Consider the following 115343-nt stretch of genomic DNA (forward strand, 5'->3'; position numbering starts at 1 on the left):
GTCATATTTTAGAAAACCTTGCAATATTTTCACAGGGTAGAAATCAGTTTTTCCCAATAGTTATGCGGGCTGGGCGGGATTTTAAGGGACGACTATATTAAGCCCGACTTCTAAAAAACGAGGTTGGTTTGATGGAAAAAAATATTCTCACGAATAGATTTTGTGGTGTACTTGTATGCACCATTATGTTGTTTGTAGCACAGGCTTTTGCCGCCGCCTGGGACGGAAAGTCTATGTCCCGTCCACAGCAAGATGAAAACGGTGTGTTTATCATTACGAGCGCAGAAGAACTAGCTTGGTTCTCTGACTCTTCGAATAGTGGCTACAAAATTTGGGGTAAAGCTCAAGTGTATGTGATGAATGCTAGGCTTGATGCGGACCTTGATATGGGTAATGAACTCTTTATCCCTATTTGTGGCGGTAGTGGTGATAAATTGTTCAACGGAACTTTTGATGGAAATGGTCATACCATTTCCAACCTGAGAATAGATGGTGCCGAAATTGCTAAAAAGGTTAACCAACCTAAATATGCTCAGAATGTGGGCCTTATTGCGGCAATGAGTGGTGGTACCGTCAAGAATCTGACTCTTGAAAATGTAGATATTCAAAGTTCTTCCAATATCGGCCTTGTGGGTTCTACGAATCAGATTTCTGTTGGCGCGGTTGTTGGTTGGCAACAGAATGGAACGATCGATGGTTGTGCTGCTTCCGGTTCTATCCAGACTAGTGGAAAGGGACAAGGCGTCGGTGGCATTGTTGGAAACGTTCATGGGGGAACGATTTCAAATTGCCTGAGTGAAGTGAATATCCGTGTTTCTGGTAACGACGCTCAAGTAGGTGGTATTGTTGGGCTTGTCAAGAAGAATAGTACGGTAACGGTTAAATCTTGTGTTTATGCAGGCGAAACACTTGAAAGTATGGCAAATGGTGCTGTTGGTGCCATTGTAGGTAAACAGGTGGATGGTGATACCAAACTCAATGTTGAAGATTGTGTTTACGATTCCGATGTTGCCAAGTCTGGTGTTGGAGCTGTTAAAAAAAGTGCTAATGTGAGCGATGAATCGGTTGGCGCTTCCAATGTGAATATGGAAGAACATATTTGCGCCTTGAATGGTGGCAAAATTGAAGATGGGGAATGCAGTGTAAGTTCTCCGTGGTCCGTGGGTGTGTCTGGTGTATCTTTAAACGGCTCTGATGGCTTTAAGGTTATCTTTAATGCCAAGAGCGGTGCATTTGGTGAAAATGCGAAGACGAAGAAAGTCCTTGCCAAGGGTGCAAAGATTACCGCTGAAGAAATTAGCGTTCCGTCTCATGCCGACAGTGCTTTTGCCGGTTGGTCTTTAGATAAAAACGCTACCAAACCCGATGAAGATTTGGGTGCTTTGAAGGGACAGACGACGGTTTATGCGGTGTGGTATCCGTATTTTGATATCACCTTTGATGCTGCAATGGGTGCTTTCGCTGATAGTTCCAAGACGATGACTATAAAGGTCGCCAAGGGTGATATGGTGTCTGCGGAAGGTTTCACCTCCTTTGACCCTGTTACCGATGAAAATGGCGATAAGTACTATTTTACAGGCTGGTCTACTGAATCTCATGTGTTTGGATCCGAAGATGAAATTTCGGATAAGGATACTCTGCATTTGGATGACTTGACTGCAACAGAAAACATGACTCTTTATGCTTCTTGGACGAAAGCAATCACCTATACTGTTGTCTACGATGCAAATGGTCATGGCAAGACAAAGATTGATTTTGTCAACGTGAATAAGGGTGAAAAGTTGACCGAACCGCCTGCGCCGACACCGGATGACGGTTATAAGTATACGGGCTGGTGCAAGGATCCGTCATGCAAAGAAGCCTTTAAATTTGATACTGAAATTGATGACAACTATGTCCTGTATGCAAATTGGGCTGCGGTTGACTATGAAATCACTTATGAGTTGAACGGTGGTACTAATAACAAGGCTAATCCGGCACTATATAATGTGACTTCTGAAACGATTGTACTTGCTGACCCTGCAATGGAAGGTGCTAAATTCATCGGTTGGTTCTATGACGAAGCCTTTACTGAAAAGGCTACGCAGATCACTCAAGGTTCGACCGGAAACAAGACTTTGTTTGCCAAGTGGGAAACCGAAGTCTATGTCATTACCTATGTGGCTGATAACAATTCTGATGGTACGGCCTCCAGTGACAAGAAGGCTTATAAAGAATCCGTCACCTTGAAGGGCGCAGGCTTCTTTACTCGCGAAGGTTATACTCAAAATGGTTGGTCTTTGACCCCTGATGGTGATAAGGCTTATGATTTTGGCGCAACCTATGCTGATAATGCAGATTTGAACCTGTATCCGCATTGGGTGAAGGATCCTGTGGTAAGACATTTTGGTGCAGTGACGATTACTGAATATTCCGACAAGACTGTTGCTAAAATTGATGGTGAATACACGGATCCTGATACTATTGAAATTAAGAAGGATATCCTTGTGGATCAGGTGGTGTTCAATAGAAAGTTCACTATCGGTAAGATGTCCACGATTATGCTTCCGTTCTCGATTGATACTTCTAAAGTGAAGGGTGGAACGTTCTATAAATTCAATAGAGTTGTTGAAGAAAATGGTGTTCGTAAAGTTAAGATTGGTTATGTGAAAACACAGAACCTTGGTGCAAATACACCGTATTTGGTGATGCCGACCGCAGAAACTCTCACGTTTAGTGGTAAGGTGACTTTTAACACGGATGTCAATCCTATCGAAGTATTGACAAATAATTCTTGGGAGTTCATTGGAACCAGGGCTTACAAATTGTTTGATGATGATCCTGAATTGGGTGACATCTGGGGCTTTGCGGGAACCGCTCAGGAAGGCGTTAAAGTTGGTCAATTTGTAAGGGCTGGAAGTGATGTGAAGATTAAACCGTTGCGAGCCTATTTGGTGGAGCATAAGAATGTTGCTTTGGCTAAGTCTGCGGGAGAATCCTTGAATTCTGCAAGTTGGATTGTTTCAAATGAACTTGCTGTGGAAATTGTTGATGAAAACGATAACGTTATTGCAACCGGAAAAATGGATGCTACAACAGGCGAGATTCGTTTGAACAGCTGGTTTGATATGAGCGGTCGTAAATTGAATGCTAAGCCCACGACCCGTGGAACATATTACTATAATGGTAAACGAGTAATTATTAAGTAAGGGAGTGCAAAATGAATTCTGAAATGGTAGAAAAGAAAGCATACGTTTCTCCTTCTATGGAAGAAATTGATATAGCGTGTCAGAGCATTCTATGTGGCAGCTGTGATGGAAATCCCGACTGTATGAGTACTGAAATTGAGGGGACACCCTAATGACGCAAAATAACATTAAAGAAAAAAAAGACTATTTGCCTCCTTCGATGGAAGTAGTTTCCCTTCGTGAGCAAATTCCGCTGATTGCTTTTAGCGGCGGTGAATTCAACTTAAACGAATCCGAAAAAAAATACTTCGCCTAATTTATCAGGGACCGAATTCGGTCCCTTTTTTCTATCTTTGCGGCCATGGGTTTGGCTTTGAAAAAGACGGATTTGCTCCTGTTTGAACTTTTGCGGTTTGCGCTCGATACGACCGGCGAGTTAAAGGGGCTAGAAAAGGCGCCTTCGGAAGAAGATTGGAAGGCTGTATATAAACTGGCAAAGCGCCAGTCGGTATTGTCGATTGCGTTTTTGGGAATCAAGAAACTTCCTGAAAATTTTCGTCCAGAAAGAAAGATGCTTTTGCGCTGGTCCCTCGATGCCGAGGGTACTGCGGGCATGAATGCTCTTTTGAACCAAGAGGCTGCCCGCCTGACGCAGATTTTTGACGGTGCTGGCCGTAAGAATGCGGTGCTCAAGGGCCCTGCCAATGCAAGGCTTTATCCGGATCCGCTGAGTAGGCAGTGCGGCGATATCGACATCTGGGTCGAAGGTGGTCGCGACAGCGTGTCTAAATTGCTTTATGAACAGAATCTGCTAAATGCCGATACCGACGACCATGCCTATTCCCAACATCATATCCATTTGCCCAAGAATAAAGATGGCGTTACGGTGGAGGTGCATTTCAAGCCTGCATCGGGAATCCCGTTCCGCAATGGATCGTTGCAAAAGTTCCTGAACGAAGAAATCCGTAAGGCTGAAAAGGTACCCGAGGGCTTTTATTCACCGTCGGTCAAGTTTGCGCTCGTGATGCAAATGGCGCACTTGCAACAGCATTTTTTGAGTCGCGGGCTTGGTCTTAGGCAGTATATGGATTACCTGATGCTGCTTAGGCATTCTACCGAAAGCGACCGCAGCGCCGCGTTAGCTGTCATGAAACGTTTGAGCATGATGCGTGCCTGTGGTGCCGTGATGTGGGTGCTGCAGGAGGTTCTCGGACTTGAACGAGACTTGATGCTTTGTGCTCCCGATGCCGTCCGCGGTAGGCGCTTATTGAAGTTGGCGCTTGAGGGTGGAAATTTTGGCCAGTATGCGTTGGAACCTAAACCCCGCAATGTTTTTGTTCGTTGGTTCAAGGATCGCATGAATGCCTTGTCTTGGCTTACCTTTGACCCGGTGAATGCCATCTTTAAGGAACTCAAGTACTGGCGTGCAACGATTTCGCTGATTCCTTTGCGTATTAAGCGCAGGAGAATTGCCCTATGATTTCTTCTGGAACTTACAAGGTTGCGGAACATGTGTTTAAGGTGTCCGCAGCTGCTGACCTTTGCGATAGTTTGTTTAGCGAATGCATGGACAACTACGAACCGTTTGCGGTTCCTGCGGCGCAAAATTCCGAATATCTTTTTAAAGTAAATGTGGAATGCGGCGAAGCTCCGGAGTACACCGAAGAATTGTGCCAAGATGAAGAAGGCCAGCAGATTATTTGTGGGCTTACTGCTGGTAAAAAATCTGTTTTTGATTTTCGCCTGCAACATAAGTTGACGGGTGTCCTGGTTTGCTCCGAGGATTACAGAATGGCCACGTTGTTTGTCCCGAGGGATGAACCGTTGGCTTTGCTCCGGTTTGCGGTGAACAACGCCATGATGGTCTTGTATGCCATTGCGACGGCCCCTTACAATACGGCTCTGTTCCATGCAGCTGTCGTGAGTTATGATGGTAAGGGCTATATGTTCCTGGGCAAGAGCGGCACTGGCAAGAGTACGCATGCAAGGCTTTGGCTAAAGTATAACGAAGGCTCGGAACTTTTGAATGACGACAACCCGGTGGTTCGCATTTTTGATGGCGCACGAGCGGTTGTCTACGGCTCGCCATGGAGCGGCAAGACGCCTTGCTACAAGAATCAGGAATTTGCACTGGGCGGTTTTGTGATGCTTTCGCAGGCTCCGTACAACAAGATCGAACGCTTGCGTGGCGTGCGCGCCTATGCGGCCTTGGTCCCTTGCATTTCGGGCAAACGCTGGGAGGCTGTCATTGCTGATGGCTTGCACAAAACCGAAAACGCTCTTGCGATGAATGTCCCTGTGTGGTATTTGGAATGCTTGCCCGACGAAGAGGCGGCGAAGTTATGCTGTGCTTCTGTCAGTGAAAGCCGATCCCGGATCAAGTCCGGAATGACATGCGGATAAGGAAATGCAGAAGAAAGACGATGAGTTGATTCTTTCGGAAGCCATTCGCCTAGTGGGCGAGGGCGTCGAGGTGATTTTCCCGGTGAACGGGAGAAGCATGCGCCCCTTTATTGAAGGTGGCCGTGACAGTGTTCTTCTGGTCAAGCCCGTTGACGTGAAGCCTATGGACATTGTGCTTGCCCGCGTCATCGGCGGAAATTATGTTGTTCATAGAGTCCTTTCGATAGAGGACGGGTGTGCAACGCTTATGGGTGACGGCAATTTGCAGGGACGAGAAATTTGCGAATGTAAACAAATTTATGCTAAAGTAACGCATGTTGTGCATCCAAATGGTTACAAAAGATCTCTTTACACGCCTTTTATACAATTTGTCCAAAAATTGTGGGTCAAATTTTTACCTTTGCGTCGTTATTTGCTTAAATTATATAGAGTCTACATTCGAATCCGGAATTTCTAGAAGGAGAGTACACCATGCACATCAAAAAAGGATTTGTTCTGCGCGAAGTTTGCGGTGAACAGGTGATTATGGGCGAAGGCGTTGGCGCTCTCGATTTCGGGAAGCTCCTTTGCCTCAACGAAACGGCGTCTTGGCTTTGGAAGCGCGCAAGCGAACTCGGCGAATTCACGATAGTGGCTTTGGCCGAAGCTCTGTGCGACGAATATGATGTTGCTCCGGATGATGCGCTGACCGATGTGATGAGCATTGTCGAGCAGTGGAAAAACGTGAACGTTGTTGAATGAGATACCTTTCGTGGCTGTGGAATAAAACCGGCGGTTTCCGCCTGAATATTGCGCTCCGCATTGTATTTGGCGTGGGGCGAATCTCGCTTGGGCTGTTAATGGTATGGCTCAGCAAGCGTTTTATAGATGAAACAATTCGCACGGGTAGTCAAGACGACATCGTGCAAATGATTGCACTGCTTGTGGCAACGGTCGTGGGCGCGATTGTTTTGCGTATCCTGTTTTATTATATGACGAATGTGGCAATGGTTCGTCAGTCGAATCGCTTGCGCCTGCAGGTCTTTGAAGGCTTGTTCCTGCGTAAGCTTTACGCGGGAGTGGAACTGCATTCGGGTGATGTGGCGTCTAGGCTTTCGAAAGATATCGAGTCGGTGTCGACCACAACCATGGAAACTTTGCCGCAAATGATTGTGACGGCGATACAGCTGGTGGGCGCGTTCCTTTTGATGCGCTGGTTTGATCCGCGGCTCGCTTGGGCGTTGCTGTTGCTTACGCCGGTGGCGATTGTGCTCGGTAAGCTGGTGTCTCGCAAGCTCAGGAACATGACGCTTGCGATTCGTGAGCGCGAATCCAAAATCCAGATGCAGGTGCAAGAGGGTGTAGAACACAACGTGCTCATGCGTTCGCTCGAAAGCGAAAACTGGGTGGCGGACCGCCTGAGTGACATGCAACAACACTTGGAAAGCGATGTGTTGCGCCGTACGCGGTTTACCACGCTTTCCCGTTTTGCGCTCGGGTCTGCCTTTGGGCTGGGCTATTTGCTCGCCTTTATTTGGGGCGGCCTCGGGCTGCGCGATGGGGCGATTACCTTCGGTATGATGACGTCCTTCTTGCAGCTGGTGGGCCAGATTCAGCACCCGATTCTTTCGATTTTGAACATGGTGCCGCAAGTGGTGCATACTACGGCGAGCATTGACCGCTTGGAAGATCTTGAAAAATCCAAGGAACCCGAAGTGGACGGAACGCCTGTGGCGCTTGAAGGCTCGCTCGGGGTTCGACTCGAGAACCTGCATTTTGGCTATGCGGCGGGCCGGCACGAGGTTTTGGAAGAATTCAGTCACGATTTTGAGCCTGGCTCCAAAACGGCGATTATGGGCAAGACTGGTGCCGGAAAGACGACTTTGTTCCGGCTGCTGCTCGGCTTTGTAAGGCCTGATAGCGGGCGAATGCTAATTTATTCAAATTCCGAGGTGTGCGCGATTGGCAAAGAGACCCGCACGAACTTTGTGTACGTACCGCAGGGCAATACTTTGCTGAGCGGGAGTGTTCGCCTGAATTTGCAGTTGGCTAAGCCCGATGCGAGCGAACATGAAATGATGCAGGCGTTGCACGCGGCGTGCGCTGACTTTGTGCTTGATTTGCCCGATGGCTTGGATACAGAAATCGGCGAGCGCGGTCGCGGCTTGAGTGAGGGCCAGGCGCAGCGAATCGGAATTGCCCGCGGTCTATTGCGGCGCGGGAACGTTTGGCTTTTTGACGAGGTGAGTTCTTCGCTTGACGAATCGACGGAGCGCGAATTGTTCGAAAGACTTTTTGCGACTTACCCCGACAAGACCATGATTTTTGTGACGCACCGTTCGGCCATGTCCGAAATTTGCGACGAAGTCGTTAGATTATAAGAGATACATTCGAATTCCCTGACGCTCGTTGTATACTGAGAAATCGGTAAAGGGGCGTTTTTGGGGGAATTTTAAGGGTGTTGAAAAGCTAAAAACGGATTTTTGCCGCATAAAGTGATTTTTTCGCCGTTTTTTGCCCCTGAAATATATTTTTGAATTGGATGCATGGGCCTGTTGTCCATGGTTGTTTAGGGATGAATTTATGAAAAAAGGATTGTTTGGTGCTTTTGGACTTAGCCTGGCCGCTATCATCGGCATGCAGGCGACTGCCGCATACTCTGCCGAAAAGGCGGCCGATTTCAGCTGGAGCAACGTGAGCATGGGCGGGGGCGGATTCGTCTCCGCCGTGATAGCGTCTCCGGTCGACAAGGGACTTTTCTATGCCCGCACGGACGTGGGCGGCGCGTACCGCTGGAACGAATCGACTGCCCGCTGGGAATCGATGATGGACTGGGTCGATGTTTCCGAGCGCGGCCTTTTGGGAATCGAGGCCATTGCCGTTGATCCGGTCGAGTCGGGCGTTGTGTATATGGTGGCGGGTACCAGTTACTGGAACAACGGCCGCACGGCGTTTCTCCGCAGTAGCGACAAGGGCGAATCCTGGGAAGTGATTTACACCTGGGACGAAGACGGTACCAAGGGGGCGAAAGTGGCGCGCTTTGGTGCACACGGCAACGGCATGGGCCGCGGAAACGGCGAAGCCTTGGCGGTCGACCCCAACGATTCCAAGATTATGTTCTACGGCTCCAAGAACAAGGGCCTCTGGAAATCGACGGATAACGGTTCGAGCTGGAGCCATGTGGATGCCTGGACCAAGGCGGCCGGGAGCGATACGACTTGGAATGGTTCGGGCTTCAGCTTTGTGCAGTACGCTCCGGGCAGCTCCAAGGTGCTTTACGCCGGATTCTTGCGCGAAGGGACGACGGCCAAGGGCACATTCGAAAACGTGTTTACCTCGACCGACGGCGGTGCAAGCTGGAAGGCGCTCCCGATTCCGGATTCGCTGCGCAGCACGGCCGGCGGGAGCATTGTGCGCTTGATGCCGCAGCGTGCGGTGATTTCGGGCGACGGAAAAACGATGACGGTGACTTTTGCCGATGGTGCGGGTCCGCATTCCATGATGTGGGACGAAGGCTGGGGCATGATTTATGACGGCTTTGGCCGCGGTGCGGTGCTGCAGCTTGATGTGGCTTCGGCGACTTGGTCCGACGTTTCTCCGGAAAACTTCCTGGACGAAGGCGGCGATGCCAAGTACGACAAGGTGGACGTGAAAGGCATGGTCGACTGCGAGGCTGCTGGCGGTACCGGCAAGACTTGCGAAGAATATTACCCCTACATTGCCCCTTATGGCGGTATTGCTATCAATCCGAAAAATGCCAACGAAATGGTCGTGACGACCGAAGGCTATCGTGGACCGCAGTTCTGGTACACGGCCACGAGCGATACCAGCGGCAAGTGGAGCGACCAGTGGGGTACTAACATTTACCACACGACCGATGGCGGCAAAACCTGGATTGCAAGCTTCAAGTATTACTGGATGGAAGGCGGTGTGTATCCGACGACCAAGCAGATGGATGCCAATGGAATTGGCTGGATGCATAACGGTTCTATTCACTGGTCCGGAAGCGTTGCCATGGATCCGTTCGACAACAACCGCGTCTTTGTGACTTCGGGTAACGGCATTTTCCGCTGCGACAACCTGAGCGATTATGTGTATAAGGAAGCGGAGAATTCTTGGGAAGAACCGCAGCTCACGATGAATCAGGTGTGGCATTTCTCGGCGCATGGCGTCGAAGAAACTGTGCCTTTTGAAGTAGTGAGTATTCCGGGCGGCCCGATGGTTTCGATTATCGGCGACTACGACGGATTCCGTCACGATGACATCGCAAAATATCCCGCCTTTAGGCACCAGACGAATGTGGGTGGCTCTAATGTATCGCTGGGCACGACGCAGGGCCTTGCTTATGCTCCCAAGAGTGGCAAATTGGCCAAGGTGGCTGACAAGCGAGCCTACGAGGGCCAGTACAATGCAATTCCCATTGCCCCGGTGCAGTATTCCCTTGACTCGGGTAAGACTTGGACTGTTGAGACCTATACAGGGCCTGACGAAAAAGCCGCTAAGGGCACGGTAGCTCTTTCGGCAAAAGGTACTTACACCATCTGGGTTCCGATGGAAGGAACGACCGATGTCTATCGCAATTACAACGGCACGACTTGGGAAAAGGTTTCAGGAATCGATAATTCTGCCTACGTGGTGGGTGACCCTGAAAATGATGACGTGTTCTACGCTTACACTAAGGCTGACGGCAAGTTCTACAAGAGTGCCGATGCGGGCGCAAGCTTCAAGGCTGTGAGTACGCCTGGTGAAAGCGCGTTCAAGAAGTTCCGTGCCATTCCGGGCTTTGAGGGCGATTTGTGGTTGCCAGTCGCTATTCAGGATCCGTCGAACGGTACGCCGGCAAGCGGAAAGCTGTTGCATTCAACCGATGGAGGTGCCACTTGGGTTGCGGTTGAAGGTGTCGGTTACTGCGAAGCGGTGGGTTATGGCGCTCCCAAGGAAAAGGGCGGCTATCCGGCGATTTACGTTTTCGCAACAGTCGGTAAAGTGACGGGCGTATTCGGCTCCGACGACAAGGGTAAAACTTGGACTCGCGTGAACGATGACGGTCATGAATATGGCGGCCTTGCCAACGGTGAATTCGTGATGGGCGACATGAATACCTACGGCGTGGTGTACATGAGTACGGCGGGCCGCGGCATTGCTGCCCGCGTGCCGAGCGATTGGAACATGGGAACTTCGAGTTCCGAAGGGACAACGAAGGTTGCTCCGTCTGCAAAGGCGATTGCTTCGGCCTCGGTAACCTATGCGAACGGTAACCTGGAACTGCACTTGAATGCAACCGTTGCCCGAGTTAGCGTGTTCGACATGAAGGGCAAGAAGATTTCTAGCCGCTATTACAGCAGCTCTGCCTCGGTGCCGCTGCGCGAATTGGTGCGCGCCAAGGGCAGCTATTTTGTTCGAGTCGATAACGGCAAGAAGGTGCTGTTTGCAAACCGCGTGATTGTGACGCGATAATGAATTTCAGAATGAAAATGAAAGAAACCCTGCCGTCGGCAGGGTTTCTTGTTTAAAGTTGTAAATCTTCGTATCTTGTAGAATAGCAGATTCTATAACTGTCTACTTCTTACTCTTCTTCTTGGTTTCAAGCCATTCGTCGAAGGTGATGCTGCGGTCGATGACGCCGTTCGGAGTCAGTTCGAGCACGCGGTTTGCAATCGTCTGCACGAATTCGTGGTCCTGAGAGCAGAAGATTATCGGGCCCTGGAATGCGGTAAGGCCGTTGTTGAGGGCCGTGATGGCTTCCAAGTCGAGGTGAGCGGTCGGTTCATCGAGGAGCAGGCAGTTTGCGTTTGCAAGCATCATCTTGGAGAGCATGCAACGCACCTTTTCACCACCGGAGAGCACGTTTGCGCTCTTGAGGGCTTCTTCGCCGGTAAAGAGCATACGGCCGAGGAAGCCACGGATGAACGTCTCATCCTGTTCTTTGCTGTACTGGCGCAGCCAATCCACGAGGGAGAGGTCCGTGCCGAAGTAGGCGTCGTTGTTTTTGGGGAAGTAGCTGTAGCTAATGGTGTTGCCCCACTTGAGCACGCCTTCGTCGGCCTTGGTTTCTTCGGCGATGAACTGGAAGAATGCCGTCTTGAGCGTGTCGTATTCACCGACGAGAGCGACCTTGTCGCCGCTATTGAGGCTGAAGTTCAGGTTCTTGCAGATAATGCCGTCGCCGCCATCGATGGTGGCGTTCTTGACTTCGAGCACGATCTTACCCGGTTCGCGGTCCATCTTGAAGTTGACCCACGGGAACTTACGGCTGGAAGCCGGCATTTCTTCGACGGTCATCTTGTCGAGGAGCTTCTTACGGCTGGTAGCCTGCTTGGCCTTGGCTGCGTTAGAAGCGAAGCGGCGGATGAACGCCTTCAATTCTTCAATCTTTTCTTCGGCGCGGCGGTTCTGGTCCTTGCGCTGCTTCTGGGCGAGCTGGCTAGCTGCATACCAGAATTCGTAGTTACCACCGTAGATGTTGATCTTGCCGTAGTCGATATCGCAAGTGTGGGTGCAGACTGCATTGAGGAAGTGACGGTCGTGGCTCACCACGATCACGATGTTTTCGAAGCGTTCGAGGTAGTCTTCGAGCCAGCCGACGGTTTCCAAATCCAAGTGGTTCGTCGGTTCGTCAAGCAGAAGAATGTCCGGGTTGCCAAACAGAGCCTGGGCGAGGAGCACGCGGATTTTTTGGCCACCATCGAGGTCTGCCATCAGGCTGTAGTGGAATTCTTCGGGAATGCCGAGACCCTTCAAAAGCACGGCAGCATTGGAGTCAGCTTCGTAACCGCCGATTTCACCGAAACGGGTTTCGATTTCCATGGCCTGCATGCCCTGTTCTTCGGTCATTTCGGGGAGCGCATAGAGTTCGTCGCGCTTCTTGCCGAGCTCATAGAGTTCGGGGTAGCCCATCATCACCGTTTCGAGAACAGTGTTCTGTTCGTAGGCGAAGTGGTCCTGCTTAAGGACGGCGATACGTTCGCCCGGGTCCTTGCTGACTTCACCGGTGTTGGGTTCAAGTTCGCCCGAAAGGATTTTCAGGAACGTAGATTTTCCGGCGCCGTTGGCACCGATGACTCCGTAGCAGTTGCCGCGCTTGAAGGAAAGGTTCACTTCCTTGAAAAGAACGCGGCTACCGTATTGAAGACTGACATTGGAAACGTTGAGCATATTGTTTAGTAGGAAGTTAGAAGTAGGAAGTAGACAGGTTTGTTGGAAGTAGGTAGTAGGAAGTTAGAAGTTTCTGTCTACTGTTTACTTCCTACTGTCTACTCTCCGCCGAAGCTATGCTTCGGCGTTCGCTTTTTCTAGTTCACGTGCGTTGATGATGAGCATCTGCAGGCGGTTTTCGATGTTCGCGAAGCTCGTATCCGGGTCGTAGTCGAGGCTGAGAACCTGGATGTGCGGGCAACGTTCCTTCACAGCCTTGGTGAGGCCGCGGCCAGAGATGTGGTTGGCAAGGCAGGCGAACGGCTGCAGAATGATGTAGCTGTTGATTCCGTGCTTCGAGTTGTACAGGATTTCGCCCGGAATCATCCAACCTTCACCCGTGTTGTAGGTGGGGTCGATGATGTCGGACACGTAGTCCTTGAGTTCAACGCAGTCGGCGTGGTGTTCGTACAGCTTGAACTTGTGCATGGACTTGCGGGCGGTTTCTACAGCGTGCGTGTAGACCTTGGAGGTCACGCCGCCTTCGAGTCGGTCCATCACCGGGTTTGCCGAGAATCCGCGCTTCAGCTTTTCTTCGCGTACCACTTCGTCGACGCGGAAGAAGTCCGTCATACCCGGCAGGTAGACTTCCATGCCGTTGTTCATCAGGTAGTTTTCTACAAAGCCGTTTGCACTCGGGTGGTAGTTCATCAAGATTTCGCCAAGTACGGCAACGCGCGGCTTGCGGATGCCCTTCTTGCGTTCTTCGGTGATTTCGATACCGTTGAATGCTTCGATGCACTGTTCAAAGACTTCGATGAGCTTGGAGGGGCGCACCAGCTGAACGGTGGAGAGGTGACCAGCAACAGCAATCACCTTCGGCATCCATTCGTCATAAACTTTCTGGGTGTCGCCGGCGTTCACTTCGTACGGGCGAACGGCGCGGTACATGGTTTCGATGGCGTCCATGGTGACAAGGCCCCACAGCATGTGGAGACGGAAGTCAAGACCCAGCTGGAAGCCGGGGTGCATACCCTTGTAGTCGACACCGGTCGTAATGATGGTGACGTCCTTGAAGCCTGCTTCGTCAAGAGCCTTACGGGCGAGCACGGCATACTGCACGGCGCGGCAGTTTTCGCAGTTCTTGGCAAGGCACATGGAAACCTGGTTTTGCGGAACATCGGGGTGTTCGACGAGCCAGCGGAGGGCTTCACCGATGTTCACCTGGCAGGGGAAGCAGATGTCGTTATGCACATACTTCTTGCCGAGCTCGATTGCCTTCTTGTCTGCCACGGGCAGGTATTCGGCAATGTAGCCTTCGCGCTTCATGTATTCGCTGGCGAGCACGGTGAAGGCGGGGGAGAGGTTCGGCGTCAGAATGCGACGACGCTTCTTGTCCTCGGCCACAAACGGCGTGTGGAACAGCGGTTCGTGGCTTTCGGGCTTGTCGGGCAAGTTTGCTGCGCGACGAGCCTTCACCGTTTCGATAAAGCTCTTGATACGGATGCCAACCGGGCCGCGGGCGTCGCCTTCGTCGAGCTTGAGCATGAGCATTTCCTTGTTAGAATCAAGGTGCAGCATGCGCATCATTTCGTCGGTCAAAATCGAGTCGTGTCCGCAACCGAAGCTCACGATCTGGGCAAGTTCGATGTTGGGATCCTTCGCAGCAATCATGGTAGCGCCAATCATGCGCAAGTGGAAGGTATTCTTGATTTCGATACGGGTGTGGCTCGGCACATCCTGGTCGTAGACGCCCGGGAGCGATTCGGTGGTAAGCACCGGAATGCCCATGGCGGTAAAGTGGCTTGCGATGTTGTGGTTGATGAGCGTGTCCGCGTGGTACGGGCGGCCTGCGATCACCACGGCAAAGCTGTTCTTTGCGCGTACATCGTCCAAAATCTTCTGGCCTTCTTCAAGGAGCGTGGTGCGGTAGTTGTTGAGCGCCTTTTCGCCTTCGGTAACGGCCTTGTCCAAAAGCTTCTTGTCGAGCTTCCAGTGTTCGTGGAACCAATCAATTGTCTGGTTGCGACGGAGCTTAGCGTTGAACCAGTGGAAAATCGGCTGGTCCATGGGAACGCCGTAATTCTTTTCGGGCTCGTCGGTATTCTTGCACACGTTCGGGTAGGCCTGCACCACCGGGCAAACGGACGTTGCCGTGAATTTGGTGTGGTCACTCGGGATGGCAACCATCATCGGGAAGAAGATGCGGTCGACCTTCTTTTCAATGAGGCTGAGCACATGGCCGTGCACAAGCTTTGCCGGGAAGCAAACCGTGTCAGACGGCACGCTGTGGAGGCCCGCTTCGAACATCTTGTAGTCGCTCTGGCGGCTTACCACGACGGTGTAGCCGAGGCTGGTGAAGAATGCCTTCCAGAAGGGGAGGCTTGCCCAGAATTCGAGCACGCGCGGAATACCGATGGTCTTGCCGTTGTTCTCCACAAGCTTTGCGGGGGCATAGTCCTTCACAAGCAGCTGGTTCGTGCGCTTGATCATGTCGGGCACGGACTGCATCTTCTTGTTGATTTCGGCGATGAGAGCCTTGGTTTTCGGATCGTTCGGGTCGGCAGTGACTTCTCCGCGTTCGCAGCGGTTGCCGGTCACGAAGCTCTGGCCATCGCTAAAGGTCACGATGGTACGGGAGCAATGGTTGGTGCAGTACTGGCAGAGCTGACCCGGCTGGTTGTGCCAGCTGAAGGTCTTCATGGCATCAAGGCCGATGAACTTGGTCTTGAGTTCCGGTTCGGTCTTGCGCTTTTCTTCCATGAACTTCTTGGTAAGGAGTGCAATACCGATAGCGCCCATTTCGCCCGGACGTTCTGGGCGAATCGGCTTGAGACCGGTGTACTGTTCGAAGGCGCGGAGAACGGCGTTGTTCTTGAACGTTCCGCCCTGCACCACGACCTTCTTGCCGAGGGTGTTGAGGTTGCGGATACGAATCACCTTCGTAAACACGTTGTTGATGATGGAGCGGCAGATACCTGCGATAATGTCTTCGGGCTGCTTGCCGTCGCGCTGTTCGGTGATGATGGAGCTGTTCATGAACACCGTGCAACGGGAACCCAGCTGAGAGGGGCTCTTCGCGTTGAAGGCAAGTTCTGCAATCTTTTCCATCGGAATGCCGAGGCTGCGGGCATAGGTTTCGATAAAGGATCCGCAACCCGAGGAGCAGGCTTCGTTCAGAATGATACCCGTAACCACGCCGTCCTGCACGGAGATGGCCTTCATGTCCTGACCACCGATGTCCAAGATGAAGCTTACGTCGGGGCAAATCTTCTGGGCGGCGTTGGCGTGAGCTACCGTTTCCACCGTGTGGAAGTCGGCATGCACGGCCTTAGCAAACAGCTGTTCGCCGTAGCCGGTTGTACCTACGCCCAAGATGTTGAGCTTACAGCCGTATTCTTCGTAGCGGTCTGAAAGTTCATTGAGGGCGTTCTTGAGCACGGCGAGCGGTTCGCCGTTGTTGCTTGCGTAGAAACCGTCCACGATGTTTTCTTGTTCGTCCATGAGCACGAACTTCGTAGTGGTCGAGCCCGCGTCGATACCCAGGTACACGTTGAGCGTGGAGCCCGAAACAGGCTGCGGGTAGTGGTTTCCGGCCATCTTGTGTTCTTCGAGGAACATCTGGTATTCAGCGTCGTTCTTGAAGAACAAGTCTGCAGCGGCCTTGGCCTTGTTTTCGGCCTGGCGGGTTTCGTTAAAGTGGATGAGTGCGTCCAGCGAACCGTCTTTGCGGTAGAAGCATTCCTGGTCGGCAAACATGGAGCCCAAGGAGAGGGCTGCACCCATGGCTACGAGCACTTCGGAGTGTTCCGGCACAATGGCCTGTTCGTCAGAAATTCCAAGGCGTTCCTTGAAAGCGCGAACAAGCGTCGGGTTAAAGGTCAGCGGGCCACCTTCGAAAATCACGGGCGGCTTGATTTCCATACCCTGGGCAAGACCACCGATGGTTTGCTTGGCAATAGCATGGAAGCTGGAAAGGGCGATGTCTTCCTTGGCGATACCGTTGTTCAGCATCGGCTGGATGTCGGTCTTGGCGAACACGCCGCAACGGCCCGAAATTTCGTAGACCTTTTGGCCACGCTTGGCAAAGCCTTCGAAGGCTTCGGTCTTGATGCGCAAAAGTTCGGCAACCTGGTCGATAAATGCACCGGTACCGCCGGCGCACACGCCGTTCATACGCATGTCAGAGGCAATGAGCTTGCCAGTGGTCTTGTCTTTTTCGAAGAAGACGACCTTGGCGTCCTGGCCGCCGAGTTCAATAGCGACCCTAGATTCTGGGTAGGTGGCGCGCACCGCGAGTGCGTTTGCGACGACTTCTTGTACAAAGAAGGCGTGGGTAGCTTCGGCGAAGGGCTGACCGCCACTTCCGCAGAAGGCGACTCTAAAATTCTTATCGGGGAAAAGTCCGTGGGCCTCACGCAGCACCTCGAAAACCTTCTGTGCCTGCATGGCATTGTGGCGCTGGTAAGTATAGTGCAAAAGCTTGTTGGTCTCTGGATCGACAACCGCGATCTTCACGGTGGTGGAACCAACGTCCACGCCGACCCATAAATCGTTCTTCATATTGCTCATAGTGGGCGTAAATTTAGAAATTTGGGTTGTTTCTGTAAGTAAATTTTAGGGACTTTTCGACGAAAACTGTAAAAAAGAGGATAAATGTTTTTCCTCACCCAAAAAAGGTGCGAAATGTTATATTTCGGCCATGCGATTGTGGCTTACGACATCTCCAGACGATTTTGCTTCGGAATTTGACGACATAGAACAGATGTTTTCCCGCGGGCTTTCGCGCCTGATTCTTTCGAAGCGGGGAAGAGGCGGTTCGCCATATGCAACGGAAAACGATTACGAGCGCTGGCTCATGGCGCTCCCGATGGATTGCCGCGACCGCATTTGGGTGCGTGGCACTCCCGATTTGGCGGAACGCCTGGATGTTCGTGGTTGCGTCGCCGAGGCAGGCTCGCTGCTGGGTGATGTTCCCGAAAGTTGGAAACGCGTGAATACAATTGCCTTTTGCCGCAGCTTGGATCAGCTGGAACAGCTGCCGGAATGGGTGGCGGGTGCGCTCGTCGGTCCGGTATTCCAGCCACAATCAGTCTTTGAACCGGTCCAGTTCCACGGAATTGAACTTGTTGCGAATAAATTAAATGATTTGTCCGGAACGGACGCTCCTAAGATCCCGCAAGTAATTGCCTTTGGCGGCATTGACCACGAAACGCTGGATGAAATCAAAAAACTCCCAGTGCAGGGAGTCTCTGTTCTCGGGGGCATCTGGAATTATGCCGACCCGGTAAATGCGTTTATTAAATTAAGTCGTGCGGTAAATTCAAATGTGTAATGTGTGATGTGTAGTTGTTAATTACTCATCTCACATCCCACATTTCACATCATCTCTAGTCTACTTCTGGACATAAACGCCATTTCTCGGCTTATTCTTGAGCCTGTTGCCAAGCAAGTCAAAGTAAACTGGGTTGCGGTTCAAACGCATGGGCTTGGTGTAGTCGCGTTGATTCCTAGAAACGATGGTTGTCGTGGTGTCCGGTTCCTTGTAGGGCTTATCGGGGTCGTCTACGACCATCTTGATTTTGGCTTGGCTCTTGCATCCGGTTTCGTTGGTGTAGGTTACGGTGTAGTAGCCGCTAAAGTCGCCGTCCACATTCTTGAGGGTGTTTTCGCGGTCGGTCGATTTAAATCCGTTCGGACCTTCCCAGCTCCAGATTTTGCCGTCCCATGGGTGCGGGCCGAATGTAACTGTAGCGCCTTTCGCTACCTTCAAGTCAAGCGATTCGTTCCAACCGCCATCGCCGACTTTGCTGTACGGGATAATCTTGGTGCCGCTGCACGGGGCGACAACCTTCTTCCCGTCGCAAACGCCGATAGAATCGGGTTCTTCGATGACTCTCGGCTCAAAGTCCGGAGTGGGGAATGCTTTCATGAGGGCTGCGGTTTCTGCTGCTGTAATGGGGATGACCGTTCCGTGGCGGGGCGTGAATGCTCCCTTCATTTCGGTATTTTGGACGAACGTGAAGTTTTCGAGGTCAGTACTGCTGGTGAATTGGTAATGTCCGTTCATGTAGCAGTCGTACATTAAAATCCAAGTTCCCTGGTTAATTAGCTTGAAGATGCCTGCACCTTCCACGGCTTCGGTTGTTTGCTGCAGGCCGTCCTTTTTCCGGTACCAGTTGGCAGGCTTAGTGCCGTTCGACTTGGTCAGTTCAAGGGCTCTTACCTTGCTGATGCCGCCGTCGCCCTCGTTCTTGTAGAAGGCGTGGTAGTATTTATCGGCCGGATTATAGACGATATCCATGTCGATGGTTGACTTGCCTCGGCTATAGTAGTAGATGGGGTCGCTTTCGAGGTCGGTAAAGTCTTTGTTGGCGTATGCAAAGAAGACTTGGTCATATTCAATGGTGCCGTCGTTGGTCAGCAGCGAGAAATACACGAGCGGACGGCCCTTGGTTCCGTCGCCGTTGTCGTAGGTGTCGTCCCAGATGGTTTCCGGGGCCCACACGCGGGTCACATTTGCAAAGTTCTTGCCCTTGTAGCGATCGGGGAAGTGTACCGTACTGTGTTTCCAGTTGATTAAGTCCTTGGACTTCATGAGTACCATGCCGCGGTTGCTGGACCAGCCTTCGGAGCTCTTCATGTCGGTATTCACCATGTAGAACCAACCGTCGGGGCCGCGCATCACGTGCGGGTCGCGGAGTCCCTTCTTGACGCTCACCGTATCGGCGGCCACAACGCGCTTGCCCCCGTTCATCGCCGTATAGTTGAATCCGTCGTTGCTCAGCGCGTAGTAGATGTTCTCGTTGTCGTTTGCCGGGAAATACACGAAAAGATAGTTGGAATACGGTTCGAACCCATGGATCGAGATGGTGAATTCCTTCTTTTCGGTTTGTCCGGAGGCTGATTCAAGGTTCTTCATGGTCGCCGTCAGGGTGACTTCCTTGTTTTCGCCAAGGAGACGGCCCTTGATTTTTCCGTCGTGTCCGAGGAATAGCGTATCGCTGCTTTCCCAGGTGGCAGGGACTCGGGTATACTGCCTGATGGTATCGGGGAGGTTCAAGTCGTTGTAGAGGTCGTTGGCGTTGGAATCGACTTCATAGTAGAAGACTGTTTGCCAAAACGGGGCTATTACGGGTTCTTGTGCAAAAACAGCCCCTGCTAAAGCGATAGCCAGTGGTAAAATGCGCTTCATACTTAAATCTCCGAACCTCTAAATTGATGGACTAATGACCTGTTATAAATATAACTCCACTTTGGCGGGCTTTTTTGTCAACTTTAATAAGAATATTGACATTTTTTCCATGGTTATAATGTACTTTATATCACATGTTGTAAGGGGGAAAACATATAAATATGTTGCAAAAGGGCTTTTTCTCCAAAAAAAAGGCATATTCCAAGTTGGAATAAGTCAAGTTGGTCTATTTTGGCCATTAAGCATTATATTAGGGTTATATGGAACGGAAGCGCGCAAAGATTTTAGTCATTGACGACACCAAGACGAATATTGAAGTGCTCGAGGGAATTTTGTCCAACGAGTACGATGTTTTTGTGGCTTTAGATGGCAAAAAAGGCCTCGCCTTGACAGAAAAGGTCAAACCGGACCTTATTTTGCTTGACGTGATGATGCCAGAAATGGATGGTTACGAAACGCTTCGTCAAATGAACGAGAAAAAACTGGTCGAAAATACGCCGGTGCTGTTCCTGACGGCCAAAGCAGATTCCAAGAGTGAACAGACTGGCCTTGACCTTGGCGCGGTGGATTACATTACTAAACCGTTCCACCCGAATTTGGTGCAGCTGCGCATTAAAAACCAGTTGGAATTCAAGCACCAGCGAGACCATTTGCAGGAACTGGTGGAAGAAAAGACCCTGGATTTGCGTAAGACCTTGAAGGTGATGCTGACTAGTCTCGGTGCGCTTGCGGAATACCGTGACCCAGAAACCGGTGCCCACATTAAGCGTACCCAGGTGCTGGTGCAGATGCTTGCCGAAACCCTCCGCGAACATCCTCGCTTTAAGGATGCGATTCCGAACAACGAATTTATTGATTACTATGCGACTGCCGCTCCCTTGCACGATATCGGCAAGGTGGGCATTCCCGATGAAATTTTGCGTAAGCCGGCCCGCCTGAACGAAGAAGAGTGGGCGGTCATGAGTACCCATGCCCAGATGGGCTACGATGTGTTGGTGAATGCGACCCATGAACTCAAGGACCATCCGCTGGTGCGTATTTCGGCAGAAATCATTTTGAATCACCACGAACGCTTTGATGGCGCGGGTTATCCGAATGGCCTTAAGGGGGATGATATCCCCGTGGGAGCCCGCTTGATGGCTGTGGCCGACGTGTACGACGCTCTAGTTTCGAAGCGCCCGTATAAAGAAGCTTACCCCCATGAAGTGGCGGTGAAGGAAATCCTGGAAGGCAGAGGTACTCAGTTTGACCCCGATGTGGTGGATGCCTTTATGTCCTTTGAATCCAAGTTGCCCGAAATATACGAGCACTATAAGGAAAGTCCGTAAGGAGCCGTTTTGACCCATAATCCACTGAATGCACAACGTCGTCGCTTAAGAAACCGCATCTCAATGGTGTACATGTTGCCGACTTTTGTGGCAGCAGTGGCTTTGGTCTTTCTTTTTTCTTCGGCGGTGCGTTCCATGTTGGTGGAATCTGCGGTCGCCAATACCGAAACGGCCCTGCGTGAACGCGTGCAGACCGAAATCGAAGCCTTCCTGAAAGTCCGCGAAGACAGTTTCTTGGGGGTTGCGAAACGTGTACAGCAGGTGACCAAGGATAACGCCATTAGGCCCTTGCTTTACAAGCAGACTCAGACAGCCGAAGGTATTGTGGATGTTTATTTCGGGACTACCGATGGCGACTATATTTCGGGCAGGGGCTTGAAACTGGAAAGCGGAAAGACGGAATTCCGCACCACGGGCTGGTATCTGGAAGCTTCGCGTAAAAGGGGCCTTGCCTATACGGGACCTACGATCCGTAAAAGCATCAACCGTCAGGTTCTTTCTCTTTCGTACCCGATTTGGGATAAGAATCAAAAGTTCAGGGGAGCCTTGGGCGAAGATATCAATCTGCACAAGGTTAGGCTTACCATGGGTGCCCTCGCCAAGGAAGAGGGTGGCATTACGATGTTGGTGGCAAGCGAAAGCGACAACTTGCTGACCTATTTCCCTTATGAAACCAACCGTGGAAAAGTCTTGCAGGACAGCGTCGAAAACTTGCTGTTGCTGATTTCTGACAAGTTTAGCTCGGACACCTTGATGGACGGGCGCATTTTGCGTTTTGAAAAGACCAATGAACATCACCAGCAGTTGATTTTCATGGTGACGCCCCTAAAGCAGTTGCCGTTCTATATCGTGCATGTCAGTCAGCATAACAAGATTGCGGCCAGCATCGATAACCATACCGATACCATGCTGGGCGTGGTCGCTTTCTTCGTGTTTGTGCTGATGGGACTTGCGGCCTTGTGCTCCCATATTCTTTTCCGTCGCTATATCCAGAGAGACTTGAACGACAGTGTGAATTCCAGTACGCTTTTCGATACGCTGCTGTGGAAGGGCAATAACTTTAACATCATTCTGACTAATGAAAATTTCGATATCTTGCATGCCAGCGCCTATGTGATGGATTTCTTGAACGGTGGCGAGGACATGAAAGAAGAAAGCCTGTTCAAGTTCTTTACTTCGGATGACTTTAATAAGTTTGCCCATCGAGTGGCTATGGGCGGACAGCTGCTTGCCAGTGAACGCAGAACCATTGTGCGTGTGGAAAATGCCGATGGGGAAGTGGCATGGTGGGGCATGACTTTCCAGGCGCTGGTAGAAGACAATGGCGCAACTCGATTCTTGATTATGATCAATGACGAAACGAGCGGAATCCAGAAAGATACGATTTTGGATACGATTATGCTTTCGGGCGATCATTCGATTTTGATCATTTTCGACAGGAACCTGCATATCAAATATATGTCTCGCCAGCTTGCTGAATTCTTGGGCAAGGAATGGCGTGCTTTTGTGGGGCTTTCTATTAACGAGCTTTCGGATATGGGGCTCCCTGAATCCATGATCAAGGCGGTAATCGATTCGTACAAGAAAGATGAAGTCTGGAAAGATTCCTTGATGCTCAAACCCGAAAACGGCACCGAAGAAACCTGGTTCCGTGGCGAAGGTTGTACCTTGAAGGTGCAAGAGGCTGTTGTGGGCTACATGCTTTCGATGATTGATATTTCGGAAGTGGTGGCAGCCCGCGAAATTGCTGAACAGGCGACCCAGGCGAAGAGTGAATTCCTTGCCAACATGAGCCATGAAATTCGCACGCCGATGAACGCCATTATCGGTATGGCGCACTTGATTTCAGAGACGAATCTGGATAATCACCAGCGAGGATTTGTAGACCGAATCAGCCATGCGGCAAAGTCTTTGCTCGGAATTATCAACAATATTCTAGACTTCTCGAAGATTGAGGCGAAAAAGCAGGATTTGGAAATCACGCAGCTTGTGCTGCAAGATGTGATTGGCGAAGTGGCGGCTCTTGCCGAGGTGCGTATCGCTGGCCGTCCGATAGAATTGATTGTGGATGTGGACCCGGATATTCCTGAAATCTTGATGGGTGACCCGCTCAGGCTTTCGCAGATCTTTACGAACCTGATTAACAATGCGACCAAGTTCACCGAAAAGGGTGACATTACCCTGAGTGTCAAGCTGTTGCAACAGGCGAACAATATGGTCAAGCTTTATATCTGTGTCAAGGATACAGGTATTGGCATGACTCAAGAACAGGTTTCGCGCTTGTTTAACGCGTTTACGCAGGCGGATGGTTCGACGACCCGCAAGTATGGCGGTACGGGCCTCGGACTTGTGATTTCCAAGTCCTTGGTGGAACTCATGGGCGGTCAGCTGCAGGTCTCGAGTGAATCGGGTGTAGGCTCGCAGTTCTTCTTTACGATTTCGCTCCCGGTGGCGGCCCAGGCGGGCGAGCCCAAGTGGAAAAATGAAGACCGCTTTACGAACAAGAATGTGCTCTTGGTTGATGACTGTGCCAATTTGCGTACAATTTTGAGGCATTACTTGAACAAGTTGCGTTGTGTCGTCGAAGAGGCGAGCTCCGTAGACGAAGCTCTGGATTTGATTCAGGCGCACGAAGAAGCGGGCGAGGCTCCGTACGATTTGTTCCTGGTTGATTACAGCATGCCGATTTTGAATGGCTTTGACTTTGTGCATGGCTTGACCGAAAACATGAAGTCGATTCCGAAGGTGTTGATGCACCCGATTCATTTTGACGAAAACGAACTGAATACGGCTAAGAGCCTGGGCTTTAACAGCAACGTGTCTAAGCCGCTCCAGATTAGCACGCTCCTGAGCGCCCTGCAAGAAGCCTTCGGTTTCCCGCTGACTTACAAAAAAGTCGAGAAAAAGGAAAAGGGCAAGATTTACTTTAAGGAAGCGAAGATCCTGCTGGTTGAAGATAACCAGATGAACCAGGAATTGGCTGTGTCGCTCTTGAATAGCGTGGGCCTTACCGCGATGATTGCGAATAACGGTAAAGAAGCGTTGGATATGCTCAAGAAGGATGCCTTCGACATGGTGCTCATGGATATCCAGATGCCAATTATGGATGGTCTGACTGCGACCAAGAAAATCCGCGCCCGCGAAGATGAATACTTCAAGAAGGTGCCGATTTTGGCCATGAGTGCCCGCGCCTTCCAGAAAGATACCGAAGAATGCCTTGAAGCGGGCATGAACGCGCACATTGTAAAACCGATTGACCCGACCATTTTGTACGAAGAAATGGCGAAGTTCTTGCCGGTGGCCGCCGAAACGCCCAATGTGGGTAAGTCCGAAGCTCCGGACCTTTCTCAAGACGACAAGGATTTCTTGGGCTACTTCCAGAAGGTCAAGGATTTCGATGCGGAATCGGGACTTTACCACGTGAACAACAACCGCAATATGTTCCTTAAGATATTGCAGGGCTTTGTTCGCGACTATGGTGGAAACTCCTTCAATTTGCGTGCTCTTATTGAACAGTTCCATTACGAAGAGGCTACCCGTATCGTGCATACCATTAAGGGCCTTTGCGGAACCATAGGTTCTAACAATGTGCAGAAATTGGCGGCAGACCTAGAAGCGGAATTGGAACAGAAACAGTGCGATTTCTCAGTTTACAATAAGTTTGAAGAACGTCTGCGTGCTCTCATTGGAGATTTGCAGATTGTGCTTTCGGATATTGTTTCGGAGCAGAATACACCTGCACAAAAGACTCAGGACCCCGAAGCGAATAAGAAGTTGACTGAAGCTGTCAAGGCGCTAAAGGATGCGGTGGATACTTGTTCTTCGACCCAGTGCAAGCGTATTCTTGATGGCATTGAAAATATTGCCTTCGAGCCGAACCAAGAAGTTCTGCTGCATAAGTTGAAGGAACTGTTGGACGATTACGACTTTAGCGAAGCGTCCGAAATCCTTGAATCACTTGAAAAGACTCTGGTCTAGTGTAGGACCATTGCTGCGATAAACGCGAGCGCCACAATCACTGCCGCCGCGATGGCGAGCGGGTTCGCCTTGTTCTTCTTTTCGCCGAATTCATTCTCGACAATTTCGTCGTAATCCGGTGTCTCGAGGTCGGTAAATTCCGCACCCTCGGACCAGCCGGTATTCTTGTCGCTTCCGCAATGCGGGCAGAACGTGGCGTTGTCTTTAATTTCTGAATGGCAATGAGGACAGAGCATAGAAAAAAGATAGTATATTTGGTGGATATGAAACAGATTACTTTGTGCGCTTTGTTATTTTCCTTGATGATTGTTTTTACTGCATGCTTTGACGAAGACAGTGCTTCTCCGGCAAAAAGCGACGAAAACATTGATTTGTACACCGATCCGGACGATAAGAACAATAAAGATAACGACGAAACGGTCCGTAAGAACGATTCTTCCGGTAAAAGCATTCAAGAACTCAAAAGAATGTTCGAAGACAAAAGCGTGTCCTATTCAATTCGTGTGGATTCTTCAGTTAACGAGGCTGCCGGAACGATTGCGTTTTTTGTCCCGACAATACAGAAAATGTGTGTGACTCAAGAAAATGAACGTGTTTTCAAGAATGTAGTCTTGGAAAAGGATTTTGTAAAAAGCGAGACTTCAATTTCTAAAGCTCGCTATGAAGTCTTTAATGATACGCTCATTCTTTACGGCAAAATGTATATGTTTACAGATTACGCAACACAGGGCGATTTGTATGTGAGCGATCATCACGACGGCATTTATGGTACTTGGTATAGCACTGGCTGTTCGGGTGGGCGTCATTCGAAACTTTATTGCAACGATGATGAAGATAAGTCTTATACCTATCTAAAACTTGATATCGGCAAAGACTATATCGAAGTGGATGGGCGACACGTTGTTGGACGTTTGCATAAATACTGCGGTGGATGCAATGTTCCTGTTGCCAATTCAGCTTTTCTCGGGGCCTTTGGCAAATTTATGGAAGATACGATAAGCTATTCCTTTGAACCTTCTTTGGTTGAAGGGCGTCTTTCTGATATACCATATTGGATAACTTATAGCGTTTTGGATTCATTAGTGCTCTTTGAATACCCTGAACGCACGGTGTCAATCAGGCAAGATATTGAAGTAGAAACGAGAATAAAGATTTCTTTAACGGTTTCTAGCGGAGATTTTAACTGCCATGCGACTACTTATATGTATGATTTTGAACGGATTCCTGATGAATTTTGCGAAGAATCTAGACCCGAAGAGGTATCGGGAATACGCAAGAATGTTTATACCACTGACTATTATCGTTTTCGTTCAAATGGTGTTTGGTATAATTATGTCGCAGAGCTGTATTATATTCCGGTAGACGAGAAGAAAGAATTTAACGACTGCTTGGAAGAACTTCGCGCCGCCTACAAAAAAGAAAAAAAGCCTATTGAGTAATTGTTCGTTGTAAAAAAACACCTCGGAAAAATCCGAGGTGTTTTTTTTTAAGCTTTTGGCTTATGCCGCTAAGCGGCAAAGCCGCATTTCATCCGTGAGCAACAAAGCCCTCGGGTGTTAACCGAGGGCGGTTGCGAGAGCGAGGCGATATCACATTTTTAATCTGCGATAGAGCCGAGCGGTCTCATTAGAGCTTGTTGTTAGAACCAAGAACGTCGACGATCTTGTGTTCGTACATCTTCTGCATGTTTTCGCGAGCCGGCTTGAGGTACTGGCGCGGGTCGAAGTGTTCCGGATGTTCGTCGAAATACTTACGGATAGCGGCAGTCATGGCGAGACGGCTGTCAGAGTCGATGTTGATCTTGCAAACAGCGGACTTGGAAGCTTCGCGGAGCTGTTCTTCCGGAATACCGACGGCATCCGGGAGCTTGCCACCGTGGGCGTTGATGGTATCGACTTCGTCCTGCGGAACAGAAGAAGAACCGTGGAGAACGATCGGGAAGCCCGGGAGCTTCTGTTCGATGGCGTGGAGCACGTCGAATGCCAGGGGAGGCGGAACGAGCTTGCCAGTCTTCGGGTCGCGAGTGCACTGTTCCGGCTTGAACTTGTAAGCACCGTGGCTGGTACCGATGGAGATAGCGAGGGAGTCGCAGCCCGTACGGGTAGCGAAGTCGATCACTTCTTCCGGCTTGGTGTAGTGAGATTCTTCAGCCTGGACTTCGTCTTCCACACCGGCGAGCACGCCGAGTTCAGCTTCGACGGTCACGTCGTGCTGGTGAGCGTATTCAACAACCTTCTTGGTGAGGGCGATGTTGTCTTCGTACGGAAGAGCGGAACCGTCGATCATCACGGAAGAGAAACCGTTGTCGATGCAGTCCTTGCAGAGTTCGAAAGAGTCACCGTGGTCGAGGTGGAGCACGATCTGCGGATTGGCGCAGCCGAGTTCCTTGGCGTATTCAACAGCACCCTGAGCCATGTAGCGGAGGATGGTGCCGTTTGCGTAGTTACGAGCACCCTTAGAGACCTGCATGATCACCGGAGACTTCTGCTTCACAGCAGCCTGCACGATGGCCTGCATCTGTTCCATGGTGTTGAAGTTGAAAGCCGGGATAGCGTAGCCACCCTTAACAGCCTTTGCAAACATTTCCCTGGTGTTCACCAGGCCGAGTTCCTTGTAAGAAACTGCCATTTGTTTTACCTCTTGATTTGATTGGCGACTTGCATCGCCGGTTAAAAGTTACGGGGCTAAAAATAGCAAATTTAAACTGCTTTGTCACGCAAAATGCAAAAAAAGAAACCCCGCACCAAGTGCGGGGTGACTTTAGTGGAAAAGTATTCCGTTAGGCTTACTTAGCTTCCTGCTGCTGAAGAGCCTTGTCCTGGATCACGAGGTCCACGCGACGGTTCTTCTGGCGGCCTTCCTTGGTGGAGTTGTCAGCGACCGGCATGGTCATACCGAGACCCTTGGCCGTGAGTCGATCTTCAGCGATACCCTGTTCCACAAGGAATGCCTTCACGTTATCGGCACGCTGCTGGGAAAGCTTCATGTTGTGTTCTTCGGAACCGGTGTTGTCGGTGTTACCTTCGATGGACACGTTGAACTGCTGGTACACGGAAAGAATACCGGCCACCTTGGCGAGGCTCGTCTTCAAGTCGGCCTTGAGGTCGGCCTTGTTCACGGCGAACAAGATGTCGGACATGGAAAGGATAATGCCGCGAGCGGACTTGGTCACCTGAATCATCTGGGACTGCAGTTCGTTCAGCTTGTTCATGGCTTCCTGCTGGCGAACTTCAGCCTTGGCGCGTTCTTCGGCGAGTTCCTTCTGGAGGTCGGCTTCACGCTGGTTGGCAGCCTTCAAAGCGGCTTCCTGGGCGGCTGCTTCGGCCTGGAACTTTTCCTGGTTCTGCTGCATTTCGGCCTGGAGGCGGGCTTCCTGGTCCTTCATCTTGGCCTTTTCAGCTTCGAGGTCGTTCACCTTACCGGTGCGGGCCTTGTTGATCTGTTCCTGAATAGCTTCGATAGAACGAGCGGTGGCGGCGCGCTTTTCCCACTTTTCAGCGGTGCTGTTGCGGTATTTCTGGGTTTCGGCCTGGGCGGCGATCGTCTTGGCGTAAGTGTCGCACTTGGTGGCGAGAGCCTTGGTTTCGTCAGATTCTGCGTCGTCATTGTAGGCGGCGTCGAGGGCGATGAGGTTGTTCTTGGCGGCGGCAAGTGTGTATTTGGCAGAGGTGGCGTTGGCCGGAATATCCTTGGCGGCTTTGTCAATTGCAGTCTGGCAGGCTTCCACGGCGTTCGGGCCAGAAACTTCTTCGGCAGCGAAGGAGAGAGCGGCTGCCATGGCGCTAATCATCAAAAGGTTTCTCGTTTTCATTACTTGGCACCTCCGTTCTTGGTTTCCTGGTCAAGGATGCTCTGGTAAAGGAGCTTGCGTTCGACATCGCCTCTCAGTTCTTTTTCGACTTTTTCGTCTTCTTTCTTGGCGGCGTCAAGTTCGGCGTTTGCGACAGCGAGTCTGTATTCAAGAGAGCTCTGTTCGGCAAGGGCGGCGGCTTCTTCTTCGTCACCGTCGGCCTGCAGGGCCTTGGCGGAGTCGAGCTTTGCATTGGCAGATTCGAGCTGGGCGGCATCGACCTTGGCTTCTTGTGCAATAGTCTTGTTGGAGTCTGCAAATTCGATAGACTTGGCTGCGTTTACGCTACCGGCACAGCCGGAAAGGGAGGCGAGGGCCAGGGCGGCCATACCCGCAACGAGTATTCTGGATTTCATTAAAATCTCCTTTTGGGGTTAAAAGTCGTGAGGTAATATATAAAAATTGTAAGTTCGAGTAGTAATTGCTTGTTCCTTATATATAGTAAGCGTACATAAAGGGCCTAGTTTTGTTAACAACTTTTTTCAATCCCTTTTAAAACATACAACGTTGTGGGAATAGGGCTCATTGGGATGGATTTTCCTATATTTTCACTCGCAAAAATTTTTAACAAGGACATTGTTATGGCAAAGATTGCTATTCTCGGTTACGGTAACCTGGGCCGCGGTGTGGAATGCGCCGTGAAGCAGGCTCCGGATATGGAACTCGTCGCTGTTTTCACTCGTCGTGACCCCTCTACGGTCAAGATTCAGACGGCTGGCGTTCCGGTGTTGAACGTTTCTGAAATGGAAGCCTGGAAGGACAAGGTGGACGTGCTCATCATTTGCGGTGGCTCTGCTACGGACCTGCCGGTGCTCACCCCGAAGTACGCCTCCATGTTCAACGTGATCGACTCCTTCGACACCCACGCCAAGATTCCGCAGCACTTCGCTGCCGTTGACGCTGCTGCCAAGGGCGCAAACAAGATCGCCATGATCTCTGTCGGTTGGGACCCGGGTATGTTCAGCCTGAACCGTGTGTACGCTCAGTCTATCCTTCCGGAAGGCAAGGACTACACGTTCTGGGGCAAGGGCGTTAGCCAGGGCCACAGCGACGCTGTCCGCCGCATCAAGGGTGTGAAGAATGCCAAGCAGTACACCTGCCCGGTCGAAGCTGCTCTCGAAGCCGTGCGTAGCGGCTCCATGCCGGAACTCACCACTCGCCAGAAGCACACTCGTCTCGTTTACGTGGTTGCCGAAGAAGGTGCCGACAAGGCCTACATCGAAAACGCCATCAAGACGATGCCGAACTACTTCGACGAATACGACACTACCGTCAACTTCATCAGCGAAGAAGAATTCAACAAGAACCACAGCGGCCTCGCTCACGGTGGTTTCGTAATCCGTACCGGCAAGACCGGCATGAACAAGGAACACACGCACGTGATTGAATACAGCCTCAAGCTCGATTCCAACCCGGAATTCACGACGAGCGTTCTCGTGGCTTACGCCCGCGCCGCTCTCCGCATGAAGGCTAATGGCCAGACCGGTTGCAAGACCGTTCTCGACGTGCCGCCTGCATACCTCAGCACCTTGAGCGACGAAGAATTAAGGGCTCATTGTCTGTAGTGCAACGCTCGCAATTGAAAAAATAGTCTCGGATGAAAAATTCCGGGGCTTTTTTGCTTGAGTATATTTTTTTATCTTGTATGCAAAATGGATAGGTTGTTTATGAAAATGTATCAAATGCTTTTTGGGATCGCTGCTTTAGGCGTATCCTGTTTTAATGCTGCATGTAGCTTTGATGATAGCTCGTCATCGGCAGTCAAGCCCGATTATACCGTTTATGAAGGAACCTTGGTTGATGAACGGGACGGTCAGGTCTATAAAACAGTAACCATCGTTGATAAGTACGACGATTCTGTCACTTGGATGGCTGAAAACCTGAATTTTGAGCCTAAGATCGGGAAAAGTTTCTGCCATGAATGCGAAAAATATGGTCGACTCTATACGTGGGCGGCGGCCGTGGATTCGGCGGCGGAATTCAGTGATGAAGCCAAGGGGTTTGGTTTTCATAATTTCATGTTGTCAGGGTACATAGAATTAGAGGGACATGTTCGAGGGGTGTGCCCTGAAGGTTGGCGCCTGATTGATTACAATGATTTCGATTGGTTTAGGATGCTTACCAAAAGCGGTGATCCCGTTAATTATGCGGTAAAAATGATGAAGTCCGCAACGGACTGGAACGGAATCGATGAATTCGGTTTGAATATCCTTCCTGCTGGATACCATTATGAAGGTACTTATTACGCAACTCCTTCTGCAGAGCCTGAACATGTGGTTGAATGGCGTGAAGGTGGCGAGGCGGCCTATTTTTGGACATCGAATGACCATGGTAATGCGGATGGTGCTTTTGCGGAGTATTTTGCCCCGGAGAATTATGATCCTGTGTTTCCAGATGTCCAGAAGTCCAAGGTCTTAACCAAATTTTACGGGCTTTCGGTACGTTGTATAAAACGGTAGCTCGATATCTGTGGCGCAGTTATTTGGTGGTTGCTACCGAAAAAATTTCTGGTTGATTTCGATTTCAAGGCCTGCGTAACGCGGGCCTAATTTTTTGCGTAGGGTCGTGGTAAGTCCGTCAGAAGTGCCTTTGTAGGGGTAGTTGAATCGCACCTTCATTTCGGGGTGTAGACGCTTAATTTCGGCCTTGATGACTTGGGCGAGTTCGCATTCCTTAGGGCGACTCGGGTCGTAGAGAATTCCGATGTCAGTGTTGCGGACTTTGCCGTTCAATTCGGGCGTAAAACTGTGGATGCCGAGATGAATGATTTCTTTCTTGGCGTTTGCTTTCACGAATTTTTCAATGGCGGCGCGGTATTCGTTCCAATAGGCGGTGGCTTGCGGTTTCGCCTTTGCGACCGTCGCTTTATCGAGCGCTTCGTAGTATTCGCTAAACGCACTCTTGTTGGTGATGGTGCGGTTCAGGTCCACGAACAGACGCGAATACTTTCCTTCGCAACTAAATTCCGGCTTTGCGAATTTCACCAGCTTGCGGAATACTTGTGCAGCTCCGATGTCGTAGGCACGGTGAGTCTTTAAGACTTCAGCGGGAACGGCCTTCTTGAAGGCGGCGGGCAGGCGATTGCTCGCATGTTCGCAAGTAAGCATGAGTTTCATTATTTCAACCGATCCTTCAAAGCGGAAATTTCCTTTTGGCTCATACCCAATTTTTCCAGGTATTTTTCTGTGGCCGTGACCCAGTCGGCGTTTCGGGTGTCAGAAATGTTGACGCCTTCGGCGTGATACACCGCCTTCAGATTCCTGAGAACGACGGCCTTGAAGAAATCGATTTGTTGTTCATTCAAGGCGACCTGTATGTCGTTGATTACGGTGAAGTAGTTGCTGAATGTTTTTGCGTAATCAGCCTGGATTTCTTCAGCGGTAGCGCCCATTAAGGCTTCCAAGACGGCGATTGTAAAACCGGTACGGTCCATGCCGTAGGTGCAATGTACCAGATACGGACCTTCGTGCTCAATCATGTAGCGGAACCCTGCCACAAGTCCTTCCTTGAAAGACCTAGAAAAGAATTCAGGGGGAATATCCAAAAAGATGACGTTTTGCGTTGAATAATAAGTGGTTTCGTAACCCTTGTTGGAGTATGCTCCGTTCTCCGAATCGGCTAGGTTGATGAAGGTGGCTACGCCAGCTTCTTTTGCCAGGGAATCTGCGTAGTAATTGCGGCCGAGATAAAGGTAGATGGGACTGGAAGAACGGTAAAGTTTGTTTGCGCCCATGCCTGTGGTATGAACTTCTCTGAAGTTTGCGAAATCTTCAATGGAAAGGTCTGGGTAGCTTTCTGCGTAGGCTCCCATGTATTGGGTGTTGCGCATGATGTCAAGACCCAATAGATAGCCGCCTTGTTCTTTCATGGATATAGAAACTTCTAGGGGCGCGTTTACGGCCGTTATTCTGAGGACTTCTGCCATTTTGGCGTAATGGGCGGTCAAGACAAGTTGATCAGAACCTTTGTTTGCTGCGACGAGGAATCCAGCGATAGGCACGTCGCCAGAGTATTCTGCTACAGGCATTTCAAGAGTGTCGTAACCGTTGATGGCAACGGTTACAATATCGCCAATTTCAAACCGCGTCAAGAAAGAATCTGCCGGATAGTCTAGATACAAGTTGCCGGATGTAATTCCTTCTTCATTGAGGATTAAATGAAGTACGCTAGTATCTTCAATGACAGCTTCGTAAGTGGTTGTGTCGACAGGGATTGTGTCTACCGGTGCCGTAGTGTCAGAGCTTGTAGCTGTGTCTGGAACTACGATTTCTTCGGGAATTGTAGTGTCAGGCTTAGCTGGTTCTTCGGCAACTGTAGTGTCCGCAGCTGCGATTTCTTCTCGTGTTGCTTGAGGTTCTTCAGCCTCGTTTGCAACAAAAGTTGAAACGGAATTGCTACAGGCTATAAAAGCCTGCGTGCAGATAAGGAGTCCCGCAAGAATCGACCAGTTCTTTCTCATTAGGGATAAATATATTCTTTTAAATTCCGTATAGTCTATTTTCTGCTAGACATTTCGCCAATTTGCCGTATTCGTATACAAAATCGTCGCGGTCAGGATCTGCGCCGACAGCTTTCACGAGGGCACTTGCGAGTGTGCCGCGTTTGAACATTTCAATAAGCAACGCCTGCGAATGGGCACTGATTTTAGATTTTACGCATTCTGTGATTTTCTGGATGAGTTCGCCGGCGGTGATTTCGCTGGCGTCAAATCCCCAAATCTTCAGATAATCGCGGTCGCTAATCACCGTCTTCTCGGCGGCATGAGTCGTGTCTAGTAGAATCTTGGCGAGTGCGTCTGTATCGAGGGCGCGAATTTCAGCTTCGCTTGCGAAAGCGCCTTCTGCAAGGCCCTTGAGTACAGCGACTTCCCATTCGGCAATCGCAATGTCGGCATCAGGGCATTCCTGAATGTCGACCAGACGAATTTCTACGGCACCGCGGTCAAAGCGGGCGATGGCACCACGGCTGTTCAAGAAGAAATGGTTCAGCAAATGTTCCGGATCGTAAGGCGCAATGTCTGCCTTCACACGGTTGAAAATCTGCTCTTCGTAATCCTTGTAAGTAAAGACCGCTTCCGGAATCACCTTGCCTGTAATACTCGGGATTTTCTCTTGATTGTGGCGGTAAGTTTCGATTCGTCCATCCAAGAATCCGCAGTACTTGCTGTCCAAAAACGGGCTGGAGGCTGCTACGGCAGGAATTAGCGGCAGCAGTGCACGAATGGCGGCGTGCAACTTACCGAATTCCTCGTCGCCGTTAAAGGAAAGGTTGATGTGTGTGGATTGCAGATTCGCCCAACCGTGGCCTTTACAGTTAAAGATACGGTCGTAGGCCTGGTAAATGTCCAAGCAATCGTAGGGCCAAAGCTGCATTACGGCCGGGTCCATAAAGGGGTGTGCCGCCGTCGGCAAGAGCATCGCATTAATGCTCTTGAGCGATTCGTTTGCCTTCAAGATTTCGTGATGGAATGTCTTGCCCAAATGCTTCAGGCTGTCGACAGGCTGTGCGCACTTGAATTCCAGCACATGGCTCACGAGCTCGTTAGAAAGGCCGATGGGTCCGTGTTCTACGTCCGAAAGCTGTTCGCCGTTCTTGTCTTTTCCAAGCGGTACATCAGCGCGGGGGAGTACATCAAGAGTATCACGATCCACGATCATGTACTCCATCTCGATGCCGTAACGTTGCCATAACTTATAATTCATATAAAAACCTCAAAGCACCGTAGGTGCGTACTCATACCTCAAAGGCACGAAGTGCCGACCTCATACCTCTAGAACCATTCCCTTTCGTGCTGTTGCAATTTATGTTGTGCGGCGTTCATGCGGTCTTCGATGCGGTGGCGCAGCGATCTCATGATGGCGAGATAAACCTTGCTCTTGCCCACGCCATCTTCAATTCCCGCGTCAATACTCGGGTTGTCGTTCACTTCGATGACAATCGGGTGACCATGCCATTCTTTCAAATCTACGCCGTAAAGCCCGTTGCCAATCAAGCTGCAAATACGGAGTGCTGTCTTCACGATTCCATGCGGAACCATCTCGATAGGAATACTTTCACACTTGCCCGAAAATTCTTCGCTCTGCTTGTCGTTGCTTTCCCAGTTGTAGATTTGCCAGTGGCCCTTGGCCATGTGGTATTTGCAAGCATAAAGCGGCTTGCCGTCAAGAACGCCCACGCGCCAGTCAAATTCCGTCGGCGTAAATTCCTGCGCAATCAAAAGATCGCTGTGCTGGAACATTTCGTCGAGAATCTGTTCGAGTTCTTCCTTGTTGGTTGCCTTCTTCACGCCCATGGAGAAACTCGAATCCGGCGACTTGATTACCATCGGGAATCCGATTTCCTTGGCGAGCGTGTGGCGGTTTTCGGCGTGCGCGATAATCGTCTTCGGCGAATGAATCTTGGCCGCCTGCATCAGTTCTTGCAGGTACACTTTGTTGGAACAGCGCAGGATGCTGTCCGGATCGTCAATCACTGCAATACCCTGCGACTGCGCACGGCGAGCGAAACTGTAAGTGTAATGGTTTACGTTCGTGGTTTCGCGGATAAAAATGGCGTCGAATTCGCCTACGCGCGGGTAGTCCTTCTTGGTAATCATCTCCACGCGGAAACCCGTTTCTTCGGCGGCCTTGATAAAGTTCTGAATGGCCTGCGCATTGCTCGGCGGCTCCACTTCGTCAGGGTTCGTGAGAATGCCCAAGTCGTACAGGTAATCTTCTTCCTTGCTGGAAGCATAGCGCGTTTTCTCAAAGTATTCTTGCGCAAACTTATCGACGAATTCCATGTGCGATTCGGGAATTTCATCCACGCAAATCGGGCGAATACTCTGGATAAACCACTTCTGCTTGAACACGAATTTCGCGCGCAGGAGCGGGGCCTGGAACAGGCGGTAAAGTTCCTGCGAAAGCTCCAAATATTGCGGGCTCACGTTCTGACCGAAGTAAATCGAAAGCACGAATTCCGTACCGGTGAGTTTGTGCAGACTCTTTTGGATCAGGTTGTCGATTTCATCGGAAATGTGCTTGATGACCGCCGGGGCCTTGAAGTCGCGCATGTTCTTGACGCCCGGAATTACCTTGTGCCCGCGAGCCTCGGCCAGCAGCGACACGTAGTAGCCTTTGCTTTGGTAGTTGTAATCGCGGCAGAGGTTGAATACACGCAGGTTGCGTTCGTTAGTGTATTTGCTCGAAATCAGGTAGTCCTGTGCCGAAATGATGTCGATGCCAGGAACGTGCAATTTCCAGTGCTTGGGATTGTTCACCACAATCAGTTTTTTCATGATTTTATGCCGTTATTTCTTATTCTCAATAACAAGCACGTTGCCGTCGTAAGTCATAACGCCGAGCAAAATGCTGTGGATTAATCTAAACTTGTCTACTTTGTAGTAAGGCATCTTGTGCAGCGGGTTGGTGCCGTCGGGGTCGGCGACCATGAACTGGTTCTTGTCGTCGATTCCATAAACCACGACGAAGTGCCCCATGGGTTCGCCGTGAATGTCGTCGAAGACGGACTTGTCATCGGCACCGGTGAATTCGCGCATGCTGCGGTACAGGTAGGTAGCCGAAAGTCCGCAAAGAACGGGTACTCCCTTCTTGAAGTATTTTTCGAACATGGCCGCGCGGAGGTCGGAGAAAGCCACGGTTCCGCCCAAATCAATAAAGCGGATGTAAGCTTCAATGGCCTTGCGGAGCTTGGGGGCGTGTTTTGCCTTGTGCAAGAGTTCAAGCTTTGCCTTCAATTCCGGCATACTGAGCTCGCTCCAAGTGGGGTCCAAAAGCGTCAGGTTGTACGAATGAATAGTCGCCTTGAATCCACGCTTTAAGGCGTCGATTCCCAGGAACACGCCGAGGGTGCCGCCGTCTTCCAAAAATTCAATTTCAGAAATCAGTTGCTTTAGAGAAATCTTGTAGCCAAGGTGGTTGTACACCGCCTGTAGGCTGGTCGGCCCGCAAGTAACGTCGTCGGGCTGCTGCAAAATCTTAATGTCCATCGTTGTGCCTTTTTAAAAGCTCGCCGGTTGTCCGGTGCTCGTCGTGGCGGCTATCGGAAGGTTTTTCCGGGTCGTCGATGGCGTGCCTCAAAGATACCAAAAATTGTAAAAATGGGCAAGAGGATAGAATCAAGGCCGAAACTTGCGTCAAATAGATGCGTGTAAACTAAAATTACAAGACAAATTGCCTGTATAAATATAGATTTGCCGTTGTATGAAGAGATCTTTTGTGAAATTTGCCTTCGCGGTACTGTTCCTAGTGTCCGCGTCATTTGCCGATGATTTTGAAGATGCTCTTGCTGCGGTGGATTCTGCCGAAGCTGCCAATATGCCGGGCATGTATGATGTCAACCATTTTGAATACCTCGACTGCTGGGTGGAGTCTGCCGCAAATATCGTTGCGAGAGAACGAAACCGTATCGGGGCCATTCGTGACGAAGCCAAGGTGTGCGGCTGCTATACCATTCGTGAAAAGGGTGGTTATGGTTGGCGTGCCACGGACGAAGGCAAAAAGATCGTGAAGGTCTGGGATATTCCGAAGCCTCGTCTCTTGACTTGCCCCAAGGGCATGACCTGTTCCGATGAATTCTTTATCGAACAGTGTGTGGACCATATCAAGCAGTCTGTCCCCATGCTTAGCGATTATGCAAAGGGTGCACCCCTGGAAGGTGCCATTGCCCTTACGTTTGAAGATAAGACGAAGACTCCGTTTGGTGAATATTTGGAATCCCACAAGGCTGCTGCCGATTCCATCAACTGCTTTATCAACGTCCATAACAGACCCGATGCTGCTTTTGATTCCGATAACCGTAACCCGTTCCTGTTCCATCTTTCGGGTATGCCCAGGAAGTTGATTCCCTCCGCAGTGGGGCGTTTTACCGATTACAGTGACGTTCGTTGTTTGGATAGAGGCATTTTGACGGGTTTTGCTAATAACGGCTATGTCGAAAATGTGCGCCATGTGGATGCTAACGGTCTTCTTTATGGCGAAGAAATCGGCTATATGAACGACCCGACATACCCCAAGAAGCAGGGCCCTGAATGGGGTGGCATTCTCTGGAAGTCTAACTACAGAATGGGTATGCGCGAAGGTATTTCTACCTTCTATCGCTCCAGCGTCTTGGACCAGAAGGTTTATGGAACCGTCGATAGCTCTTACTACTTCCAGTTCCTGGAAGTGCCTTATACCCAGGGATACGTGAACGGTACAGCCCGTATGTTCTCGGATAAGGGCTTTGTAATGGCAGAAATCCCGTATAAGCGTAACGCCATGCATGGCCGTATGACGGTGTACAACCCCTTTAAGAAGAAACCGGTTGCTCTGACCTTCAATGCCAACAGCCTCGAAGGCTTTGTGGACTTTGGCGAATTTGGCGGCGTGTTCCACAAGGGTCTTCCGAACGGCGTCATTACCTTCTGGACGGTCAAGGATACTTGCTACCAGTGGATGCCGGGCGAAACGGTTTGCTACTCGGAACGCATTACCAAGAAGCAGTGGGGCACCTACAAGATGGGTGAATTCCAGGGCGTTATGGAATGTGCCGACGGAACCAAGGGTGGCAAGGATTTGATTTGCCCCGATTTGGATTCTGCCGCTGTGAAAAAGATTGCGATTAATGCCGATATCGCTGTCAAGGAAAAGGAACGCGCCAAGGCAGAAGCCTTGATGAAGGATGCCGAAGAAGACCTTGCAAAGCAGAAAGAAGCGGATTCTCTGAAGGCTGCTGAAGCTGCCGCCGCGGATTCTGCTGCACAACAACAGGCTGCTCCGGCTCCGCAGAAATCTTCCGAAGAAGAAATGGCTGACGCCATTCAAAAGGGCAAGAGTGCTCTTGCCGCCAAGAAGTCTGCAAAGGCTGAACCCGCACCGGCCCCTGCCGCTGAAGAGCCGCATGAACCGACCGCTCTCGAAAAGGCGGAAAAGGCCAAGCTTGAAGCCCAGAAGGCTTTGCAGGAAGCTGAAAAGGCTCTTGCCGAAGCTAAGAAGGCTGAACGTGAAGCCATCATGGCTGAACAGAAGGCTCTCAAGGCAGAACGCCAGGCCAAGAAGGCGAAGGCGGGCAAGAAAAAAGATGCTGCCAAGCCGAAAAAGTCGAGCAAGAAAAAGAAATAAGCGATAAGCTGTAAAAAAATCGCCCGGTTCTATAGAACCGGGTTTCTTTTTTATGCCAGACTCTGTCGGGCCTGGATATTAGTCGTGAATCGAGTTCTTGAGGCTTTCGATGAGTCGTGCGAAGCTCGGATCGGTTTCCATTTCTTTCTTGATGCTCTTGATGGCGTGAACCACGGTGGAGTGGTCCTTGCCGCCAAAGCGTGAACCGATGCTCTGCAAGCTAATGGGCGAGCATTCGCGCATCAGGTACATAGCGACCTGACGTGCCTTGGAAATTTCCTTGGTGCCTCGGCCCAATTCAGTGAGCTTGGCTTCGGGCACTTCGTAGTGCTTCGAAACAGTGTGGAGCACGGCGTCGAGGCTTACGCGGCGGCGGAGTGTCGGAGCGATTTCGGCCACGACTTTCTGAGCGATGCTCATGTCGATGTCGTGGTGCATCAGGCTCGACTGCAAGGTGAGCTTGATGATAGCGCTTTCGAGGCTGCGCACGTTGCTTGCGATGTTTTCGGCCAGGTAGTGCAGAACGTCGTCGCTGATTTCCAGGTGGCGTTCTTCGGCCTTCTTGTGCAAAATGGCTTCGCGGGTTTCTACATCGGGCGGCTGGATATCGACCGTGAGGCCCCAGGCAAAGCGGCTGACCAAGCGGTCAGACAGGTTCTTGACTTCGGCTGCAGGAGCATCAGAGGTCAGCACAATCTGCTTGCCGGCCTGGTGCAGGGCGTTAAAGATCAAGAAGAATTCGTTCTGGGTTTCGTACTTGCCGGTCCAGTTCTGGATGTCGTCAATCAGCAAGATATCGACTTCGTTTCTGTAGAAGTCGGACATTTCGGTGATGCGCTGTTCGCGCAGGCACTTCATGTACTGCTGCGAAAAATCTTCGGAGGTCAGGTAGCACACGCGCTTGGTCGGATCTTCTTCGAGAATGTAGTTGCCGATAGCCTGCAAAAGGTGAGTCTTGCCAAGGCCCGAAGAACCGTAAATAAAGAGCGGGTTGTACTGCGTACCGTCGGGGTTGCGGGCGACTGCAAGGGCTGCGTTGAATGCAAGCTGAGCCTTGTCGCCAGGCACAAAGTTTTCAAAGCGGAAAGAACCCGAAAGCGGAATGCTCGGCTTCAAGAAATCGCGGAAGCTGTTGTTGCTAGAAGGGGCAGCCTGTGCAACAGTTTCCTGCTGCTGGAATTCAAATTCAATAGCAGATTCGTCGTGAGTGACTTCACGCCAGGCGAGACGGATGAGTTCTTTGTAAGCAGAATAGACGGCGGTATCCAGTCCGGGCGGAACGGTGACGACTGCGTGACCGGTGGTAAGGCTAGTAAGCTTGGTCTGCGCAAAATAAGTCTTATAAACCGTGTCCGAAAGCATCCCACGGAGGTAGTTCAAACATCTTTCCCATTCGGCTTGCATTTCTTCCTCTTCCACTAAGGGCGTACAAAATCTATCAACAGGTAGGCCATATAATCTAGAAAAATACGCTGGGGTGTTGATAAGTTTGGCTCCATGAAATCCGAAAAAAATGCTTTACGAGATAGGACTACCACCCTAAGTCATTGATTGTAAACAAGATAGCGTGATATTTTTACATAGGATTGCCTTGCATACAAATTAATTTAAAATGGGGGATTTCTTCTTTCGGAATGCTCTTTTTGCTTTAAAATCCTGAAAGAGCCCTTATTTTTCTACATTTAGGCCCGTTATGCAGATGTTTGATATTGATACCTTGATGCCGCTGTTGCTCAATACGTTGGATTACTGGTTTTGGGTCCCTCTTGTATTCTGGTTCTGGTTGTACAGATGGTTTTTTCGTGTATCGTACCCCATTTACTTCAAAAAATTGGCGAATAAAAGGGTAAAGTGGGCTTTCGTTCCTAAGTGGAAGTTCTATTGGAAGCCTTTGGACACCCTCTTTACGCTAATTCTTTCGATTGCGTCTGCCTTGCCGGCAATCTGGGCCGTGATGAAATGGCTCAGCATTTACCCCTGGTTCTACGGTTTTGCCGTTTCGCCTTTGTTTATTCTGTTTGGCCTGCTGCTTCGCCGTATTGCACGCGGCAAGACCGCTAAGCTTTACCAGGCTGCCTATTTCTTGGAATACCGCAAGGCTTGCTACGAGTGCGATGTCAAGGGAGCTCTCAGGAATGAGTCCGATATTCAGAATCGCACTTTCTGGAGCTTTACCAAGAAGCTTAAGAATGCCGAAGCTCATGGACGTTTGTGGAAGTACGTGAACGCTATGGCAAAGAGCAAGAAGATTCCCCGCGACATTTACGCGGAGATCAACTAGTTTTTCGGCAAAAGGATGTGTTGAGGGTTTTGAATGTCGAATATTCTTGATTCAATCGGAGTCGGTGAAAACGTCTTGGACGGTCGCGCCGCATGGAAGTATGCAGAAGAAATCCTTTTGCAGGTTTCAAGGACTTTTGCGCTCAATATCAACGTGCTCAAGGGCAAGCTCCACAAGAGCATTCTACTAGCATACCTTTACCTGCGCATTGCCGATACGGTCGAAGACGACCCCGACATGAAGGCTTCTGAAAAAGAAGTGGTTCTGGGTAAGTTTGCCGATATCTTCAAGACTGCTGAACTTTCTGACGAACTGATTGCTGCTTTTGAACAGTCTCTCCCGGAAAGCTGGCATAAGTCTGAACACCCGTACATGAACCTTTGCTTGCATACTCATGTGGTCGTTCCGCTGTTACGCGAAATGCCCGAAACTTATGCGGCGCCGGTGCGTGCGGTGACCATCGAGATGTGCCATGGAATGGCGAAGTTTGCGCTTAGGCAAGAGGCTGCCCTCAGTTCCGGTTGGTTTACGCTTGAAAGCGTGGCCGACCTCGATGAATACTGCTACTATGTGGCAGGCATTGTCGGTAAACTCTTGACGAACCTCTTCGCGGCTGATACCTGCCTCATTAGTGATGCTCGCAAGGCCGAAATGCAAAAGCTGGATGTGAGCTTTGGGCTTGCACTTCAGGTGGCAAACATCGTGAAGGACTGTGTCGAAGATTCCGGCCGCAGGGTCTGTTTTGTTCCCGAAGAAATTTGCCGCAAGCATGGGTTTGCGCATTCCTACGAAATGTTCGATGTCCCGGAGGACGCGAACACCCGTGCAGACTTTGACAAGCGCCGTGCCGCCGTGATGGGCGAACTCGTGAATAAGGCTTGGGGCCACCTGGATGATGCCATTGCTTACACCAAGCTCATTCCGAATGTCAAGATGCGTACCAGGTTGTTCTGCTTGTGGCCGCTCTTTATGGCCGCCGAGAACATGAAGCTGATTGGCGATGGTGCAAGCCTATTTGCCTCCGAAAAGAAGGTGAAGATTACTCGCGACACCGTCAAGCGAATCGTTAAGCAGACGATGTTGCATTTCTATTCGGATTCTTGGATCGAGAATTCTTACAATAAGTTGAAACAGGAAAGATAATGAAGTTTTATAATAAATGGCCGTTTCATTTGGGCTTGATTCTTTTTAGTATTGTGGCTGACCAGCTGACAAAGCTGTGGGCGCTTGTTCGTTTTACGAACGAAACGGGTGCGCCGAACCACGATATAATCAATGTCATTGGTGAATTGGTTCGTTTTCAGTTGGTATTCAATAAGGGTGCTGCTTTCAGTAGCCGTCCGCAAGACTTGATGCCGTTCTTGCCGCCTTGGCTGTTCTTTTTGCTGATTTCGATTGTGGCGACCATTGTGCTTTTGTGGTTCTACAAGTCCATCGACAAGCGCGATTGGATGAGCCGCCTTGGCGTGGTGATGATTCTCGGCGGTGCCGTGGGCAACTTTATTGACCGTATGCGCTTGCAGATGGTGGTGGATTTTATCGATTGCGATCTCCCGGACTTTATCATGACCCGTTTCCCGACATTCAATGTCGCGGACTCCTTTGTAACCGTGGGTGTTGCGATTGTGATTCTTTCGCCGATAATCCTGAAGAAAATCCATCAAGAAATTAAGAACGAAAAAAATAAACAAGTGGACGTTAGTCCGTAGGAAGTAAACAGTAACTTCCTACTTCCAACTTCCTACTTCCAACTGCTTATGAACTATATCGTTGAAGAAAAACATTCGGGTGAACGCATCGACAAGTTCCTTGTGGGTGTCATGGATAACGTGTCCCGCACGGACGTCCAGAAGTTGATTGCTGCTGGCGAAGTCAAGGTCGGCGGGGTAGTCACGCCCAAGAATTTCCGTGTCGAAACGGGCATGGTCGTGGTGGTGGACAAGGTCCCCGAAAAAGAAGCAAGCACCTTGGAACCCGAAAATATCCCGCTCGACATCGTTTACGAAGACGACGATATCGTGGTATTGAACAAGCCGCGCAACTTGGTGGTGCACCCGGGTAATGGCGTGCAGAACGGCACGCTTGCCGCAGGCCTTCTGTATCACTTTAAAGAAAATTTGTCTGCAGTGAACGGCCCGTTACGCCCGGGCATTGTCCATCGTCTGGACAAGGATACACCAGGGCTTATGGTGGTGGCGAAGAATGACGCTGCCCATAGGCATTTGGCACACCAGCTGGAAACCCGTACGCTGCACCGCACCTATAATGCCCTGGTGTGGGGGCATCCCCGCGACTTGGAAGGTACTATTGATGCCCCCATCGGGCGTAACCCCAAGAATCGTTTGAAGATGGCTGTCGTCAAGGACGGCAAGCCGAGCCGCACGCATTTTGTGGCGAAGAAATTTTTCGCATTCGCAACGCTTTTGGAATTGCAGTTGGAATCGGGTCGTACGCACCAGATTCGCGTGCATAGCCGCTATATGGGACACCCGGTTGTCGGTGACCCGCTGTACGATGGCCGCGACGGATGCTTGAACCGCGTTTCTCCTTTGATGAAGGATATCGCGGCCAAGGTGCTGGAAATTGCTCCGGCGCAGCTCTTGCAGGCCGTAAAAATTGAACTGATTCACCCGACGACGGGCAAGAAGATGAAGTTCAAGGTCCCGCTTGAAAAGCCTTTTGATCAGGTTCTTAAACTTCTCAAAAAGGAATGTCCGGCAGATGCTCCTGTATTCGATGAAGATGACGGTTTCCGCGACTTCGATCCTGAAATGCGCTATACCGAAGAAGAGGAAGAATTCATCGACGAAGAACCGCTGGCTCTCTTCCCTGAAGAGGTGGCGCCTTACAAGGAACGTAAAACGCGTGCCCAGCGCTTTGCCGAACGTGCTGCCAATGCCGCTAACCGTAAGGCCAAGGCTGCAGAACGCAAGCGAATCAAGCAGGAAAAGGCTGCCCGCAAGCGTGGCATTGCCCCTGAAGATTTCGTTCAGCCCGGTTACGAACCGACGATTGACCCTGATTTGCTCTAATATAAATGCAACCAAAGATTAGAAAAGGCTCCCTTTAGGGAGCCTTTTTTAGTTTATATAGATTTTAGCTATCGCAGCGGGTATTCCTTGAAGTCCTTGACGCCGAATTCCTTGCGCAGGTAATCCCAACGTACCAGGCGATTCTTCCAGTAATACTTACGATACAGGCGGCGTGCGACGCGGCTTGTTAATTCGTACGGAATCGTATGGTGGTCGTCGGCGACGCTCTCCATCGAAATGCGGAAGTCCAGTTCGCCGTTCACGACGTCGACCGTTTCGCCGACTTGCACATCAGGAATGTGGCTCACGTCGACCATGGTGGCGTCCATACATACGCGGCCAAGAATCGGGCAGAGCTGTCCGCGGATGAATACGAATCCCTTGTTATATTCGCCACGCAGGTAACCGTCGCCGTAACCGATGGCGATCGTTGCGATGCGGGTTGGCTGCTGGGCCATCCAGTAACCGCCGTAGCTCACGGTTTCGCCGGGCTTTACATCGTGGATGTGACGAATGGTAGACTTGATTCGCATCACCGGCTTGATCGGCCAAGGGGAAGGTGCTGCACCCATGCAGTTGTAGCCGTAAAGGGCAAGTCCCGGGCGCACCATGTCAAAGTGGCTTTCAGGGTGGGTGAGGGTGCCTGCCGAGCTAGAGCAGTGGCAAATCTCGGGGCGAAGTCCTTCGGCTTCAAGCACGTCGACCAGGCGCGTAAAGCGCTGGATCTGGATTTCGGTCTTCGGGTTCCCCGGCATATCGGCGGTGGCCAAGTGGGTGAACATGCCTTCGAAGTGCAGGTTCTTGAGGCTTAAAGCCGCACGGATATTGTTGAAGTCTTCGGCATCGAACCCGTAGCGGTTCATGCCGGTATCGATGGCCAAGTGAGCCTTGCAGGTGGTTCCTGTATCACGCAAGTACTGGTCGAATGCCATGGCGGTACGAATGTCTGTAATGGCCGCGGTCAGCTGGAATTCTACGAAGTAGGCGAAATCAGCCGGAGTGCAGGGGCCAAGCACCAGAATCGGCAAGTCCATGCCGTACTGACGAAGCAACATGCCTTCGCTAATGTGGGCTACGCCCAGGTAGTCGGCACCGCCGAATTTGGCGGCAAAAGAGCAGGCGAGGCTTCCGTGACCGTAAGAGTCCGCCTTGACGGGCAAAAGAATCTTCGTATTGGCCGGAATCTGGCTTCTGATAAATTGAATATTGTTGCAGAGTGCGTCTAAGTTGATTTCAATCCAGTTCGGGCGCGCTATCTTATTTAAATCGGGAGGAGTCGCTAAAAGTTTCATGATACGGGAAATATAGGTAAGTCCTTTTGATTTGGTTATATGTTTGTAAGAAAAATGTCCATTTTTTTGGCGTTCTTATTCCAACGTGGAATAAATCAAATTGAAATGTTTTTTGTAAATCCGCGGGTCGCGGGCGAAATCGGAATTTGCCTGCAATCCTAGTAACGGCGTGGGGTTTGTTATTTTGTATGAATTTACAATTCTGACGATGAAAATTTGTTTACCGATTGGGGTGAAACCTTTTTGTTTTTTTGTTTGTAGTTTTCTAGTGAAGAAAGAAAATATCTTGTTCTAATTCCGAGTAAAGGAACGGATATAGAATAAAATACAGATAAATTAATTCCTTTATTCTGTCGTTTTGATTCCCTGACATATAAGGCTTTGTGTAATGGGCTTGCTTTTAAAGTCCCGTTCCGAAGTCTATCCCAAGGCAAGTACAAGGCCCCTGTCAAAAGGGGTGTGTCCCTGCCTATACCCTAAAACAACATCCATCTAAACCCTGTTAAAGGGAGGATAAAATCATGACAGCAGTAATCCAAACACCGGAATCGTTCATCGCTTCCTTGTTGCCGGATTCCGACAAAAAGATGGTGCGCATTGCAGGCGTATCGCTTTTGGTTGCGATTCTCTTGTGCTTCTGGGCGGCGGCGTACGAGGTGGTTATTAACGATTCCATTTTTGTGGATACGCCAACCACCGAAATAACAGCAACCATGAACATCATCGACAAAAAGGAGGAAAAAAAGCCCGACAAGAAACCAGAACATAAACCTCAAAATATCCAAAGCAAAAGGCCTGGCACTGGCGGGAAACCCGTAGGGCAAGGTAATCCTCGAGCCCCTCTCAATCGTGGCGTTATCCATGCGCTAGAAGCACAAACTGCAAATGCTTCGGCCGCCGCTTACGACTTGATCAAGCAAAGCTTTGCCAAGGATATCGACAAGGTCCTCAAGAATACGAATGGTCTGCAGGTCACTGGTAAAACAAAAATTGGTGAAGTCCGCGATAAGATTCATGATGGATTCAACCAAGGCATGTTTGCCGGAGGCAGCGGCGGTATCGGCGATGATATCTCGAACCTGGTCAGTGGCTCCGCTGGAGCTATTTCGACCAAGGCGATGGGAAATATAAAGGCTCCCAAGGACACCGATATCGAGTGGGGATCTGGTCCCTCATCCCGTTCCGCTGCAGATATCATGAAGGTCGTTCGTCAGCGTACTCCGGGACTTCGGCACATCTACAATAAACACCTCAAAAAGAAGCCGGGGTTCCAGGGAAAGGTAACGCTCAAGTTCACGATTGCGCCGGGTGGCGAAATCATCAGCATTTCGCTGGTGTCGTCCACGACAGATTACAGCGAATTCGACAATGAAATCAAGAAATCGGTCGGTCGCTGGACATTCAGCAAGGTGAAATCGGGCAATACTACCGTGACCATCCCGTTCACATTTACAGAATAATTTCAGGTCCTTTTAATTATCCTCGCTCCGTAAAGGGGCGGGGATTCTTTTTTTTCTAGCGGAAATGGAGTTTACTATATTTTACATGTAAATAGGAGAATAAAAATGACTGATCCTCGCATTACAAAACTTGCTGAAAATTTGATTAATAATGCCATTGCCCTTAAGGCTGGCGAAAATATCCTTATCGAAACGACCGACACTCCCGACGAAGTCACGACTGAACTCGTGAAGGCTGTCGCCAAGGTGGGCGGTAACGCTTTCGTGCATAACTACCGCGGCCGTGTCCGTCGTGAAATGATCAAGTCGGCATCCATCGAACAGATGCAGTTGCAGGCCGACCTTGCGATGGCCGAAATGCAAAAAATGCAGGCCTACATCGCCATTCGCGGCGCCGAGAACGCTCTCGAAAACTGCGATATCGACGGCCGCCAGATGATGAATTACCGCAAGATTACGGAACCCGTGCTGAATTACCGTGTCGATAAGACCCGTTGGTGCGTGCTTCGCTGGCCGAACCCCTCTATGGCGCAGGGTGCCAAGATGAGTTCCGAGGCTTTCGAAGACTTCTACTTCGAAGCTTGCCTTGCCGATTATCCGAAAATGGCCAAGGCCGCGCAGAACCTCGTGGACCTCATGAACCGCACCGACAAGGTGCGCCTTGTGGCAAACGGAACCGATTTGACCTTCAGCATCAAGGATATTCCGGCGATTCCGTGCTGCGGCAACATGAACATCCCCGACGGCGAAGTTTATACTGCACCGGTGCGTAATAGCGTGAACGGCGTGATTCACTACAATACGCCGACCCTTTACGATGGCAAGTACTTCAGCAATATCCGCTTGGAATTCAAGGACGGCAAGATTGTGAACGCCATTTGCGAATCCGGCGACAACGTGGCCCTCAACGCCCTCTTCGATACTGACGAAGGTGGCCGTTATGTGGGCGAGTTCGCCATCGGTTTCAATCCGTTCGTGAATGCTCCCATGTGCGACATTCTGTTCGACGAAAAAATTGCGGGCTCTATCCACTTTACGCCGGGTCGTTGCTACGAAGAAGCCCCGAACGGCAACATCAGCGCCATCCACTGGGATCTGGTGCTGATCATGCGTCCGGAATACGGTGGCGGTGAAATCTGGTTCGACGACAAGCTCATCCGCAAAGACGGCATCTTCGTTGTTGACGAACTTAAGTGCCTGAACCCGGACCAGTTGGGAAAATAAAAACTCATAAGGAGGAGAACTAATGATTCGAAAATCATTGTTGATTGGTGCGTTACTCTCGATACCATGTCTTGCTGTGAATGGCAATATGGCTGGTGCGGGAACCGCTGAAAGTCCATGGCAGGTTGCCGATTACGAAGACCTTAAGGCCGTTGGTAATGGTAACTACAGCATGAGCGGTCACTATGTGCTGACGGCTGATATTGATGCGTCTGCTTCGCGGAATGAAACGAGCTCGACGGATTCTACGGCCGGTTTCCAGCCGATAGGTGTGGCGTACTACGGAACAGAACAGTCTTATTTTGACGGCGTATTTGACGGCGCGGACCATACGATATCGAATCTTTATTCGATGTCGAATAAAGAACGCTCGACCGCTATGTTCATGGCTGTAGGCCCTAATGGGGTCGTCAAGAACCTTAAAATGACGGATTGCCTGATTCAGGTTAAATATGTCTGGGCGGCAGGTTCCGTTGCCGTGATGAATTTTGGCCTGATAGAAAATATCGAGAATAAGCGCGATACGGTCAGTGCTCCGAGCAATACGGGTGGAATCGTTGGCATCAATGAAAACGGAATCATTCGGGATGTGAGTTTCGAAGGCGTCGTTCTCGGCATTAACGACCGCGATTTTATTGGCGGTATCGTGGGTGCCAATTCCGGTGCCAAATCGGTGATTCGCAATGTGAAGGTGAATGCCGATATGCGTTCTAGTTTCTACGGAAACAACCTCGGACTCGTTGCCGGAGTCAATGAAGGCTTGATTGTTTCTGCAGAAATTGACGGTATTCTCGAACATGGAAACCGCTTCCTTGGCGGCGTGACCGGAAAAAATTCGGGTACCATCGATTCATGCGTTTCTCGCGGTTCGATTTACTCGATGCATGAAAATACGGCAGGCTTGGTCGGATACAACAGCGGAACGGTTAAGAATTCTATTGTCGAGGCTGATTCTGTTGTTTGTGAGTATCGAGGTGCTGCCGGCTTTGTCGGTACAAATGATACGACGGGTATCGTAGAAAACTGTGTCTCTAAAACGAATGTACAATCCGATAGTAGTGCCGGTTTCGCCTTGTATAATGCTGGAATCATCAGGAATTCCCATGCGGAAGGTACCGTTGTCGGGGATTCGGCTCCTGGGAGATATGTTGCTGGCTTTATCGTGTATAACGTTGGTACAATCTCAAATTCCTACACGACGGCTGATGTCGATGCCTTCTTCAGGTTGGCTGGTTTTGTTGTCCGCAATGGCGGTAAAATTGATAGCAGCTATGCAACGGGCCATGTGCTTAACGGGGAACGTGCTTCTGGCGATACCTATGGTGGCTTTGTTGGCCAAAACGATAGCACCGGAATCATCACGAATAGCTATGCCACCGGCGAGGTGGTTGGCGGAACGGAGGCCGGAGGCTTTGTAGGAGTCAATAGTGGAAAAATCCACAATTGCTACGCTACAGGCGATGTGCGCTCCTATTCCAAGTTCGGCGGCTTCGTTGCCGAGAACTTTGGTGAAATCCTCTATGCCTATTCCACGGGAAATCTTGGAAGCATTAAGGGCTATACGACTTCGTATAATGCAGGCGGCTTTGTCGGCGTCAATAATGGCTATATCAACAACGCCTATACCACCGGAAATGTCAATAGCGAATATACGCCGGGCGGATTTGTTTCGAGCAATTCTGGAACGATCAAGAACGCCTATGCTTCGGGTGACGTTTCCGGAAAAGTTGAATTTGGCGGTTTTGCTTCTGCAAACAGGAAGTATCTCGAAAACGTCTTCTTTACAGGGAAACTGACTGCATCGGCTTCTGATTATCATGGCTCTGGTTGCTTTGTGGTGAATAATGCGGGTACTATAAAAGAGGCTCTCTATAATAAGGATGGCTGCGAATTCGAAGCGGACTCTGTGGCGAAGGAAGCTGCCTTTGCTGATATGAAGTCTCCGGCCCTTTACAAGTCCTGGAACGATTTCGATCGCTACTGGCTTGTGGGCGATACGCTCTCCTTCCCGCATCTGGTGTTTACGACAGGCGTGCTTCCTGAAATCATTGAAGACGGTCCTCCTATCGAAATTGCAAAGCCAAATATGGCTATCGCGAAGGTTGCCAATGGCCTGAAGCTGTATGGAAACCGCCAGAATCTGCAGGCGACGGTAACACTTTCCCGTTCGGGATTGACAAGCGTCAAGGTCTACAACCTGAAGGGTGTGCTGCAGAAAACGGTGTCTTTGGGCAATCTTCACGAAGGCGTGCATCAAGTGAATTTGAGTGGTGCTGTTGATGCTCGTGGCGTGGCGCTGATCGTTCTAGAACAGAATGGCAAGGCTTTGTCGAGGTCCCTGCTTCGCTAGTTCCGGCTAGTCGAAAATCTGCTGAATATCAAAAAGCCGTCCTTTTCGGGACGGCTTTTTAAATGTTTTTCGCTAAAGCGAAAGTTGCGCAGTCGCGCAATCTTTCGAATTACACACCCTTAGCGAGAATCTCACCGATCTGCACGGCGTTGAGAGCAGCGCCCTTGCGGATCTGGTCACCGGTGAGCCACAGCGTGTTGCTGTTTTCATCGGCGAGGTCCTTGCGGATACGGCCTACGAACACGTTGTCCTTGCCGGCGCTTTCGAGCGGCATCGGGTACACATAGTTCTGCGGATCGTCCTTGAGGGTCACGCCCGGAGCGTTCTTGAGAGCGTTGCGGATTTCTTCGACAGAAACCGGACGTTCGGTTTCGAACCACACGGATTCGGAGTGAGAACGGAGAGAGCTCACGCGCACGCAGGTGGCGCTCGTACGAACGTCAGAATGCATAATCTTGCGAGTTTCGTTGAACATCTTCATTTCTTCCTTCGTGTAGTCGTTTTCCGTCATCTTGTCGATCTGCGGAATCACGTTGTAGGCGAGCTGGAAGGGGAACTTGCTGATGTGCGTCGTCGTACCGGTTTCGAGGATGTCCTTGTACTGTTGCTTGAGTTCTTCCATAGCAATGGCACCTGCGCCACTTGCACTCTGGTAAGAAGAAATGTGGATCTTCTTGATGTGGGAAATCTTTTCGATCGGGTTCAGCACCACAACCATCATGATGGTCGTGCAGTTCGGGTTGGCGATGATGCCCTTACCGCCGTTTTCAGCCTTGTAGAGCTTGATGTCTTCGGGGTTCACTTCAGGCACGACCAGCGGGACCTTCGGGTCCATGCGGAAGAAGCTCGTGTTGTCGACAACCACGGCGCCGTTTTCGACGGCGATCGGGGCAAATTCCTGAGAAATAGCTGCGCCAGCGGAGCTGAGCACCAGGTCAACGCCCTTGAAAGAATCCTTGTTCAGAACTTCGCACTTGAGGGTTTCGCCCTTGAACTTGAATTCCTTACCGGCACTGCGTTCAGAAGCGAGGAGCTTCAGGCTCTGCAGCGGGAAGTTGCGTTCTTCGAGGATGGAGAGGATTTCTTGGCCTACGGCGCCGGTTGCGCCCATAATGGCTACGTTGCGAATCATAATTAACCTTTATTGTTCGGTTGGTTGTTGATTGTTTGATTGTAAAGCTTCGGTGGCGTTCCAGAAACGCTTCAGGTAGATTTTCATCTGGCCGATTTGGTCTCTGGACTGCTTATACTGGATCAGCTGTTGCTCCGGGTTTTCCTGGAGCGTGTAGCTGTAGAGCGCGTATGCGGCAAGACGCACGCATTCGCTGGCCTGAATCAGTTCCTTGTGCGCGTCGCTGGATTCATGCGGGTGGAAAAGCCCAAGAACCTTCTTGTTCAAAGCGACTGCATTGTTGTTGATGGCCAGTGCCTGGCTGCTGCGGGTTTCGCGTTCTGATTCCGAAATGTTAGATGGTAAAGTGCCAAATGCGTCAATCGCGTTCGTGATGTCGTACATGCGCTTGATGACGGTTTCGGCGTCAATCAAGTAGCTGCCGAGTCTGCTCAGGTCCTTGTCGTCGTTGCTGGACTTGCTTGCCTGGCCGCCAGCCTGTGCCTTGTGACGGACAATCTGGCTGGAGCTGGGCATCATCTGGCCGCTTTCACCGTTCTGGAAGGAAGCGATATAGTCCTGGTACTTGGTGTTCATCGCAGCGATTTCTTCGGCGGTATAGTCCGAAGTCGGAATGAACGTCGGGCGGTCCCAGTAGGCGATTCCCATGAAGGCCGACAGCATAAAGAAGGCGAGGAAAATGTTTCCGGCCTTGGCTGCACGGTCATCGAAACGGATAAAGCTAATGATGGCAAAGAAGAACAGGCTCGCGAACGAAAGCAACAATCCGCCGTCGCAGTTGTAGGCAATGAAGGAATTCTTCGCGAAGAAGAATACGCAGTCCATAGCCACAATCAGGAACGACAAAAACGCACCCATCATCTTCTGGGTGCGGGTGTCCGCAGATGCGGACATGAGTATTGCCGTAAAGGTGATGCCCAAGGGGAGCACCATCATCAGTGCGATATCTGCAATTTGCTGGTTCATTTTTTAGAAGGGCAGGTCGTCGTCTCCGCCTTCCGGTGCCGGAGCATCGTAAGCGGGTGCGCTTGCCTGGCTATAGTTGTTGGACTGGTTGTAGGTGTTGCCACTCTGGAAATTGCCACCGTTCTGTCCGCGCGGAGTCAAAAGCTGGAAGGTGTCCAGGTTGACTTCGGTGCTGTAACGCTTCTGACCGGTCGTCTGGTCGGTCCAGCTGCGGTTGGTGAGGGAGCCTTCCACATAAAGGGTCATGCCCTTGTGAACGCCGAGGGTTTCCATGGTGTCGGCAATTTTGCCCCAACCTACGATGTTGTGCCAGTCGGTCTGTTCCTTCTGTTCACCATTATTGTCACGGTAGCGACGGCTAGTGGCCAAGGAGAACGATACGCGCTTGCGACCTGCTGCGCTTGCACTAATGACGGGGTCCTTGCCGATATTGCCGATAAGCATCACTTTATTGAGATAAGCCATATTTCGTCCTATTTTATCTTTTTTTTGTTCTGGGCTAAAAATAAAAAATTCCTTCTGTCATTTTGTGCCAATTTGTGAAAATTTTGACCATTTGAAAAGATTTTCATGTTTTCCCCTGAAATTTCATTTATATTTTGTGTCATGGTATCACTCGCACTTTCACGTTTTGAAAAAGTTTTTCCTGCAAATCTCAAAGGTAAGCGCCTTGGCGCGGTTTTGCACCCTGCATCGGTTCTCCCGGATTTGCATTATACCCTCGATCTTTTGAAAGAATTCGATGGCAAATTGTTCAAGCTTTCGGCTCTTTTTGGCCCCCAGCATGGTATCAAGGGACATACCCAAGACAACATGATTGAATGGGAAGGTTATACCGACCCCGAACTGGGCATTCCCGTCTATAGCCTTTACGGCGAACACCGCGAACCCACTGCCGAAATGCTCAGTCATGTAGATGTAATGCTCGTTGACTTGCAAGACGTGGGCGCTCGCTACTATACCTTTATTTGGACACTGTTCCTTTGTATGAAAGCCTGTGAAAAGGCCGGCATCCCGGTGGTTGTCGTGGATCGTCCGAACCCCATCAACTGTATCGACGAAGAAGGCCCGGTTCTTGACCTGAATTACACGAGCTTCGTGGGACTTCATAGCATCCGTACACGCCATGCAAAGACTATCGGCGAATTGGCGGTACAGTTCAAGGAAGAACGTTTCCCCAAGTGCGAACTCTACGTGCTCGGTATGGAAGGCTACGACAAAAAAATGTGGTACGACCAGACGGGTCTCCCGTGGATTTTGCCGAGCCCGAACATGCCGACTCTCGATACCGCTATCGTTTATCCGGGAATGTGCCTGTTCGAGGCCACCAACGTGAGCGAAGGCCGCGGTACCACGCGTCCGTTCGAAATTTTCGGCGCTCCGTTTATCGATGCCGTCAAGCTTTGCAAGTACATGAATGGCCTTAAGCTTCCGGGCGTGTATTTCCGCGAAAACTACTTCCAGCCCACTTTCCACAAGGGTGCTGGCCAAATCTGTGGCGGTGCGCAGATTCATGTGCTCGACCGCGACAAGTTCCGCAGTTTTGATATGGCGGTAAAGCTGTTGCAGTACATTTTCAACGAATATCCGAAGGATTTCGCCTGGAAACAGCCGCCTTACGAATACGAATTCAAGAAGTTGCCTATCGACATTCTTCTCGGTAATGGCACGTTCCGTAAGGAATTTATCGAAAGTAGCATTTAACCCACAAGAAGGAGACTCATAATGATTCAACAAGCTAACGGAAAATTTGAAATGCCGGCACTCCCGTATGCAGCGGGGGATCTTGCTCCGGTTCTCAGCCAGGAAACCATCGAGTTCCATTATGGCAAGCATCTGCAGACATATCTCAACAACCTGAACGCAGCCCTTCCGGGTAGCGCATTCGAAGGCAAGTCCATTGCCGAAATCGTTACCAAGGCCGAAGGTGGCGTGTTCAATAATGCAGGCCAGTTCCTGAATCACTACATGTATTTCATGCAGTTCAAGGCTCCTTCTGCAGGCAACATTCCGACGGGCAAAATTGCAGACGCCATCGCTCGCGACTTTGGCTCCTTCGAAAAGTTCCAGGAAGAATTCCAGGCGAAGGGCGCGGGCCTCTTCGGTTCCGGCTGGGTGTGGCTCTCTGTCGATGCTTCGGGCAAGCTCGTGATTACGCAGGAAGGCAACGCCCAGAACCCGCTTACCAAGGGTCTCAAGCCGCTCCTCACGTTTGATGTGTGGGAACATGCCTACTACATCGACTACCGCAACCGCCGTCCGGACTACCTCAAGGGACTCTGGCAGATTGTGGACTGGAACGTCATCAATAACCGCTTGGGATAGTGCCTATTGTCCCATTTCGGCGATAGATTTAAATGAAAAAGACGCTCGGCAATGCCGGGCGTCTTAAATTTTAAGGCTGAATGGATTACTTGTTTGCTTCGACAAATCCGTCGGCAACCAGCATTTCCATGGCGCTCTGGCGAGCGGCCGTCACGCCGGGACCGTTACCGATGGGCATGGGGTTTTCCCAAGTAACAGAGGCTTTCCAGACGGGCTTCTTTTCTTCGACAGAGAAGAGTACCAGTTCTTCTTCGAAGCTGGAAAGGGCGGCGTTGTAAATGTTCACCTTAGTGAAATTCTGGACAAGGAGGAATTCAGCGTGCTGTTCCTTGGCGAAATCAGCCACAGGGCTTTCGCTCAACGAAAGCGAACTCTTTTCCTGGACAAAAGCCTTGGCTACAACACCGTGGGTATTGAGGGTGTCTGCCATGGAGGTGGTTACCGAGTTTGCAAAATCGGTAACTTCCTTGTGCGATTCAGAAACCACGACGACAGTCTTGCCCTTCAGGGGGTACGCCTTGTCAAAATTAGACATCTTTTGAATTGCAGGTGCGCAAGAGCAGAGCAGGAGCGCTGCAAACAGAAGCGTGATTAACTTTTTCATTATTTCTCCTCTTTTAAGATTGAATTTTCATGGAAATCTTTGATGATTCCTTTGACGAGTTCGCTCTGAGCCCAAAGTTCCATACCGGTGGTTTTTAAAACGGCTTTCCAGACGACCTTTCCGTCGTTGCAGTCATACATGACAGAGGTATATTCGACTTCACTCGAACCGCCGACGACCATACCGGTGGCCGCATCGTATTGGGTAGTTTCGGATTTGCCGGAAACTGCCGTTTGCATGAGGTAAGAACCGCGGCATTCTTCCATGAGAGCCTTGGGGCTTACGGGTTCCAGGGCCAGGGCGTCGTTCTTGCGGTATTCAATTTCAAGCTTGTTCTTTTCGCCGTAGGTTTTCCAAAGGGAATCGAGCTTGTTGGTGTAACCGGTGTAGGCTTTTTGCTCTTCAACGAGAACCCAGAGTTTCTTGCCGTTGATGTCGAGGCCGGGGATGGAGTTGCGTTCGATTTTTGTTCCTGCACAGGCGGTGAGAATCGCTGCGCAGCCAAAAGTCAAAAGGGTAGCTGCGGTCAATACTTTTTTCTTGTGTCTATTGATAGACATGTTGTTCTCCTTATTTATAGCTCAAAGCGAGCCAGTATAACACTCGCTTATAATATATATTCTGAAATGTACGTTGTCTATCTTTTGTAGGAGAAAATTTGGATAAAATGTCAAACAGACGGGGTGCGTCTGTCTGTTTGACGTCTCGCCAGCGGAATAAGTCCGCCGCCGATAGAGTTCCCGATGGTAATGACCACGAGGGACTTAAACATCAGTGCGGAAAAATCTCCGGCGAGCGAAAAGTAGAACATGTCTGCAATACAGTGCTCGAATCCGCTCAAGATAAAGACCATAACCGGGAGAAAAACGACGACGACTTTTCCGACCTGGTTCTCGATGCTCTTGTAACCGTCGGCGGCAATGAACATGAGCATACCGCAGAAAATGCCCAGTATGAGAAGGCTAACGATGCTGTCGCCGTCTTTGACGAGGCAGAGGGCGCTTGCTTTAGCTTGCAGGGGTGCTCCGTAGCGCGTGAGCGCGATCATTCTTGCAAAAAGGAATGTCCCGATAAAGTTGCCGAGCCATACGATTCCGAGGAATTCCCAGTAGCTAGGCTTGTTGTTGACGAAATAGCCGACTTTGCCCGTGAAAAGGTTGAAGCCGAAATTCAAGATGGTAAACAGCCCGAGTCCGAAAAGGAACGATCCTAGAACCTTGTTGTCGCAAGAAAGGTAGGCGGTGCCGCCAAGGCCGATGCATAGGCCAGAGTAAATCGATAGAATAAGATTTTTAATCACGGGCGGCAAATTTAGAAAAATTTATACCCGCGTCTAACTTTTAAAAGAAATAATTTTTTCTTATTCCACGACCAGGGATTTATCGTAAATGAAATCGACTTCTTCGGGTGTGATTCCACCGGGGACGAGGTCGAGCTTGGATCGGTTCACCTTCATGGCGGCAGCGAATTGGTCGCGCATTTCGCGAGAAACCTTGCATTTTCCGATGAGCTTGTCAAGCATTGCAGTGAAATCGGCGGTGCTTTTGAGGCCTAAAAGAGCCAAAATGCGCTTGGCATCTTCGGGAACCTTCTTTTCGCAGACATCTACGTAGCCGCCCAGGAAGTAGCCGACGGCGGGGCCGTGCGGCACGCCCTGATGCAGCGTGAGGTCATAGCTCATCCCGTGCGGTACGGAGGTGCTTGTGTGCGCAATGGACATGCCCGCGATAGTTGAGGTGAGCATGAGTTTTTCGTAAAGGCTTTCGCTTACGGGCGCGTCGGAAAGAAGCGTGTCCTTGAATTCTCCCCAGAGCTTGAGGCCGTATTCCGGGCACATTCGATTGAATGTGTTGGAATAGACATTCAGGATGCTTTCGACCATGTGGGCGAGCGCATCGACCGCGGTATTGATAATCAGCGTTTTCTTGGCTGAAGCGAGGTACTTGCCATCGACAAGCGCGAGCGCCGGGAAAATGCGGTGCGGAATGCTCTTTTTCAGGTGAATCTTGTGGTTCGTGATGATGGAAACCGGTGTTGCCTCGGAGCCTGTTCCGCAGGTAGTCGGTACGGCGACGACAGGCACATGGCCGAATGGTTTTTCAGGAGCCTTGTGCAAGTTGTCCGCGATGAGATTCGGGTTCGCAAGGAGCAAGGCGACTGCTTTTGCTGCGTCGATGGCGGAACCACCCCCGATTCCGATGATGTAATCGGCACCAAAATCGCGAGCTTGTTTGGCTGCGTTTCCCACGGTATCGGTTGACGGGTTTTCTTCGACTTGATCAAAAACCTGGTACGGCACGTGCCCCGCATCCAGAACTGCGGTAACATCGTCCAAGGAACCGTTCTTCTTGGCTGAAGTTCTGCCCGTCATGATGAATGCGCGCTTTCCAACCGCAAGCAAGTTTTGCGCGTGGTTCTTCACGCAGTCTTTTTCGACATAGATATCCGTGGGTACATAAAAACGCATAGAATGGTCCTGAAGTTATGAGAGTATGCAAAAAAATAGTAAATCGAGGTTGGAAAATTTTGCCAGCTAGAATCTGCGCACCACAAGGATTTCGAAGGCCGCTACGTATTTTTGTTCCAGGTGCTCGCCAAACGCGATGGCAGAATATCCGCTTTTAAGAACGATGTTCCAGGCCCATTTTTCCCCGATGTAGCCAAATGCGGTTTTTATGTCCGATTCGGGCAATAGCAGGTTGCCGTCATCAATGCGTTCGCGGCCGTACGCGATGCCTACAACGCCCCAGAGATTCCAGAAATACCCGTTGCTGAAAACAAAGGTGTAGGTGTACCCGACGTCACCCCAGATGGAGGTGATGTCGCGCTTGTCGTTTTCGTAGCCGAGAACCCCGTCGTTGTCTTCGGCAATGTTTCGCTGCAGGCGCCCGCCGATAATCAAACTCCCGGCAGATTTCTTTTGACGGCGATCCAAAAAGTAGGCGCTCCTGGGTGCGAAATTTCCTTTCGCGGTCGCCATCCAGAGCATCGAAAAATACATGTCCGCAAACCAGAGATCAATGAATTCTTGCTCCTTTTTGCCGTCGCGTTCGACTTCCGTGGTAAAGCCGCTGTAAAAGCGGAGCTTTGCCGCAAGCCACCAGTTTCCCGGGAAAAAGTCAAGTCCCGTCTCGAAAGCCTGGGTGTCCGATTTTTCTTTTGAAGTGGTAAAAGGAAGACTGTATTTGAAATCGGCGGACACGTCCCACGAAATTCCGAATGTGGTAAACAGACTGTCGTAACCGACGCCGATGCCCACATCGACCGGGCGGTTTGAATTGAGCATCGAGTTGTTGTAGGCGGAATTCCAGATAGCCACGAAATTGTAATCGCACAAGAAACGCAACGAGAACCGTTCGCGGAACTTGGAAACCGAAGGCTCGTCGCTGTCTTGCGCTTCGGCAAAGGCAACCCCCGCGAACACCAGGGCAAACAGGAATATTTTCAGTACGCACTTCATCAGGGGTTTTGAAAAGATAATAATGCTTAAAAGCTAATGTTAAATTGAAATTTTGATTTCAAATAGTTGGTTCGCAAGCCCGACCGTTGGTTCGAAATCGGCAATCTTCTTGAACCCGTATTTTTCGTATAGGCCGTGGTGCTCGCTTTTGAGATAAATTTTTTTGTAGCCGAGCCTTTGGGCGTAATCAAGCGCCGCGTCAATTAAGCTTTTGGATAGCCGCTCTCCCCGGAATTTTTCGCTAACGTAAACGAGATTTATAAAAGGGCTGCAACTGAATTTTGCAGGAATGTTTCCGTTCTCCTCGAGAACGCAAAAGCCGACAACATCTTCACCGTGTACAGCAACGAAAACTTTTTCCCAGTCTAGGAAATCGTTCTTTGACATTCGATCGGCTAAACGACGCCCCGGCAGCCATGGGCAATCTTTCGCGAAAGCGTGCGTCTTTTCCCACCATGGTTCATCTTTGTTGATCGCGATTATCATTGCTTTACCTCAGCTTATAAAAAGCCCTTATAAGATTTTACGGGTACTTCCCTCCGGGAATATCCTTCAAAATTTCTTTCCAGAAATCGCGGAATTCCTTTTCGGTGACGGTGCCGCCTGCGCTGAGTAGGCGGTAGTGCTCGCCTTGCCAGATGTAATCGACGGGGGAGGAGTCAAATCCGTTGCGGGTGTAAAATTCGCGGCGTCGGTTCCTGCGTTCGAGTTCTTCGGCGTCCTTGGAATCTTCTTCGACTTCGATATCGACGACAATGCGGGAGTCGGGATGTTTTTCGCGGATGGCCTGCAAAATTTGCGAACCATACCCGCGAGAGTGTAACTCAGGCTCAACTGCAAAGTAGACGATGTTCGTGATGTCGCCGTGCGAAATGGAATTTGAAAATCCGCAGAAAGTATCTCTATCAAAAAACGCCCAGAATTCCCGCTTGATTTTATCGTCAAGCAAATGCTTTATTGGAATCCGCTCGTTGGCCGGAAACGCCGACTCGTACAGAGCCTTGACCTGTGGAAACCAGGGGACATCTCTTGTGACATCGAAAAAATGGAGCATAAGAATTATTTATAAAGAATAATAAAAAAGCCCAGGCAACGGTTGTGTTGCTTGGGCTCTTGTACCTGAAAGAGACTGTTTTACTTGATAAATGCGGTAAGCAGTTTCTTTGCCTCGTCACCGGTGGCAAAACGTATCTTGCCTACGGTGTGGTATTCGAATCCCTGGAACTGCTGCAAATGTAATGCGGCAAATTCGTGGTCCTGCGAATAGCAAAGGTTCAAACGCAAATTCCCGTTGTCGCTAGTGGCCGGGCGTCCTTCCTTTTTGAGGATTGCGATGAGTTCGCTCTGGTCCGCTTCGAGAATCGCTTTGACTTTTTGACCTTCGGTGGGGTTGTAGTCTAAGGTGATGCCCACGACATTCGATTTGGTCGGTGCGTACGTTATTTTTGTCTTGAGTCCGAAAAAGCTTTTTTCGGTCTTGATGTAGATTTGATTGAAGAGGGCGCTTGCCATCTCCATTTTTGCGATATTCATAATCTTTCTCTTTTGTTCAATGAGTGAAATGGTCCCTGAGTGGTACACTGAGCCTGTCGAAGTGCTTGTCAGGGGGCCGATGTCTTGTGCATGCAGAGAAAGAATCGATTAACAGAGAATTCGTTTCAGCGTAAATACGTAATAATCTTTTGACGCTTGGTAGGCGAGTGGGGTAGGGTATGCGCTGTATACGAGACCTTGTGCCGAGATTCTTTGTTGAATGTGCGTGGAGATTCGCTTGAATGCGCCGGCGTCACGTCCGCAGAATCCTTGAAAATTTCCGCTTCGCAAAGTGCGCGAAAGAGCTTGTTGCCCCGCGCGACGTGTCAGCAGGACCGCTTCTGAGGTGTTCTCACGTGAAAAGAAAAGCGGTTCGCTTGTAGAGCTTTGGTCAAAAGTAGCGTCGCTAAGTTCGCCCGCAGTTCTCAACTCAACGTCGTAATCGTAAACAAAAGACCCCTCGATAACGGCGGCGAATATCGCAAACACCGCGACCGCAATCATCGAAAGAACATTTTGCTTAAGGCGTTTCATTGAGCTATAAAATAGCAAGTTTGACCTATGACGACAACTTTTGGAACATTTTAGTGTATATTTATTTCTATGAAATCGTTTGAAAACAAAGTGGTCGTAGTGACGGGCGGGGCGCACGGGATTGGTGCAACTGTTGTGAGTGAATTCGAGAAAGAGGGCGCGAAGGTTGCGTACATCGACATTCGCGAGAATCCCTGCTTTGTGGGGGACCTCTCCAAGAAGGAAGTCCTCGAAAAATTTGCGCAGTTCGTCATCGAAAAATACGGGCACGTGGATGTGCTGGTCAATAATGCACTCCCGCTGATGAAGGGCATTGACGAATGTAGCTACGAAGAATTCAGCTATGCGCTCGCTGTCGGCGTGACTGCCCCGTTCTACCTCGCAAAACTTTTTGCGGCCCATTTTGCGAAGGGCGCAAGCATTATAAACATTTCTTCGAGTCGCGACCGCATGAGCCAACCGCAAACGGAAAGCTATACGGCGGCGAAGGGAGGGATCGCAGCCCTCACGCATGCGCTAGCCGTGAGTTTTGCAAGCCGCGTGCGTGTGAATTCAATTTCTCCGGGTTGGATTGATACGGATTTCAAGGTCTATGAAGGCCCCGATGCCACGCAACAGCCCGCAGGTCGCGTCGGCAATCCGCTTGACATCGCGAATATGGTACTTTTCCTCGCGAGCGAAAAAGCCGGCTTTATCACCGGCGAAAACATTTGCATTGATGGCGGCATGACCCGCCAGATGATTTACCACAACGATTGCGGCTGGAAATTGGAAGGGTAAATAAAGGTTACATGTCCTTTATACAGCGGATAGAGAAAGATCCTTTTTTGGAATTTGCTCCCAAATGTCCAGCATCATTTTCCATTACATAAGCTGCATCAAAGACCGTTTCTGTGCTTCCCTCGTCCCATTCGTCGGTGCATATAAAGAATGCCCTCTCGCCCTGGCCCTTGCCTTTAGCATTTTCGTCAAGTAAAGGGAATCCTGCGGGAATAACAGAAAATCCGTAATCATCTGTGCCTGTGTGAATACCAAGCCACCCCTTGCTTGACTTTAATACTTTGCCGGCAACATCTTCTCCAACAGCGTCATGCAGATCCCACCATTCGTCAAAGGATGGCAAATGCCAGCCTTCAGGGCAAATGCCTCGTATCGTGTCATCAGATAGAATGCACGATGCCCCGTACCCGCAAGTTCGTGGATTTTCTTCGTCATTGGCCAAAGCAACGGAATCTATTGCCGCCGCCCAAGTGTAAAAGCGTCCGACGATATCGCATTTTGCTTCGTCATTATCGATGCACCAGTTATTTCCTTTAATACTTGGCGTTAAATTGGTGTCGGCGTAATTCAGGTTTTCCGCCATCCAAGTTTGATCCCCGATTTTTACCGTCTTGTATTTTTTTCCGTCGCGTTCATCCGTTATTTCTCCATATTCAATATCTGGATTAAGGTAAGCCGTCTTAGGGAGGCTCCAGTCAAATTCATTGTTACTGCTGGAACTTTTCGCTTGACTGCTGCTTGAATTTTCTGTTTCGCTGCTACTTGAACTTTTGGCTTCGCTGCAACTAGAAACGGTGGATTTGCTATCGCTAGATGTTAAGTTGCCGGATTTGTGGGACGAATTGTCTTCGTCGCTATATTCTTCAACAGCTGGCCCTGACGCTTCCTGCGAACAAGCCCAGCAAAGAATAAGGGAAAAACAGACTAAAAGTTTTTTGTACATCATATGACACCTCCTTATAGAAAATAACTAAAAATGTGCCAAAACGCATAGATTACGTAAAAAAATTGAGAAAAGTGCTTTTATTTGGTTATATTAAAAGGGGAATGTTTACGCGTTTTGAGATGTGGCTATGGACAACGAATTGACGCTTTTGATAGGGAAGGGGGAAAAGATCCTTTATGCCGGAAAGCCGGACAAAAGGTGTTTCATTTTCGAATGCATTTTCAATCCGCTGCTCGCGTTTGCTCTCGTCTGGGGACTTTTTGACATGTTCTTTATCGGGGCGGCTTTCTCTTCGGACAAGGCGGACGAGGCGGCCTTCTTTATCATCCCGTTCATGGCGCTGCACATGATGCCGGTTTGGCTTTACCTGGGCGGGGCGCTCCTTTCGTTCAGGCGGTACCGCAACACGGCCTACATCGTCACCGACAAGGGAATCTACGCCTCTGGCGGTATCTTTGGGAGAACTTACAAGTCAAAGCCGTTCGCGGAACTTTCCCATGTGGACCTGCATCGCGGCATTTTCGATCAGTGGTTTGGCGTGGGCGACATCATTACGACCTCTGCTCAGGCTAATCCCGCTACAATGAACGGCCGCAGGACTTCTACCAACGCGGGCATTTCCATTGACAGCATTGCCAATTACGCAGAAGTGTACAAGCTTGTGAAGCAACTGCAAGAGGACATCTACACCGACGTGATGTACCCCAATGACCTTCGTCCCTCCGAAAATCACGGGTATAAGTCGAAGTATAAAGGCTAGGGCTTGATGGTTATCGGTGTTCCGTCTTTGACGGCGTCGTAGATTTCTTCGATTTCGTCGTTCGTGACGGCGATACAGCCGGCGGTCCAGTCTTTCCACCGGTGCCAGAATTTAAAGAGGAATGCCGGAACTTTGTTCGGGTAGCCGTGAATCATGATGTCGCCCCCAGGCTCGTAATAGCCTTCTTTCGCGGCCTTGATTTGCTCCGCGTTCGGGTACGAAATCTTCAGCGATAAATGAAACTTGCTTTTGGGGTTGTGAAGCACGATGGTGTAGTCGCCTTCGGGCGTCTTGTTGTCACCTGACTTGACCTTCGCTCCCACGGGATTCTTGCCAAGCGAAATCCTGTACGTCTTGACAACGCTATCGCCGTTGCGCAAGTGCATTTGGCGCTTCGCCTTTTCTACGAGGATGTTGTCGATGGGTGAGGAGAGCATGGGTTGAAATGTAGTTTTTTTAGAATTCGCCGCAAAACTCAAGGCCGAGTTGGTGTAGGGTGGGGTTGCGTGCTAAAGTTCATTGCTCGTAAAGAGCGACTATAAGACCTACTTTTGAATATTTCTTTAGTTATGCGGGCTCGCAAGCAGCTTTTATGTTGTCACGAACTTAATCAATTCCGTATAATTCCCCGAATCTGCGGCATGAAGTGCATCAATATACTTCTTTCGTAAATCCGTAATGTCGGTCAAGCTGGCATCTCCCCAATAGAGCCGCGGTTCGCCAAGTTGCTGCATAAGCAGGTCCGCCATCAGTCGCGAAATTCTACCATTGCCGTTAGGGAACGGGTGGATTAAAACAAGCCTGTGGTGAAGCCGGACGGCTATTTCCAAGTTGGGGAATGTATGGTTCTCCATCCAGAATTTCACATCATCGAACAACGTCTTCAATTTGACGGGAATTTGGTATGGCGCGACCCCAATGTTTCTTTCCGTCGTTCGGTATTCACCGGCCCATTTCCACACTTGACCGAACTATATCGGCCATACCCAAAATATAAATTATGGGCATGTCATAAAATGACAAAATGACGAATGGGGAAAATTTTTACTTGTCCCAAATGCGCCTTATGTTCTTGGCTATCATCTCATCGGCCATGTCCGTCAGGATATGCGGATCATCGGCAAGTTGATTTTCCAATGCCATGTTCGTGTTGACGCTCGATAGGATTGCTTCGGCTTTTTTGTGGGCCTGTCGTTTAATCGTCTCCTGCAGGCTGCTCTTGGGGATAAAACCGTAAACGAAATCGCAGTCAAGGCCTTCCGCGATTTTTTTCATGGTCGAAATCTTGAGGTTGTTTTCGTTGAGTTCCATCTTGGCGATGCGCGGCTGAGAAAGCCCGACGCGTTCCGCAAGTTGTTTTGCGGTCATTCCGAGAGCCCGACGAACGGCGGAAATCCACCCTTGCTTGGGAGGTTGGGCGTCGCGAAGCTGGGCGAGGTTTCCCGTCTTATGGGCAAGAGCCCTGAGCAAAATCAGCCTTTGGTTCATAAAATAATCTATTTGTTATAATCTGCTTGATAAATATAATAAATATGTTGTAGAATTTCAATAAAATATAACTTTTTTATTGTAAATTGAAGTTTAACTCCGGAAATTCCCCAAAAAACAATTTGAAGTCTAGGATGAAAACTGCTAATATATCGGCGCTTTTGATAGAATTTAAGAGGGATTCGCCAATATTTGAGCATGTGTGTGGATTTTGGGGCTTGATTTTAAGAACTAGCCGCAAAGCTCAAGGCCGAGATTGTGTAGGGTATGGGGCCGCGCTGAAGTTCTTAGCTCGTAAAGAGCCTAAAAATCAGTAATCGTCGCCGAGGATTTCTTCGAATCTTTTATCTCGGAATTCCCAGTCAATTTTTATGCTATCGTGAAACGGAGTGTGCCGATTGTATGACATTGCATGAAGACGGAAAAGGTCCGGGTCCAGGAAATCCTTGAGGTCAGGTTTAATCTTTACCGGATTTTTTCTAACGCGTTCTACAGCACGACGGATTTCTTCCTCGTCCTTACGCAAGAATTCCTCAAGTTCATCCATCGTGTACGGCATATTAGTTTTACCTCTGCTCGTAAAGAGTGACTATAGACTCATTTTGTCTATCTTATTTTTTTATTTATTTCCATTTGCGAAATAGGACTGTTTTATTAATTCCATAATGTCAGCAATCTTTGATTTTTCTGAAAGATATACTCTATAATCGCCATTACCCCAATGACCAATATCTGAAACATCTTGTGCTATTCCATTGGGATCGACTAGAGTACCCTTGGACATATTGATGAAAATCTTCAGGTTATTTTTTTGAATTTCTACATCAGTGAAATTTTTTGGAGATTTGAACGCAATGTAAAGTTTCTTTGGCTCAACAACCACGTTGTCAAGTTTCTTTATCTCTTTTTTTAGTTCTTGATAAAGTAGAATGGTTTCTTTGTTTCCTTTGGAAAGTAAACTATCCTCTGTATACAACACTGAATTTTCAACTTCTTCTGCCATTTTTTCGTCAATGATTTCGTGACCTTCCGGTGAAACTTTGTGCAATCTTTGGACTGTTCCACTGACGGTTGCAATCGTCTGAAGAATTGCATAAGCATCATCGGCAGACATTGCATAGAACTCTTTTTTTCTCTTTTTACCATCAAAAGTTTCAATAGCTCGCAGGTTTGGATTGATGCTGTCTATCATATTATGGAGAGCCAAATCCTGAAGGCGCTCATTAACTTCATAGATGGCGAACACTCTGAAAGCATAAGGAATGCACTCGCTTCGATTAAGTTCCTTTAAGCGTTTCTGTAAATTATCCGCATATCCAATTTTCACATATTCAGGAAAGCTCGGATTAGTAAGGATATATACAACGCCTTGACCTTTGTTATTTTTCTTGTTCATTATGCTTTACCTGTAAATGTGGCTCTTCTTTGTATGGTGGTTGTAACGCGACGCTTAAAGTATCCATATAAAAATATATCATATTTTTTGTTATCTCGCAAGCATTTAGGGCAGAACGTTTATTTTTATGTGCTCGCAATACTCAAAAAACGCCCAGGCTTTTAACCTGGACGTTTTCTAAAAGGAGGTCCCGGCTCGGAGGCGGGGAAGGCATCCTATTACTTCAAGAACTGCATGTACGGCAGCTTGCTTGCAAGTTCCTGCACCTTGTCGGCGTTGGCCATGAGGGCGGAACGTGCGTGCCAGGAACCGTCGAGGAACTGACCGCGGGGGCCGTCGGCAAGCGTGAGCTCGATGGTTTCGTCACCCATCTTGAGCGTGCGGCTTTCGGTGCTCGTCACGAGTTCTTCGCTCGGGTGTGCTTCGATCCAGGCGAGAATCTTGTCTGCAACTTCGTGGCTCACCTTGTAGCAAGGCACGCCAATGGCCACGCAGTTACCGAAGAAGATTTCGGAGTAGCTTTCGGCGATGATGGCGCGGATGCCCCAGCGCTTGAGAGCCTGCGGAGCGTGTTCACGGCTGGAACCGCAACCGAAGTTCTGGTTAGAAACGAGGATGGAGCCGTTCTTGTAGGCCGGATCGCGGAACGGGTGGACCTTGCCCTGAGCGGCGAGGCCAGCGATATCGTCGGCAAAGGCGTTTGCGCCGAGGCCTTCGAAAGTCACGCACTTGAGGAAGCGTGCCGGGATGATACGGTCAGTGTCGATGTCGTTGCCGCGTACAGGAACGCCGGAACCTTTAACAATGTCGATAGAATTCATTTTTTAAATCTCCTTGCGTTACTTGATGTACTTGCGGACGTCGGTGACCTTGCCTTCGATGGCGGCGGCAGCCACCATGGCGGGGCTCATGAGGATGGTGCGGCCCGTCGGGCTGCCCTGACGGCCCTTGAAGTTACGGTTGCTGGAGCTTGCGCTCACCTGGCGGTCCTTGAGCTTATCCGGGTTCATGGCGAGGCAGAGCGAGCAGCCTGCTTCGCGCCATTCGGCACCGGCTTCCTTGAAAATCTTGTCGAGACCGAGAGCTTCGGCTTCCACCTTGATCTTCATGGAGCCCGGAACGACCCACATCTTTACGGTCGGGGCGACCTTGTGGCCCTTGATGATTTCGGCGGCGGCCTGCAAGTCGCTGAGGCGGCCGTTGGTGCAGCTACCCACGAAGGCGATGTCAATCGGGCGGCCAATCATCTGGCTGCCTTCTTCCCAGCCCATGTATTCATAAGCTTCGGAGATGACCTTCTTTTCGCTGCCTTCGAATTCGCTGATCTTCGGCATGTTGCCGTTGAGCGGAATGGCCTGGGCCGGAGTGATACCCCAGGTAACCATCGGTTCGAGGTTGTCGCAGTTGATTTCGACTTCGTCGTCAAACTGGGCGTCGGCGTCGGTAGCCACGGACTTCCAGTAAGCAACGGCTTCGTCCCACTTGTCAGCCTTCGGGGCGTACGGACGGCCCTTGAGGTATTCAAAAGTCTTTTCGTCGGGGTTGCAGTAACCGACGCGGGCGCCACCTTCGATAGCCATGTTGCAGACCGTCATACGGCCTTCCATGCCCATTTCTTCGATGACCGGACCGGCAAATTCGTAAGCGTAGCCAACGCCACCGTTCACGCCGAGCTTGGCGATGTAGGCGAGGGCAACGTCCTTGGCGGTCACACCCGGCTTGAGCTTGCCGGTGAACTTGATGCGGCGAGTCTTGAGCGGGCTCATGGCGAGCGTCTGGGTAGCGAGAACGTCGGCCACCTGGCTTGTACCGATACCGAATGCGATAGCACCGAAGGCACCGTGCGTTGCCGTGTGAGAGTCACCGCAAGCAACGGTCATACCCGGCTGGGTCACGCCTTCTTCGGGGCCCACGATGTGGATAACGCCCTGTTCGGCGGTGGCGGGGCCAAAGAACTTGATGCCGTTGTTCTTGGTGTTGTTTTCAATGTGGGAGAACATCTCTTCGGAAATGCCGTCCTTGAGCGGGCGGTTGCGTTCCGGGAAGGTGGTCGGGATAATGTGGTCGACCGTGGCGAAGGTGCGTTCCGGGAACAGAACCTTCTGGCCTTCTTCGCGGAGCTGCGCAAAAGCCTGCGGGCTCGTGACTTCGTGGCAGAGGTGGAGCCCGATAAAGAGCTGGCACTGGCCGCTCGGGAGCTTTGCTACCGTGTGGCTTTCAAAAATCTTCTGATAGAGTGATTTTCCCATGATTTTGTCTCTTTTTTATGCCTTTTCGATTTATTCTCCAAGGCTGATTAATTGCGGCGTAAATATAGTAAAATCGGCAAGGGAAGGGGATACCGCTGTAAACACTTATTGCTTTTCAGGGTATACCTGAAGGGGGTCTTGCAATCTATTTTTCAAAATAGGGAAGTGTGTCTTTTTTTGAGGTTGGATATGAAAAAGAAATTTTTAGGAGCACGCTTACTTGCGTCTACCGCTGCGTTAATCTTGCTGGCATCCTGCTCGGATGACGGTTCTTCAGGTTCTACCAATGGCGCCGAAGTTCTTCCGGATCAGTCTACCGAAGCCCCCGTAAGTCCCGAAAATACTGAAAATCCTGTAATTGAAGGCTCTGAAGAGGGTTCCAGTAGCGAGGTTCTCACGCCCGAAGAAGTGGCCAACGAACCAATTACAGAAGAAGATTTGAAGGATGACGGTACGGCTTCTGTGACGACCCTCACAGTCGGTGTCTCGGGCGTTGCTGAAATAGGCCCGTTTGCAGAAGGCGCTACGGTTTCCTTGAGTGGTGTCGATGTCAAGACCATGACTCTGTCGGGCTCCGCCTTGAGTGGCAAGGTGTCTTCCAACTTGGGCGCTTTCACGGTTTCGGGCGATATCAGCTCTGCTGTCGCTAGCATCGAAGTCAAGGGCGATTATGTGAATTTCACATCCGAAGAACGCTATGTTGCCTCGGGCATCAAGGCGCTTTCGGATCTTCGCGAACGTAACAAGGTCAATGTGAACGTGCTGACTCGCCTTGAATATGACCGTGTGCAGTATCTGGTGACTGAAATGGGACTCAGCTTTACGGCGGCCAAGACCCGTGCCGAAAAAGAAGTGCTTGCCGCTCTCGGTCTAAAGCAAGATTCCACCTTATTCGAAGATATCTCGCTATACGATCATACTCAGGCTGCCGCGAACTTGCTCGCGGTAACAGCTGCTTTGCTTGAAGAACGCTCCGCTGGTGATGTAGATGCGGCCTTGTCGGCAATCGCTGCTGACATTGCTCCGGATGGCACCTGGGATGATCCTGCGCTCAAGGCGTCCGTGGGCGATATTGCCTATTCTCTCAATACAGGCTATCCGAGCTCCGTCTTGTCCGATTTGAATGGCGGTGCAAGCATTGAATACTTTAGCGTGTGGGTGGAACATATCTGGGCCGCTCAATACGGCTTGGGTTCTTGTGGCGCATCTAACCAAAATCAAGTAAAACCCAATGCAAATGCTGCTAGCGTCAATGCGTCTATGCAGTTCGTTTGCCAAGACACCTTGTGGTCTATGGCTACCGAAGCTATTCTCTTGAATTTGGCAGCCGCTGCACTTTTCGGTGAATGTTCCGATGCCAATGTGGGGCAAATGAAGGCCAATGATGAGGGCAAGTACTTCGTTTGCAGAAAGAACGCCTGGAAGGTTGCCGGAGATGAAGACCTTGCCAATATGAAGGTGGCTGAACAGAATGGGGCTTGCACCTCGGCGAACGAGGGCACTCTCGCATCCTACGAATCCGACTATTACGTGTGCGTTTCGAATTTCTGGTCCAAGACCAAGAATGTTCCCGTCGATTATTCCAAGGGCCGTGCCATGAACAAGCGCCTTGGCCGCGGTATCAATATGGGTAATGCCTGGGAATCTACGGGTAATGGGGCTACGGCTGATTGTGGCTGGAACAACTGCATTCAAGATGGCTACTTCAAGATTGTCAAGGACGCTGGCTTCAATTCTGTACGTATTCCTGTGCGCTGGAACCAAGATGCTTCCAATAGCTCTCCTTACTCGCTCGATGCAGGTCGTCTTTCTGGCGTCAAGGCAGATATTGATCTTGCCCTTGCCCAAGGACTTGCCGTTATCGTGAATTTCCACCATTACACGACTTTGAACGATGCAGCAGCAGGGTACACCTCGAACAAAAGCAAGTATGAAAGTGAAAAGGCTCGTTTCCTTGGTATGTGGGAACAGGTGGCTAAAGAAATGAACGCCTATCCGGATAGCTTGCTCGTCCTTGAAATCTTCAATGAACCTCATGACATGAAGGTGGAACAGGTAAACGATATCATGAATTCCGCATACGAAGTGATTCGTAAGAATGCTCCGGGCAAAACGATTATGTTCGAAGCGGGTGCTTATTCCAAATTCGGTCAGATCCCGAAACTGACTCTCCCTGCCGACGGAAACATTATTGTGAGCGGTCATTATTACGAACCCTACACCTTTACGCATCAGGGACATGGCTACGATTGCAATAATTCCTTGTCCGACAAGACGGTCGCTTCGATTGATGGCGAATTCAAGGGCTACGCCGATGCGATTGCGGAATATTTCCCCGATATCAAGGGTGGTTCCGTGCCGATGAACATGGGCGAGTTCGGCGTGTCAGGCCAACATGGCTCTTCTTGTGGCGGAAATGGCGTTTCTGACGATCTGCGCGCCAAGTGGACCGATGCTGCCATTGCCGCTGCCGAAAAGTATGGCATGTCCTGGCACTACTGGGGCTTTGTGGGCGTAGGCGGCTTCGAAGCCTACGACAAGGGCGCCGGTCAGTGGTACTCGGAACTGTTGCAGGTCTTTACAAAATACACATCCAAGTAAAATATCCCCAAAACACAAACCATGCAAAAAGCCCTGCGGAAAATTCCGCAGGACTTTTTATTTACCGAAGAAAAACTTTGCTGAATATTAGAACTGTTCAACCTGAGTGTCGAACTGGTACTTTTCGTGGTAGTAGGCGAGCATTTCGCTTGTGCTGGTGAAGGCGCCTGCGCGGATAGCGTTGCGGACTTCAGGATCGTTGCGGGACATTTCGATGATCTTTGCGTCTATGTCCTTGAACAGCAACTTGTTAGATGCGATTGCAACGTGATTCTGGTTGTAGTCCAGGTGATAGTTGCGTTCGAGCATCTGGAAAAGTTCGGACTGGCACTGATTTTCAGGCGGATGCTTCTTGGCGACCGGCATGTAGCACTTGTTGATGTAATCGGTCTTGTAGGCGACGATCATTTCGTCAATGGCGGGGATATTGTGAGCCGAGTCGTGGCTAGCTACTTGAACAGTGGGAGTGACGACACCGGAGCATCCGGTAAGGAGGGCTGCGGTAATGGTTGCAAGAGCTAGAACTCTAAACTTCATTTGTTTTTATCCTTTTTTCTTTGTTGATTCCAAATCCCTAATTCCAGTTTAAAAGTTATTTAAAACGGGGTGTTTTGGCGAGGCCGAAAATGTAACAAATAGCTTACAACGGCTCTAAAAAAACGTTTAGAGAACACTTTTTGGTAGCCTTTGTGATGGGGGTCACTTTTACTGTCTGCCACCCACTGCTTCGGCAGTAGGTTTGAACATGTAGAACCACTTAATCGGGTCAATTACTTTGTATCTAACATTGCCGATAACTTTGTTACCGTTTTTCGAGATGAGCCCAGTAACTACGTGGGCGTGCGGGCCAGTGGTGTGTCCGGTAAGACCCACGGTTGCAATGGGGTCTCCTGCCATAACTTCTTGTCCATCAAGGTATAGCAGCTGGTCACAATGCATGAAAATCACGACGTCTTTTTGGCGGACAAGTCCAATGACAATTCCGCCGCGTTCGTCGCGTGCTGTCCAAGCTTTTGCGGCGAAGGGCGCGAGTATGCGTGCACCCTGTCGGCTTGCTACGTCGATACCGTTATGTTGTCTAAAATTGGCGGTGGCCACTTCGTGGTAAAATTCCGTCAAGTAGGTGACACTATCCGATACGATCGATGTCCAGTACTTCCAGGCGGCGCCAATGGAATCCGATGCGGTGGTTCCGATGTAGTCAGGGCGCGAGAACTTGATGACGGTTCCTTCGGGCGGAATATTCTTTTTGTTGTTTTCCCAGGAATTGGTGGGGTAACCGTTTTCTTCGAGTGTAACCTTGATGTACTGCTGCACCATTTTTTCGTTGGTGATCAATGCACTAAAACGGCCTATGGCGTAGCGTCCGATGCGCTGCATCGATTCCTTGCCGTCGAAGGTGTATTCAAACGATGGCGCCACCGAAAGTTTGTCGCGTTCGTGAATGCGGTCGCGCATGTTCGAAATGCTCGGATCCGTCTTGGTCACGAAGAAAAACGGGAGCGCGATGGCGAGCAAGAACAAAAGCGGGAAAATGGTTCTGAAAACCTTTGAGGTTCCGTCCAACGGGTTCTTTTCAAGAATCGAAAACTTGTGCAGGTTCTCAATAATCTTGGCGAATGCTTCGGGATTCTTTTTCCAGTCGCACTGGCGGATTTCCTTGAAGAAGGAATGGCTACGGCGTACCGCCCTGTAGGCGTGGTAAAATTTCTTCTTGTCAGGCTTTTGCGGGAAAAGCCAAAGCAGGTTCGATTTGTTGAAATGGGGGAGGTCTTCCAAAAATGCAGACGCTTCCGCGGCACTTTCGCCGTCGATCACAATCAGTCTTGAAACGAGCTTGGCGTAATAGGCTTCCTGGTCGCTAATTTCCAGGGGGAGTATGGCTACAATCTGCGCGGTCGTCTTCTTGAGCTGCTGCAGGTTGTGGTAGAGGTTTCTGAACTGGTCGTCGTTTTGCGGAAAGCCTCTTGAGCCCGTAATGGTCCAGTTGCTTTCGGAGGAATTGAGCTCGTTCAGAACTTCTTGGGTGAGCTTTTGCTCAAAAAGGTCGCATGCAGAAACGGGGGCGTTACCCTTGAGACTATTTTTGCCGGAAAAATCAATCACTAAAAAACGCGCGCCGGCGTTTAGCGCCAGCGCAAGGTTCTGCAAGGGTTCAAGCGGAATCTCGGTTTCGCCCGGAAAAGCAAAAAAGGTGATTCCGCCCTGCCTGTACAGGTCATTTAAGACCTTGTGCTGCATGTCCCTTAATTAGGCCTTCTGAGTGCCACGGGGGTAGGTGAAACCTGCCGGCGGAGCTGCCACGAACTTGTCCACCTGGAGATAGAGTTCTTCGGCGGTAGCGCTCGGGTTGAAATAGATTTCCTGGTTGCGGTTCTGGGTGCGGCCCTTGAGCGGTTCGCTACGGCGAGAACGGCTTACGATGCCCAGCGGGAGCACTTCCAAGAGCGGAAGCAGGCCAAAGTAGCGGAACAGGCTGAAGTTCTTCTGCCAAGTGGTACGTTCGGCGAGCACGGCGAAGGTGCCTTCGAAAATGGACTTGGTCTGGAGCAGTTCGTCGCTAGTCATGGTCACCAGTTCGTGATTGGTGGGGAAGTTGTTCACGAAGTTGACCATGTCGCCCTTGAGGTAGTTGGCGTCGCAGAGAAATACGAATTTCATGTTTTTACCTGTTTTTGATTGTTGTTTTGACACAAAATAGTTTTTTGGTATTACACTGTCATTTGCAAAAAGGGCGAAAACGAATACTTTCGGAACTTTTTGTTCCGGTTGAATGTAAATTCTTTGTAAAATCCTGAGAAACCTCCCAAAATACGAAAAAATTGTTTTTTGGACTTCTTGAAGCGGCTCTTTGGAGGATATTCCGTAAGTCGTTGAGTATCAACGAGTTACGTTAGCGAATTGCCCAAATTTGCTCAAAAACGGCAATTTGTTGGTTATTCAAAATTTACTTTTTGGGGATTTTTTTCGAAAATGTGCGTTTCATCACGTTTAAAAACGTTATATTTGACCTCGTAAAATCGCGCTCGGACTAGCGGGGGCGGTACGTTTTTTGTGAAAGCAAAAGGTGTAATTGGAAGAAGAAATTTATGGGAGATCATAAATGAAACGAAAAAATTGGTCTGTAGCTGCCCTATTGGCGTCAGTCAGTATTCTGGCATCTGTAGGTATTGCTCAGGAGGAAAATAGTGCTCCTTCGGTTATGGGTATTCCAGGTGAATCCATTGACGAAGGCAAGAAGTTTGCTCCGATTAAGTTGGACAAGTATGTTACTGATGAGGACAAGGCTGAAAAAATCAAGTGGTCCGTGTCTGGAAACAAGCAACTTAAGGTATCCATTTCGCCCGATCGCGTAGCAACGATTGAAATCCCGAGCAAGTACTGGAACGGTTCTGAAGATATCACCTTTATCGCAACCGACACCAAGGGTGCCTCGGGTTCCGAAACGATCAACTTTAGTGTTGAATCCGTGAACAACCCGCCCGAAGTCAAGCAGATCCCTGACCAGACTATTGACGAAGGCAAGACTTTCACAAAGATCAAACTCGATGATTTCGTCACTGACCCGGACCACCCGAAGAACCAGATTTTGTGGGAATTCGACATCCAACCGGTGGGCAAGGATCAGGCTGAAGGCGACCTGAATGTGGAAATCGATCCGAACCGCGTCGCTTCCGTGATTATCCCGGACCAGAACTGGTACGGTTCCGCCAAGATCAAGTTTACGGCCACCGACGGCGAATACGCCAGCGCTTCTACGACCGCAAACTTCGTGGTGAAGCCCATTAACGACGCTCCGGTGATCAAGAAGATTCCGGACCAGACGATCGAAGAAAAGAACGAATTCGAATCCATTAGCCTCTCTGACTACGTGACTGACGTCGATGACGATGTCATGAAGCTCAAGTGGAGCATTTCGGGCAACAAGGACCTCAAGTTCGATATCGACAAGTACGGTTCTGCCAATATCAAGATCCCGAATGAATTCTGGAACGGCTCTGAAACCGTGACTTTCACGGCAACCGATGCTGCCGGTGCTTCTGCTAAGGCTACTGCCAAGTTCACCGTCAAGTCCGTGAACGATGCTCCTGAATTTGTGCAGGACGTCCAGGACCAGACGATCGAAGAAAAGCAGGAATTCAAGCCCATCGAACTGGACAAGCTGGTCAAGGATCCCGACCATCCTTTCGAACAACTTAAGTGGTCTGTTTCCGGTAACAAGGATCTTGCTGTGAACATTGCCGGCAAGACCGCTACCATCAAGATCCCGTCCAAGATGTGGAACGGCTCTGAATCCATCAAGTTCAAGGTTTGCGACCCGGCCGGCGCTTGCGCTGAATCCGAAAACAGCTTCACGGTGAACTCCGTGAACGATGTGCCGCAGCTCGTGAAGCAGATTCCGAACCAGAACATCGACGAAAAGAAGACCTTTGCTAAGATCAAGCTCGATGAATACGTGAAGGACGCCGACCACAAGAATTCTGAACTTTCTTGGGAAGCCGACGTGAAGCACCAGGGCAAGGAACCGCAGTCCGGTACTTTGTCTGTAAACATCGGTGATGACCACGTTGCTTCTATCGAAATTCCGGACCCGAGCTGGAACGGTACCGCTGTGGCAACCTTTACCGTGACTGACCCGGAAGGTGCTTCTGCCAAGCAGCAGGTGACATTTACTGTCAAGTCTATCAACGATATTCCGGTGTTCAAGAAGATTCCTGACCAGACTATCGAAGAAAAGAATGAATTCTCTTCTATCATGCTTGATGACTATCTCTCCGATGCCGACCACGATCTCTCCCAGTTGAAGATCGACATCGCAGGTAACAAGGACATCAAGGTTAACCTGAATAACAAGACTCGCGAAATTTCTTTCAAGACTCCGTCCGAACTCTGGAACGGTTCCGAAACCATTACCCTTACTGCAACTGACCCCGAAGGCGGCAAGGCTTCTACTCAGTTCAAGCTCGCTATCAAGTCCATCAACGACCCGCCGGTCATGAAGGACATTGCTGAACAGACCATCAAGGAAAAGGGTTCCTTCAAGCCGGTTGAACTCGACAAGTATGTCGAAGACCTCGACCACTCCAAGGACAAGCTGAAGTGGACTGTTACGGGTAACCGCGAACTCAAGGTGACTCTCGAAGGCCGCGTGATGAAGGTGACTCCGCCGAGCCCGCAGTGGAACGGTTCTGAAACCCTCACCATCAAGGTGACTGACCCGGAAGGTGCAACGGATGAACGCACTGTCGCATACACGGTTGAATCCGTGAACGACATTCCGGAATTCACGAAGCAGGTTGCTCCGCAGACCATCAAGGAAAAGGAACAGTTCAAGCCGATCAAGCTCGGCGAAATGGTTCGTGACCTCGATAACAAGCTCTCTGACCTTCAGTTCACTGTCGACGTGAAGTCCGCTAGCGGCAAGAACGCTGGCCTCACGGTTGAAATTGATGCCCAGCATGTGGCCACCATCAAGATTCCGAACAAGTACTGGAACGGTGCTGACGAAATCACCTTCACGGTTACCGACCCCGAAGGTGCCAAGGCTACCTCCAAGGCTCTCTTCACGGTGCAGTCTGTAAACGACGTGCCGACCCTGAAGAAGATTCCGGACCAGATGATCGAAGAAAAGCATGAATTTGCTTCTATCAAGCTCACCGACTACGCTTCCGATCCGGACCACAAGTTCGAACAGCTGAAGTGGAGTGTTGCTGGCAATAAGCAGTTGAAGATTGATATTGCCGGTGGTGTTGCCACCATCAAGATGCCGACCAAGAACTGGAACGGTTCTGAAAAGGTGACCTTCACGGTGACCGACCCGGAAGGCGCTTCTGCAAAGTCTGACGCCGTGTTCACGGTGAAGTCCATCAACGACGCTCCGGTCATGAAGGACATTGCTAACCAGACCATCAAGGAAAAGGGCGAATTCAAGCCTATCGAACTTGACAAGTTTGTGAGCGACGAAGACCATGACAACTCCAAGCTCAAGTGGACTGTTTCTGGTAACAAGGACCTGAAGGTCGTTATCGACCCGAAGCATGTCGCTACCATTACGACTCCGAACAAGTACTGGAACGGTACTGAAAAGATTACCTTCACTGTCACTGACCCGGAAGGTGCTTCCGACAAGCGTACGGTGACCTTCAAGGTTGAATCCGTGAACGATATTCCGGAATTCGTGAAGCCGATCAAGGATCAGAGCATTCCTGAAAAGCGCGAATTCGCAATCATCAACCTGAACGATATCGTGAAGGATGCCGACCACAAGCTCGATCAGCTCACTTGGAGCTTCGACGTGAAGCCGGCTAAGGGTGCCCCGAAGGGTTACACTCCGAAGCTGAAGGTGTCCGTTGATGGCCAGCGTATGGCCAAGATCGTGATTCCGGACAAGTACTGGAACGGTTCTGAAGAAATCACCTTCAAGGTGGAAGACCCGGATGGTGGCAAGGCTCATAGCACCGCTACCTTCACCGTGCAGTCCGTGAACGATGCTCCGACCATCGGCAAGATCGATGACCAGAACGTCAGGGAAAAGGAACAGTTCAAGTCCTTCAACCTCAAGCAGCTCGTCAAAGATCCGGACCATCCGTATGGCCGCCTCAAGATCGAAGTTACTGGCAACAAGGACCTCAAGGTTAATATTGACAACGAAGGCGTCGTGTCTATCAAGACTCCGAGCCCGATGTGGAACGGTAAGGAAACTTTGACCTTCACCGTGACCGACCCGGAAGGCGCTTCTGCTAAGGCTACGGCAGCCTTCTCCGTGCAGTCCATCAACGACCCGCCGATCATGAAGGATATTGCTAGCCAGACCATTAAGGAAAAGGGTAGCTTCAAGTCTATCGCTCTCGATAACTATGTCGAAGACCTCGATCACCCGAAGGCTAAGCTGAAGTGGAAGATCGAAGGTGCCAAGGAACTCAAGGTTGCTATGGACGCCAGCCACAATGTGTCTGTGCTGCCGCCGAACCCGTACTGGCACGGTTCTGAAACCGTCAAGTTCACTGTGACTGACCCGGAAGGCGCTTCTGATAGCCGCTCCGTGACCTTCACTGTTGAATCTGTGAACGATGCTCCGCAGTTCGTTCGCGAACTCAAGGATCAGTCCATCGACGAAAAGAGACAGTTCCAGCAGATCAAGCTCGACGATCTCGTGAAGGACCCGGACCACAAGAATTCCGAACTCAAGTGGACCTTCGATGTGAAGGCTAAGTCCGCTGCCGCTCCTGCCGCCAAGGGCAAGAAGGGCGCTGCTGCTGCCGAACCGGCAAGCAACAAGCCTGGCCTGAGCGTCAAGGTGGACCACAACCACGTTGCTACTATCGCTATTCCGGACAAGTACTGGAACGGTGCTGCCGACATTACCTTCACGGTCACTGACCCGGAAGGCGCAAAGGCTTCCAAGACCGCCCATTACGAAGTCCGTTCTATCAATGACCCGCCGGTTATTTCTTCTAGCGCTCCGCGTGGTGAATCCATCCGCGAAAACGGCGTCTTCAGAACGATTGACCTCACGAACCTTGCTTCTGACCCGGATCACAAGGCTTCTCAGCTCAAGTGGTCTGTCTCTGGCAACAAGTTCCTCAAGGTGACCATGCTCAAGGACAACACCGTGAAGGTGGCTGTGCCTGATGCTCAGTGGAACGGCAAGGAAACGGTGACCTTCACCGTGACCGACCCGGAAGGCGCTTCTGCCAACCACAAGATGCTCTTCGAAGTGTCTCGCGTGAACGATCCTCCTGTCATCTCCAAGAAGATTCCTGACCAGAAGATCAAGGAAAAGGAACTCTTCAAGCAGATCAAGCTTGACGAATACGTGAAGGACCCGGATAACAAGCCGAGCGAACTGAAGTGGACCGTTTCTGGCAACCGTCAGCTCAAGGCTGAAATTTCTCCGAGCCGCGTGCTCACCGTTTCTGCTCCGGATAAGAACTTCTGGTGCGCTCCGGAAACCATGGTCCTCATCGTGAAGGACCCGGATGGTGCTGAATCTTCTCAGACGGTGACCTTCGAAATCACTTCTGTGAACGATGCTCCGGTGCTCAAGAATATTCCGGACCAGAGAATCAAGGAAAAGGGTACGTTCAAGGAAATCGACCTGAACAAGTTCGTGAACGATCCTGACCACAAGCTTTCTGAACTCACTTGGTCCGTCAAGGTTGCCAAGGTGGGTGCCGCTCCTGCTCCGAAGCCGGCTAAGAAGCCTGCCAAGAAGGGCAAGAAGGGCAAGGAAGAAAAGGCTGAAGAACCGGCACCGGTTCCGGCTGACGAATTCCAGATCGAAATCGATAGCCGCAACATTGCTCGCGTGAAGATTGACAACAAGTACTGGAATGGCGAACGCAACGTGACCTTCACCGTGAAGGACCCGGAAGGCGCTTCTGATTCCAAGACTGTGAACTTCAAGGTTGAATCTGTGAACGACGCTCCGGAAATCAAGCCGATTCCTATCCAGAGCATCCAGGAAAAGGAACACTTCAAGCCGCTCGATCTCGCTCAGTTTATCTCTGACCCGGATCATCCGCTCTCCGCTTTGAAGATTGAAGTTGCTCCGGCCCGTTCTCTCAAGGCCTTCGTGAACGCCAAGAAGGAACTCGTCGTTACGACTCCGGACAAGTTCTGGAGCGGTACCGAAAAGATCAAGATCGACGTGTATGACCCGGAAGGTTCTCGTGCTTCTCAGCAGATTACCTACGAAGTCGTACCTGTGAACGATCCTCCGGTTGTGAAGCATATCGCTGGCCAGAGAGTCAAGGAAAAGGAACGCTTCGAAATTGTGGACCTCTCCAAGGTTGCCGAAGACCCGGATAACAAGCCGAATGAACTCCGTTGGACTGTTACTGGCAATAAGGACTTGAAGGTTGATATCAAGGGTAGCCGTGCCCAGATCCTGACTCCGAACCCGAACTGGTTCGGTAAGGAAACCCTCACCTTCACGGTGAAGGATATCGCCGGTGCCTCTGCTTCTACGCAGGCTACCTTCGAAGTGGTTGCCGTGAACGATCCTCCGACTCTCAAGCCGGTGCAGCCGTTCGTGATCGAAGAAAAGAAAACCTTCGCTCCGTTCGACTTCAGCAAGGTCGTTAGCGATCCGGATAACAAGCTCGATGAACTTGTGTGGACTCTCGACAACGAAGTTCCGGCCCTTAAGGGTAAGAAGGCTGGCAAGAACGGCCCGGCTGTGAAGCATGAAATCAACTTCTCTATCGACGAGAAGGGCGTGCTCCATGCTGAAACTCCGAACCCGTACTGGAACGGTATGGAAGTTGTGACTGTGAACGTGTTTGACCCGGCTGGCGAAAGCGCCTCTATCCAGGTGAAGTACACGGTGAAGCCCGTGAACGACCCGCCGATCGTGAAGGAAATTCCTGGCCAGGAAACCCTGCAGGGCACTACCTTCAAGCCGATCAAGCTCGACAACTATGTGTCTGACCCTGACCATAAGGTTAGCGAAATCCGTTGGGGCGTGACTGGCGCCAAGAACCTCGCTGTGCAGATTAACGGCAACCGCGAAGCTGTCGTGAAGCCGAAGAAGCCGGATTGGTTCGGTGACGAAACCCTCATCTTCACTGCTAAGGACCCGGCCGGCGCCTCTGATAAGGCTATGGTGAAGTTCGTGGTGAAGCATGTGAATGCCGCTCCGATTATGCGCGATATTCCTGACCACACGATCAAGGAAGACGACAACAACGGTGTGATCGCCGTGATCAAGCTCGACCAGTTTGCCCGCGATAAGGACAACCGCTTCGACGAACTCAAGTGGACCTTCACTGGCAACAAGTACTTGACCGTGAAGTATGACAAGTTCAAGAAGACCGCTACGGTTGCTCAGCCGCACCCGAACTGGAACGGCAAGCCGGAAAAGATCACCTTCACGGTGACCGACCCGGATGGCGCCAAGGCTTCTAAGTCTGCTCTCTTCACCGTGATTGCAGTGAACGACGCTCCTGTGGCTAACCCCCAGACTTACATGACTCAGGAAGGCGAAGAACTCAAGGTCTCTGCTTCTGAAGGTCTGATGTCCGGTGTGGTTGACCCGGATGGTGAAAAGCCGGTGTCTGTACAGCTGGTGATGAAGCCGCGCAACGGTAAGATCAACCTGAACGAACGTGACGGTTCCTTCACCTACATGCCGAACAAGGGCTTCAGCGGCCTTGACGAATTCAGCTTCAAGGTTCGTGACCCGGCTGGCCTCGCTTCTCAGGTGACTACTGCCGAAGTGAACGTCTCCTTCAAGATGAAGGACCTCCGCGGTGGTGATACCAAGAAGGCTGAAAAGAAGCCTGAAGTGAAGGAAGAACCGAAGGAAGAAGAAAAGGCTCCGGCTGCAGGCAAGAAAAAGCGCCGCAAGAGAAAGTAATTCCTTAAAAAGGATTGAATAATTTGAAAATCCCGCTCGTTGAGCGGGATTTTTTGTTGAGGGAAAATCTCTAGAGGCTTGCGATGAATGCGTTTAAGCTGAAGCCGCCGTGGCTTGTGGCAATGCACTTGGCATTTGCGTTGCGGGTGGGCGATAGCTCGGGGCATTCACGCAGCAGGTTTGCGGTGCAGGTGTAATGCGAGCCAGGGCGGCTGTCGTCTTTAGGTGCAAGGATTGCGACGGTTAGGGACTTGCCGAGCGGCTTGAGGGCGCGGGCGAGCTCGGCGAGTCGGCGGCCGATTTGAGTGTAAAGCTTAGGAGCGTCAAAGTCGAGGCGTTTGCCGTAGGGCGGATTCAGTACGATGATGGGGGCGATTTCGCCTGGGCAGGCTTCGGCAATTTCATTAGCGGTGTAGCTGAAGAAATCCTTGACTTGTGACGTAATCGGAGCTTGTTCGATGCTTGCAAGCGGCGAGCACTCTACATTGTGCTGAATGATTTCGGTCGCCTTAGGCGAAATGTCACTCGTGACGATTTTGAGAATGTTGCATTCATTCTCTCGTCTCTCGCCTTTAGTCTCTCGTCTAACCAAAAAATTCCACGTCGCTTCCTTAAAGGCGGGCTGATGTTTTAAGGCGAAATCGCGGCATTTGCCCGGAATGAGGCCGTTAGTCATGTATGCGGCTTCTAGGCTGAAGGTGCCGCTGCCTGCCATAAGATCGAGTAGACAGTAGGAAGTAGGAAGTAGACAGGATGGTGATTGTAGTGAACATGCTTCGAGAATCATTGCGGCGGCAATGGTTTCTTTGAGAGGAGCGTCGTTGACGAACCGTTCGTGGCCACGCTTGTAAAGTTCTTCGCCGGCAAGGTCCAGCCAAATGGTGCAGCGGTCGTCAATCAGTGTGATGTATAAGTGCTGTGTATTTGAGTGAGAATGCTGATTCCGGCCTACGCCGGAATGACTGTCGGCAGGTGAGTTGGTATGCTGATTCCGGCCTTCGCCGGAATGACTGTCGGCGAGGGAATGAATGACGTTGTGTAGGCGTTCTGCGATGGCGTCGCTGTGGTACAGGCGCGAATGCTTGCAGGTAACGTGAATGTTGATTCCTCTTTCGTCTCTCGTCTGTAGGGCGTTGCCCGTTCTCTTGTCTAAGTACAGTTCCCAAGGGATTTCGGCGGCTTTCTTTTCGAGTTCGCGGAAGTTTTCTGCCTTGAAGTCGGCGAGGTGCATAAGGATGCGGTTTGCGACGCGGCTGTAGGCGACAGCCTTCCATGCTTCGGTAATTTTGGCAAAAAATTCGATTTTCCCGTCGCCGGTTATATGCGGCGCACTTTCTTCGTCTGGAAATTCAAGCCCGAAAAGCGACAACTCGTAGGCGAGTGTAGCCTCGAAACCGAGGGGGGCTATCGCCAAAAAACGGTGCGGCTTTCCGATGACTTGCCGCTTGAGGCGCTTTTCTAGGTTTTCGTTCACGTCGTATTATTCTGGTTTCTATTACGGCAGGAATATAGAAAAAAGAAGAAAACTTAACTAAACTTTACTATATTTGGCACGCAATGATTCGATTTAAACATAAGCGTATTGACCGCAGCGAGTCGAAGTACAAGAGACTGAGCCGCATCTATTATAACCGCATGTTCCCTAAAAGGCAAGATGCGCTTAAGGTGGCTGGTTCGGTTGCTGCAGGCGTTTTTATTGGTATTTGGCCGACCATTGGTGTTGCGATTATTTTGACGGTGGCTTTTTGCGCCTTGTTCAGGCTCCCGAAGGTGCCGGGTATTGTGTCTTCTTTCGTGGCAAACCCGCTCACTCAGTTCGGTTTCTTTTACCCGTCGGGCTACGCTATCGGTTGTTGGCTTTTAAAGCCTGAAAAGATCAATTTTGATTTTCTTTCGGAGTTCGAAGGCCTTTCTTTTAAGAATTGCATATCGTTGATTACGCATCTTTGGCAGGATGCTTCCGGGCATTTGATCGCCTTTTTGGTGGGAATCACGATTGTAGCGGCTATTGGCGGCATTATATTCTTTTTCCTGGCCTATTTTATTGTAAATTATCGCAAGAAAAAGTGGCTGGATGCAAAGACAAGTTACATCCAGAGCTTGATTGCCGAAGACGAAGCTTTAATTAAAGCAGCACACAAAGGAAAACACCCTATGATGCACATTTACCCGTTCAAGGCGCTGCGCCCGGTGAATCCGGCCGAAGCCGAAACGATTTCCGCCCTCCCGTACGACGTGATGAACCGCGCCGAAGCAAAGGCCATGGCCGAAGGGCTCCCGCATTCCTACCTGCGCGTGACCCGTGCCGAACTGGAACTTCCTGATTCCGTGGATGCCTACGACCCGAAGGTTTACGCTCATGCTCGCGAAAACCTGGACAAGATGATTGCCGACGGCGTGATCGCTTACGACAAGAAGCCTTGCCTCTACGTTTATCGTCAGACCATGAACGGTCGCGAACAGTACGGTCTCGTTTGCTGCGTGCCCGCTGCTGACTATTTCAACGGCATTATCAAGAAGCACGAACTCACTCGCGCCGACAAGGAAGAAGACCGTCTGCGCCATGTGCTCGCTACTAACGCCAACACCGGTCCGGTGTTCCTGACCTACCGCGATCAGGGCCAGTTCGATGTGTTCGGTGCAGTGACCAAGCGTAAGCCCGTGTATGACTTCGTGAGCAAGGGTGACGGCTTTGGCCACACGGTTTGGATTATCGACGATGACGCCGAAATCGAAGCCATTCGCAAGTCTTTCGAAGCCGTTCCGGTAAGCTATATTGCCGACGGTCACCACCGCAGTGCTGCCGGTGCCCGCGCCGCCAGCTTCCGCGCTGAACAGAACCCGAACAACACCGGCGACGAAGAATACAACCGTTACCTCGCCATTCTCTTCCCGAGCACCCAGCTCAAGATCCTCGACTACAACCGCGTACTCAAGGACCTGAACGGCCGTACTCCGGAACAGCTCATGGACGAAATGAAGAAGGTGTTCGATATCGAAGCCCTCGACAAGATGCAGAGCCCGGCTAAGCAGAACCAGGTGAACTTCTACATGGGCGGCAAGTGGTATGCTTGCACGTTCAAGGCTGAATACCTCAAGAACCTCGGCCCGGTCGACAGCCTCGACGTGGCTCTCCTCCAGAAGCTTATCCTCAAGCCGCTCTTCGACATTGACGATCCGCGTACTTCCAAGCGCATCGACTTCGTCGGTGGCATCCGCGGTCTCGGCGAACTCGTGAAGCGCGTCGACAGCGGTGAATGCGCCTGTGCCTTCGCTATGTATCCGACGACTCTCGATCAGCTCATGAATATCGCCGACGCTGGCGAAATCATGCCGCCGAAGAGCACCTGGTTTGAACCCAAGCTCCGCGACGGTCTGCTGGTTCACTCGCTGGACTAATTGCTTAACAGGTTTGAGCGATGAGCTCGGAGCTAAAGCTCCTTTGAGTCCGTTTCGCTCAGAACTTAAAAAATGAGCCATAAGGTTTTACGCCTTATGGTTCTTTTCACTCCTCTTCTTCTTCTGGAGCTAGAAGCGAAAGTGCGTAGTCAATTGCCATCTTGGCGTAACGCTGAATGGGATAGATGACTTTTACCTTTAAGCGGTCGGGCCATTCCATGTAGAGCCCGATAAAGTCCTTGTGCGTAAAGTAGCCGAGTTCGCGGGAATCGGGGCAGTTGGAGCCCTTCAAGCAAGTCAGGTAATAGCAGTCTTCTTCGATCACAATCTTGTTCAGAGGCTCATCCAGATACTGTTCCGGTTCTTCTTCTTTTGCAGGGGCAGGCTTTGCCGGTGCTGCGACAGCAGAATCTTTTTTTGTGGTATCTTTTTGCGTCGTGTCGGCCTTTGCGGCTTTAACAGTATCTGCCTTAATGGAATCACCTACGGTAGAATCTGCAGAAGATGTGGGCGGGGGAGTGAGCTCAAGCTTGGCAGGCTTTAAGCGGAACAGTTCGCGCTTGATTTTGATGGGAGCGTTGCCCGGTTCGGCTTGACGGATCTGGAGCTCAATCAGGTAGCGGTCCTGCCACGGCAAGAAGTCGACTTCTTTAAGGCTCACCTGACGGTTTGCAATCTTGGTCGCACCCACGCGGTCAATGTTGATTTCGCGGTCACCTTGCCAGAGCGAAGACTTGATGGCAATCTTTTCGCCGTGCGTATGCAAGTAGGCGAGAATGTAGTCTTGCTCTACTTCGTTCAATTTGTCGAAATAAAGCGTGTCTCCGGCCTTGGGTACATAAATGGTCTTGCTCTGGATAAACGCATCTTCGCCTTTCCATTTGAAATTGCGGTGAGGCGTACGCACATACCCCTTGTCGGTAATTTCGATGGAATCACCCGGCATGGCAAGAACCTTGCGCACCATAGTCTCGCCGCTTTTGAGCGTGAGCCATACGATGTCTTGATCCTTGACTTGTGTCAGACACTGGGGGAGTTTGCACATCCAGTGAATGGACTGCTCCTTGAACTTGGGTGTCATAGACGCATCCATAATTTTGACGGGCGCAATGGCGTAAATGCGAGCGACAAAAGAGACTCCAACAACAATCAGCAAGAACAGGAACAACAGAAAGACATGGCTCTGCGAATTCTTTCGCTGAAGCCTTTTAACCTTTCTGGAAAGTCCTGACAAGAACAAATTAATCTCCGTTGTTGGTGGAGTTGTCGCTTAAAGAAAGTACGGCGAGGAATGCCTTCTGCGGCACTTCCACCGAGCCGATACTCTTCATGCGCTTCTTACCTTCTTTCTGCTTTTCAAGGAGCTTGCGCTTACGGGTAATGTCACCGCCATAGCACTTGGCAAGCACGTCCTTACGCACGGCCTTCACGGTCGAACGGCTAATGATCTTGCCGCCGATAGCACCCTGAATAGCCACGTCAAACTGCTGGCGCGGAATAAGGTCTTTAAGCTTCACGCAGATGGCGTTGGCATAAGTGTGAGCCTTGTCCTTGTGGATAATCACCGAGAAGGCATCCACCGGGTCGCCGTTCAAGAGAATATCAAGCTTCACCAAGTTGTTGCGTCTGTATTCGCTCGGGGCGTAGTCGAGGCCTGCATAGCCGCGGCTCACGGACTTGAGACGATCGTAGAAGTCAAACATGATTTCGGCGAGCGGCAGGTTGTACTTGAGAATCACCTTTTCTTCGTCGAGGTATTCCATCGTCTCGAATTCGCCGCGCTTTTCTTCGCAGAGCGTCATGAGCGCACCCACGAATTCCTTCGGCGTAAAGATCTGCGCCTTCACATAAGGTTCTTCGATGTGGTCGTAGCGGCTTGCATCCGGGAGCTTGGAGGGGCTTTCGATCTTCACCATCGTGCCGTCGCTCATGTACACGTGGTATTCCACGTTCGGTACGGTCGTGATGATGTCTACGTTGAATTCGCGGTCCAGACGTTCCTGCACGATTTCCATGTGCAAGAGTCCGAGGAAGCCCGTACGGAAACCGAAGCCGAGTGCTTCGGAAGTTTCCGGTTCCCAGCTCAAGGCCGAGTCGTTCAGGCGGAGCTTTTCCAGAGCTTCACGTAAGTCCTTATAATCTTCCGGATTGATGGGGTAGATACCGGAATAGATCATCGGCAGAATGTCTTTGTAGCCCGGGAGCGGTTCTGCGGCCGGGTTAGCGGAATCGGTGAGCGTGTCACCGATTTTCACATCGCTAATCGTCTTGACGTTTGCAAGAACGTAGCCCACCATGCCTTCCGAAAGTTCGGGACGCGGATCGCGGCGCATGCTGAAGGTTCCGACTTCGGTCACCATGTATTCGCCGCCGGTCTTCATCATCTTGATTTTCATGCCGGCCTTGAGGGTGCCTTCGACAATGCGGATGTAATTGATCACGCCGCGGTAGGAATCGTAAACGGAATCAAAGATAAGAGCCTTGAGAGGCTTTCCGCTGTCGCCCTTGGGGGCGGGAATTTCGTCGACGATCTTGTCCAGCACCTGTTCAACGTTCAGGCCGGTCTTTGCAGAAATGCGGGGAATCTTGTCGGGGTCGTAACCCAGGAGGTCGCCCACCAGCTGTGCAATGTGGTCGGGCTGGGCACCCGGCAGGTCTACCTTGTTCAGCACCGGAATGATTTCCAGGTCGTTTTCCAAGGCCAGATACAAGTTAGAAAGAGTCTGGGCTTCGATGCCCTGGCTTGCGTCCACCACCAGGATTGCACCTTCGCAAGCGGCCAGGGAGCGGCTAACTTCGTAAGTGAAGTCTACGTGCCCCGGCGTATCGATCATGTTCAGGATGTATTCCTTGCCGTCTTTTTCGTACACCATGCGAATGGCGTGTGCCTTGATGGTAATGCCACGTTCGCGTTCAAGATCCATGTCGTCCAAGAGCTGGTTCATCATCTCGTTCTTGGAGACGGTCTTGGTCAGTTCGATCATGCGGTCGGCAAGGGTTGATTTGCCGTGGTCAATATGGGCGATAATGCTGAAATTTCTGATGTTGTCGTTTTGCGGCATAGGTGCGATAAAATTATCGGGTGAATACTGCTATTTTTCGGGCTAAATATAGAAAATGCGCAAATGGGCTTTGACAAAAAAAGCTATATTAACGATATAAAACAAAGAAGTGCACCATCAATCATGGTTGTTATGAAAAGACCTTTAGTTCTTGTCGCCCTTGTTTCTGCTCTTGTACTTGGCTTCTTCAGTTTTGGATTTGCCGAAGGAAAGGTGTTCAACAAGGATTATTCCGGTATTAAGTCTATTGAAGCTACTATTGAAACTCACGAAGGCAAAATCGTGCTGGCGCTTGATTTCAAGGCGGCTCCGAATACGGTTGCCAATTTTGTGGATTTGGCGAACAAGGGTTTTTATAACGGTTTGACTTTTCACCGTGTTATTCCGGGCTTCATGATTCAGGGTGGCGACCCCGAAGGCAATGGCTCGGGCGGTCCCGGCTATACCATCGATGACGAAATCAGTACGTTGAAGCACGAAGCTGGTGTCATTTCGATGGCCAATCGCGGCCCGAACACGAATGGTTCGCAGTTTTTCATTACGCAGGCCCCGCAACCGCACCTAGATGGAAAGCATACGGTTTTCGGTAAGGTCCTTGAAGGCGAAGATGTGGTTTGCCGCATCGAGGCCAATGATAAAATTATTAACATCTCTATCGTGGAAAAGAAGTAATCTATGAGTTCTAAAAAAGCACCGTCCAAAGCAGCCAAGGCTCCGGCAAAGAAACCCGCAGCTAAGCCTGCAAAGAAGACAGCTCCTGCCAAACCCGCAGCCAAGGCTCCTGCAAAGGCAAAGCCCGCTGCCAAGCCTGCAAAGAAGGCTGCCCCGGCAAAGCCCGCCAAGGCTCCGGCAAAGAAGCCTGCCGCTAAGCCCGCAAAACCGGCCGCCAAGGCTCCGGTTAAGGCAAAGCCCGCTGCTGCTCCGAAGGCAAAGGACTCTAAGAAACCTGCCGCTAAGCCCGCTGCAAAGCCGGTCGCAAAGCAGGCTCCGAAGGCTGCCGCCAAGCCCGTTGTTAAGGCTGCTCCGAAGGCCGCTCCGGCAAAGCCCGCTAAGGCTGCTCCGGCTGCCAAGGCTGAACCGAAGGCTGCCAAGCAGGCTCCCAAGGTTGCCGCTAAGCCCGAACCGAAGGCTGCTAAGAAACCCGCCGAAAAGTCTGTTGCCGTGAAGGCCGAAAAGGTTGAAAAGGTGGCAAAGCCCGCCAAGGTCGAAGCTAAGCCTGTGGAAGTTGCCGAACCGGTTGATACTTCGGCCACCGACAACAAACCCTCCAAGAAACCGGGTCCTGACTACGCCTACGCCGTGCTCCTGCAGGGTGTGAAGCGTCTTTCGAAGACCATCATGTTCGTGAAGGTCGACGAATCTGAAGACCGTTCCAACAAGAAGAAGATGTCCAGCGATGTCAAGAACCTTGACATGAAGCCGACCTCTGCAATCCGCCACAAGTCGTCCCTTGCCGAAGAAACGCAGGAAGAACTGACGGAACGCATCCTTAAGGAACTCGAAGAACAGAACAAGATGTTCGAACGCGAAGCCGCCACGCAGATGTGCACGCGCTGCAACCGCAACCTCGTGTCTCCGGAATTCTGGGTCGACAAGCACCTCGGCTTCTGCGAAGAATGCGCCGCCATCCTCAAGCTCGGTCAGTCCAAGGAAGCCCGCAAGGTGGAATACCAGCTCGGTGCCATGGACGGCGACTCCCTGGATGAAGAAGATGACGATATTATCGGACCGGACGCAGACGACCTGAAGGAAGCTGAAGAAGATCTCGCCGAAATGGAAGATTAATTCCTTTCGGACAAAGTCAGAAATTAAAAATCCGCTCCCGGTTCGACCGAGGGCGGATTTCTTTTATAAGCGAGTTTTCGAGTGGCAGGCGAGGGCGCCGCGGTTGGCGCGGCCTCTAGTTAGTTCACCTTGCGCATGACGCCGATGAGCTTGCCAGCGATGGAGAAGTGCTTGTCCTTCTTGACAATGATCGGGCGGTAACGCGGGTTGGCCGGACGCAGTTCGATATGGTCTGCGGCAGGGTGGTAATACTTGACGGTTGCTTCGTTGTCGACCTGGGCCACGATGATTTCGCCACGGTCGGCAGTCTTCTGCTGGCGAGCGAAAATCAAGTCACCGTCGAGAATGCCGGCGTTGATCATGGAGTCGCCCTTGACGCGGAGCGCAAAGACATCGGAACGGCAAGCGAGGAAGTCGCGGTCGATGGTGACGGTGCCTTCGAGGTTCTGCACGGCGAGAATCGGCGTACCGGCAGCGACGCGGCCCACGATAGGAATTTCAATGGTATTTGCCGGTGCTTCCGAAGCTTCAGAATTGCCGCTGTCGACCACTTCGATGCCGCGGCTGAGTCTGGGGGAGCGGTTGATATAGCCCTTCTTGATGAGGGCGGCGAGAATGGAACGGACGCCGTTCGTCGAAGAAATCTCGAAATGGTTGCCGATTTCGCGGACCGTAGGCGGCATGCGATTTTCCTTGGAATACTTCTTGATGTATTCCAGGATCTCTTCTTGACGGGTGGTTAGCTCCTTGCGTTTGCTGTTGTTTTCCATGTATAAACCTCGCTTTAATAAATTACATACACAAATATAATGCACAATTGGGCAATTGTCAATAGGTTCACTGCACAAAATTTCATTATTTTACAAGACTCCGTCAAGCTTTTTCGTACAAAAAGCCCTTTCGAACAAAAAAAATTATATATTTTCCCCAAAAAGTCATTTTTCTTTAATGAAGTTCAGGGGGGCTTTCATGAAAAATACACTTAAATACTTTTTGGGGGTAATTCTCCTATTTTCTGTTTGCGCATGGAGCAAAGCATCTGATATCCTCATCGTCGTTGACGACGAAATGATAAAAGACAACGAAATCAAGAATGCCATAGACACCTATACAGATGACATTTGGAATACTTATCAAGTAAACGCCACTATCGTGTCTTTCAAATCCCAGAAGAATGGCGGGAAAGCCACCGACCTAAAAGAAATACTCGTAAGCAAGAAGGATTCCATTATGGGAGCCATCTTTGTTGGAGACATTCCGCGAGCTCAATTTGAATTCTACCAGAAAACTCAAGAAGGATTCCGGTACCAGCGCTGGGTAACAGACCTTTACTTCATGGACCTTGACGGTGTTTGGAAAGACACTGCTGCCGGAGGCCCCGAAGCCTATGGCGGAAAGTTGTTTGAAACCACCACGACAACATTAAACTTTGATGTACGCGATGGTTCTCCGATACCAGGGAAAGTACCGGCGGATAGTTTTTCAATTGCATATTCCGGATACATCAAATCTCCAGTCACCGCACTTTGTTCCCTGCAACTTACCACGGACAACGACAGGCGCCTTTGGATTAACGATTCCCTGCTCATTGACGCATGGTTCAACAACTGGGACATTCCCTATTACAGCGCTTTTCAATTCAAGAAAGACAGTCTCTACAAATTCAAACTAAACTATGCAGAGGAATATGGCACCGCTTATCTTACACTAAAATGGAAATGCGGGAATAATGCCTCCTATGAACCAATCCCTGATTCCGTTTGGCGTCAAAATGACAAGAGCACACGCGGTCTCAACCAAACCTATTACGGAAATATTTTCATGAAAGATTCGCTCCCAGAGGAAGACATAAAGCACCTTTGGATTTCTGGAAAATCCAATGGAGTTTTTGACGGGCACTATTCCAAAAGTGGCGCAGTTTCTGATTCCTTTGAAATATGGGTTTCTCGAATTGACCCCAACACGGCAGGTTTCTACGGTAACCCAAAAACACTTTTATTGAACTATTTCGAGAAAATCCACAACTACTATCTCGGTTTGTTCAAGAAAGCTACGCGTAGTGCCATGTTCCTAACTGAGGAAGGAGGCCTAAACAATCCTCTAGACCAGAAATTCGTTGATGGTTTGAGCCTTCTTTATTCCCCAGACTCCCTTGATAAGTCCATCGCTGACGGGCAGGAATATCTAGACAACATTAAATCAGACAAGTATGATTGGGCCCTTTACGGTGGGCACGGAGGCCAGACTGGCCTTGGAAACGGGCTGGATATAACACGAGTGGAAAGAAACATGTGCGTGTCACCGAGATTCTTCCACTTTGCCTGCTGTGGTCCACTTACCTGCTATGATTTCTACGGCAACGCCAATAGTGCCTCTGTTGGAAGCGAGCATATCTTTAACACGATTAACGGCGGTTTTGTAAGTATCGGTTCGTCCAAAACCAGTGGAAGCGACCAAATGGATGGTTTCATGTATTACGCCTTTGAGCACAAATTCATTGGCGAATCGTTCCGGGAATGGGTAAACGAAAGGGTAAAAAGGAACCAGTACAGTAACAAGGAAGACCTTTACGATTGGTTCTATGGAGAATCGATTATCGGAGATCCGATGCAAAAACTGGCAGTGCCAGAACAAACAACGACTCGCATCCATAAAGTCAAAGCACAACGGATGCCACAAAAAAACGGCAAGCTGTACGACCTTTTGGGAAGAATCAAAGGCTTTTTAAACATCCAGTAATCAATACTGGAGGCCGATTGACGTTTGTGGTGTGATTTTTTATTTTATTTATATGGAAGAAAAAAAAGAATACACCGCTCCGAAGATGAACGTATACGAACTGGATTCACAAGCTGTTCTTTTACAGCCTACTCAACCGGATGCGGGCGAGATTTCCAATACCGAATTCGATTAATTAGGTTGTCTAGTTTTTATAGAATTTAAAGTCCCTTGATTTGGTCAAGGGACTTATTTTGTTTGGGTTAGGCGGCGATTTTGTTTAATATTTTGCTGATAAAATAATTTTTACGAACGACGTATCTTATTGTCCTTCATGGACTTCTGTATGTCGTTGTCTTACAAACGTGTTATTTTATTGACAAGAAAAACATATTTTTGTAACTTTCGCCGCATGTTTGTGATTTTTGTCACATCTTTTTGGTGGTTAGTTGTCCCTGCGTTACGGGGGAGAACTGGCACTTTTTTTGCAAAAATCGCAATAAAAAACACTCCACACATAAAATTAAAGAAGGATTAGCATGAAAAAGAATTTTCATGTGTTTTTCGTATTTGCCCTGCTAGCGCTTTTGGCTGCTCCGTCGGCTGCGTATACATACAAGAACATTTACCTTTCTAGCAATGGAGAAACTGTCGTTTTGCCTTGCGACGGTACAGCTGATATCTCTGCTTCTGATATTGTGAGGAACTTTGTCATATATGATGATGGTGGTGCTAGCGGAAACTACAGCAATAACTGTAGGGGAGTTGCTCTAATTACCGCCCCTAAGGGGTATGGAATCAAGGCTTGGGGATGGATGAAGGCGGAATCCGCAGATTCCCTTCATATTAAGGATGATCGTTACAATACATATATGATTGCAAAATTTAATGGCACAGGGGTAAATTCGCAACGGGATTTTGGTCCGTATTACTCGACTTGCGACGGGATGAATATTTCGTTTATTACAGATGGTAGTGTTGTTGGTCCTGGATTTGAACTGCATGTGGAATTTGTGCCTTTGCGTACGGTTAGTGCAAATTCGGATCAAATATGGCTCTATAGCCCATATAAATGGGGTTATTATATAACTGAGACGTGGGGATTGACGGGGTCGGGTGTGGATGCAACTTACTCAGAAGGGATGACGGCTTCGTTTAGTTTCAATCCTAATTATAATGAAGAGCGTGTGTGGGGAGTAAAGTTGAGAAAAAAAGATGGGTCGGGCATCGTTGGATACCGGAAAAATGAGCGTAATGGTAGGTATGAGTTCGTAATGCCTTCGAGCGATGTTGGAGTTGTAACGAAACTAGATTGGGATAGTGCAGGTTATAATATGTTTAATGATGAAAAATCGTTATTCCTGTATGGAACAAGGAAAATCAAGCTTTATGATGAAGGGGGTCCAGAAGATGATTATGCCAGTAGTTTTGATGGATGGCTAAAATTATCTACGCCCGAAGGTTTTTATTTCCAGGTAACCGGAACGGTTGAAACGGAACCGTCATCTTATGGTGGTTATGATTATTTAGAGATTTATGATGGGGAGGTGTCAAAGGGAACTTCTGCTACACCGAAATGCAAAGTGTATACACAAGGAAATAAAGCTGGAAAGGTTAATGTTCCCTCTAATTGTGTAAGTACTGCTGAATATATGACGATTCATTTCCGTACTGATGGCTCCATTACCGCACCTGGCTTGGATTTGACGGTATCGTCTTTGTATAGAACTTATTCTGTTAATGTCAAACAGACTTCAAATGGAAGCATCTCTAGCGATGCGTATTCTAGTCAAAAAGGTTCTAAGGTCACATTGACGGTCAAACCCAATAGTGGTTATGTGTTAAAGGGTGTCGAAGTCGTGAATAAAACAACGGGTTTTTCCTATACTTATGGTAGTTATCAATCGAATACAGTGACATTTTCGATGCCTGCATCTGATGTAGATGTAACTCCGACTTTTGTGAAAGACACTTATAGCATCACGAAGAAATCTGCGACTGGAGGGTCTGTTACGGGACCTATTTCCGCAAAGGTTGGCTCAACTGTTGCAATGACGACAAGTACTACGAATGGATATCTATACAGTGGTGCTTCTGTTAAGGTAGATGGAAGTAGTGTGAGCGTTTTTGGCGAAAAGGGCTTTTTGGACGGAAAATTTAGCTTTACGATGCCGATTGGCGATGTGACCGTGACTCCTTCGTTTACCAACGATTGGAGTGCCGAGGGCGGCCTCTTCATCAATATGACCAAGGCGAAAAATGTTACCGCGGAGATTCCGTCAGGTGTCAAATCCTTCAAGGTTTATGACGATGGTGGCAAGTATGGGGATTATGGCCGCAGCAACAGAGACACCCTCGTGCTTTATGTCCCGACAGGCCATGTCCTGCAGTTGTCGGGAAGTATGAATATAAATTCGTCTTCTGACTCTTTGCTCGTCTATAATGGATCAAGGGCTAACGCCTACAGTCTTCTTGGAACATACAAGGGCTCTATAGAAAATGTCCTGAGCACCAGCAACTACATGACTCTCGTGTTCCATTCAGGTACCTCCTATTATAAGGGACTTGACCTGACGGTAAAAGTTCTTTCCGTAGTCAACCAGATTACCTACAAGAACAATAATTCCGGTGGCTCCGTGACGTCGGATGCGCCTACGACAGCAAGGAATGGTTACACAGTCAATTACTCCTATTCCTATAACAGTGGCTACATGGTAAGCGATATAAAGGCAGTCGATGCCGATGGCAAAAATGTAACGGTTACCGGCGGCTGGTATAATAACAATAAAGCATCCTTCAAGATGCCTCTGTCCGCGGTGACGGTTACCTCTTCCTACACGAACAACTGGAGTGCCGAGGGCGACCTCTACATCAACATGCCCAAGGCGAGCAAGGTTACCGCGACGATTCCGTCTGGAGTCAAGTCCTTCAAGGTTTATGACGATGGCGGCAAATCCGAGAGCTATAGCGGCAGCAACAGGGATACCCTCGTGCTTAATGCCCCGGCAGGCTATGTCCTGCAGTTGTCGGGAACCAAGAAAACAGCTTCATCTAATGACTCTTTGCTCGTCTATAACGGATCAGGGGCTAATGCCAATAGCCTTCTTGAAACATACAAGAGTTATAATGAACAAACAATAAGCAATGTCGTGAGCACTGGCAGCGCCATGACTCTCGTGTTCCATACAGGATACTCCCGTGATTACGGCCTCAACCTGACGGTTAAAGTCATTCCCATAGTCCACCAGATTACTTACACGAACAGGAACTCCGGCGGTTCAGTAACTTCGGATGCGCCAAAGACGGGAACGAGAGATGCCTTCGTCAATTTCTCCTATTCCTATAATAGTGGCTACCTGGTAAAAGAGATAAAGGCGGTCACTGCAGATGGTGACAGCGTAGCGGTTACCGGCGGCTGGTATAATGAAAAGAATGCGTCTTTCAAGATGCCTCTGGCTGCGGTGACGGTCACCTCGACCTATACGGATGACTTGACCGACGAGGGCGGTCTCTATATCAACATGCGTAAGAGTAGCAGGTTTACCGCAACGATTCCTGAAGGTGTCAAATCCTTCAAGGTTTATGACGATGGCGGCAACTCTGGGAACTATAGCGGCTACAACAGGGACACCCTCGTGCTTAAGGCCCCGGATGGCTACGTCCTGCGATTGTCGGGAAGCAAGAAAACGAATTCGTCTAGTGACTCATTGCTCGTCTATAACGGATCAGGGGCTAATGCCAATAGCCTTCTTAAAACATACAAGAGTTCATATGAACAAACTATAAGTAACGACCTGAGTAGTGGCAACTACATGACTCTCGTGTTCCATTCAGGATACTCCAATTATTACGGCCTTGATTTGACGGTTAAAGTCATTTCTGCAGTCAATCAGATTACCTACACGAACAAGAATTCCGGCGGTTCCGTTACATCGGATGCACCAAAGTCGGGAAAGAAAGATTCCATTGTCAGTTTCTCCTATTCCTATAATAGTGGTTATATGGTAAAAGAAATAAAGGCTGTCTCAGCAGACGGTGACAGCGTAATAGTTACCGGCGGGTGGTATAATGACAAGAAAGCGTCCTTCAAAATGCCTTTGTCTGCAGTGACGGTCACTTCGTCTTATACTGATGACTTGAGCGCCGAAGGCGGTCTTTATGTCAATATGCGTAAGACGAGCAAGTTTACCGCGACGATTCCTGAAGGTGTCAATTCGTTCAAGGTTTATGACGATGGCGGCAACTCTGGGAACTATAGCGGCAGCAACAGGGACACTCTCGTGCTTAAGGCTCCGGATGGCTACGTCCTGCGATTGTCGGGAAACAAGAAAACAGCTTCGTCTTATGACTCATTGCTCGTCTATAACGGATCAGGGGCTAATGCCAATAGTCTTCTTAAAACATACAAGAGTTCATATGAACAAACTATAGGTAACGACCTGAGCAGTGGTAGCTACATGACTCTCGTGTTCCATTCTGGATCCTCCCGTGATTACGGCCTCAACCTGACGGTTCAAGTCATTTCTGCAGTCAATCAGATTACCTACACGAACAAGAATTCTGGCGGTTCCGTGACTTCGGGGGCCCCTACGACAGGGAAGGACGGTTCCACAGTCAATTACACCTATTCCTATGACAGCGGCTACATGGTAAGTGACATCACTGCAGTCGATGCCGATGGCAAAAATGTAACGGTTACTGGCGGCTGGTATAATAACAAGAGAGCGTTCTTCAAGATGCCTCTGTCTGCGGTGACGATCACCTCGTCCTATACGGATATTTGGAGCGCCGATGGCGGCCTTTACATCAACATGCTCAAGGCTAGTAAGGTTGTCGCGACGATTCCAAAAGGAGTCGAATCGTTCAAGGTTTATGACGACGGCGGCATTTCCGGGAACTATAGCGGCAACAACAGGGACACTCTCGTGCTTAAGGCTCCGGATGGCTACGTCCTGCAGTTGACGGGAACCAAAAAAACAGCTTCGTCTTATGACTCATTGCTCGTCTATAACGGATCAGGGACTAATGCCAATAGTCTTCTTAAAACATACAAGAGTTCATATGAACAAACAATAAGCAATGTCCTGAGCAGTGGCAACTACATGACTCTCGTGTTCCATTCAGGCTCCTCCCGTGATTACGGCCTCGACCTTAAGGTGACGCTTATACTTGTGGACTATGCCATTCAAGTTAATAGTGCAACAAATGGAAAGGTGTCTGCATCTAAAACAACAGAACTCCATTTTGGTGATACGGTTTCTTTGACTGCGTCTGCTAATACTGGGTATATGCTAAAAGACGTTGTTGCCAAAGATTCGGCTGGCAATGCCGTTAAAGTCACGCAGTATTCGTTTGACGTTTCTGAGTTAATCATGCCGGCAAAGAATTTGGTTGTTACTCCGACATTTACGAATAACTTTACCGCAGCAGGCGGCTTACATCTCGATATGCGGAGGAATGCGAATGTCAAAGCGAATATTCCTTCTGGAGTTAAGTCGTTAAAGGTCTATGATAACGGCGGCAAGGATGGTGTTTATGAGGCGAGTAGTAATGACACCTTGACACTCACGGCTCCTGAAGGATACCGAATTAAATTGACGGGTAATGTTAAGACAGAAAAAGGTTGGGATTACTTCTACGTCTTTGATGGAGAGAATGCTAGCGCTAATAATTTGTTGACGATTGCTGGCCCGGCAACCTATAATTCTCATGATAAAGATACCAGTCTTACGGCGATATATAGCACTGGCAATCATATGACGCTCTGCTTTAAGGCTGATGGAATTTATCAATTCGAAGGCCTTGACCTTACCGTAACGCTCGAAAAGATTAATTATACGATTACTCGTAATTCTGTTACTGGTGGAACTGTAAATGGCAAGGATGCCGATACGCTTGGTGCAGTTGTTTACCTTACTGGTTCTCCAACAGGCTCCTATCATTTGAGCAATGTGACTGTCGTGGACGAAGGCGGAAACATCATCAAGTCGCCTATTTACTTGTTCGACCGTTCAAAATTTACTATGCCTGCAAGTAATGTGACAGTGACGCCAACATGGACGGATAACCTTACTGCAGAAGGCGGACTCCATCTTGATCTATTGAAGAACGAAAAAATTAACGAGGATATCCCGGCTGGGGTCAAATCCTTCAATTTGTATGATAATGGTGGCGCAGGCGGTAATTATGCAAGTAATAGCAGAGATACTTTGACGCTTAATGCACCTACGGGATTCTACCTGGTTGTGACAGGTTCTGTTACATTAGAAAAGGGCTGCGATTCTCTTTACATCTTCGATGGTGTTAATACCTCTGCTGCTCAGCTGTTTGGCTCAACAAGTGCATCAACGGGTAGTAAAACTGATATTGGAACCATTACCAGTTCTGGCCGTAGCCTCACATTCCGATTCAAGTCGGATGTTTCGAAAGAGTATTCTGGTCTTAACTTGAAGGTCTCTGTTGAACCGATTACCTACGTTATTGCGATTGCCGATGCTGCAAATGGTCGTGTTTCGAGTAGCGTAAAGAAGGCGGCCAAGGATTCAATTGTCAATCTGTCTTGGGTCTATACGACGGGTTATTTGATCAGGGATATTGATGTCAAGGATGCTTCCGAAAACAAGATTGTTGTCAATGGCGGCTGGTATTCGGGTGCCAAGGCAAGCTTTACAATGCCTGAAAGTCCTGTCATTGTTACCCCGACCTTTACGAATAACTTGACTGCCGAAGGCGATAATGGCCTCTACATCAATATGCCGAAGACCGGAATGGTCAATGCGACTATCCCGAATAAGGTGACTTCGTTCAAGGTGTATGATGACGGCGGTGCATCGGGTCTTTACAGCAATGGTTGTAATGGGACGCTTGTGCTTAATGCTCCAGAAGGCTACATGTTGCAGCTAAGTGGAAGTGTTACTGTCGAAAATCCGGGTTCTTCGGGTACAATCTATGATTACTTGATTGTCTATGACGGCGCCGATAATTCCGCGACCAAGTTGGTTGACAAGAAAACGGGGTCGGCGACAATCTCAGCTGTTCGTAGCTCGGGCCGTAATTTGACCTTGTTCTTCCATTCTGACGGAAGTAACGTGAGAGATGGCCTCGACTTGACGGTGACACTTGTTCCTGTGGATTATACGGTCACGGTGGCGACTGTTACGGGTGGGTCCATGACGAGTGACAAGGAATCTGCGGTTATGGATGGCGTGGTGACATTGACGGCGGTGCCGAAAGATGGCTACCTGATTGACGGTGTTGAAGTCAAGGATGCCAATAATAATGTTGTCGCCTTGAATAATGACATTTATTGGTATTGCGGTACTAATAAGGTCTCTTTCAAAATGCCAAGTGCATCTGTTACGGTCACCCCGAAATTTTCTCCGATTAACGCGCTGTACGTGAATATGCCGAAGAAAAGTGGAGTGGGTTGTGATGTTCATATTCCAGAAAATGTAACCTCCTTTAAAATTTACGATGATGGTGGTGAAGCTGGTAACTACAGTAACAACGTCAATGGCGAACTTTGGGTGGTGTTTGATGAAAAGTCTGGTAATGCAGGTCTAAAATTATCAGGGACAGTCTCAGCACCGAAGGATGGAGCTCACTTGTATGCTACCGCTGTGACTGATGACGCTATGGAATTGTTCTACACCAATAATGGTTCCTCAGATGGTCTTGCCGAGGATATTGGTACGTTTATTAATTCCTCGTCATTAATAATTGAATTCCGTACAGGCAATGTTGGTAGCGGTGCCGGTCTTGATTTGAAAGTTGATGTTGTCAAATCTCCGGGTGCCGGCGTAAAAGTTGTTTATGACGACGCTCATGTGATTGGTGATGGAAAACTCAGTAGATGGGCTTCGATAACGGATGGCGACAAGACATCGGAACTCAATATCCCCGAAGATGTTGCGGTTGACACAATCACGCTCTCTCGCAATTTTAAAACGAATAACGTGTATAATACAATTCTTTTCCCGTTTGATGTAAAGGCAGATAGTCTTGACGGAGTTGTAAAGGTGCTTCGTTTCAACGGCTTCAAGCAGAAAGAAGATGAATCTTGGGTTGTTCGCATGAAACGAGTCTGGACGAAGGATTCTATTGGTCGCGATATTGATGTCAATGCTAATACGCCCTACTTGGTCGTGATGGATGATCCCAAAATGGTTGTCCGTGGTGGCGTGACACTGAGAAAGACTGTTGAACCCATCGCGATGGCCGAAGACTGTAACTGGAAATTCATTGGAACGCTTTCTTATCAGGAATGGCCCGAAGGAAATCCTCTTGTCTATGGATTTAGTAACAATCAGTTTGTGAAGGCTGGTACGAATGTGAGGGTTGGCGCATTGCGTGCATACTTGCTGAAGCCCAAGCCGAAGCTGGCTAGCGAAAGACCGAGCCTGAATGGCTCTGCGCACGCCTACGAGTACATTGCCCCGGTGTATATTCCTGACGAATTCGATATCGTTGAAGACGATGACGAAAATGGCGAGAATACCACCGTTATCGGGCGCTACAACACGCGTACAGGCGAATTCAGGATGCTGCCCAGCTATGACATCAAGGGTCGCAAGCTGAACGGCAAGCCCAACGTACACAAAGCTTATTATGGTAAAAAAATTATAAGGAAATAGGAAAAATCAAATGAATATTCTAAAAGAAAAACTTTCTGATGTTGCCTCCAAAAAGAGCTATACGGCTCCTACGATGGAGGTGGTTGTAATGGATCATCATATGGATTTGCTCAACGGTAGTCCTAATGAACCGTCATCTGGGGAAGACGCCCCGACGGCCATGAGCGTTGAAGAAGAATAAAGGATTGATTATGAACCAGAAAAAAGAATACGTTGCTCCGGAAATGGATGTGCTTGAATACATGGTTGAAGTGTCTCTTTTGGTAGATAGTCCCAAATCCGATAATGCTGATGCTGATTCTGCTGATAATATCGAATTCGACTAATCCATTCCATAAGTCAGTATAAAAAGAAAGGAACTCTTGAAGAGTTCCTTTCTTTGTTCTGGAGGTGAGGGGAGTCGAACCCCTGTCCAAAATCACGTCCATGCACGTTCCTACAAGCTTTCCCTTCGTATTTAAGGTCTCGTCTGATCTACGCCCAAGAAGGTCGGCGCGGACTTTGACCAGCCTAGTGAATCTCGGACTCTAGCCCCAGGCATGCAAGAATCCTATCCCATATTGCGTCCGGACGTACATCCCGATGGGAGCGGAATGAGGCCCGGCGTTGCCGTTAATTAGGCAGCGAGTGCGTAGTTTTCGTCAGCACTTATTTTTTTTCAGACTTTTTTACGAGTGCCCTCGTCTGAGACCTCGGCTTGCAACTAACACTTCGGTAACCCTGTCGAAACCAGAGCACCCCCGTGTGCTTCGCACCGGGGGTGCTCTGGTTGAGACCTGTCGATTAAACGCGACTATAGGGAGCGTTTAAGCCCTTAAGCTCACGAAGTGAGCGCAAGGCCCCGAAGGGGTGAGAATAAAGCGAATAGCTTTATTCGAGGCAAACCAAAGCACATTCGGTGCTGTTTGTTTACAAATATACAAATATATCGCTCTTTTTCAAAGATTTGTCAAAAATTATGCTCGCATCCCTCTTAGAAATTGTGAACTTTTTTTGACAGAGCCTAGGCGTATTTCTATCTTTTGTTTACAAACGAACGAGGGTAACATGAGAGTTTTTCAAAAGGCCAAGAGTCTTTTTGCGTTTGCGTGTATGGGCATTTTGATTTGTGCCTGTGGCGATTCTGGCAGTTCCAGTACGACAGACGATCCCGAAAAGAGCGAAGACCCTGCAAAGGAAATTGAAGTAGACAACAAGGTTTCTGGTTCTACGGTCATTAGGGACAGAATCTACAATTCCAGCATCGGTTCGTACATGAACACGGTCCAGTTCGGGATTTATATCTGGCTGGAAGACAATTCCACCGAAAGCGGCTATTCGGGCAGCTCCATGTGTTATGACGACGATCCCGAAAATTGCTATACCTATGGCCGCCTGTACAGTCCTGGTGCTTTCAAGTGTCCCAGCGGATTCTCTGTTCCGAGCCAAGATGACTGGTCGGGAACCATGCGCTACCTTGCCAAATATAGCGAATTGGATACCATTTTCGGCTTTTCGAAGGGTGGCTATTGTTTTGAAGCTTTTGGTGAACTTGCCTGTTCCGATAAAGACAAGGCGGGTTACTATTTAGCGGGCGATAGCCTGGTGGCAGTTGTCAAGGGCCGTTCCGTTTCGTTCAAGTCGACAAGCGAGGGCGGCTTTTACCAGGTCCGTTGCGTGAAGTATTCCTATATCGTTCCGACGGTAGATGACCTTCCGGCTTGCGATTCCATTAGTCAGAGAACGTTGAACCGTTTCTACGTCATGAGCAAGAAGTCGGATTACCGCTGCATCGGTACGCGCTGGGTGGACGACTTTACGAACACTTGCAGCCATGTAGAAGACGGCATGTACGGTGTCTACCACGATTCCATGTACATCTGCAAGTATAACGAATGGGCTCTTGCCGACATTTCGGATTCCAAGGACAAGTGTACTGGCGCAAATGACCATACCACTTACTTGTTCAATGGCGTTTACTATGCTTGCGAAGACAGCTCTTGGCGCGAACTGACGTCGACTGAGAAGAAACTGGGCTATTGCAAGCCCGAACTTTATGGGACTATTGATTCGACCCTTTACATGAAGGAAGATGCGTATTTTGGGTATGATTCGCTTTATAACTATTTCACTTGCGATTCTGCCGGCTGGCGTGAATCGGTTCTGAGCGACGTTGCCGGCGAATGCGATAGCTCCAGGATGTATGACGAATTTAGGTTCAAGGAAAAATCCTATGTCTGCCGCGGCGATGACTGGGAAACCTTCTCCAGTTTGGAACGGGATATCGGTATTTGCTCGCCCAAGAAGCAGGGCGTAATCGATTCCTCTGACGGATATGGATACGTTTGCGACAGCGCCAGCTGGCGTTATGCGACAAAGGACGATTACCTGGGTGGCGATTGTACGCCCAAGCGCAATGGTGAAATCCGTGCGTATGGTTCGGACAAGTACATTTGCCGTGATTCTGTGTGGAACAAGCTTTCGGCTCTCGAAGCTGAACTTGGACTCTGCGATGCCAAGAAGAGGGGAGTCCTTGACACGACCAAGTCGAAATCCATCTATTACTGCGATACTACCGGTTGGCGCAGCGCGAATGTGGCCGATATTGGTGGCGAATGTAACGCATCCAATAAGTACAAGATGGTGAAGTTGAATGGCTACACCTACTATTGCTATGAAGGTTCTTGGGAATCGACGAGCAGTCTCGAAGACAAGATTGGCGTCTGCTGGGACAAGAACAAGGGTAAGATTGATTCTGTTACGGTTAAGGGCAAGCATTATTACTGCGATGCCAACGGCTGGCGTGAACTGGATACTTATGAGGTCAAGTTCGGCATTTGTACCGCTGCCTTGGAAGGAACGACTAAGTCCATCGATGGTGCTGCCTATACTTGTAAGAACGGAAAATGGACTTATGTGAAGGCTGCCGAATACCTTGGTGAATGCGATTCCCTTGCCTGGGGTAAGGTCAAGACTTACGATGAAACGGAATATGTTTGCAAGTTCACGTCATGGGTGACGCTGACGGACTTTGACAAGAAAAACGGCGTGTGCAGTGGAAAGGCGCTTGGCACGACGGTAGTTGTCGATGGAGTCAACTATATCTGTACATCGAGCGGCTGGTCTAAAACCACGAACCCGATTGAGTCTCTCGGGGATTGCGCCTACAAGGATTCGACGGTCTACAAGACCGATGCAAACGGTATCTACTACGCTTGCCATAACTACACGTGGACAAAGGTTTCTTCGATAGAAACGGTCTTTGGAAACTGCAACTATAAAAACCAAGGAAAAGAGGTCTTATTCAATGGCGTTGGATATGTCTGCGATTCCGTTGCTCTGGGGAAGGGCTGGCAAAAGATGACTGCAATTGATTCCCTTAGGGGTTACTGCAGCAATAAAAAGCTGGGTGACACGATTACCTATAAGAGTAATCGTTATCTCTGCAAGACCACCTCTGTTGGGAACCGCTGGACTATGGTGGGGTATCGTGAATATATGGGCGAATGTACGGTTGCCCGTGAAGGTCACAAGATGTTTAACGGACTCAATTACGACATTTGTTCCGATGAAAAATGGGTGGCTGTCTTTACGGAATCCTTGACCGATAAGGATGGAAATAAGTATAGAATCCAAAAAATTAACGGCGTGACCTGGATGGTTGATAACTTGAGCGTTGCAACGGATTCCTCGAATTGCGTTAACGGAACAACGACTTGTGATAATAGAGGTCGTTTGTACGGCTTCAGCGCTGCAAAGACCGCTTGTCCCACTGGCTGGACATTGCCGGATACCGCAGCGTGGGGATCCATGATCCGCTACGTGAATGCCTTGGATACTGCCTATAAGAGAAAGGTGGGTGGAAACATTTTCTGGCAACCGTCCGAAGATATTTATGGCCTCGCTCTTTCTTATACTGGTTATGAGTATTTCTTCTTGCAGAATGGTCAGGATCCGATAACGAAGCAGGGTGGTAATACCGATAAAGATTCCGCCGCCGTGTATTGGAGCTCGGATGGTTCCTATCAAGATTGGGGAAAAATTTCGTTTATTACGGGTGGGGGCACCGGACAAGGTCAAGATGCCAGGATGACCAAAACGGCTGTGCGCTGCATTAAGGAGGACTAGGATATGAAGGGTTTTAAGTGGTCTTTGTTTACGTTTGTCTTGATTGCAAGCCTTTTCAGCGCCTGTAGCACAACGTCTTCGTCTTCTTCGGATAATCCCGAAGACACTCCGAGTTCGGATAGTAAACTGGGCAGTAGCGGCAGCAAGAACGGGACATCTTCTAGCTCCTATAAGGCTGAAAGCGTGACGGATGCCGATCTTGTGGATGTGGAGAAGTTCGCTGGTCAAAAGGAAGATACGGTCTATGCAAAGGACGGTATCGTTTATAACACGCTCCGCGTGGGTCCGGCAATCTGGATGAACGAAAACCTGCGTTCCGAAGAACCGTTCGAGGCTAAGAGTGCTTGCTACGAATATGATGAAATCAATTGCAGCAAGTACGGTAGACTTTACTTGTATAACAAGGAAAGCAACCCCGTGGCTGCTTGCCCTGAAGACTATACATTGCCCTCTATTGGCTTGTGGAAGGAACTGTACGAAAGCGATGTGGGCTTTGAACCTGTATTTGCCGGAGCTTGCAACAAGCGCGATACGCTGGAATGCGATGGTCTGAAGAGTACGGTGAGGTACTTGGCCAATGATGACCGTGCGATTGTCTTTGACAAGGACAGTGCCGGGCATATCTCCTACAAAGTGCTGGATGCGGTTGATAACGGTTTCTATTCTGTTCGCTGTGTCAAGCCCCGTACCATTGTCGAAAAAATGGTGGAACTTCCGATTTGCGACAATGACTTGGTAAACATGCCGAACATCTACGTGATTGAAAAGGAACGCTCTTACCATTGCGATACCTATGACCAGCAATGGGATGAAACGACAAGCGGCGTCTGCCTCGCTTCTGAAGAGAAGGATTTCTACTTGATGAATGGTGGCTTGCTGGTATGCCGTAACCAGAAATGGCAAGTGGCAACTATTCGAGATGCCGGTGAAAAGTGCACGAAGGCGGAACTGTACAACGAGTATGTCTTGAATTCAACTCGTTATGTCTGCCTCGACAGCGGCTGGGTCGAGCTCAAGTTCCCGGCGTCTGTACTTGGATATTGCCGCGAAAAATTCTACGGTAAGGTGGCCAAGACCGACGAAGATGTATCCTATACCTGCGACTCCACCGGATGGAGAAAAACGGTGGTTGAGGATGTATATGGCGAGTGCGAAGAGGATAAAGTCTACAAGACTTATGAATATGATGGTAGAAAATGGCTGTGTGATTCGACGCTCTCTTGGAGAGTTGCGAATGAGCAAGAACAAGCAATGGGCTTCTGCGTGCCAAGCCTCTTTGATTCCGTCAGAACTTATAATGGACTTTTCCATAAATGCAATTCGGTGTTCAGGTATTGGGAAACTGTAAAAGCGGTAGACTATCTAAAAACATGCGACGAATCTACGATGTGGGATACGGTACAGGTGGATTCGACGGTTTATATGTGCAACGGTAATCAGGAATGGCAGATTCTTTTTAACGGTTTAGCCTACGGTCTTTGCACCGATAAGAATCTCGGCGAAACGAAATATGACGAAGACACGAAAAAATACTACATGTGTGGCCAGTATTCCGGGCTGTCGCTGGACAATACGAGAAATATTGTAACATGGTCTTGGGAATTGACGATTCCTGCCGGCGTTGATTTGGGCTTGTGCGCATATGACACGACCTATTATGCTCCGCTTGATGATAAATGCTATCTCTGCACAAGATCTTTCTGGCAATCTACTACGCTGTCGTTAGATGAATGTGTTAACTGATTGCTATCTTTGGCTTGATGGTTGAGTCTCTTTCAGAGTTTCTTACATTTTCGCATTCCGAGTCGCTGAACCTTTTTAACAAGGTGGAAACCGGCGCCATTCATGTGAATGGGGCGACGGTTCCTGCGGCTTCCATGATGGTGGCGTCGCGCTTTTTAAAGAAGCCGGGCCCGATTCTGGTCGTTACGCGGGATTATAAGAGTGCGGAATCCTGGGTAGAAAACCTGGAAGGTCTGCTGACCGAAAAATTTGTCCGCTTTTTTCCCTCGATTGGGCTTAAGCCTTACGAAAAGAAAGTCCCTTTTGAAGGGGTTCTCGAAGAACGCCTCAAATTCTTCAGGGATGTAGATTCCGATAGCCCCTTTGTGACGGTGTGCCCGCTGGATGCCTTGCTGATGCGGCTTCCGGCCCCGCAATCCGTACTGAAGGAATGCAGGACACTCAAGGTGGGCGATGTGTTGGAACCCGCCTCTTTGCGCCCCTGGTTTATGGATCACGGCTTTATGGAACAGCCGGTGGTTTCGGGCGTGGGGGAGTATTCCATTCGCGGCTGCATTGTAGATGTCAACTGCCTTCTGTATCCGCATCCGATCCGTATCGAATTCTTTGGCGACGAAATCGAATCGATTCGTAGCTTCGATATTTTCACGCAGCGTTCCGTAGAACAGATGAAGTCGGTGCAGCTGTTTCCGATGGGCGAATTTACGGTGCCCGAACGTGAAGCGGCGAAGTTCAACGGCGACCTTTCGGGGCTTTGGTGGCACCGTGGCCGCTATCAGCAACTGAACTCAAGTCTACTGGATTATTTGCCGAATGCCTCGCTGGTGTTCGAGGAGTTGTCAGCCCTTTCGGAGACAGCGTCGAAGCTGTATGTGAATTACGAACGGTCTTTCCAGGAAATCCGTACGGTCGATAGCGATGTGGTGGAACCAGTGCGTACCTGGTTCAAGATGGGCGAGCTTTCGAAGAATTTCGTGGGTCGCGCCTCGATGGATTTGACCCGCGTCAAGGTCGATGACGGCAACTGGCATGAGCTGCATTGTAAGCCGCAGGCGTTTTCGTCGAGCGGTACCGATGCGGTCGCTAAAGAAATCGAAGAATTTACGGCGCAGGGGGGCATCGTTTATGTGGTGGCTCCGACGGCTGGCGCCTTGAACCGCATTAAGCAACTGCTCGAAGACCTGCCGATAGAAGATTACATTGTCGGCAACATGTCCGAAGGCTTTTGGCTCGAAGACGATAAGGTCGCCTTCCTTACCGAGACCCGCATATTCAACCGCCATTCTAACAAGACCCGCAAGCGTAAAATAGCAGGCTCCGTTTCGGGCGCGCTCCTGATTGAATCGCTGAACCGTGGCGACTTCGTGTCGCATGAAGATCATGGTGTCGGTAAGTACCTGGGACTTGTCCGCGTGAATGTGAACGGCGGCATGGTAGACTGCGCCTTGCTGGAATACGCCGGTGGAGACCGCCTCAAGTTCCCTGTCGCAGACCTTCAGAAAATTGAACGCCTGGACCAGCAGGAAACCGAACCGAAGCTTGATCGCCTCGGTAGCAAGAGCTGGGAAAATCTTAAGAAGCGTGTCAAGCAGAAGGTCATTCAGATTGCCCGCGATTTGGTGGAACTGTATGCCAAACGCGAGCTAATTGAAGGTTACAGCTTCCCGCCCGATGGTAAGTTGCAGCACGATTTCGAAGACGCCTTTGACTACGAGCCGACTCCCGACCAGGTGAAGGCTACCGAAGATATCAAGCGCGATATGGAAAGCCGCCGCCCGATGGATCGCCTAATCTGCGGCGACGTGGGCTTTGGTAAAACCGAAGTGGCGATGCGTGCGGCGTTTAAGTGCGTCGTGAGCAAGAAGCAAGTGGTGCTCCTGGTACCGACCACGATTCTCGCGGCGCAGCATTACGAAAACTTTATGGACCGTTTCGCGGCATTCGCCGTGAACATTGAGCTTGTCAACCGCTACAAGACCGCCAAGGAAAAGAAGGAAATCTTCAAGCGTGTGAGCGAAGGTAAAGTCGATATTCTGATTGGCACGCACAGCCTGCTTTCTGAAAAGAATCAGTTTAAGGATTTGGGCCTTCTGATTATCGACGAAGAACAGAAATTCGGCGTGAAGCAGAAAGAGAAGCTCCGCGAGCTTCGCCTTGCTGTAGATACCTTGAGTATGAGCGCTACGCCGATTCCGCGTTCGCTACACTTGAGTATGACAGGTGTGCGCGATATTTCGCTCATCAATACGCCGCCGGTGAACCGCTTGCCTGTAGAAACCAAGCTGATGAAGCGTGACGACACCATTATCAAGCAGGCGATTGAAGACGAATTGGCTCGCGGTGGCCAGGTGTTTGTGGTGAATGACCGTGTTCAAAGCATTGAGACTTTGGCCGATGACATCCAGAGGATGGCTCCCGATGCGACCGTGGGCGTGGCTCATGGCCAGATGAACGACCGTGAACTTGAAAATGCCATGGAGGCGTTCCTGTCTCGAAAGTTCGATATTCTGGTAAGTACCAGCATTATTGAATCTGGGCTGGATGTGCCTAATGCGAATACCATTATCATCATGAACGCACATCACTTTGGCATTAGTCAGCTGTACCAGATGCGTGGTCGCGTTGGCCGCAGCAGTGTACTTGCAAAGGCGCTGTTGGTGATTCCGTCGTCGCATGAAATTTCGCCGGAATCCATGCGCCGCTTGAAGGCGTTGGAACAGTTTACCGATTTGGGAAGCGGCTACCAGCTTGCCATGCGCGACTTGGAAATCCGCGGAGCAGGCAACTTGCTTGGCCAGGAGCAGCATGGCTTTATTGCAGAAGTCGGCTTCGAAACTTATGTGCGCCTGGTGCGCGAGGCTGTGGACATGTTGCGTGGCGGTACTGCCGAAAAGCCGATACAGACCCGTGTGGAAATCGGCGTGGATGCTTACCTGCCGGAAGACTACATCCAGGACGGCCTCACTCGAATATCGATGTACCAGCGCATTGCCCGCGTGACTCGTACCGACGAAATCGAAACGATTGCCCAGGAACTGGCGGACCGCTTTGGCCCTGTGCCCGAAGCGGCGAAGATGCTTTTGGTGGTGACCGAAATCGGTCTTTTGGCGGGGCGCTTGCGTATTCAAGGGTTGGTGCAGCGCAAGGGAATGCTTGCGGCTACGTTCGCCGAATTCCCGCCGCCGGATCCGCGCATTATCAGCGAAATGTATGCCAATACCCAGTTCCCCATGCGAATCATTAGTGGCCCGCCTCTGCAGGTGGTGATTGAACTCGGTAAGGGAAATGCTGTAGAACTAGCCGAAAAGTCCCTGAAGGAATTCCGGGCCTTTGCTGTGATTAAAGCTGATTCGGTGGTGTCCGCATCACGGACGAATTAGGTGTTCTGTTTCTTTTAAATGCTCGATGAGGGCTTCTGCGATTTTATCTGCAGATTCGTTCTTGAGCATGTTTGCGGCGACAAAGGTCTCGTCGGCGTCGGTTTCGAAATGCATCTGTTCCGCCGGAATTTTCGGGATGGCATCGAGGGTGCATTTCTTGTGGAAGGAATCCTGATGCAACGAGAAAATGGGATTCATTTTCTGTGCCGCCAGCACAACGGAATTGTCGCCGCCGAAGCGGTGGAATACGATGTGGGCGGGGGCATGACCGCGTTTGGGTTTGCCGGGGAAATCGCATTCCTTCAGAATTTGCAGAATGCGGTTGTAGTCGCCTACGCAATGAACGTGCAGGTCACGGCGGAACTCGCTGGCAAGCATCACCTGACGCTTAAAAACTTGTTCTTGAAGGCCGCCCTCGGCGTAGCCGTCGTAGCGTTTGTCGAGACCGCATTCGCCGACTCCAGCATCGGGGTAGTTGTCTAAAAGCGATTCCAGGCGTTCCCAGTCGGCTTCAGTCACGTTACCGGCCACCATCGGGTGAATGCCGTAATTGCGGGTAGAACCTTCAAAAAGGGAGGAATCCATCTTCTGCAGGATTTCCCATTCCCAGGGCTCGCAGGCGATGGCATTGAAGTGCAGCCCCTTCTTGAGAAGGGTCCTGGCGAGTGTTGCGGGCTGGGGTAACCTAGCCAAATGTAGATGGAAGTCGTACATACTACTAATATATACCCAAAAGTCCGCTTTTTACTTAAATAAATGAAAAAACTTCTTGTTTTTTTGCTAGAAAAAGCCTAATTTAAGGGTATTCATTACCCTTGCATTAAAAAGGAGATTTTTATGCGCGATCTTTTGGAAAAAGCCTTAAATAAGGGCCTTGGTGTTTCTTTTACGACCGAAGGTGGTTTTGCTGTCATTCGTATCACCAAGGGAACCGAAGTGGTTGCATCCTGCAGTCTCGGTTCGGCCGACTTCCGCACCAGCGTTGAAGATTCCTTGCAGTCTCTTTTGCTCGACCTGGAACGCAAAGGCTTGTAATATTCCAATTTAAATCGGAAATGAAAAATCCCGCGGAACTTCCGCGGGATTTTTCTTTAATATTCTGATTAAGAATAATCTTAATTAATACGGCCAACCAGGTTACCCGAGATCATGTAGTCCTTGGTGCAACCGTAGTTGTGGAAACCGGCAGACAGGCTGAAGCGGCTGGTGAATGCCTTTTCCAGGTAGAGGGCGCCCAAGACGTCCTTCACGTGCTTCGGATTCTTGATGCCGTAGAAGTCCTTGTGTTCGTGACGGTCACCCACGTATTCAGCTTCGAGAAGAATACGGTCTACAACAGGCGTGTAGATGGCGATACCGCCGGTCACAGGAATCACCAGGTCGTCGGAGAGGTCCATGAGGGCGGCTTCGGCGAAGAGGTCAAGTCTGTTAGCAACGATGGGGAGGTTAGCCTTCAGAGAAGCGTTGTGCTTGATGTGCTGTTCAATGACGGTGGTGTCATTGGTAGCGGCGTCAACCTTTCTGATCTTGCTGCCAGCATCGTAAACGACATCGAATACGTTGCTGCGGTAGCCGAGCTGAACCTTCAGGTTGCCGAGGCCTTCGAGACCGTGGAAGTTGAACACGGCACGAACGTCACCCTTATCCAGGTTTTCGGACTTGCTGATGAAAGCAATGTAGGCGGACATGTTGTCAGTCGGGGTGATACCGAATTGCAACTGGTTTTCCGGATCCTGAGTAGAAAGGAAGCCGGCCTTGTAACCATCGATGTAGCCACCGAAGTAGTCACCACTCTTGTCGGTGTTATCCCAACGACCGACCTTGAAGGAGAACAGGTCAGTTTCCTGCATGGCCCATGCTTCGTCCAGAGAGAAGTAGTCGCTGACGTATTCGCGAGAACCTTCGCGGAGCTGAGCTCTCTTTACCTTCTTGTCGACATTGTTGTCGTCAGCAGGCTGGAGGTCGCCCGGGTAGAAGGCAATGCCAATCTTGCCCTTGAAGTCATTAGCTTCGGCGAGGACGGCGAAGTTTGCTTCTCCATTCCAGGTTTCGAAGTTGTCGCCCAGCACATCGTCTTCGCTGGACCAGAGCACCTTGCCGGCTTCGAGTTCGAAGTCAGCGTTGATGTCAAAGTTAATCTGGTTAACAGACATCACGGCGTTTTCGATCATTTTTTTCTTTTTGCGCTTTTTCTTCTTGGCCGGCTTCTTTTCCGGTTCAGCGGCGGCGACTTCGGCTGCAGGAGCAGCTTCTTCAGCCTTCTTCACTTCTTCGGCCTTGGCTTCTTCCTTCGGCTGTTCTGCGGGAGCGGCTTCGGCGGTCTTAGCTTCTTCAGCTGCCGGTGCAGCGGCTTCTTCCTTCTTCACTTCGGCAGGAGCGGCTGCGGCTTCAGCAGGCTTAGCTTCTTCGGCCTTAGCTTCAGCCTTCGGCTGTTCGGCCTTGGCTTCTGTCTTTGCCGGAGCTGCTGCGGGAGCGGGTTCAGCCTTTGCTTCTGCAGCAGGCTTGGCGGCTTCGGCCTTAGCTTCGGCCTTTGCCGGAGCTGCTGCTGCGGGCTTTGCTTCTGCCTTGGCTTCGGCCTTTGCCGGAGCTGCTGCTGCGGGCTTTGCTTCTGCCTTAGCTTCAGCCTTTGCCGGAGCTGCTGCTGCGGGCTTTGCTTCAGCCTTCGGGGCTTCAGCCTTAGCTTCTGCCTTGGCAGGAGCGGCAGCAGGGGCTGCTGCGGGTTCTGCAGCCTTGGCCGGTGCGGCAGGAGCTGCTGCAGGGGCCTTTGCTGCCGGAGCGGCAAATACGGCCGCTGCCATGATGCAAGAGGCAATAAACATTTTCTTCATAAAAGGAACTCCTTTATATATTCCACGAAACAAATTTTAGTAAAAATTTCTTTCCCTAATCATTTTTATACCCTTTTTTCATATAAAAAGTTAACTTTACTCCCACAAAGAGGTTTTGTTTTGAAGAAAATCCATATTTTTGCGTTTTTAGTATCTGTCTGTTGCTCACTTTCGTTTGCTCAGGAAACTTTAACAGTTTATAAGAAAACCGCTGCCGGTATCGATGAAAATACTCCTGCTGGTTCACTTGTCTTCACTGACCAGATCAAGGAGCTTCCGCCTCCGATGGATTCTGTAAAAAAGGTAATGGTCGTTAAGGATACGATTCAAATTACAGACCGCAAGGGCAATGTCAAAAAAGATAAGAAGGGTCGCCCCAAGATCAAGGTGAAAAAACGCCGCGTTACGATTTGGGAAAAGGTCGAACCCAAGGAACCGCCCCGCTTTGTTCCTATCCAGTGCAAGCTGGGTGAAGTTTGGGTCAAGCGCGCCGACCTCGCTAGATTCCAACAGGCATCCATGGACTTGAGCGGTGAATACGCCTCGTCTACCGGTAGCGTGTTCCTCAAGAAGTCTCCGACGAACCCCCGCTATTTCTCGTTTGTCATTCAGAATGGTCCTTTTGGCAACCGTGCAGAACTCGAAGCCAGTAACCTGGAACTTCGCGAAGCTAACGGTCATGGCCGCTTGACTTATTCCGAAGATGGCTGTACGGTAGATATTGCCGTGGCAGACCGCAAGGTGAGGGTCGCTCAGCGTGGTTGTAACGAATACAATTCCGGCAAGTATAAGCTGGAAGGTGAATACAGCAACTACAAGGGTAACCGTCGCGTCGTAGAAACCTTCAACATGCCCGAACAGAGTTTCAAGTACAAGAAGTACCTGTGGTGCGGGAGCGGCTTCGACAGCTGCGAAAAAGTCAAGGACGACAACGGCGTCGTGACCATTACCTGGAGTAAGGGTGGCAACGGATTCATCGAACGTGCCGCAGGCGACGATGTTCATACTTACCGTCCGTTCGAACATGTGATTCCGCACAAGCGTGACTTCTTCAACGGCGAAAAGCCCATTGCAATCAAGACCAAGCGCACCGATATGGCGGGCGAGTGGATGATCTGGTACTTCTATCCGAATGCCCAGCGATTCAAGATGGTTCGCGCCGGCATGCGCGAAGATATCGCCTACATGGAAATCTATGAATAAGGCGCTTGAAAAGTCGAGAGTCCTCTTTCTGGATACAGGCGCCGTGGTGCGCTTGCTGCAGATGCACCCGGATTATTATCCGGTCGTGTCCTCGGTTCTTGACTTCGCCTACGAAAACAATGTGACCGTTTTAGTATCGAACGTTACTTTGTTTGAACTTTCGAAGAAGGCCTTTGCCGCTGGCGAAGGCCTTTTGTCTCGTCAGTACCGCGAATTCTTTGAACATTCCCGCAATGTCAAGGCTTGCGAGATCTCCGGTGAAATTGCGGTGAAGGCTGCTGAATTTGCCGGTGCAAAGAAGCTTGGAACCGAAGAATCCCTGCGTCTGGCAACCGCTTATGTTTGTGGAGCAGATTGCATTCTGACGGACTGTGCGGCGTTCCGTGACATGACCGACATTCCCGTTGTCACGCTCGACGAAGTAGAATAGCCGCATTATACTTGCGGTATTACTTGCGTTCCTTCGAAGGCATTTTTGTAATGCACGAACTGTAGCGGCTTTTGGTAGGCTCTTGCGGTCAGCACGTCAAAGCGGCAAGGCGTTTCAAATCCCTTGGGAGTTTCTTCTTTCTGTGTGA

At 50.0% G+C, this 115343-nt stretch carries 85 protein-coding genes, 1 other RNA gene and 1 pseudogene (1 of these 87 running past the window's edge); 42 read left to right on the top strand and 45 right to left on the bottom strand.

Annotated elements, in window-relative coordinates; all coding sequences use genetic code 11:
- Positions 1–185 precede the first annotated feature (185 nt).
- The 8 genes from BUA40_RS01255 to BUA40_RS01285 all read left to right on the top strand — a co-directional run bounded on the left by BUA40_RS01255 (position 186) and on the right by BUA40_RS01285 (position 11006).
- Entirely contained in the window at positions 186–3188 is a 3003-nt protein-coding gene (locus BUA40_RS01255) for an InlB B-repeat-containing protein (protein ID WP_178299497.1), read from the top strand.
- Positions 3189–3339: 151 nt separating this feature from the next.
- Positions 3340–3483, top strand: coding sequence for a hypothetical protein (locus BUA40_RS14470; protein WP_178299500.1), 144 nt, complete (start codon positions 3340–3342; stop codon positions 3481–3483).
- A gap of 45 nt (positions 3484–3528) precedes the next feature.
- Positions 3529–4647, top strand: a complete 1119-nt coding sequence (locus BUA40_RS01260) for a nucleotidyltransferase domain-containing protein (RefSeq protein WP_072797467.1) — start codon at positions 3529–3531, stop codon at positions 4645–4647.
- On the top strand, positions 4644–5570 hold the full coding sequence (locus BUA40_RS01265; RefSeq protein WP_072797468.1) for a hypothetical protein: 927 nt from the start codon (positions 4644–4646) through the stop codon (positions 5568–5570). The genes BUA40_RS01260 and BUA40_RS01265 overlap by 4 nt, the downstream gene beginning before the upstream one ends.
- Before the next feature lie 4 nt (positions 5571–5574).
- Complete coding sequence (locus BUA40_RS01270; RefSeq protein WP_072797469.1) at positions 5575–6027, top strand: S24/S26 family peptidase; 453 nt, start codon at positions 5575–5577, stop codon at positions 6025–6027.
- Between the two features lie 14 nt (positions 6028–6041).
- Positions 6042–6311, top strand: coding sequence for a PqqD family protein (locus BUA40_RS01275; protein WP_072797470.1), 270 nt, complete (start codon positions 6042–6044; stop codon positions 6309–6311).
- Positions 6308–7930 carry an ABC transporter ATP-binding protein gene (locus tag BUA40_RS01280; protein ID WP_072797471.1) on the top strand — a complete coding sequence of 541 codons (1623 nt, stop codon included), beginning with the start codon at positions 6308–6310 and terminating at the stop codon, positions 7928–7930. Before BUA40_RS01275 ends, BUA40_RS01280 begins: the two co-directional genes overlap by 4 nt.
- A gap of 202 nt (positions 7931–8132) precedes the next feature.
- The gene (locus tag BUA40_RS01285; RefSeq protein ID WP_072797472.1) at positions 8133–11006 is read left to right on the top strand and encodes a T9SS type A sorting domain-containing protein; all 2874 of its coding nucleotides are present in this window, start codon (positions 8133–8135) and stop codon (positions 11004–11006) included.
- 102 nt (positions 11007–11108) lie between these two features.
- Here the strand turns inward: BUA40_RS01285 and BUA40_RS01290 are convergent, their stop codons facing one another.
- On the bottom strand, positions 11109–12704 hold the full coding sequence (locus BUA40_RS01290; protein ID WP_072797473.1) for an ABC-F family ATP-binding cassette domain-containing protein: 1596 nt from the start codon (positions 12702–12704) through the stop codon (positions 11109–11111).
- 114 nt (positions 12705–12818) lie between these two features.
- Entirely contained in the window at positions 12819–17255 is a 4437-nt protein-coding gene (locus tag BUA40_RS01295; protein ID WP_072797474.1) for an acyl-CoA dehydratase activase, read from the bottom strand.
- 130 nt (positions 17256–17385) lie between these two features.
- Here BUA40_RS01295 and BUA40_RS01300 point away from each other — a divergent pair, with 130 nt between their 5' ends.
- Entirely contained in the window at positions 17386–18018 is a 633-nt protein-coding gene (locus BUA40_RS01300) for a thiamine phosphate synthase (protein WP_072797475.1), read from the top strand.
- A 60-nt stretch (positions 18019–18078) separates the two neighbouring features.
- Here the strand turns inward: BUA40_RS01300 and BUA40_RS01305 are convergent, their stop codons facing one another.
- The gene (locus tag BUA40_RS01305; RefSeq protein ID WP_072797476.1) at positions 18079–19878 is read right to left on the bottom strand and encodes a glycoside hydrolase family 43 protein; all 1800 of its coding nucleotides are present in this window, start codon (positions 19876–19878) and stop codon (positions 18079–18081) included.
- 260 nt (positions 19879–20138) lie between these two features.
- On the opposite strand from BUA40_RS01305, the gene BUA40_RS01310 reads away from it, so the two are divergent.
- Positions 20139–21206 (top strand): HD domain-containing phosphohydrolase, encoded by a 1068-nt coding sequence (locus tag BUA40_RS01310; RefSeq protein ID WP_072797477.1) that lies wholly within the window; start codon positions 20139–20141, stop codon positions 21204–21206.
- 9 nt (positions 21207–21215) lie between these two features.
- Positions 21216–25184: a response regulator gene (locus BUA40_RS01315; protein WP_072797478.1), complete on the top strand. Its 3969-nt coding sequence runs from the start codon at positions 21216–21218 to the stop codon at positions 25182–25184.
- Here BUA40_RS01315 and BUA40_RS01320 read toward each other — a convergent pair.
- Complete coding sequence (locus tag BUA40_RS01320; RefSeq protein WP_072797479.1) at positions 25181–25420, bottom strand: zinc ribbon domain-containing protein; 240 nt, start codon at positions 25418–25420, stop codon at positions 25181–25183. The two genes, BUA40_RS01315 and BUA40_RS01320, sit on opposite strands and share 4 nt — an antisense overlap.
- Positions 25421–25447: 27 nt before the next feature.
- On the opposite strand from BUA40_RS01320, the gene BUA40_RS01325 reads away from it, so the two are divergent.
- Positions 25448–26623, top strand: a complete 1176-nt coding sequence (locus BUA40_RS01325) for a hypothetical protein (protein WP_072797480.1) — start codon at positions 25448–25450, stop codon at positions 26621–26623.
- A 187-nt stretch (positions 26624–26810) separates the two neighbouring features.
- On the opposite strand, the gene BUA40_RS01330 is transcribed toward BUA40_RS01325, so the two are convergent.
- The 3 genes from BUA40_RS01330 to BUA40_RS01340 all read right to left on the bottom strand — a co-directional run bounded on the left by BUA40_RS01330 (position 26811) and on the right by BUA40_RS01340 (position 29390).
- Positions 26811–27812: a class II fructose-bisphosphate aldolase gene (locus BUA40_RS01330; RefSeq protein WP_072797481.1), complete on the bottom strand. Its 1002-nt coding sequence runs from the start codon at positions 27810–27812 to the stop codon at positions 26811–26813.
- A gap of 157 nt (positions 27813–27969) precedes the next feature.
- Positions 27970–28995 (bottom strand): OmpA family protein, encoded by a 1026-nt coding sequence (locus BUA40_RS01335; protein WP_072797482.1) that lies wholly within the window; start codon positions 28993–28995, stop codon positions 27970–27972.
- Positions 28995–29390 carry a DUF4398 domain-containing protein gene (locus tag BUA40_RS01340; RefSeq protein WP_083585216.1) on the bottom strand — a complete coding sequence of 132 codons (396 nt, stop codon included), beginning with the start codon at positions 29388–29390 and terminating at the stop codon, positions 28995–28997. Before BUA40_RS01340 ends, BUA40_RS01335 begins: the two co-directional genes overlap by 1 nt.
- 225 nt (positions 29391–29615) lie before the next feature.
- Here BUA40_RS01340 and BUA40_RS01345 point away from each other — a divergent pair, with 225 nt between their 5' ends.
- The gene (locus BUA40_RS01345) at positions 29616–30599 is read left to right on the top strand and encodes a diaminopimelate dehydrogenase (protein WP_072797870.1); all 984 of its coding nucleotides are present in this window, start codon (positions 29616–29618) and stop codon (positions 30597–30599) included.
- 87 nt (positions 30600–30686) lie between these two features.
- Positions 30687–31493: an FISUMP domain-containing protein gene (locus BUA40_RS01350; RefSeq protein ID WP_143149651.1), complete on the top strand. Its 807-nt coding sequence runs from the start codon at positions 30687–30689 to the stop codon at positions 31491–31493.
- Between the two features lie 33 nt (positions 31494–31526).
- On the opposite strand, the gene BUA40_RS01355 is transcribed toward BUA40_RS01350, so the two are convergent.
- The 5 genes from BUA40_RS01355 to BUA40_RS01375 all read right to left on the bottom strand — a co-directional run bounded on the left by BUA40_RS01355 (position 31527) and on the right by BUA40_RS01375 (position 37021).
- On the bottom strand, positions 31527–32150 hold the full coding sequence (locus BUA40_RS01355; RefSeq protein WP_072797485.1) for an N-formylglutamate amidohydrolase: 624 nt from the start codon (positions 32148–32150) through the stop codon (positions 31527–31529).
- Complete coding sequence (locus tag BUA40_RS01360) at positions 32150–33493, bottom strand: tyrosine-protein phosphatase (protein WP_072797486.1); 1344 nt, start codon at positions 33491–33493, stop codon at positions 32150–32152. Before BUA40_RS01360 ends, BUA40_RS01355 begins: the two co-directional genes overlap by 1 nt.
- A gap of 19 nt (positions 33494–33512) precedes the next feature.
- Entirely contained in the window at positions 33513–34736 is a 1224-nt protein-coding gene (locus BUA40_RS01365) for a glutamate-cysteine ligase family protein (protein ID WP_072797487.1), read from the bottom strand.
- A gap of 68 nt (positions 34737–34804) precedes the next feature.
- Positions 34805–36310: a RimK family protein gene (locus BUA40_RS01370; RefSeq protein WP_072797488.1), complete on the bottom strand. Its 1506-nt coding sequence runs from the start codon at positions 36308–36310 to the stop codon at positions 34805–34807.
- A 12-nt stretch (positions 36311–36322) separates the two neighbouring features.
- Entirely contained in the window at positions 36323–37021 is a 699-nt protein-coding gene (locus BUA40_RS01375; protein ID WP_072797489.1) for a cysteine peptidase family C39 domain-containing protein, read from the bottom strand.
- Between the two features lie 214 nt (positions 37022–37235).
- Between BUA40_RS01375 and BUA40_RS01380 the strand changes: the two genes are divergently transcribed.
- The gene (locus BUA40_RS01380; protein WP_072797490.1) at positions 37236–39134 is read left to right on the top strand and encodes a hypothetical protein; all 1899 of its coding nucleotides are present in this window, start codon (positions 37236–37238) and stop codon (positions 39132–39134) included.
- 78 nt (positions 39135–39212) lie between these two features.
- Here the strand turns inward: BUA40_RS01380 and dnaA are convergent, their stop codons facing one another.
- Entirely contained in the window at positions 39213–40538 is a 1326-nt protein-coding gene (gene dnaA, locus BUA40_RS01385) for a chromosomal replication initiator protein DnaA (RefSeq protein WP_072797491.1), read from the bottom strand.
- Positions 40539–40827: 289 nt separating this feature from the next.
- Between dnaA and BUA40_RS01390 the strand changes: the two genes are divergently transcribed.
- From BUA40_RS01390 to BUA40_RS01405, 4 genes are read left to right on the top strand one after another with little or no spacing between them, the layout of a single operon-like run.
- A complete protein-coding gene (locus BUA40_RS01390) occupies positions 40828–41415 on the top strand; it encodes a hypothetical protein (RefSeq protein WP_072797492.1) in 588 nt (195 codons plus the stop codon).
- Positions 41416–41448: 33 nt separating this feature from the next.
- Complete coding sequence (locus BUA40_RS01395) at positions 41449–42558, top strand: squalene/phytoene synthase family protein (protein ID WP_072797493.1); 1110 nt, start codon at positions 41449–41451, stop codon at positions 42556–42558.
- Positions 42558–43124, top strand: a complete 567-nt coding sequence (gene lspA / locus BUA40_RS01400) for a signal peptidase II (protein ID WP_255369156.1) — start codon at positions 42558–42560, stop codon at positions 43122–43124. The genes BUA40_RS01395 and lspA overlap by 1 nt, the downstream gene beginning before the upstream one ends.
- Positions 43125–43172: 48 nt before the next feature.
- The gene (locus BUA40_RS01405; protein WP_072797515.1) at positions 43173–44447 is read left to right on the top strand and encodes an RluA family pseudouridine synthase; all 1275 of its coding nucleotides are present in this window, start codon (positions 43173–43175) and stop codon (positions 44445–44447) included.
- 68 nt (positions 44448–44515) lie between these two features.
- Here BUA40_RS01405 and alr read toward each other — a convergent pair whose 3' ends face one another.
- Positions 44516–45739 (bottom strand): alanine racemase, encoded by a 1224-nt coding sequence (gene alr, locus BUA40_RS01410; protein ID WP_072797516.1) that lies wholly within the window; start codon positions 45737–45739, stop codon positions 44516–44518.
- 521 nt (positions 45740–46260) lie between these two features.
- Between alr and BUA40_RS01415 the strand changes: the two genes are divergently transcribed.
- From BUA40_RS01415 to BUA40_RS01425, 3 genes are all read left to right on the top strand, one after another.
- A complete protein-coding gene (locus BUA40_RS01415; RefSeq protein WP_072797517.1) occupies positions 46261–47199 on the top strand; it encodes an AgmX/PglI C-terminal domain-containing protein in 939 nt (312 codons plus the stop codon).
- A gap of 105 nt (positions 47200–47304) precedes the next feature.
- Entirely contained in the window at positions 47305–48423 is a 1119-nt protein-coding gene (locus BUA40_RS01420; RefSeq protein ID WP_072797518.1) for an aminopeptidase, read from the top strand.
- Positions 48424–48445: 22 nt separating this feature from the next.
- Positions 48446–50773: a GLUG motif-containing protein gene (locus tag BUA40_RS01425; RefSeq protein ID WP_083585217.1), complete on the top strand. Its 2328-nt coding sequence runs from the start codon at positions 48446–48448 to the stop codon at positions 50771–50773.
- A gap of 109 nt (positions 50774–50882) precedes the next feature.
- On the opposite strand, the gene BUA40_RS01430 is transcribed toward BUA40_RS01425, so the two are convergent.
- Genes BUA40_RS01430 through BUA40_RS01440 form a run of 3 tightly spaced genes read right to left on the bottom strand, consistent with a single transcriptional unit; the run spans position 50883 to position 53336 of the window.
- Positions 50883–51905 (bottom strand): aspartate-semialdehyde dehydrogenase, encoded by a 1023-nt coding sequence (locus BUA40_RS01430; protein ID WP_072797520.1) that lies wholly within the window; start codon positions 51903–51905, stop codon positions 50883–50885.
- Positions 51906–51914: 9 nt separating this feature from the next.
- Positions 51915–52871: a hypothetical protein gene (locus BUA40_RS01435; RefSeq protein WP_072797522.1), complete on the bottom strand. Its 957-nt coding sequence runs from the start codon at positions 52869–52871 to the stop codon at positions 51915–51917.
- Between the two features lie 3 nt (positions 52872–52874).
- On the bottom strand, positions 52875–53336 hold the full coding sequence (locus BUA40_RS01440) for a single-stranded DNA-binding protein (protein ID WP_072797524.1): 462 nt from the start codon (positions 53334–53336) through the stop codon (positions 52875–52877).
- Between the two features lie 141 nt (positions 53337–53477).
- Here BUA40_RS01440 and BUA40_RS01445 point away from each other — a divergent pair, with 141 nt between their 5' ends.
- Both BUA40_RS01445 and BUA40_RS01450 read left to right on the top strand, forming a co-directional pair.
- On the top strand, positions 53478–54575 hold the full coding sequence (locus BUA40_RS01445) for an exo-beta-N-acetylmuramidase NamZ family protein (protein ID WP_072797527.1): 1098 nt from the start codon (positions 53478–53480) through the stop codon (positions 54573–54575).
- A 21-nt stretch (positions 54576–54596) separates the two neighbouring features.
- Positions 54597–55196: a superoxide dismutase gene (locus BUA40_RS01450; protein ID WP_072797529.1), complete on the top strand. Its 600-nt coding sequence runs from the start codon at positions 54597–54599 to the stop codon at positions 55194–55196.
- A gap of 85 nt (positions 55197–55281) precedes the next feature.
- On the opposite strand, the gene BUA40_RS01455 is transcribed toward BUA40_RS01450, so the two are convergent.
- From BUA40_RS01455 to BUA40_RS01495, 9 genes are all read right to left on the bottom strand, one after another.
- Positions 55282–55800: a hypothetical protein gene (locus BUA40_RS01455; protein WP_072797531.1), complete on the bottom strand. Its 519-nt coding sequence runs from the start codon at positions 55798–55800 to the stop codon at positions 55282–55284.
- Positions 55800–56360 (bottom strand): hypothetical protein, encoded by a 561-nt coding sequence (locus BUA40_RS01460; RefSeq protein WP_072797533.1) that lies wholly within the window; start codon positions 56358–56360, stop codon positions 55800–55802. The genes BUA40_RS01455 and BUA40_RS01460 overlap by 1 nt, the downstream gene beginning before the upstream one ends.
- 110 nt (positions 56361–56470) lie before the next feature.
- Positions 56471–57100, bottom strand: a complete 630-nt coding sequence (locus BUA40_RS01465; RefSeq protein WP_255369157.1) for a formate/nitrite transporter family protein — start codon at positions 57098–57100, stop codon at positions 56471–56473.
- A 60-nt stretch (positions 57101–57160) separates the two neighbouring features.
- Entirely contained in the window at positions 57161–58267 is a 1107-nt protein-coding gene (locus BUA40_RS01470; protein WP_072797535.1) for an iron-containing alcohol dehydrogenase family protein, read from the bottom strand.
- Between the two features lie 66 nt (positions 58268–58333).
- Positions 58334–59260, bottom strand: coding sequence for a DUF4421 family protein (locus BUA40_RS01475; RefSeq protein WP_072797537.1), 927 nt, complete (start codon positions 59258–59260; stop codon positions 58334–58336).
- A 39-nt stretch (positions 59261–59299) separates the two neighbouring features.
- The gene (locus BUA40_RS01480; RefSeq protein ID WP_072797539.1) at positions 59300–59746 is read right to left on the bottom strand and encodes a GNAT family N-acetyltransferase; all 447 of its coding nucleotides are present in this window, start codon (positions 59744–59746) and stop codon (positions 59300–59302) included.
- 37 nt (positions 59747–59783) lie between these two features.
- Positions 59784–60314, bottom strand: a complete 531-nt coding sequence (locus BUA40_RS01485; protein WP_072797541.1) for a GNAT family N-acetyltransferase — start codon at positions 60312–60314, stop codon at positions 59784–59786.
- 80 nt (positions 60315–60394) lie between these two features.
- Positions 60395–60793, bottom strand: a complete 399-nt coding sequence (locus tag BUA40_RS01490) for a hypothetical protein (protein WP_072797543.1) — start codon at positions 60791–60793, stop codon at positions 60395–60397.
- Positions 60794–60901: 108 nt separating this feature from the next.
- On the bottom strand, positions 60902–61327 hold the full coding sequence (locus BUA40_RS01495) for a hypothetical protein (RefSeq protein WP_143149652.1): 426 nt from the start codon (positions 61325–61327) through the stop codon (positions 60902–60904).
- A 69-nt stretch (positions 61328–61396) separates the two neighbouring features.
- Between BUA40_RS01495 and BUA40_RS01500 the strand changes: the two genes are divergently transcribed.
- Positions 61397–62107: an SDR family oxidoreductase gene (locus BUA40_RS01500; RefSeq protein ID WP_072797545.1), complete on the top strand. Its 711-nt coding sequence runs from the start codon at positions 61397–61399 to the stop codon at positions 62105–62107.
- Positions 62108–62114: 7 nt separating this feature from the next.
- Here the strand turns inward: BUA40_RS01500 and BUA40_RS01505 are convergent, their stop codons facing one another.
- Positions 62115–63053, bottom strand: a complete 939-nt coding sequence (locus tag BUA40_RS01505; protein ID WP_072797546.1) for a fibrobacter succinogenes major paralogous domain-containing protein — start codon at positions 63051–63053, stop codon at positions 62115–62117.
- 127 nt (positions 63054–63180) lie between these two features.
- Between BUA40_RS01505 and BUA40_RS01510 the strand changes: the two genes are divergently transcribed.
- On the top strand, positions 63181–63813 hold the full coding sequence (locus tag BUA40_RS01510; protein ID WP_072797547.1) for a PH domain-containing protein: 633 nt from the start codon (positions 63181–63183) through the stop codon (positions 63811–63813).
- Here BUA40_RS01510 and BUA40_RS01515 read toward each other — a convergent pair.
- The 7 genes from BUA40_RS01515 to leuC all read right to left on the bottom strand — a co-directional run bounded on the left by BUA40_RS01515 (position 63810) and on the right by leuC (position 68946).
- Entirely contained in the window at positions 63810–64250 is a 441-nt protein-coding gene (locus tag BUA40_RS01515) for a L,D-transpeptidase family protein (protein ID WP_083585218.1), read from the bottom strand. The two genes, BUA40_RS01510 and BUA40_RS01515, sit on opposite strands and share 4 nt — an antisense overlap.
- 153 nt (positions 64251–64403) lie before the next feature.
- Positions 64404–64775 (bottom strand): mobile mystery protein B, encoded by a 372-nt coding sequence (locus tag BUA40_RS01520; RefSeq protein ID WP_072797549.1) that lies wholly within the window; start codon positions 64773–64775, stop codon positions 64404–64406.
- Between the two features lie 82 nt (positions 64776–64857).
- Positions 64858–65301: a mobile mystery protein A gene (locus tag BUA40_RS01525; protein WP_072797550.1), complete on the bottom strand. Its 444-nt coding sequence runs from the start codon at positions 65299–65301 to the stop codon at positions 64858–64860.
- A 310-nt stretch (positions 65302–65611) separates the two neighbouring features.
- Positions 65612–65860 (bottom strand): hypothetical protein, encoded by a 249-nt coding sequence (locus BUA40_RS01535; protein WP_072797554.1) that lies wholly within the window; start codon positions 65858–65860, stop codon positions 65612–65614.
- A gap of 60 nt (positions 65861–65920) precedes the next feature.
- The gene (locus tag BUA40_RS01540) at positions 65921–66697 is read right to left on the bottom strand and encodes a DUF5655 domain-containing protein (RefSeq protein WP_072797556.1); all 777 of its coding nucleotides are present in this window, start codon (positions 66695–66697) and stop codon (positions 65921–65923) included.
- A 218-nt stretch (positions 66698–66915) separates the two neighbouring features.
- Positions 66916–67518 carry a 3-isopropylmalate dehydratase small subunit gene (locus BUA40_RS01545; RefSeq protein ID WP_072797558.1) on the bottom strand — a complete coding sequence of 201 codons (603 nt, stop codon included), beginning with the start codon at positions 67516–67518 and terminating at the stop codon, positions 66916–66918.
- Between the two features lie 18 nt (positions 67519–67536).
- On the bottom strand, positions 67537–68946 hold the full coding sequence (gene leuC, locus BUA40_RS01550; protein WP_072797560.1) for a 3-isopropylmalate dehydratase large subunit: 1410 nt from the start codon (positions 68944–68946) through the stop codon (positions 67537–67539).
- A gap of 189 nt (positions 68947–69135) precedes the next feature.
- Here leuC and BUA40_RS01555 point away from each other — a divergent pair, with 189 nt between their 5' ends.
- Positions 69136–71547: a glycoside hydrolase family 5 protein gene (locus BUA40_RS01555; protein ID WP_083585219.1), complete on the top strand. Its 2412-nt coding sequence runs from the start codon at positions 69136–69138 to the stop codon at positions 71545–71547.
- 87 nt (positions 71548–71634) lie between these two features.
- Here the strand turns inward: BUA40_RS01555 and BUA40_RS01560 are convergent, their stop codons facing one another.
- From BUA40_RS01560 to BUA40_RS01570, 3 genes are all read right to left on the bottom strand, one after another.
- Complete coding sequence (locus tag BUA40_RS01560) at positions 71635–72084, bottom strand: putative periplasmic lipoprotein (RefSeq protein ID WP_072797562.1); 450 nt, start codon at positions 72082–72084, stop codon at positions 71635–71637.
- Between the two features lie 168 nt (positions 72085–72252).
- On the bottom strand, positions 72253–73788 hold the full coding sequence (locus BUA40_RS01565; protein ID WP_072797563.1) for a M23 family metallopeptidase: 1536 nt from the start codon (positions 73786–73788) through the stop codon (positions 72253–72255).
- Between the two features lie 9 nt (positions 73789–73797).
- A complete protein-coding gene (locus BUA40_RS01570; protein WP_072797564.1) occupies positions 73798–74208 on the bottom strand; it encodes a hypothetical protein in 411 nt (136 codons plus the stop codon).
- Positions 74209–74650: 442 nt separating this feature from the next.
- On the opposite strand from BUA40_RS01570, the gene BUA40_RS01575 reads away from it, so the two are divergent.
- Entirely contained in the window at positions 74651–81907 is a 7257-nt protein-coding gene (locus BUA40_RS01575) for a tandem-95 repeat protein (protein WP_143149653.1), read from the top strand.
- Between the two features lie 70 nt (positions 81908–81977).
- Here BUA40_RS01575 and BUA40_RS01580 read toward each other — a convergent pair whose 3' ends face one another.
- Positions 81978–83381 carry a THUMP domain-containing class I SAM-dependent RNA methyltransferase gene (locus BUA40_RS01580; RefSeq protein WP_072797567.1) on the bottom strand — a complete coding sequence of 468 codons (1404 nt, stop codon included), beginning with the start codon at positions 83379–83381 and terminating at the stop codon, positions 81978–81980.
- An 83-nt stretch (positions 83382–83464) separates the two neighbouring features.
- On the opposite strand from BUA40_RS01580, the pseudogene BUA40_RS14880 reads away from it, so the two are divergent.
- Together BUA40_RS14880 and BUA40_RS01585 are read left to right on the top strand one after the other, a co-directional pair.
- Positions 83465–83962, top strand: a pseudogene (locus tag BUA40_RS14880) (DUF2062 domain-containing protein); the annotation flags it as partial.
- 99 nt (positions 83963–84061) lie between these two features.
- Complete coding sequence (locus tag BUA40_RS01585; RefSeq protein WP_369827579.1) at positions 84062–85306, top strand: DUF1015 domain-containing protein; 1245 nt, start codon at positions 84062–84064, stop codon at positions 85304–85306.
- Between the two features lie 106 nt (positions 85307–85412).
- On the opposite strand, the gene BUA40_RS01590 is transcribed toward BUA40_RS01585, so the two are convergent.
- Both BUA40_RS01590 and lepA read right to left on the bottom strand, forming a co-directional pair.
- Positions 85413–86546 (bottom strand): S26 family signal peptidase, encoded by a 1134-nt coding sequence (locus BUA40_RS01590; RefSeq protein ID WP_143149654.1) that lies wholly within the window; start codon positions 86544–86546, stop codon positions 85413–85415.
- A gap of 1 nt (position 86547) precedes the next feature.
- A complete protein-coding gene (gene lepA / locus BUA40_RS01595) occupies positions 86548–88368 on the bottom strand; it encodes a translation elongation factor 4 (RefSeq protein ID WP_072797573.1) in 1821 nt (606 codons plus the stop codon).
- Positions 88369–88500: 132 nt separating this feature from the next.
- Between lepA and BUA40_RS01600 the strand changes: the two genes are divergently transcribed.
- Together BUA40_RS01600 and BUA40_RS14475 are read left to right on the top strand one after the other, a co-directional pair.
- Complete coding sequence (locus BUA40_RS01600) at positions 88501–89040, top strand: peptidylprolyl isomerase (protein WP_083585232.1); 540 nt, start codon at positions 88501–88503, stop codon at positions 89038–89040.
- 3 nt (positions 89041–89043) lie between these two features.
- Positions 89044–90153 carry a hypothetical protein gene (locus BUA40_RS14475; protein ID WP_072797575.1) on the top strand — a complete coding sequence of 370 codons (1110 nt, stop codon included), beginning with the start codon at positions 89044–89046 and terminating at the stop codon, positions 90151–90153.
- 119 nt (positions 90154–90272) lie between these two features.
- On the opposite strand, the gene lexA is transcribed toward BUA40_RS14475, so the two are convergent.
- Positions 90273–90923 carry a transcriptional repressor LexA gene (lexA, locus tag BUA40_RS01610; RefSeq protein ID WP_072797577.1) on the bottom strand — a complete coding sequence of 217 codons (651 nt, stop codon included), beginning with the start codon at positions 90921–90923 and terminating at the stop codon, positions 90273–90275.
- 199 nt (positions 90924–91122) lie between these two features.
- On the opposite strand from lexA, the gene BUA40_RS01615 reads away from it, so the two are divergent.
- The 4 genes from BUA40_RS01615 to BUA40_RS14735 all read left to right on the top strand — a co-directional run bounded on the left by BUA40_RS01615 (position 91123) and on the right by BUA40_RS14735 (position 101830).
- The gene (locus tag BUA40_RS01615) at positions 91123–92892 is read left to right on the top strand and encodes a PA14 domain-containing protein (protein ID WP_178299502.1); all 1770 of its coding nucleotides are present in this window, start codon (positions 91123–91125) and stop codon (positions 92890–92892) included.
- A gap of 52 nt (positions 92893–92944) precedes the next feature.
- On the top strand, positions 92945–93067 hold the full coding sequence (locus BUA40_RS14730) for a hypothetical protein (RefSeq protein WP_255369158.1): 123 nt from the start codon (positions 92945–92947) through the stop codon (positions 93065–93067).
- Positions 93068–93410: 343 nt separating this feature from the next.
- Positions 93411–101504 (top strand): InlB B-repeat-containing protein, encoded by an 8094-nt coding sequence (locus tag BUA40_RS01620; protein WP_143149655.1) that lies wholly within the window; start codon positions 93411–93413, stop codon positions 101502–101504.
- A 191-nt stretch (positions 101505–101695) separates the two neighbouring features.
- Positions 101696–101830, top strand: coding sequence for a hypothetical protein (locus BUA40_RS14735; RefSeq protein WP_255369159.1), 135 nt, complete (start codon positions 101696–101698; stop codon positions 101828–101830).
- Positions 101831–101886: 56 nt separating this feature from the next.
- Here the strand turns inward: BUA40_RS14735 and ssrA are convergent.
- Positions 101887–102246, bottom strand: a transfer-messenger RNA (tmRNA) gene (gene ssrA, locus BUA40_RS01625).
- Between the two features lie 305 nt (positions 102247–102551).
- Here ssrA and BUA40_RS01630 point away from each other — a divergent pair.
- The 3 genes from BUA40_RS01630 to mfd are packed head-to-tail and all read left to right on the top strand — an operon-like array spanning position 102552 to position 110734.
- A complete protein-coding gene (locus BUA40_RS01630) occupies positions 102552–105611 on the top strand; it encodes an FISUMP domain-containing protein (protein ID WP_083585220.1) in 3060 nt (1019 codons plus the stop codon).
- 3 nt (positions 105612–105614) lie between these two features.
- The gene (locus BUA40_RS01635) at positions 105615–107354 is read left to right on the top strand and encodes an FISUMP domain-containing protein (RefSeq protein WP_072797586.1); all 1740 of its coding nucleotides are present in this window, start codon (positions 105615–105617) and stop codon (positions 107352–107354) included.
- 17 nt (positions 107355–107371) lie between these two features.
- Positions 107372–110734: a transcription-repair coupling factor gene (mfd, locus tag BUA40_RS01640; protein ID WP_072797589.1), complete on the top strand. Its 3363-nt coding sequence runs from the start codon at positions 107372–107374 to the stop codon at positions 110732–110734.
- On the opposite strand, the gene BUA40_RS01645 is transcribed toward mfd, so the two are convergent.
- Positions 110720–111448 (bottom strand): TatD family hydrolase, encoded by a 729-nt coding sequence (locus BUA40_RS01645; protein WP_072797591.1) that lies wholly within the window; start codon positions 111446–111448, stop codon positions 110720–110722. The genes mfd and BUA40_RS01645 overlap by 15 nt on opposite strands.
- 123 nt (positions 111449–111571) lie before the next feature.
- Here BUA40_RS01645 and BUA40_RS01650 point away from each other — a divergent pair, with 123 nt between their 5' ends.
- Positions 111572–111769: a hypothetical protein gene (locus tag BUA40_RS01650; protein ID WP_072797594.1), complete on the top strand. Its 198-nt coding sequence runs from the start codon at positions 111572–111574 to the stop codon at positions 111767–111769.
- 80 nt (positions 111770–111849) lie between these two features.
- Here the strand turns inward: BUA40_RS01650 and BUA40_RS01655 are convergent, their stop codons facing one another.
- Entirely contained in the window at positions 111850–113562 is a 1713-nt protein-coding gene (locus BUA40_RS01655; RefSeq protein WP_072797596.1) for a hypothetical protein, read from the bottom strand.
- Positions 113563–113682: 120 nt separating this feature from the next.
- Between BUA40_RS01655 and BUA40_RS01660 the strand changes: the two genes are divergently transcribed.
- The gene (locus BUA40_RS01660) at positions 113683–114765 is read left to right on the top strand and encodes a hypothetical protein (protein WP_072797598.1); all 1083 of its coding nucleotides are present in this window, start codon (positions 113683–113685) and stop codon (positions 114763–114765) included.
- Complete coding sequence (locus BUA40_RS01665) at positions 114758–115195, top strand: type II toxin-antitoxin system VapC family toxin (protein WP_072797599.1); 438 nt, start codon at positions 114758–114760, stop codon at positions 115193–115195. The genes BUA40_RS01660 and BUA40_RS01665 overlap by 8 nt, the downstream gene beginning before the upstream one ends.
- A gap of 5 nt (positions 115196–115200) precedes the next feature.
- Here BUA40_RS01665 and BUA40_RS01670 read toward each other — a convergent pair whose 3' ends face one another.
- Positions 115201–115343: the end of a YraN family protein gene (locus BUA40_RS01670; protein WP_072797600.1), read on the bottom strand. Its footprint extends 271 nt past the window's final position; only the last 143 of its 414 coding nucleotides appear in the window; its start codon lies off the right edge, out of view — the gene reads right to left on this strand; the stop codon is at positions 115201–115203.

The organism is Fibrobacter sp. UWT2 (assembly GCF_900142545.1).
Lineage (GTDB): Bacteria > Fibrobacterota > Fibrobacteria > Fibrobacterales > Fibrobacteraceae > Fibrobacter.

What these genes read in the sequence shown, in the direction of transcription:
- BUA40_RS01255 (WP_178299497.1), top strand. Translation starts at nt 186, where the DNA reads ATGTTGTTTGTAGCACAGGCTTTTGCCGCCGCCTGGGACGGAAAGTCT.
- BUA40_RS01405 (WP_072797515.1), top strand. Translation starts at nt 43,173, where the DNA reads ATGAACTATATCGTTGAAGAAAAACATTCGGGTGAACGCATCGACAAG.
- BUA40_RS01635 (WP_072797586.1), top strand. Translation starts at nt 105,615, where the DNA reads ATGAAGGGTTTTAAGTGGTCTTTGTTTACGTTTGTCTTGATTGCAAGC.
- BUA40_RS01565 (WP_072797563.1), bottom strand. Translation starts at nt 73,788, where the DNA reads ATGCAGCACAAGGTCTTAAATGACCTGTACAGGCAGGGCGGAATCACC.
- BUA40_RS01435 (WP_072797522.1), bottom strand. Translation starts at nt 52,871, where the DNA reads ATGAACCAGCAAATTGCAGATATCGCACTGATGATGGTGCTCCCCTTG.
- BUA40_RS01460 (WP_072797533.1), bottom strand. Translation starts at nt 56,360, where the DNA reads ATGTCTATCAATAGACACAAGAAAAAAGTATTGACCGCAGCTACCCTT.
- BUA40_RS01470 (WP_072797535.1), bottom strand. Translation starts at nt 58,267, where the DNA reads ATGCGTTTTTATGTACCCACGGATATCTATGTCGAAAAAGACTGCGTG.
- BUA40_RS01335 (WP_072797482.1), bottom strand. Translation starts at nt 28,995, where the DNA reads ATGAAAACGAGAAACCTTTTGATGATTAGCGCCATGGCAGCCGCTCTC.
- dnaA (WP_072797491.1), bottom strand. Translation starts at nt 40,538, where the DNA reads ATGCAAGCCGAATGGGAAAGATGTTTGAACTACCTCCGTGGGATGCTT.
- BUA40_RS01620 (WP_143149655.1), top strand. Translation starts at nt 93,411, where the DNA reads ATGAAAAAGAATTTTCATGTGTTTTTCGTATTTGCCCTGCTAGCGCTT.
- BUA40_RS01485 (WP_072797541.1), bottom strand. Translation starts at nt 60,314, where the DNA reads ATGCTCCATTTTTTCGATGTCACAAGAGATGTCCCCTGGTTTCCACAG.
- BUA40_RS01535 (WP_072797554.1), bottom strand. Translation starts at nt 65,860, where the DNA reads ATGCCGTACACGATGGATGAACTTGAGGAATTCTTGCGTAAGGACGAG.
- BUA40_RS01505 (WP_072797546.1), bottom strand. Translation starts at nt 63,053, where the DNA reads ATGATGTACAAAAAACTTTTAGTCTGTTTTTCCCTTATTCTTTGCTGG.
- BUA40_RS01260 (WP_072797467.1), top strand. Translation starts at nt 3,529, where the DNA reads ATGGGTTTGGCTTTGAAAAAGACGGATTTGCTCCTGTTTGAACTTTTG.
- BUA40_RS01450 (WP_072797529.1), top strand. Translation starts at nt 54,597, where the DNA reads ATGATTCAACAAGCTAACGGAAAATTTGAAATGCCGGCACTCCCGTAT.
- BUA40_RS01280 (WP_072797471.1), top strand. Translation starts at nt 6,308, where the DNA reads ATGAGATACCTTTCGTGGCTGTGGAATAAAACCGGCGGTTTCCGCCTG.
- BUA40_RS01420 (WP_072797518.1), top strand. Translation starts at nt 47,305, where the DNA reads ATGACTGATCCTCGCATTACAAAACTTGCTGAAAATTTGATTAATAAT.
- lspA (WP_255369156.1), top strand. Translation starts at nt 42,558, where the DNA reads ATGAAGTTTTATAATAAATGGCCGTTTCATTTGGGCTTGATTCTTTTT.
- mfd (WP_072797589.1), top strand. Translation starts at nt 107,372, where the DNA reads ATGGTTGAGTCTCTTTCAGAGTTTCTTACATTTTCGCATTCCGAGTCG.
- BUA40_RS01445 (WP_072797527.1), top strand. Translation starts at nt 53,478, where the DNA reads ATGGTATCACTCGCACTTTCACGTTTTGAAAAAGTTTTTCCTGCAAAT.
- BUA40_RS14475 (WP_072797575.1), top strand. Translation starts at nt 89,044, where the DNA reads ATGAGTTCTAAAAAAGCACCGTCCAAAGCAGCCAAGGCTCCGGCAAAG.
- BUA40_RS01395 (WP_072797493.1), top strand. Translation starts at nt 41,449, where the DNA reads ATGTCGAATATTCTTGATTCAATCGGAGTCGGTGAAAACGTCTTGGAC.
- BUA40_RS14730 (WP_255369158.1), top strand. Translation starts at nt 92,945, where the DNA reads ATGGAAGAAAAAAAAGAATACACCGCTCCGAAGATGAACGTATACGAA.
- BUA40_RS01570 (WP_072797564.1), bottom strand. Translation starts at nt 74,208, where the DNA reads ATGAAATTCGTATTTCTCTGCGACGCCAACTACCTCAAGGGCGACATG.
- BUA40_RS01295 (WP_072797474.1), bottom strand. Translation starts at nt 17,255, where the DNA reads ATGAGCAATATGAAGAACGATTTATGGGTCGGCGTGGACGTTGGTTCC.
- BUA40_RS01665 (WP_072797599.1), top strand. Translation starts at nt 114,758, where the DNA reads ATGAATAAGGCGCTTGAAAAGTCGAGAGTCCTCTTTCTGGATACAGGC.
- BUA40_RS01480 (WP_072797539.1), bottom strand. Translation starts at nt 59,746, where the DNA reads ATGATAATCGCGATCAACAAAGATGAACCATGGTGGGAAAAGACGCAC.
- BUA40_RS01615 (WP_178299502.1), top strand. Translation starts at nt 91,123, where the DNA reads ATGAAAAATACACTTAAATACTTTTTGGGGGTAATTCTCCTATTTTCT.
- BUA40_RS01515 (WP_083585218.1), bottom strand. Translation starts at nt 64,250, where the DNA reads ATGCTCTCCTCACCCATCGACAACATCCTCGTAGAAAAGGCGAAGCGC.
- BUA40_RS01575 (WP_143149653.1), top strand. Translation starts at nt 74,651, where the DNA reads ATGAAACGAAAAAATTGGTCTGTAGCTGCCCTATTGGCGTCAGTCAGT.
- BUA40_RS01510 (WP_072797547.1), top strand. Translation starts at nt 63,181, where the DNA reads ATGGACAACGAATTGACGCTTTTGATAGGGAAGGGGGAAAAGATCCTT.
- lepA (WP_072797573.1), bottom strand. Translation starts at nt 88,368, where the DNA reads ATGCCGCAAAACGACAACATCAGAAATTTCAGCATTATCGCCCATATT.
- BUA40_RS01495 (WP_143149652.1), bottom strand. Translation starts at nt 61,327, where the DNA reads ATGAAACGCCTTAAGCAAAATGTTCTTTCGATGATTGCGGTCGCGGTG.
- BUA40_RS01545 (WP_072797558.1), bottom strand. Translation starts at nt 67,518, where the DNA reads ATGAATTCTATCGACATTGTTAAAGGTTCCGGCGTTCCTGTACGCGGC.
- BUA40_RS01330 (WP_072797481.1), bottom strand. Translation starts at nt 27,812, where the DNA reads ATGGCAGTTTCTTACAAGGAACTCGGCCTGGTGAACACCAGGGAAATG.
- BUA40_RS01300 (WP_072797475.1), top strand. Translation starts at nt 17,386, where the DNA reads ATGCGATTGTGGCTTACGACATCTCCAGACGATTTTGCTTCGGAATTT.
- BUA40_RS01425 (WP_083585217.1), top strand. Translation starts at nt 48,446, where the DNA reads ATGATTCGAAAATCATTGTTGATTGGTGCGTTACTCTCGATACCATGT.
- BUA40_RS01490 (WP_072797543.1), bottom strand. Translation starts at nt 60,793, where the DNA reads ATGAATATCGCAAAAATGGAGATGGCAAGCGCCCTCTTCAATCAAATC.
- BUA40_RS01345 (WP_072797870.1), top strand. Translation starts at nt 29,616, where the DNA reads ATGGCAAAGATTGCTATTCTCGGTTACGGTAACCTGGGCCGCGGTGTG.
- BUA40_RS01390 (WP_072797492.1), top strand. Translation starts at nt 40,828, where the DNA reads ATGCAGATGTTTGATATTGATACCTTGATGCCGCTGTTGCTCAATACG.
- BUA40_RS01475 (WP_072797537.1), bottom strand. Translation starts at nt 59,260, where the DNA reads ATGAAGTGCGTACTGAAAATATTCCTGTTTGCCCTGGTGTTCGCGGGG.
- BUA40_RS01305 (WP_072797476.1), bottom strand. Translation starts at nt 19,878, where the DNA reads ATGAAGCGCATTTTACCACTGGCTATCGCTTTAGCAGGGGCTGTTTTT.
- BUA40_RS01630 (WP_083585220.1), top strand. Translation starts at nt 102,552, where the DNA reads ATGAGAGTTTTTCAAAAGGCCAAGAGTCTTTTTGCGTTTGCGTGTATG.
- BUA40_RS01585 (WP_369827579.1), top strand. Translation starts at nt 84,062, where the DNA reads ATGATGCACATTTACCCGTTCAAGGCGCTGCGCCCGGTGAATCCGGCC.
- BUA40_RS01365 (WP_072797487.1), bottom strand. Translation starts at nt 34,736, where the DNA reads ATGAATTATAAGTTATGGCAACGTTACGGCATCGAGATGGAGTACATG.
- alr (WP_072797516.1), bottom strand. Translation starts at nt 45,739, where the DNA reads ATGAAACTTTTAGCGACTCCTCCCGATTTAAATAAGATAGCGCGCCCG.
- BUA40_RS01360 (WP_072797486.1), bottom strand. Translation starts at nt 33,493, where the DNA reads ATGAGAAAGAACTGGTCGATTCTTGCGGGACTCCTTATCTGCACGCAG.
- BUA40_RS01320 (WP_072797479.1), bottom strand. Translation starts at nt 25,420, where the DNA reads ATGCTCTGTCCTCATTGCCATTCAGAAATTAAAGACAACGCCACGTTC.
- BUA40_RS01290 (WP_072797473.1), bottom strand. Translation starts at nt 12,704, where the DNA reads ATGCTCAACGTTTCCAATGTCAGTCTTCAATACGGTAGCCGCGTTCTT.
- BUA40_RS01525 (WP_072797550.1), bottom strand. Translation starts at nt 65,301, where the DNA reads ATGAACCAAAGGCTGATTTTGCTCAGGGCTCTTGCCCATAAGACGGGA.
- BUA40_RS01415 (WP_072797517.1), top strand. Translation starts at nt 46,261, where the DNA reads ATGACAGCAGTAATCCAAACACCGGAATCGTTCATCGCTTCCTTGTTG.
- BUA40_RS01560 (WP_072797562.1), bottom strand. Translation starts at nt 72,084, where the DNA reads ATGAAGTTTAGAGTTCTAGCTCTTGCAACCATTACCGCAGCCCTCCTT.
- BUA40_RS01430 (WP_072797520.1), bottom strand. Translation starts at nt 51,905, where the DNA reads ATGATTCGCAACGTAGCCATTATGGGCGCAACCGGCGCCGTAGGCCAA.
- lexA (WP_072797577.1), bottom strand. Translation starts at nt 90,923, where the DNA reads ATGGAAAACAACAGCAAACGCAAGGAGCTAACCACCCGTCAAGAAGAG.
- BUA40_RS14735 (WP_255369159.1), top strand. Translation starts at nt 101,696, where the DNA reads ATGAACCAGAAAAAAGAATACGTTGCTCCGGAAATGGATGTGCTTGAA.
- BUA40_RS01440 (WP_072797524.1), bottom strand. Translation starts at nt 53,336, where the DNA reads ATGGCTTATCTCAATAAAGTGATGCTTATCGGCAATATCGGCAAGGAC.
- BUA40_RS14470 (WP_178299500.1), top strand. Translation starts at nt 3,340, where the DNA reads ATGACGCAAAATAACATTAAAGAAAAAAAAGACTATTTGCCTCCTTCG.
- BUA40_RS01310 (WP_072797477.1), top strand. Translation starts at nt 20,139, where the DNA reads ATGGAACGGAAGCGCGCAAAGATTTTAGTCATTGACGACACCAAGACG.
- leuC (WP_072797560.1), bottom strand. Translation starts at nt 68,946, where the DNA reads ATGGGAAAATCACTCTATCAGAAGATTTTTGAAAGCCACACGGTAGCA.
- BUA40_RS01275 (WP_072797470.1), top strand. Translation starts at nt 6,042, where the DNA reads ATGCACATCAAAAAAGGATTTGTTCTGCGCGAAGTTTGCGGTGAACAG.
- BUA40_RS01650 (WP_072797594.1), top strand. Translation starts at nt 111,572, where the DNA reads ATGCGCGATCTTTTGGAAAAAGCCTTAAATAAGGGCCTTGGTGTTTCT.
- BUA40_RS01500 (WP_072797545.1), top strand. Translation starts at nt 61,397, where the DNA reads ATGAAATCGTTTGAAAACAAAGTGGTCGTAGTGACGGGCGGGGCGCAC.
- BUA40_RS01285 (WP_072797472.1), top strand. Translation starts at nt 8,133, where the DNA reads ATGAAAAAAGGATTGTTTGGTGCTTTTGGACTTAGCCTGGCCGCTATC.
- BUA40_RS01265 (WP_072797468.1), top strand. Translation starts at nt 4,644, where the DNA reads ATGATTTCTTCTGGAACTTACAAGGTTGCGGAACATGTGTTTAAGGTG.
- BUA40_RS01355 (WP_072797485.1), bottom strand. Translation starts at nt 32,150, where the DNA reads ATGAAACTCATGCTTACTTGCGAACATGCGAGCAATCGCCTGCCCGCC.
- BUA40_RS01350 (WP_143149651.1), top strand. Translation starts at nt 30,687, where the DNA reads ATGGATAGGTTGTTTATGAAAATGTATCAAATGCTTTTTGGGATCGCT.
- BUA40_RS01370 (WP_072797488.1), bottom strand. Translation starts at nt 36,310, where the DNA reads ATGAAAAAACTGATTGTGGTGAACAATCCCAAGCACTGGAAATTGCAC.
- BUA40_RS01555 (WP_083585219.1), top strand. Translation starts at nt 69,136, where the DNA reads ATGAAAAAGAAATTTTTAGGAGCACGCTTACTTGCGTCTACCGCTGCG.
- BUA40_RS01380 (WP_072797490.1), top strand. Translation starts at nt 37,236, where the DNA reads ATGAAGAGATCTTTTGTGAAATTTGCCTTCGCGGTACTGTTCCTAGTG.
- BUA40_RS01645 (WP_072797591.1), bottom strand. Translation starts at nt 111,448, where the DNA reads ATGTACGACTTCCATCTACATTTGGCTAGGTTACCCCAGCCCGCAACA.
- BUA40_RS01375 (WP_072797489.1), bottom strand. Translation starts at nt 37,021, where the DNA reads ATGGACATTAAGATTTTGCAGCAGCCCGACGACGTTACTTGCGGGCCG.
- BUA40_RS01455 (WP_072797531.1), bottom strand. Translation starts at nt 55,800, where the DNA reads ATGAAAAAGTTAATCACGCTTCTGTTTGCAGCGCTCCTGCTCTGCTCT.
- BUA40_RS01340 (WP_083585216.1), bottom strand. Translation starts at nt 29,390, where the DNA reads ATGAAATCCAGAATACTCGTTGCGGGTATGGCCGCCCTGGCCCTCGCC.
- BUA40_RS01270 (WP_072797469.1), top strand. Translation starts at nt 5,575, where the DNA reads ATGCAGAAGAAAGACGATGAGTTGATTCTTTCGGAAGCCATTCGCCTA.
- BUA40_RS01540 (WP_072797556.1), bottom strand. Translation starts at nt 66,697, where the DNA reads ATGAACAAGAAAAATAACAAAGGTCAAGGCGTTGTATATATCCTTACT.
- BUA40_RS01325 (WP_072797480.1), top strand. Translation starts at nt 25,448, where the DNA reads ATGAAACAGATTACTTTGTGCGCTTTGTTATTTTCCTTGATGATTGTT.
- BUA40_RS01655 (WP_072797596.1), bottom strand. Translation starts at nt 113,562, where the DNA reads ATGAAGAAAATGTTTATTGCCTCTTGCATCATGGCAGCGGCCGTATTT.
- BUA40_RS01600 (WP_083585232.1), top strand. Translation starts at nt 88,501, where the DNA reads ATGAAAAGACCTTTAGTTCTTGTCGCCCTTGTTTCTGCTCTTGTACTT.